This is a genomic window from Enterobacter sp. SLBN-59, from assembly GCF_024807915.1.
GTDB classification, from domain to species: domain Bacteria; phylum Pseudomonadota; class Gammaproteobacteria; order Enterobacterales; family Enterobacteriaceae; genus Enterobacter; species Enterobacter asburiae_B.
This window is the reverse complement of the sequence record NZ_JANUFI010000001.1, coordinates 1720717-1834423: the sequence shown is the minus strand read 5'-3', so window position 1 is coordinate 1834423 and position 113707 is coordinate 1720717. Positions and strand designations below refer to the sequence as shown.

Annotated in this window: 111 protein-coding genes and 1 pseudogene (2 of these 112 running past the window's edge); 46 read left to right on the top strand and 66 right to left on the bottom strand. The window is 58.1% G+C overall.

Annotated elements, in window-relative coordinates:
- Together M2422_RS08735 and M2422_RS08730 are read left to right on the top strand one after the other, a co-directional pair.
- On the top strand, positions 1-1069 hold the 3' portion of the coding sequence (locus M2422_RS08735) for an MBL fold metallo-hydrolase (protein ID WP_064673594.1). It extends 35 nt beyond the left edge of the window; 1069 of the gene's 1104 nt are visible here — the last part of the coding sequence; the start codon falls outside the window, past its left edge; its stop codon occupies positions 1067-1069.
- A 32-nt stretch (positions 1070-1101) separates the two neighbouring features.
- Positions 1102-1443, top strand: coding sequence for a RamA family antibiotic efflux transcriptional regulator (locus tag M2422_RS08730; RefSeq protein WP_029741711.1), 342 nt, complete (start codon positions 1102-1104; stop codon positions 1441-1443).
- Positions 1444-1525: 82 nt separating this feature from the next.
- On the opposite strand, the gene M2422_RS08725 is transcribed toward M2422_RS08730, so the two are convergent.
- Entirely contained in the window at positions 1526-1774 is a 249-nt protein-coding gene (locus M2422_RS08725) for a DUF1158 domain-containing protein (RefSeq protein ID WP_259140445.1), read from the bottom strand.
- 477 nt (positions 1775-2251) lie between these two features.
- Here M2422_RS08725 and M2422_RS08720 point away from each other — a divergent pair, with 477 nt between their 5' ends.
- The 3 genes from M2422_RS08720 to M2422_RS08710 all read left to right on the top strand — a co-directional run bounded on the left by M2422_RS08720 (position 2252) and on the right by M2422_RS08710 (position 9349).
- Positions 2252-4960 carry a cation-transporting P-type ATPase gene (locus M2422_RS08720; RefSeq protein ID WP_064673595.1) on the top strand — a complete coding sequence of 903 codons (2709 nt, stop codon included), beginning with the start codon at positions 2252-2254 and terminating at the stop codon, positions 4958-4960.
- Positions 4961-5119: 159 nt separating this feature from the next.
- Positions 5120-6184, top strand: a complete 1065-nt coding sequence (locus M2422_RS08715; RefSeq protein ID WP_064673596.1) for an efflux RND transporter periplasmic adaptor subunit — start codon at positions 5120-5122, stop codon at positions 6182-6184.
- 9 nt (positions 6185-6193) lie between these two features.
- Positions 6194-9349 (top strand): efflux RND transporter permease subunit, encoded by a 3156-nt coding sequence (locus tag M2422_RS08710; RefSeq protein WP_064673597.1) that lies wholly within the window; start codon positions 6194-6196, stop codon positions 9347-9349.
- Here M2422_RS08710 and M2422_RS08705 read toward each other — a convergent pair.
- Positions 9279-10400, bottom strand: a complete 1122-nt coding sequence (locus M2422_RS08705; RefSeq protein ID WP_064673598.1) for a YbdK family carboxylate-amine ligase — start codon at positions 10398-10400, stop codon at positions 9279-9281. The genes M2422_RS08710 and M2422_RS08705 overlap by 71 nt on opposite strands.
- A 105-nt stretch (positions 10401-10505) precedes the next feature.
- On the opposite strand from M2422_RS08705, the gene M2422_RS08700 reads away from it, so the two are divergent.
- Positions 10506-11396, top strand: coding sequence for an oxidoreductase (locus M2422_RS08700; protein WP_064673599.1), 891 nt, complete (start codon positions 10506-10508; stop codon positions 11394-11396).
- On the opposite strand, the gene M2422_RS08695 is transcribed toward M2422_RS08700, so the two are convergent.
- On the bottom strand, positions 11393-12187 hold the full coding sequence (locus tag M2422_RS08695) for a helix-turn-helix domain-containing protein (RefSeq protein ID WP_064673600.1): 795 nt from the start codon (positions 12185-12187) through the stop codon (positions 11393-11395). The genes M2422_RS08700 and M2422_RS08695 overlap by 4 nt on opposite strands.
- 76 nt (positions 12188-12263) lie before the next feature.
- Between M2422_RS08695 and M2422_RS08690 the strand changes: the two genes are divergently transcribed.
- The 3 genes from M2422_RS08690 to M2422_RS08680 are packed head-to-tail and all read left to right on the top strand — an operon-like array spanning position 12264 to position 15314.
- On the top strand, positions 12264-14246 hold the full coding sequence (locus M2422_RS08690) for an FUSC family protein (RefSeq protein WP_064673601.1): 1983 nt from the start codon (positions 12264-12266) through the stop codon (positions 14244-14246).
- Positions 14239-14454: a DUF1656 domain-containing protein gene (locus tag M2422_RS08685; RefSeq protein WP_033144858.1), complete on the top strand. Its 216-nt coding sequence runs from the start codon at positions 14239-14241 to the stop codon at positions 14452-14454. Before M2422_RS08690 ends, M2422_RS08685 begins: the two co-directional genes overlap by 8 nt.
- Positions 14451-15314, top strand: coding sequence for an HlyD family secretion protein (locus tag M2422_RS08680; protein ID WP_064673602.1), 864 nt, complete (start codon positions 14451-14453; stop codon positions 15312-15314). Before M2422_RS08685 ends, M2422_RS08680 begins: the two co-directional genes overlap by 4 nt.
- A 16-nt stretch (positions 15315-15330) precedes the next feature.
- On the opposite strand, the gene M2422_RS08675 is transcribed toward M2422_RS08680, so the two are convergent.
- The 6 genes and pseudogenes from M2422_RS08675 to M2422_RS08650 form a co-directional block, all read right to left on the bottom strand.
- A complete protein-coding gene (locus M2422_RS08675; RefSeq protein ID WP_064673603.1) occupies positions 15331-15756 on the bottom strand; it encodes a VOC family protein in 426 nt (141 codons plus the stop codon).
- Position 15757: 1 nt separating this feature from the next.
- Entirely contained in the window at positions 15758-16351 is a 594-nt protein-coding gene (locus M2422_RS08670) for a hypothetical protein (protein ID WP_064673604.1), read from the bottom strand.
- 111 nt (positions 16352-16462) lie between these two features.
- Entirely contained in the window at positions 16463-16873 is a 411-nt protein-coding gene (locus tag M2422_RS08665) for an Imm63 family immunity protein (protein WP_064673661.1), read from the bottom strand.
- A 69-nt stretch (positions 16874-16942) separates the two neighbouring features.
- Positions 16943-17362 carry a type II toxin-antitoxin system HigA family antitoxin gene (locus tag M2422_RS08660; RefSeq protein WP_064673605.1) on the bottom strand — a complete coding sequence of 140 codons (420 nt, stop codon included), beginning with the start codon at positions 17360-17362 and terminating at the stop codon, positions 16943-16945.
- A pseudogene (locus M2422_RS08655) lies at positions 17359-17669 on the bottom strand (type II toxin-antitoxin system HigB family toxin). Before M2422_RS08655 ends, M2422_RS08660 begins: the two are co-directional and overlap by 4 nt.
- Positions 17670-17859: 190 nt before the next feature.
- Complete coding sequence (locus M2422_RS08650) at positions 17860-18759, bottom strand: LysR family transcriptional regulator (RefSeq protein WP_064673606.1); 900 nt, start codon at positions 18757-18759, stop codon at positions 17860-17862.
- A gap of 128 nt (positions 18760-18887) precedes the next feature.
- Here M2422_RS08650 and M2422_RS08645 point away from each other — a divergent pair, with 128 nt between their 5' ends.
- Positions 18888-19460, top strand: coding sequence for a flavin reductase family protein (locus tag M2422_RS08645; protein ID WP_033144864.1), 573 nt, complete (start codon positions 18888-18890; stop codon positions 19458-19460).
- A 170-nt stretch (positions 19461-19630) separates the two neighbouring features.
- On the opposite strand, the gene M2422_RS08640 is transcribed toward M2422_RS08645, so the two are convergent.
- Positions 19631-20086 carry a hypothetical protein gene (locus M2422_RS08640; protein WP_064673607.1) on the bottom strand — a complete coding sequence of 152 codons (456 nt, stop codon included), beginning with the start codon at positions 20084-20086 and terminating at the stop codon, positions 19631-19633.
- A 291-nt stretch (positions 20087-20377) separates the two neighbouring features.
- Positions 20378-21262: a LysR family transcriptional regulator gene (locus tag M2422_RS08635; protein WP_081273741.1), complete on the bottom strand. Its 885-nt coding sequence runs from the start codon at positions 21260-21262 to the stop codon at positions 20378-20380.
- 109 nt (positions 21263-21371) lie between these two features.
- Here M2422_RS08635 and gstA point away from each other — a divergent pair, with 109 nt between their 5' ends.
- Positions 21372-21977: a glutathione transferase GstA gene (gene gstA, locus M2422_RS08630; RefSeq protein WP_064673609.1), complete on the top strand. Its 606-nt coding sequence runs from the start codon at positions 21372-21374 to the stop codon at positions 21975-21977.
- Positions 21978-22058: 81 nt separating this feature from the next.
- Here the strand turns inward: gstA and M2422_RS08625 are convergent, their stop codons facing one another.
- Together M2422_RS08625 and M2422_RS08620 are read right to left on the bottom strand one after the other, a co-directional pair.
- Entirely contained in the window at positions 22059-22307 is a 249-nt protein-coding gene (locus M2422_RS08625) for a hypothetical protein (protein WP_071891613.1), read from the bottom strand.
- 249 nt (positions 22308-22556) lie between these two features.
- Positions 22557-23438 (bottom strand): LysR family transcriptional regulator, encoded by an 882-nt coding sequence (locus tag M2422_RS08620; RefSeq protein ID WP_038417608.1) that lies wholly within the window; start codon positions 23436-23438, stop codon positions 22557-22559.
- Positions 23439-23543: 105 nt separating this feature from the next.
- On the opposite strand from M2422_RS08620, the gene budA reads away from it, so the two are divergent.
- The 4 genes from budA to M2422_RS08600 all read left to right on the top strand — a co-directional run bounded on the left by budA (position 23544) and on the right by M2422_RS08600 (position 27537).
- A complete protein-coding gene (budA, locus tag M2422_RS08615; protein ID WP_039264046.1) occupies positions 23544-24323 on the top strand; it encodes an acetolactate decarboxylase in 780 nt (259 codons plus the stop codon).
- 13 nt (positions 24324-24336) lie between these two features.
- The gene (gene alsS, locus M2422_RS08610) at positions 24337-26016 is read left to right on the top strand and encodes an acetolactate synthase AlsS (RefSeq protein WP_033144871.1); all 1680 of its coding nucleotides are present in this window, start codon (positions 24337-24339) and stop codon (positions 26014-26016) included.
- A 20-nt stretch (positions 26017-26036) separates the two neighbouring features.
- Positions 26037-26807, top strand: coding sequence for a (S)-acetoin forming diacetyl reductase (locus tag M2422_RS08605; RefSeq protein WP_024906954.1), 771 nt, complete (start codon positions 26037-26039; stop codon positions 26805-26807).
- Positions 26808-27063: 256 nt separating this feature from the next.
- Positions 27064-27537, top strand: coding sequence for a cold-shock protein (locus M2422_RS08600; RefSeq protein ID WP_023310683.1), 474 nt, complete (start codon positions 27064-27066; stop codon positions 27535-27537).
- A gap of 71 nt (positions 27538-27608) precedes the next feature.
- Here the strand turns inward: M2422_RS08600 and M2422_RS08595 are convergent, their stop codons facing one another.
- From M2422_RS08595 to M2422_RS08575, 5 genes are all read right to left on the bottom strand, one after another.
- A complete protein-coding gene (locus tag M2422_RS08595; protein ID WP_064673610.1) occupies positions 27609-28313 on the bottom strand; it encodes an ABC transporter ATP-binding protein in 705 nt (234 codons plus the stop codon).
- On the bottom strand, positions 28300-29136 hold the full coding sequence (locus tag M2422_RS08590; protein WP_064673611.1) for an ABC transporter ATP-binding protein: 837 nt from the start codon (positions 29134-29136) through the stop codon (positions 28300-28302). Before M2422_RS08590 ends, M2422_RS08595 begins: the two co-directional genes overlap by 14 nt.
- Entirely contained in the window at positions 29129-29962 is an 834-nt protein-coding gene (locus M2422_RS08585; protein WP_039264049.1) for an ABC transporter permease, read from the bottom strand. The genes M2422_RS08590 and M2422_RS08585 overlap by 8 nt, the downstream gene beginning before the upstream one ends.
- Entirely contained in the window at positions 29962-30975 is a 1014-nt protein-coding gene (locus tag M2422_RS08580) for an ABC transporter permease (RefSeq protein WP_033144875.1), read from the bottom strand. The genes M2422_RS08585 and M2422_RS08580 overlap by 1 nt, the downstream gene beginning before the upstream one ends.
- A gap of 181 nt (positions 30976-31156) precedes the next feature.
- Entirely contained in the window at positions 31157-32725 is a 1569-nt protein-coding gene (locus M2422_RS08575; RefSeq protein ID WP_064673612.1) for an ABC transporter substrate-binding protein, read from the bottom strand.
- Between the two features lie 201 nt (positions 32726-32926).
- Here M2422_RS08575 and M2422_RS08570 point away from each other — a divergent pair, with 201 nt between their 5' ends.
- Positions 32927-33625 (top strand): GNAT family N-acetyltransferase, encoded by a 699-nt coding sequence (locus tag M2422_RS08570; protein ID WP_064673662.1) that lies wholly within the window; start codon positions 32927-32929, stop codon positions 33623-33625.
- 33 nt (positions 33626-33658) lie between these two features.
- On the opposite strand, the gene M2422_RS08565 is transcribed toward M2422_RS08570, so the two are convergent.
- From M2422_RS08565 to betI, 8 genes are all read right to left on the bottom strand, one after another.
- Complete coding sequence (locus M2422_RS08565) at positions 33659-35353, bottom strand: thiamine pyrophosphate-binding protein (protein ID WP_064673613.1); 1695 nt, start codon at positions 35351-35353, stop codon at positions 33659-33661.
- Between the two features lie 33 nt (positions 35354-35386).
- Positions 35387-36127 carry an SDR family oxidoreductase gene (locus M2422_RS08560; RefSeq protein WP_033144879.1) on the bottom strand — a complete coding sequence of 247 codons (741 nt, stop codon included), beginning with the start codon at positions 36125-36127 and terminating at the stop codon, positions 35387-35389.
- Between the two features lie 329 nt (positions 36128-36456).
- Positions 36457-37104: an anti-sigma factor domain-containing protein gene (locus M2422_RS08555; RefSeq protein ID WP_064673614.1), complete on the bottom strand. Its 648-nt coding sequence runs from the start codon at positions 37102-37104 to the stop codon at positions 36457-36459.
- Positions 37101-37655, bottom strand: coding sequence for an RNA polymerase sigma factor (locus M2422_RS08550; RefSeq protein WP_048979585.1), 555 nt, complete (start codon positions 37653-37655; stop codon positions 37101-37103). Before M2422_RS08550 ends, M2422_RS08555 begins: the two co-directional genes overlap by 4 nt.
- Before the next feature lie 43 nt (positions 37656-37698).
- A complete protein-coding gene (locus M2422_RS08545) occupies positions 37699-38262 on the bottom strand; it encodes a fasciclin domain-containing protein (protein WP_064673615.1) in 564 nt (187 codons plus the stop codon).
- Positions 38263-38607: 345 nt separating this feature from the next.
- Positions 38608-40272, bottom strand: a complete 1665-nt coding sequence (gene betA, locus M2422_RS08540; RefSeq protein ID WP_039264056.1) for a choline dehydrogenase — start codon at positions 40270-40272, stop codon at positions 38608-38610.
- A gap of 13 nt (positions 40273-40285) precedes the next feature.
- Entirely contained in the window at positions 40286-41758 is a 1473-nt protein-coding gene (gene betB / locus M2422_RS08535; protein WP_064673616.1) for a betaine-aldehyde dehydrogenase, read from the bottom strand.
- 13 nt (positions 41759-41771) lie between these two features.
- Entirely contained in the window at positions 41772-42359 is a 588-nt protein-coding gene (betI, locus tag M2422_RS08530; protein ID WP_032662864.1) for a transcriptional regulator BetI, read from the bottom strand.
- Positions 42360-42487: 128 nt separating this feature from the next.
- On the opposite strand from betI, the gene betT reads away from it, so the two are divergent.
- The 3 genes from betT (at position 42488) to nadS (ending at position 45331) form a co-directional block, all read left to right on the top strand.
- The gene (gene betT, locus M2422_RS08525) at positions 42488-44521 is read left to right on the top strand and encodes a choline BCCT transporter BetT (RefSeq protein WP_023310695.1); all 2034 of its coding nucleotides are present in this window, start codon (positions 42488-42490) and stop codon (positions 44519-44521) included.
- A gap of 137 nt (positions 44522-44658) precedes the next feature.
- Positions 44659-45006, top strand: coding sequence for a type II toxin-antitoxin system RelE/ParE family toxin (locus M2422_RS08520; RefSeq protein ID WP_033144884.1), 348 nt, complete (start codon positions 44659-44661; stop codon positions 45004-45006).
- A gap of 40 nt (positions 45007-45046) precedes the next feature.
- The gene (nadS, locus tag M2422_RS08515; RefSeq protein ID WP_033144885.1) at positions 45047-45331 is read left to right on the top strand and encodes a NadS family protein; all 285 of its coding nucleotides are present in this window, start codon (positions 45047-45049) and stop codon (positions 45329-45331) included.
- 95 nt (positions 45332-45426) lie between these two features.
- Here nadS and entD read toward each other — a convergent pair whose 3' ends face one another.
- Both entD and M2422_RS08505 read right to left on the bottom strand, forming a co-directional pair.
- Positions 45427-46083 carry an enterobactin synthase subunit EntD gene (gene entD / locus M2422_RS08510; RefSeq protein ID WP_064673617.1) on the bottom strand — a complete coding sequence of 219 codons (657 nt, stop codon included), beginning with the start codon at positions 46081-46083 and terminating at the stop codon, positions 45427-45429.
- Between the two features lie 81 nt (positions 46084-46164).
- Positions 46165-48405, bottom strand: a complete 2241-nt coding sequence (locus tag M2422_RS08505) for a TonB-dependent siderophore receptor (protein ID WP_033144887.1) — start codon at positions 48403-48405, stop codon at positions 46165-46167.
- Between the two features lie 146 nt (positions 48406-48551).
- Here M2422_RS08505 and fes point away from each other — a divergent pair, with 146 nt between their 5' ends.
- The 3 genes from fes to entF are packed head-to-tail and all read left to right on the top strand — an operon-like array spanning position 48552 to position 53828.
- A complete protein-coding gene (gene fes, locus M2422_RS08500; protein WP_064673618.1) occupies positions 48552-49751 on the top strand; it encodes an enterochelin esterase in 1200 nt (399 codons plus the stop codon).
- 10 nt (positions 49752-49761) lie between these two features.
- Positions 49762-49974 carry an MbtH family protein gene (locus tag M2422_RS08495; protein WP_064673619.1) on the top strand — a complete coding sequence of 71 codons (213 nt, stop codon included), beginning with the start codon at positions 49762-49764 and terminating at the stop codon, positions 49972-49974.
- On the top strand, positions 49971-53828 hold the full coding sequence (entF, locus tag M2422_RS08490) for an enterobactin non-ribosomal peptide synthetase EntF (RefSeq protein WP_064673620.1): 3858 nt from the start codon (positions 49971-49973) through the stop codon (positions 53826-53828). Before M2422_RS08495 ends, entF begins: the two co-directional genes overlap by 4 nt.
- Before the next feature lie 88 nt (positions 53829-53916).
- Here entF and fepC read toward each other — a convergent pair whose 3' ends face one another.
- From fepC to fepD, 3 genes are read right to left on the bottom strand one after another with little or no spacing between them, the layout of a single operon-like run.
- Positions 53917-54717 carry an iron-enterobactin ABC transporter ATP-binding protein gene (gene fepC / locus M2422_RS08485; RefSeq protein WP_064673621.1) on the bottom strand — a complete coding sequence of 267 codons (801 nt, stop codon included), beginning with the start codon at positions 54715-54717 and terminating at the stop codon, positions 53917-53919.
- Positions 54714-55703 (bottom strand): iron-enterobactin ABC transporter permease, encoded by a 990-nt coding sequence (gene fepG / locus M2422_RS08480; protein WP_074399207.1) that lies wholly within the window; start codon positions 55701-55703, stop codon positions 54714-54716. Before fepG ends, fepC begins: the two co-directional genes overlap by 4 nt.
- On the bottom strand, positions 55703-56707 hold the full coding sequence (gene fepD / locus M2422_RS08475) for a Fe(3+)-siderophore ABC transporter permease (protein ID WP_064673623.1): 1005 nt from the start codon (positions 56705-56707) through the stop codon (positions 55703-55705). Before fepD ends, fepG begins: the two co-directional genes overlap by 1 nt.
- A gap of 108 nt (positions 56708-56815) precedes the next feature.
- Between fepD and entS the strand changes: the two genes are divergently transcribed.
- Positions 56816-58063: an enterobactin transporter EntS gene (gene entS, locus M2422_RS08470; protein ID WP_064673624.1), complete on the top strand. Its 1248-nt coding sequence runs from the start codon at positions 56816-56818 to the stop codon at positions 58061-58063.
- Positions 58064-58108: 45 nt separating this feature from the next.
- Here the strand turns inward: entS and fepB are convergent, their stop codons facing one another.
- Positions 58109-59068, bottom strand: coding sequence for a Fe2+-enterobactin ABC transporter substrate-binding protein (gene fepB / locus M2422_RS08465; RefSeq protein ID WP_064673625.1), 960 nt, complete (start codon positions 59066-59068; stop codon positions 58109-58111).
- A 188-nt stretch (positions 59069-59256) separates the two neighbouring features.
- On the opposite strand from fepB, the gene entC reads away from it, so the two are divergent.
- The 7 genes from entC to M2422_RS08430 all read left to right on the top strand — a co-directional run bounded on the left by entC (position 59257) and on the right by M2422_RS08430 (position 66633).
- Complete coding sequence (gene entC / locus M2422_RS08460; protein WP_048975908.1) at positions 59257-60432, top strand: isochorismate synthase EntC; 1176 nt, start codon at positions 59257-59259, stop codon at positions 60430-60432.
- A gap of 9 nt (positions 60433-60441) precedes the next feature.
- Positions 60442-62052, top strand: a complete 1611-nt coding sequence (entE, locus tag M2422_RS08455; protein WP_064673626.1) for a (2,3-dihydroxybenzoyl)adenylate synthase EntE — start codon at positions 60442-60444, stop codon at positions 62050-62052.
- 10 nt (positions 62053-62062) lie between these two features.
- On the top strand, positions 62063-62917 hold the full coding sequence (locus M2422_RS08450; RefSeq protein WP_033144898.1) for an isochorismatase: 855 nt from the start codon (positions 62063-62065) through the stop codon (positions 62915-62917).
- Positions 62914-63669, top strand: coding sequence for a 2,3-dihydro-2,3-dihydroxybenzoate dehydrogenase EntA (gene entA / locus M2422_RS08445; RefSeq protein WP_155739956.1), 756 nt, complete (start codon positions 62914-62916; stop codon positions 63667-63669). Before M2422_RS08450 ends, entA begins: the two co-directional genes overlap by 4 nt.
- Before the next feature lies 1 nt (position 63670).
- Positions 63671-64084 (top strand): proofreading thioesterase EntH, encoded by a 414-nt coding sequence (gene entH, locus M2422_RS08440; protein ID WP_023310710.1) that lies wholly within the window; start codon positions 63671-63673, stop codon positions 64082-64084.
- 149 nt (positions 64085-64233) lie between these two features.
- Positions 64234-66339: a pyruvate/proton symporter CstA gene (gene cstA, locus M2422_RS08435; RefSeq protein ID WP_064673628.1), complete on the top strand. Its 2106-nt coding sequence runs from the start codon at positions 64234-64236 to the stop codon at positions 66337-66339.
- 96 nt (positions 66340-66435) lie between these two features.
- The gene (locus M2422_RS08430; protein ID WP_006809671.1) at positions 66436-66633 is read left to right on the top strand and encodes a YbdD/YjiX family protein; all 198 of its coding nucleotides are present in this window, start codon (positions 66436-66438) and stop codon (positions 66631-66633) included.
- Here the strand turns inward: M2422_RS08430 and M2422_RS08425 are convergent.
- The 4 genes from M2422_RS08425 to M2422_RS08410 all read right to left on the bottom strand — a co-directional run bounded on the left by M2422_RS08425 (position 66630) and on the right by M2422_RS08410 (position 69384).
- Positions 66630-67034 carry a helix-turn-helix domain-containing protein gene (locus tag M2422_RS08425; RefSeq protein WP_033144901.1) on the bottom strand — a complete coding sequence of 135 codons (405 nt, stop codon included), beginning with the start codon at positions 67032-67034 and terminating at the stop codon, positions 66630-66632. The two genes, M2422_RS08430 and M2422_RS08425, sit on opposite strands and share 4 nt — an antisense overlap.
- Positions 67015-67311, bottom strand: coding sequence for a type II toxin-antitoxin system RelE/ParE family toxin (locus tag M2422_RS08420; RefSeq protein ID WP_047749439.1), 297 nt, complete (start codon positions 67309-67311; stop codon positions 67015-67017). The genes M2422_RS08425 and M2422_RS08420 overlap by 20 nt, the downstream gene beginning before the upstream one ends.
- 183 nt (positions 67312-67494) lie before the next feature.
- Positions 67495-68238, bottom strand: coding sequence for an SDR family NAD(P)-dependent oxidoreductase (locus M2422_RS08415; RefSeq protein ID WP_032661029.1), 744 nt, complete (start codon positions 68236-68238; stop codon positions 67495-67497).
- A 57-nt stretch (positions 68239-68295) separates the two neighbouring features.
- On the bottom strand, positions 68296-69384 hold the full coding sequence (locus M2422_RS08410) for an oxidoreductase (protein ID WP_064673629.1): 1089 nt from the start codon (positions 69382-69384) through the stop codon (positions 68296-68298).
- Between the two features lie 159 nt (positions 69385-69543).
- Here M2422_RS08410 and M2422_RS08405 point away from each other — a divergent pair, with 159 nt between their 5' ends.
- The 4 genes from M2422_RS08405 to M2422_RS08390 all read left to right on the top strand — a co-directional run bounded on the left by M2422_RS08405 (position 69544) and on the right by M2422_RS08390 (position 74455).
- The gene (locus M2422_RS08405; RefSeq protein WP_064673630.1) at positions 69544-71046 is read left to right on the top strand and encodes a sugar ABC transporter ATP-binding protein; all 1503 of its coding nucleotides are present in this window, start codon (positions 69544-69546) and stop codon (positions 71044-71046) included.
- Positions 71043-72038, top strand: a complete 996-nt coding sequence (locus tag M2422_RS08400) for an ABC transporter permease (RefSeq protein ID WP_064673631.1) — start codon at positions 71043-71045, stop codon at positions 72036-72038. Before M2422_RS08405 ends, M2422_RS08400 begins: the two co-directional genes overlap by 4 nt.
- A 20-nt stretch (positions 72039-72058) precedes the next feature.
- On the top strand, positions 72059-73123 hold the full coding sequence (locus tag M2422_RS08395; protein WP_023310718.1) for a sugar ABC transporter substrate-binding protein: 1065 nt from the start codon (positions 72059-72061) through the stop codon (positions 73121-73123).
- A gap of 90 nt (positions 73124-73213) precedes the next feature.
- Positions 73214-74455: an LVIVD repeat-containing protein gene (locus M2422_RS08390; protein ID WP_039264084.1), complete on the top strand. Its 1242-nt coding sequence runs from the start codon at positions 73214-73216 to the stop codon at positions 74453-74455.
- A gap of 62 nt (positions 74456-74517) precedes the next feature.
- Here M2422_RS08390 and mtnK read toward each other — a convergent pair whose 3' ends face one another.
- Positions 74518-75717, bottom strand: coding sequence for an S-methyl-5-thioribose kinase (gene mtnK, locus M2422_RS08385; RefSeq protein ID WP_064673632.1), 1200 nt, complete (start codon positions 75715-75717; stop codon positions 74518-74520).
- A 103-nt stretch (positions 75718-75820) separates the two neighbouring features.
- On the opposite strand from mtnK, the gene mtnA reads away from it, so the two are divergent.
- Together mtnA and M2422_RS08375 are read left to right on the top strand one after the other, a co-directional pair.
- On the top strand, positions 75821-76837 hold the full coding sequence (gene mtnA, locus M2422_RS08380) for an S-methyl-5-thioribose-1-phosphate isomerase (protein ID WP_064673633.1): 1017 nt from the start codon (positions 75821-75823) through the stop codon (positions 76835-76837).
- 42 nt (positions 76838-76879) lie between these two features.
- Entirely contained in the window at positions 76880-77350 is a 471-nt protein-coding gene (locus M2422_RS08375) for an SRPBCC family protein (RefSeq protein ID WP_032641748.1), read from the top strand.
- A 96-nt stretch (positions 77351-77446) separates the two neighbouring features.
- On the opposite strand, the gene M2422_RS08370 is transcribed toward M2422_RS08375, so the two are convergent.
- Genes M2422_RS08370 through M2422_RS08360 form a run of 3 tightly spaced genes read right to left on the bottom strand, consistent with a single transcriptional unit; the run spans position 77447 to position 79286 of the window.
- Positions 77447-77989, bottom strand: coding sequence for an acireductone dioxygenase (locus M2422_RS08370; RefSeq protein ID WP_023315605.1), 543 nt, complete (start codon positions 77987-77989; stop codon positions 77447-77449).
- A complete protein-coding gene (mtnC, locus tag M2422_RS08365; RefSeq protein ID WP_064673634.1) occupies positions 77986-78675 on the bottom strand; it encodes an acireductone synthase in 690 nt (229 codons plus the stop codon). The genes M2422_RS08370 and mtnC overlap by 4 nt, the downstream gene beginning before the upstream one ends.
- Positions 78672-79286 carry a methylthioribulose 1-phosphate dehydratase gene (locus M2422_RS08360; protein WP_033144913.1) on the bottom strand — a complete coding sequence of 205 codons (615 nt, stop codon included), beginning with the start codon at positions 79284-79286 and terminating at the stop codon, positions 78672-78674. The genes mtnC and M2422_RS08360 overlap by 4 nt, the downstream gene beginning before the upstream one ends.
- Positions 79287-79533: 247 nt before the next feature.
- On the opposite strand from M2422_RS08360, the gene M2422_RS08355 reads away from it, so the two are divergent.
- Positions 79534-80694, top strand: coding sequence for a pyridoxal phosphate-dependent aminotransferase (locus M2422_RS08355; RefSeq protein ID WP_064673635.1), 1161 nt, complete (start codon positions 79534-79536; stop codon positions 80692-80694).
- On the opposite strand, the gene M2422_RS08350 is transcribed toward M2422_RS08355, so the two are convergent.
- From M2422_RS08350 to M2422_RS08340, 3 genes are all read right to left on the bottom strand, one after another.
- Positions 80695-81321, bottom strand: a complete 627-nt coding sequence (locus tag M2422_RS08350) for a ParB/RepB/Spo0J family partition protein (RefSeq protein ID WP_048975886.1) — start codon at positions 81319-81321, stop codon at positions 80695-80697.
- Positions 81306-82529: a phosphoadenosine phosphosulfate reductase gene (locus M2422_RS08345; RefSeq protein ID WP_058841802.1), complete on the bottom strand. Its 1224-nt coding sequence runs from the start codon at positions 82527-82529 to the stop codon at positions 81306-81308. The genes M2422_RS08350 and M2422_RS08345 overlap by 16 nt, the downstream gene beginning before the upstream one ends.
- 172 nt (positions 82530-82701) lie before the next feature.
- Entirely contained in the window at positions 82702-83601 is a 900-nt protein-coding gene (locus M2422_RS08340; protein WP_039261223.1) for a DNA-binding transcriptional repressor CitR, read from the bottom strand.
- A 622-nt stretch (positions 83602-84223) separates the two neighbouring features.
- On the opposite strand from M2422_RS08340, the gene ahpC reads away from it, so the two are divergent.
- Together ahpC and ahpF are read left to right on the top strand one after the other, a co-directional pair.
- On the top strand, positions 84224-84787 hold the full coding sequence (ahpC, locus tag M2422_RS08335) for an alkyl hydroperoxide reductase subunit C (protein ID WP_008501015.1): 564 nt from the start codon (positions 84224-84226) through the stop codon (positions 84785-84787).
- 128 nt (positions 84788-84915) lie between these two features.
- Positions 84916-86481: an alkyl hydroperoxide reductase subunit F gene (gene ahpF, locus M2422_RS08330; protein ID WP_064673637.1), complete on the top strand. Its 1566-nt coding sequence runs from the start codon at positions 84916-84918 to the stop codon at positions 86479-86481.
- Between the two features lie 60 nt (positions 86482-86541).
- Here ahpF and uspG read toward each other — a convergent pair whose 3' ends face one another.
- A complete protein-coding gene (uspG, locus tag M2422_RS08325; RefSeq protein ID WP_023310731.1) occupies positions 86542-86970 on the bottom strand; it encodes a universal stress protein UspG in 429 nt (142 codons plus the stop codon).
- Positions 86971-87150: 180 nt separating this feature from the next.
- On the opposite strand from uspG, the gene M2422_RS08320 reads away from it, so the two are divergent.
- On the top strand, positions 87151-88389 hold the full coding sequence (locus tag M2422_RS08320; protein ID WP_032661072.1) for a zinc-dependent alcohol dehydrogenase: 1239 nt from the start codon (positions 87151-87153) through the stop codon (positions 88387-88389).
- Positions 88390-88397: 8 nt separating this feature from the next.
- Here the strand turns inward: M2422_RS08320 and yldA are convergent, their stop codons facing one another.
- Positions 88398-88487, bottom strand: a complete 90-nt coding sequence (gene yldA, locus M2422_RS23875) for a small membrane protein YldA (protein ID WP_272481390.1) — start codon at positions 88485-88487, stop codon at positions 88398-88400.
- A 137-nt stretch (positions 88488-88624) separates the two neighbouring features.
- Positions 88625-89035: a nucleoside diphosphate kinase regulator gene (rnk, locus tag M2422_RS08315; protein ID WP_023310734.1), complete on the bottom strand. Its 411-nt coding sequence runs from the start codon at positions 89033-89035 to the stop codon at positions 88625-88627.
- Positions 89036-89303: 268 nt separating this feature from the next.
- Here rnk and M2422_RS08310 point away from each other — a divergent pair, with 268 nt between their 5' ends.
- Complete coding sequence (locus M2422_RS08310; protein WP_059446437.1) at positions 89304-89921, top strand: flavin reductase family protein; 618 nt, start codon at positions 89304-89306, stop codon at positions 89919-89921.
- Here the strand turns inward: M2422_RS08310 and rna are convergent.
- Together rna and dcuC are read right to left on the bottom strand one after the other, a co-directional pair.
- A complete protein-coding gene (gene rna / locus M2422_RS08305) occupies positions 89915-90724 on the bottom strand; it encodes a ribonuclease I (RefSeq protein ID WP_064673638.1) in 810 nt (269 codons plus the stop codon). The two genes, M2422_RS08310 and rna, sit on opposite strands and share 7 nt — an antisense overlap.
- 94 nt (positions 90725-90818) lie before the next feature.
- The gene (gene dcuC, locus M2422_RS08300) at positions 90819-92186 is read right to left on the bottom strand and encodes an anaerobic C4-dicarboxylate transporter DcuC (protein ID WP_023310737.1); all 1368 of its coding nucleotides are present in this window, start codon (positions 92184-92186) and stop codon (positions 90819-90821) included.
- Positions 92187-92578: 392 nt separating this feature from the next.
- On the opposite strand from dcuC, the gene pagP reads away from it, so the two are divergent.
- Positions 92579-93196, top strand: coding sequence for a lipid IV(A) palmitoyltransferase PagP (pagP, locus tag M2422_RS08295; protein WP_045142917.1), 618 nt, complete (start codon positions 92579-92581; stop codon positions 93194-93196).
- Positions 93197-93386: 190 nt separating this feature from the next.
- Complete coding sequence (gene cspE, locus M2422_RS08290) at positions 93387-93596, top strand: transcription antiterminator/RNA stability regulator CspE (protein WP_002439184.1); 210 nt, start codon at positions 93387-93389, stop codon at positions 93594-93596.
- Between the two features lie 219 nt (positions 93597-93815).
- Here the strand turns inward: cspE and crcB are convergent, their stop codons facing one another.
- Positions 93816-94199 carry a fluoride efflux transporter CrcB gene (crcB, locus tag M2422_RS08285; protein WP_033144922.1) on the bottom strand — a complete coding sequence of 128 codons (384 nt, stop codon included), beginning with the start codon at positions 94197-94199 and terminating at the stop codon, positions 93816-93818.
- 67 nt (positions 94200-94266) lie between these two features.
- Between crcB and M2422_RS08280 the strand changes: the two genes are divergently transcribed.
- Both M2422_RS08280 and tatE read left to right on the top strand, forming a co-directional pair.
- Complete coding sequence (locus M2422_RS08280; RefSeq protein ID WP_064673639.1) at positions 94267-95055, top strand: deaminated glutathione amidase; 789 nt, start codon at positions 94267-94269, stop codon at positions 95053-95055.
- A 125-nt stretch (positions 95056-95180) separates the two neighbouring features.
- A complete protein-coding gene (gene tatE / locus M2422_RS08275) occupies positions 95181-95384 on the top strand; it encodes a twin-arginine translocase subunit TatE (RefSeq protein ID WP_023310742.1) in 204 nt (67 codons plus the stop codon).
- 81 nt (positions 95385-95465) lie between these two features.
- Here tatE and lipA read toward each other — a convergent pair whose 3' ends face one another.
- The 14 genes from lipA to leuS form a co-directional block, all read right to left on the bottom strand.
- Complete coding sequence (lipA, locus tag M2422_RS08270; protein WP_013097595.1) at positions 95466-96431, bottom strand: lipoyl synthase; 966 nt, start codon at positions 96429-96431, stop codon at positions 95466-95468.
- Positions 96432-96638: 207 nt separating this feature from the next.
- Positions 96639-97592, bottom strand: a complete 954-nt coding sequence (locus M2422_RS08265) for a YbeF family transcriptional regulator (RefSeq protein WP_032665064.1) — start codon at positions 97590-97592, stop codon at positions 96639-96641.
- 291 nt (positions 97593-97883) lie between these two features.
- Positions 97884-98525, bottom strand: coding sequence for a lipoyl(octanoyl) transferase LipB (lipB, locus tag M2422_RS08260; protein WP_033144925.1), 642 nt, complete (start codon positions 98523-98525; stop codon positions 97884-97886).
- Positions 98526-98620: 95 nt separating this feature from the next.
- Positions 98621-98884: a DUF493 family protein YbeD gene (gene ybeD, locus M2422_RS08255; protein WP_006177135.1), complete on the bottom strand. Its 264-nt coding sequence runs from the start codon at positions 98882-98884 to the stop codon at positions 98621-98623.
- A 106-nt stretch (positions 98885-98990) separates the two neighbouring features.
- Positions 98991-100202, bottom strand: a complete 1212-nt coding sequence (gene dacA / locus M2422_RS08250) for a D-alanyl-D-alanine carboxypeptidase DacA (RefSeq protein ID WP_032638844.1) — start codon at positions 100200-100202, stop codon at positions 98991-98993.
- Between the two features lie 139 nt (positions 100203-100341).
- The gene (rlpA, locus tag M2422_RS08245; RefSeq protein ID WP_033144926.1) at positions 100342-101454 is read right to left on the bottom strand and encodes an endolytic peptidoglycan transglycosylase RlpA; all 1113 of its coding nucleotides are present in this window, start codon (positions 101452-101454) and stop codon (positions 100342-100344) included.
- Between the two features lie 16 nt (positions 101455-101470).
- Positions 101471-102583: a peptidoglycan glycosyltransferase MrdB gene (mrdB, locus tag M2422_RS08240; protein ID WP_023310746.1), complete on the bottom strand. Its 1113-nt coding sequence runs from the start codon at positions 102581-102583 to the stop codon at positions 101471-101473.
- 2 nt (positions 102584-102585) lie between these two features.
- Positions 102586-104487 (bottom strand): peptidoglycan DD-transpeptidase MrdA, encoded by a 1902-nt coding sequence (mrdA, locus tag M2422_RS08235; protein ID WP_047061344.1) that lies wholly within the window; start codon positions 104485-104487, stop codon positions 102586-102588.
- A gap of 28 nt (positions 104488-104515) precedes the next feature.
- Entirely contained in the window at positions 104516-104983 is a 468-nt protein-coding gene (gene rlmH, locus M2422_RS08230; protein WP_023310748.1) for a 23S rRNA (pseudouridine(1915)-N(3))-methyltransferase RlmH, read from the bottom strand.
- A 3-nt stretch (positions 104984-104986) separates the two neighbouring features.
- Entirely contained in the window at positions 104987-105304 is a 318-nt protein-coding gene (rsfS, locus tag M2422_RS08225) for a ribosome silencing factor (protein WP_023334893.1), read from the bottom strand.
- Positions 105305-105573: 269 nt separating this feature from the next.
- Positions 105574-106239, bottom strand: a complete 666-nt coding sequence (gene nadD, locus M2422_RS08220) for a nicotinate-nucleotide adenylyltransferase (RefSeq protein WP_064673641.1) — start codon at positions 106237-106239, stop codon at positions 105574-105576.
- A complete protein-coding gene (gene holA / locus M2422_RS08215) occupies positions 106232-107263 on the bottom strand; it encodes a DNA polymerase III subunit delta (RefSeq protein ID WP_064673642.1) in 1032 nt (343 codons plus the stop codon). The genes nadD and holA overlap by 8 nt, the downstream gene beginning before the upstream one ends.
- On the bottom strand, positions 107263-107832 hold the full coding sequence (lptE, locus tag M2422_RS08210; RefSeq protein WP_064673643.1) for an LPS assembly lipoprotein LptE: 570 nt from the start codon (positions 107830-107832) through the stop codon (positions 107263-107265). Before lptE ends, holA begins: the two co-directional genes overlap by 1 nt.
- A 14-nt stretch (positions 107833-107846) precedes the next feature.
- Positions 107847-110429: a leucine--tRNA ligase gene (leuS, locus tag M2422_RS08205; RefSeq protein ID WP_033144930.1), complete on the bottom strand. Its 2583-nt coding sequence runs from the start codon at positions 110427-110429 to the stop codon at positions 107847-107849.
- A 214-nt stretch (positions 110430-110643) separates the two neighbouring features.
- On the opposite strand from leuS, the gene M2422_RS08200 reads away from it, so the two are divergent.
- Complete coding sequence (locus M2422_RS08200) at positions 110644-111126, top strand: zinc ribbon-containing protein (protein WP_032661386.1); 483 nt, start codon at positions 110644-110646, stop codon at positions 111124-111126.
- A 148-nt stretch (positions 111127-111274) separates the two neighbouring features.
- Here the strand turns inward: M2422_RS08200 and rihA are convergent, their stop codons facing one another.
- From rihA to gltK, 3 genes are all read right to left on the bottom strand, one after another.
- Positions 111275-112216 carry a pyrimidine-specific ribonucleoside hydrolase RihA gene (gene rihA, locus M2422_RS08195; protein ID WP_064673644.1) on the bottom strand — a complete coding sequence of 314 codons (942 nt, stop codon included), beginning with the start codon at positions 112214-112216 and terminating at the stop codon, positions 111275-111277.
- Between the two features lie 120 nt (positions 112217-112336).
- Positions 112337-113062, bottom strand: coding sequence for an amino acid ABC transporter ATP-binding protein (locus tag M2422_RS08190; RefSeq protein ID WP_014883001.1), 726 nt, complete (start codon positions 113060-113062; stop codon positions 112337-112339).
- On the bottom strand, positions 113062-113707 hold the 3' portion of the coding sequence (gene gltK / locus M2422_RS08185) for a glutamate/aspartate ABC transporter permease GltK (protein WP_014883002.1). The gene runs 29 nt beyond the window's last position; the window shows 646 of its 675 coding nt (coding positions 30-675); its start codon lies beyond the right edge, outside the window; its stop codon occupies positions 113062-113064. Before gltK ends, M2422_RS08190 begins: the two co-directional genes overlap by 1 nt.

Sequence of the window (113707 nt, the reverse complement as noted above, 5' to 3'; positions counted from 1 at the left end):
CATGATTATTGCTTCAGCTGCGAGTTTACCGTTTGTTCTGAATGCCGGATTCGGCCAGCCGCCGCAGGGTGAGCAGCTCACTGAAGTGGAGGCCTCTCCCCAGTATCGCGACGGGAAATTCCACAATACGCTGCCGACGCCGGGTTATAACGGCGACAAAAACATGCTGGTCGCGACGTGGGATTTTCTGACCAAAAAAACCGAAAACGCGCGCCCGGCCCAGCCGCTGCCGCTGGTGAAAACCGATCTTGCGAGCCTGCCGCTGGAGCAGGACACCCTGGTATGGCTCGGCCACTCCTCGTGGTACCTGCAGCTCGCGGGCAAACGCATCCTGATTGACCCGGTGCTCGGCAACTACGCCGCGCCGTTCTCGTTCCTGAATAAAGCCTTTGCCGGCGAGTATCCGTGGCGCGCTGAAAGCATGCCGGAAATCGACCTGCTGATTATCTCGCACGATCACTACGATCATCTGGATTACGCCACCATCAGGGCGCTACTGCCGAAGGTGAAGCGCGTGGTGACGCCGCTGGGCGTGGGATCCCATCTGCGCTACTGGGGGATGAAGCCTGAGATTATTGACGAACGCGACTGGAACCAGTCGGTACGCATCAGCGATGAACTGACGGTGCATGTTCTGCCGGCGCGTCACTTCTCCGGGCGCGGCATCAAGCGCGATCGAACTCTGTGGGGCAGCTTTATGTTCGTCACGCCAGATCGGAAAGTTTATTACAGCGGGGATTCCGGCTACGGCCCGCACTTTAAGGCCATCGGCGAGCAGTTTGATGGTGTGGATGTCGCCATCATGGAAAACGGCCAGTACGACCAGGACTGGAAGTACATCCACATGCTGCCGCAGGAAACGGCGCAGGCCTCGGTGGATCTGAACGCGAAAGCCGTAGTGCCCGGGCATAACGGACGCTTCGTGCTGGCGAAACATACGTGGAACGATCCGCTGATCCAGCTGGCTAAAGCCAGCAAGGATAAAAACTATCGGCTACTGACACCGGCGCTGGGCGAGCCCGTGCGGGTGAATGACGCCACGCAAACCTTTCGCGCGTGGTGGGAATAATGTTTAAGCGAGAAGCAGAGGGGGACAGCAGCATGACCATTTCCGCTCAAGTCATCGACACTATCGTCGAATGGATCGACGACAATCTGCACCAGCCATTACGTATAGAAGAGATTGCCCGCCACGCGGGCTACTCGAAGTGGCACCTGCAGCGGTTGTTTATGCAGTACAAAGGGGAGAGCCTGGGGCGTTATATCCGTGAGCGCAAGCTGCTGCTGGCGGCGCGCGATCTGCGTGAATCCGACGCTCGGGTGTACGACATCTGCCTGCGTTACGGGTTTGACTCGCAGCAGACGTTTACCCGTATCTTCACCCGCACGTTCAACCAGCCGCCTGGTGCGTACCGCAAGGAGAACCACAGTCAGGCGCACTGAGCTGTTTTCCGCCCTGGCGGGTCTGGAAAATTGCCATCACAGGCCGGGTAAGGCGAAGTCGCCACCCGGCTTTTTTATTGGCTTACGACGCTAGTGAAAACCAGCGGCGCCAGACGAAACGCAGCACGAAGAATTCGATGGCACCCAGCAGTAAAAACCACACGCAGAACAAAATGGTGTAAAGCTGGTTCAGATCGACCATGTGAAAGGTCTGAACCAGCTTCTGCGCCAGCACCAGACCCAGCGACGGCGCGGGCAACAGCAGGCAGGAGAGCAGGGCCAGCAATAAAATGCCGCCTGCCGTAAGCAGCGATTCTAACGGGCGTTTCATCGTAATGTTAATCGTCAGTTAAAAATGTCATTGTCCGGCATCCTGTAACGTAAAGCAATATCAGCGACTAAGACGTTATTGAATAAAACGAAGATATTATTTGGAGAATAAATAACAAAATACGACCCGGCATTTATATTAATATCGCGTTATGTAAATAAATGTCTTTGTCAGGAAAATAATTTTACAAATGTATAAGTGCTATAACCAATTAACGTGGCAATAACAATGGCCGCGATAACGTATAACACCAGTCGGCGTCCGCGATAAATACCCCACATGGTTCCCCCTCGTTTAGTGTTGGTTTAGAAATATTTTGTAAAAATCAGGCCATCGAAATAGTTTTAATCAGTTTTGAATAACCGAGAAGTCATTATATTGCGGTAGATCAATTTTACCCGCAAGACTTAAAAATGAATTTATTTAGCCAGAAAGGAATTCAGGCTTCTGTTCACCGGATATTGAAGGAAAAATACGATGACCGAAAAAAAATTGTCCCCAAACGTGCCGCCTTCCGGCGGGCTGGCATACCAGCAGACCGTAGAGCAGGTGCTTACCCACACGCAGAGCCAGGCCAGCGGCCTGGATCGTGCAGAGGCGCAGGCGCGTCTGCAAAAAACAGGGCCGAACGCGCTGCCGGAGAAAAAAGGCAAACCCGCCTGGCTGCGTTTCCTGGCCCATTTTAATGATGTGCTGATTTATGTCCTGCTGGCCGCCGCCGTATTAACGGCAGTAATGGGCCACTGGGTTGATACGCTGGTTATTCTGGGCGTGGCGGTAATCAATGCTTTAATTGGCCATATTCAGGAAAGCAACGCGGAAAAATCCCTGAAGAGTATTCGCAATATGCTCTCCAGCGAGGCGCGCGTTATTCGTAACGGCAATCACGAAACTCTACCCACAACTGAAATAGTCCCGGGCGATATTATTGTATTACGCGCGGGAGATCGTATTCCGGCGGATATGCGTTTAATCGAAGCGCATAATTTACGCGTGGAAGAGGCGATTCTGACCGGTGAATCCACCGTGGTGGATAAACATATTAATCCGCTGAGCGGCGAACTGCCGCTGGGCGATCGCACCAATATGGTCTTCTCCGGGACGACCGTAAGCGCGGGCGGCGGCGTCGGCGTGGTCACCGCGACCGGTAAGGATACGGAGCTTGGCCACATCAACCAGATGATGGCGGGTATCGAAAAGCACCGCACGCCGCTGCTGGTGCAGATGGACAAGCTGGGTAAAGCGATCTTCGCCATTATTCTGGCGATGATGGCCGCGCTGTTTGTCTTCAGCCTGGTGTTCCGCGAGATCCCGATGGGCGAGCTGCTGCTCTCCCTGATTAGCCTGGCGGTGGCCTCCGTGCCGGAAGGTCTGCCGGCGATTATCTCCATCATCCTCTCGCTGGGCGTGCAGGCGATGGCGCGCAAGCGGGCGATTATCCGCAAGCTGCCGACGGTGGAAACGCTCGGCGCGATGACCGTGGTCTGTTCGGATAAAACCGGCACCCTGACCATGAACGAGATGACGGTTAAAGCCATTATCACCGCTGACGCCTGCTACCGCGTGGACGGCAACAGCTACGAGCCGGTGGGCAACATCTACCTGGAAGGCAGCGACGAGCCGGTCCACATCCAGCCGGGCACCGTGCTGGAACAGTACCTGCGCACCATCGACCTGTGTAACGACAGCCAGCTGATTCAGGACGAGCGCGGCCTGTGGGGCATCACCGGTGGGCCGACCGAGGGCGCGCTGAAGGTGCTGGCGGCGAAGGCCAGCCTTGAGCCGGTCATGACCACGCTGGTTAACAAAATCCCGTTCGACTCGCAGTACAAGTACATGAGCACCCACTACCAGATTGACGGTGAGGAGCAGATCCTGATCACCGGCGCGCCGGACGTCATTTTCGCCCTGTGCGCGCAGCAGCAGACCCGCAACGGTGCGGAAGCCTTCAACCGCGCGTACTGGGAAACCGAGATGGAGCGCTATGCGCGTCAGGGGCTGCGCATGGTCGCCGCGGCGTTTAAGCCAGCGAACGGCGAGCAGGAACTGACCCATGACGACCTGAGCCACGGCCTGATCTTCCTCGGCATCGCCGGAATGATGGATCCGCCGCGTCCGGAAGCCATTGATGCGATTAACGCCTGCCAGCAGGCGGGGATCCGCGTGAAGATGATCACCGGGGATCACCCGCAGACGGCGATGAGCATCGGCCAGATGCTGGGGATCGCCAACAGCGAGCAGGCGGTCACCGGCTACGAGCTGGAGAAGATGGACGACGCCGCGCTGGCGGAAGCGGCGGTGAAGTATGACATCTTCGCCCGTACCAGCCCGGAGCATAAGCTGCGCCTGGTGAAAGCGCTGCAGGACAAGGGTGAAATCGTCGGCATGACCGGCGACGGCGTGAACGACGCCCCGGCGCTGCGTCAGGCTGACGTCGGCATCGCGATGGGCATTAAGGGCACGGAAGTGACCAAAGAGGCGGCGGACATGGTCCTGACGGACGACAACTTCGCCACCATCGCCAGCGCGGTGAAAGAGGGGCGTCGCGTTTACGACAACCTGAAGAAGACGATTCTGTTCATCATGCCGACCAACCTCGCGCAGGGGCTGCTGATTGTAATTGCGCTGCTGGCGGGGAACATCATTCCGCTGACGCCGGTGCTGATCCTGTGGATGAACATGGCCACCTCCGCCACGCTCTCCTTCGGCCTGGCCTTCGAAGCCGCCGAGCGCAACATCATGCGTCGTCCGCCGCGCCAGACCGGGCAGCACGTGATGGACGCCTACGCCGTGTGGCGCGTGGCCTTCGTCGGCACCATGATTGCCATCGCCGCCTTTGCGCTGGAAGCCTGGCTGGCCCCGCGCGGCCACAGCGCGGAGTTCATCCGCACCGTGCTGCTGCAGATGCTGGTCTGCGCCCAGTGGGTGTACATGATTAACTGCCGCAACACCGAAGGGTTCTCCCTGAATCGCGGCCTGCTGGCGAACAAAGGGATCTGGCTGGTCACGGGCGTGCTGTTCCTGCTCCAGGCGGCGATTATCTACCTGCCGTTGATGCAGATGCTGTTTGGCACCGAAGCCCTGCCGCTGCGCTACTGGTTTGTGACCCTGGCGGTAGCGGGCGTGATGTTCTTCGTCGTCGAAATCGAGAAGCGACTGACCCGCAGGTTCCGTAAGGCTGCATAACCAAAACCTTACCCCTCACCCTATCCCTCTCCCCTAAGGGGGGAGGGGACCGCCCGGTTTTCTCCCTCTGCTCTGAGGTGAAGGGGCGGCTCGGTTTTCTCCCTCGCCCCTTTGGGGAGAGGGCCGGGGTGAGGGGAGAAACAACGCTGAGGTACTCCCATGAAACTCCCACTCCTGTTCGCGCTCCTCGCCTGCACCCTGCAACCCGTATTCGCTGCCGCCATCCCCGTTCGCGTCGCCACCGTGGAGCAGACCGCCCACGCCGCCGAGCGCCAGATCCCGGGCCGCATCGAAGCCATCCACACCGTTGAGCTGCGCGCGCGTACCGAAGGCGCGATCGCCAAAATCCACTTCCGCGACGGGCAGTACGTGAAAAAAGGCGACCTGCTGTTCGAACTGGACGACGCCGAGCCGCGCGCCGCCCTGCGTCTGGCGCAGGCTGAGGTGAGAAGCGCCGAAGCCACGCTGCGCCAGGCGCAGCAGCAGCTGTCCCGCTTTGAAAGCCTGGGCAGCAGCAACGCCATTAGCCGTCACGACGTGGACAACGCCCGCATGCAGCGCGACGTCGCCAGCGCGGCGCTGGAGCAGGCCAAAGCCCGTCTCGAAACCCGTAATGTCACCCTGAACTACACCCGCATCACCTCACCGATTGACGGTCGCGTGGGGCACAGCCGGTTCCACGTCGGCAGCCTGGTCAACCCTGCCAGCGGCGTGCTGGTGGAGGTGGTGCAGCTCGATCCCATCCGCATCGCCTTTGCGCTGGAAGAGGGCGCGTTTGCCACCAAAGCCGGACAGCATGCGGATATCAGCGCCATGAAGCAGGCCTGGCAGACGTTCATTGACAGCAACGGCCAGCGCGTCAGCGGCGAGCTGACGTCCGTGGACAACCGCATCGATCCGCGCACCGCCAGCGTGATGCTGCGCGCCGAGTTTGCCAACCCGCGCCATCAGCTGCTGCCCGGCGGCAGCGTGAACGTGACGCTGCGCCCGGCCAGCGAGCAGCCGGCTCTGACCCTGCCCGCCGCGGCGGTCCAGCAGAACGGCGACGGGTTCTTTGCCTGGGTGGTTAACGCCGACGGCAAAGCCGAAATGCGCCCGCTGAAGGTCACCGGACAGATCGGCCAGCATTTCCGGATTTCATCCGGCGTGAAGTCCGGTGAGCGAGCGATTACTGACGGCGCGCAGCGCGTACAGCCCGGCGCGGCCGTCCAGATACTGAATTAAGGAGCCATCATGCTGACGTTTTTCATCAAACGCCCGCGCTTCGCGATGGTGATTGCGCTGGTCATCACCCTGCTGGGGGCCATTGCGCTGAGAATTATCCCGGTGGAGCAGTACCCGCAGATCGCGCCGCCGGTGGTGAATGTGTCTGCCAGCTGGCCGGGCGCCAGCTCGGCTGACGTGGCGGAGGCTATCGCCACGCCGCTGGAGACGCAACTGAACGGCGTGGATCACATGCTCTACATGGAGTCCACCAGCTCGGACGAAGGCTCGTATAGCCTGAACATCACCTTCGCGGCGGGCACCGATCCGGACCTCGCCGCCATCGACGTGCAGAACCGCGTCTCGCAGGCCGTGGCGCAGCTCCCGACCGAAGCGCAGCAAAACGGCGTGCAGGTGCGCAAGCGTGCCACCAACCTGATGATGGGGGTAAGTCTTTACTCACCGGAAAATACCCACACGCCGCTGTTTGTGAGTAACTACGCCAGCACCCAGGTGCGCGAGGCGCTGTCGCGTCTGCCGGGCGTCGGGCAGGTGCAGATGTTTGGCGCGCGCGACTACAGCATGCGCATCTGGCTGCGTCCGGACCGCATGAACGCCCTGAACGTCACCACCGACGACGTGGCGCAGGCGCTGCGCGAACAGAACGTGCAGGGGGCGGCAGGCCAGGTCGGTACGCCGCCGGTGTTTAACGGCCAGCAGCAGACCCTGACCATCAACGGCCTGGGGCGCTTAAGCCAGGCCGAAGACTTTGCCGACATCATCATCCGCGCGGGCGAGATGGGCCAGCTGGTGCGCCTGAAGGACGTCGCCACCATCGAGCTCGGCTCGCGCAGCTACAGCTCCGGCGCGCAGCTGAACGGGCACGACTCCGCCTACCTCGGCATCTACCCGACGCCGTCCGCCAACGCCCTGCGCGTGGCCGACGCGGTGCGCGCTGAGCTGGATCGCCTCTCGACGCGCTTCCCGGACGACCTGGTCTACGAGGTGAAATTCGACACCACCTCCTTTGTGGCCGCCACGATTAAAGAGATCGGCGTCTCGCTGGCGCTGACGATGCTGGCGGTAGTGGTCGTGGTGTCCCTGTTCCTGCAAAGCTGGCGCGCGACGCTGATTGTCGCGCTCGCCATTCCGGTATCGCTGGTGGGCACCTTCGCGGTGCTCTACACGCTCGGCTACTCCGCCAACACGCTCAGCCTGTTCGCCATTATTCTGGCGCTGACCATGGTGGTGGATGACGCCATCGTAGTGGTGGAGAGCGTCGAAACGCTGATGGCGGAAGGGCAGAGCCGCACTGCGGCGACCGCGCTGGCGCTGCGCCAGATCGCCGGGCCGGTCATCGCCACGACGCTGGTGCTGCTGGCGGTGTTTGTGCCGGTAGCGCTCCTGCCGGGGATTGTCGGCGAGCTGTACCGCCAGTTTGCGGTGACGCTCTCCACCGCCGTCACGCTCTCAAGCCTCGTGGCGCTGACCCTGACGCCCGCCCTGTGCGCGATGCTCCTGCGTCCGCGCCCGGTGCAGCCCGCGGCGATTTTCCGTGGGTTCAACCGGGGGCTGGAGGCCACGCGTGGCGTCTACACCCGCATCGTGACCATCTTCAACCTTCGCCCGTGGCTGGCGCTGCTGGCCACCGCAGGCGCGGCGGCCGTGGTGGCGTTCAGCTTTACGTCGATGCCAAAAGGCTTCCTGCCGCAGGAGGATCAGGGCTACTTCTTTGCCAGCGTCCAGCTGCCGGAGGCGGCCTCTCTGGAGCGCACCGAAGCGGTGATGACCACGGCACGCGAACTCATCGCAAAAAATCCGGCGGTGGAGGACGTGATTCAGGTCTCCGGATTTAACATTCTCAACGGCACCAGCGCCTCCAACGGCGGGTTTATCTCCATCATGCTCAAGGACTGGAGCGAGCGCCCGCCGCTGGACGAGGTGATGGGTACCCTGCAGCGCCAGCTGCTGGCCCTGCCGGAAGCGACCATCATGACCTTCGCCCCGCCGACGCTGCCGGGGCTGGGCAACGCCTCCGGCTTCGACCTGCGCATCCAGGCGCAGGCTGGGCAGAGCCCGGCAGAGCTGGAGCGCGTGACGCGCGAGGTGCTGGCCAAAGCCAACCAGCACCCGCAGCTGAGCCGCGTGTTCACCACCTGGAGCAGCAACGTGCCGCAGCTGACGCTGACCGTTGACCGCGAGCGCGCCGCGCGCCTCGACGTGCCGGTGTCGCGCATCTTCAGCAGCCTGCAAACCGCCTTTGGCGGCACGCGCGCCGGGGATTTCAGCGTCAACAATCGCGTCTACCACGTGGTGATGCAGAACGAGATGCAGTGGCGCGAGCGCGCCGAGCAGATTAGCGAACTGTTCGTGCGCAGCAACAGCGGCGAGCGGGTGCGCCTGAGCAACCTCGTCACCATTACGCCGACCGTCGGCGCGCCGTTCCTGCAGCAGTACAACCAGTTCCCGTCCGTGTCGGTGAGCGGCTCGGCGGCGGAAGGGGTAAGCAGCAGCACCGCGATGGCGGCGATGGGCGAGCTTCTGGCGGAGAATTTGCCAGCGGGATACGACTACGCCTGGAGCGGCATGTCTTATCAGGAGCAGCAGACCGGCAACCAGGCGATGTGGATCGTGCTGGCGGCCGTGGTGATGGCGTGGCTGTTCCTCGTCGCCCAGTACGAGAGCTGGACGCTCCCGGCGAGCGTGATGCTCTCGGTGCTGTTCGCCATCGGCGGGGCGCTGGTCTGGCTGTGGCTGGCGGGCTATGCCAACGACGTGTACGTGCAGATAGGTCTGGTGCTATTGATAGCCCTCGCCGCCAAGAACGCAATTCTTATCGTGGAGTTCGCCCGCGCGCGGCGTATGGACGGGATGGCGATTGTCGATGCCGCAAGAGAAGGGGCCTCGCGCCGCTTCCGCGCGGTGATGATGACCGCCGTGTCGTTCATTATCGGCGTCCTGCCGATGATGCTGGCGACCGGGGCGGGTGCCCAGAGCCGCCGGATCATCGGCACCACGGTGTTCAGCGGCATGCTGGTAGCGACCGTGGTGGGGATTGTGTTTATCCCCGCGCTGTTCGTGCTGTTCCAGCGCCTGCGCGAGTGGGGCCACGGTCTTACGGACTCGTCGCCCACAGCTCGCAGTGCTTCTGAACCAGAGAAATCAGCGAGCCGCCGTCGGCGATAAACTCCCGCATGCGCTGCGCCTCGCTCTTGCCCTGCTTTAACAGCAGGGCAATTTCATTGATTGCGCTCGTCGCGCCAAGCTTCTCGGCCGACGGCGCAACCTGCTCCAGCAGCCACGCAATGTCTTCCGACACGGTTTTGTGCTCGCCGGTGTGCACGTCCGTCAATATTCCCTCCAGCCCGTAGCGACAGGCCTGAAAACGGTTAAAGCGGTACAGCAGAAAATCTTTTTCCTGATGCTTATAGGGCCGCGCGGTCAGCAGCCAGTGCGACGTCGCCTGAATAAGCCCGGCGATGTTAATCGCGTGGCCGAGCGTCAGCGGCGTATCCATCACCCGCACCTCAACGGTGCCGAAATGCGGGCTGGGGCGAATATCCCAGTGCAGATCCTTAATGCTGTCGATCATGCTGGTGGAGCTCAGGCGGCGGAACAGCCCCTCGAACTCCTGCCAACTGTTGACCCACGGCATCTGGCCGTTATCCGGAAATCCCGAGAAGATGTTGAGACGCGACGAGGAGAACTTCGTGTCCGTGCCCTGCATGTACGGCGAGGCCGCCGCCAGGGCGATAAAGTGCGGTACGAATCGTGACAGGCCGTGCAGCAGGTAAATCGCGTCGTCCCCGGTCCGGCAGCCGACGTGCACGTGCTGGCCGAACACCGTCGCCTGCAAAATCAGGTAGCCAAAGCGCTCCAGCGTGACGTTATAGCGCTCGTCGTCGCACACCTCCTGCCGCTGCCACTTCTGGAACGGGTGAGTCCCGCCGCCGCAGATCTGGATATGCTGCTCCGCCGCCGCGCGCAGGATGCTCTGCTGCATCACCGAGAACTGCGCCGCCGCCTGGTCGATGTTCTGGCACACGCCGGTGGCGATTTCGAGCATGCTTTCGGTGATGTCGTGTTTGACCTCGCCGCCTTTGATGTCGTCTTTGACGGCGGCGATGAGCGCGGAGGAGTCCTGGCTCAGATCGTAACCCGGCGGGTTAACCACCTGCAGCTCGAGTTCGATGCCGAGGGTGAAAGGTTCAGAGGACTTAAAATCGTGTAAAGGCATGGCGCACTCCGTTGTCTGTTGTGTGTTGAGTATAGACAACGACGTGGCGCTCACTTTTCAGGGTGGTATAACTGTTAGCAGGCTTAGCGAAAAGGGGAGTTAACCATGTCTGACAATCCAGTGATTGCGCTGATTGGGCCTGGCGCAATTGGGACCACCATCGCCGCGGTGCTGCATGACGTTGGCCGCACGCCGCTGCTGTGCGGACGCACCGCGCACGCGGAATTACGCCTGCGCCACGACGAGGGGGAAACCGTGGTGCCCGGTCCGGTATTAACCGATCCGGCCGTCATCAGGCAGCCAGTGGCTCTGGTTTTCATCGCAGTGAAAACTACCCAGAACGCCGACAGCGCCGGGTGGCTGCGCGCGCTGTGCGATGAAAACACCGTGGTCTGCGCCCTGCAAAACGGCGTGGAGCAAAAAGCCCAGCTTGAGCCGTGGGTTAACGGCGCGACGGTGCTGCCGTCGGTGGTCTGGTTCCCGGCGCAGCGCGAGCCGGATGCCTCCGTCTGGCTGCGCGCCAAACCGCGCCTGACCCTGCCGGACGTGCCGCAGGCGCAGCGGGTGGTGGAGGCGCTTCGCGGTACGCGCTGCGCGGTTGAGCTCTCGACAGATTTCGCCTCCGTCGCCTGGCGCAAGCTGCTGCAAAACGCGGTCGCCGGGCTGATGGTGCTTTCTAACCGCCGCGCCGGGATGTTCAGGCGCGAGGATATCAGCGAGCTTGCGCTGGCCTACCTGCGCGAGGGGCTTGCCGTTGCCCGCGCCGAAGGGGCGAAGCTGGACGATGACGTGGCGCAGGAGATCCTGGCGAACTTCCAGCGTGCGCCAGTAGATCTGGGCACGTCGATCCTGGCCGACCGCCAGGCCGATCGCCCGATGGAGTGGGATATCCGCAACGGCGTGATCCAGCGCTACGGCCGCAAGCACGGTATTGCGGTGCCCATCAGCGATGTGGTGGTGCCGCTGCTGGCGGCGGGGAGCGAGGGGCCGGGCTAACGGCCGCTGTTTTTCCGTTCGGCAAAATAATGGGCGGGCGTGCTGCCCATCGCTTTTCTGAACATGGTGATAAACGCATTCACCGATTCATACCCGAGCGTTGCCGCCACGTTCTGGACGGGCACGCCGCTGGCCAGCTCCCGCAGGGCAATAATCAAATGCAGCTGCTGGCGCCAGCGCCCGAAGCTCAGCCCGGTCTCGCGCTGCATCAGGCGGGCAAACGAGCGCTCGCTGAGGGCGAGCCGTTTCGCCCAGTCCTTCAGGGTGCTTCTGTCCTCAGGACGGCTGACCAGCGCGTCCGCCATGGCGCGAATTTTCGGATCGGTTGAGACCGGCAGGCTTAGCTTCTGCTGCGGCATGCTGGCGAGCTCGTCAAGCGTGACCCGGGTCAATCTGGCGACGTGGCCGTCGGGGGGATAATCCACGCCTTCGCGCGTCAGACGATCAACCAGCTCCTTAATCAGCGGCGAGATCGCCAGCGTGCAGCATCTTTCTGGCAGCGCCGCCGCGCCGGGCTCAATAAACAGATAGTTAAGATGCGCGTTCCAGGTCGCCCTGGCGCTGTGCGGGATCCCGCCGGGGATCCAGACGGCGCAGTCCGGCGGCACGATCCAGATGTCATTCTCCGCGTAACAGCTGACCGCACCGTATCGGGCAATAATCAGCTGGCCCTTGCGGTGGGTGTGTACCGGTACTTCCGCGGCGTAATCCACGAAGTCCAGATGACGCGCCACGGCCGGGCTGGCGGTAGAGTCGGGGTCATACAGCGTAGTAGCGGGTTGAGGTTTCACGATTCTGGCAACATTTAGGTATTTTTTGACAGAATAGAGTATTTAAGCGGGTCTGCAAGCCGGTAATAATCCCGGCATGAAAAACATTTTCTCTCATCCCGTGCACATCCCTGCCGCGCTGCGAAACGATGCGGGCGCGCTGATCTACGCCGCGAAGAGTTTTGCCGCGGCGATGCTGGCTTATTACCTCGCGCTGTCGATAGGCCTTGAGCGTCCCTCGTGGGCCATTATTACGGTTTACATCGTGTCGCAGACGTCGGTCGGGGCATCGCTGAGCAGAAGTCTCTACCGGCTGGCCGGTACCGTGGCGGGTGCCAGTGCGACCGTTGTGATTGTGCCTGCCTTCGCAAATACGCCAGTCCTGTGCAGCGTGGTGCTGACGGGCTGGATCGTATTCTGCCTGTGGCTCTCCCTGCTGGAACGCACGCCCCGTGCTTACGCGTTTGTGCTGGCAGGCTACACCGCGAGCCTGATTGGTTTTCCGGCGGTGTCCGATCCCGGCGGCATTTTTAACGTCGCCATCGTCCGCGTGCAGGAGATCGCGATTGGGATTTTCTGCGCGGCGCTGATCCACCGCTACGTGCTGCCCGCGCGCGTATCGGGCCAGTTCAACGCTAAGCTATCCCAGACGATACAGGCCGCGCGCGGGCGGGTGGCGGACACCCTATCAGGCAAACCCGACGCGGCTTCCGGCCCCCTGCATCTGGCTCTGGCGCTGCAGTTCCTGCAGGGCATCAGCCACCATATTCCGTATGATTTTGCCCTTTCAGCCCCGGTGCGGCAGGCCAGAAAAGCGATCCACGACCGGCTGGCGCGGCTGGTTATCGTCAACTGTGAACTTCACGATCGCCTGCCAGCGAGCGGAACCCTGCCCGCCGACGTGCAGGCGTTGATGGGCGACGTTCAGGCCTGGCTTACCGCTGAAGGCGCTGATGCCGGCAGTACGGCAGAGTCGCTGCGGCTCCGCTGTGCGCTTCTCATCGATCGGTATGCCGCGCAGGCGCAGACGTTTGACGACGCGCTGCAGGTCAGTTTTATCCGCTACCTCTCGGAGGCGATCGTGCTTCTGCAGCAGTGCGAACGTCTTTCCGGGGCCATCCACCGTGCAAAACCCGTGTTTGGTGAGGTGCAAACCCGCGCGGCGAAAGGCTACGTTTTCCACCGCGATCCCCTAACAGCCGCCCGCACGGCGCTGGGGGCTTTCGGCATCATCCTGAGCGGCTGTCTGGTCTGGATCTTCTCGGCGTGGCCGGATGGCGGTACGGCGGTTTCGATACTCGGCGTCTGCTGCACGCTGTTTGGCAGCTTCGACACCCCGGCGCCGCATATCGTGAAATACATCATTGGCTCATTCTGGGGCGTGGTCATTAGCCTGTTCTACAGCTTTGCGCTGCTGCCGCAGGTAAGCGATTTCCCGGTGCTGGTGGCGGTGCTTGCCCCGGCGTATCTGCTGGCCGGGTCGCTTCAGGCGCGCCCGCCCACCACGTTTATGGCGATGGGCATCACCCTGACGCTACCCATTCTGTGCGAGCTGGGGGCGCACTACAGCGGAGACTTCGCCGTCGCGGCCAACACCGCCATCGCGCTCTTTGCCGCGACCGGCTTTGCCGTCATCAGCATGAGCCTGCTGCAAACCGTGCAGGCGGATGGCGCCATCGCGCGTCTGCTGAATCTCTGCCAGCGCGACATTCGCCGCAGCGTGAAGGGCACGCTGCGGGTTGATGAAACGCACTGGATCAACCTGATGATGGACCGAACCGCCCTGTTGCTGCCGCGCCTGCCGCGCAGCGAGCGCGCGCCGGAGCAGGCGCTCGATCGGCTGCTGCACGCGCTGCGTCTGGGGCTGGCGGTCATGCATTTACGCCGCAGTGACGCACCGCCCGGCAGGGAGGTTGACGCGCTTTTTCATCGGATAAACGCCGGGGACCGCAACGCCTTGCGCGAACGCATTGCCGCTATTATCGAGCGCCATCTGCCCGCGGCAGATGAACACGCGCGGCAGTTGGTCTTCAGGCTGGTGGATCTGCACTGTGCATTACGGGGGCCAGACCATGGTTAACGATCTCAATATCGGCGGGGTTTTTATTCCGGGGCTGCTGATGGTCGCCCTCGCGGCGCTGGTCTGCACGCTGGGCCTCGTCGCGCTTTTCTCGCTCAGCAGGCTCTACCGGCGCTTGCCGTTTCGCCCGCTGATGGATGTTTCAACCTGGATTGTCACTTTTTTCCTGCTGATGCAGGGTCTGACCGCGTTGGGGTTATTGTCATGAAATCACTGCTCTCTTTACTGGCTCGCTATGCGCTGACCTTAAGCGCGGCCGCGGCGGCCATGCTTCTGGCGTTTATGATGTGGAAACACTATGCACAAACGCCGTGGACCCGCGACGGCCGCGTGCGGGCGGACGTGGTGCAGATTGCGCCGGACGTCTCCGGGCCGGTCATCAGCGTGGCCGTGCGGGACAATCAGTGGGTGAACCGGGGCGATGTGCTTTACACCATCGATCCGCGCTGGCTTAAGCTGGCGGTGGTCAGCGCGCAGGCGGACGTCGAGTCGAAACGCCATGAGATGCTGATGCGCCAGGACGCGGCCCACCGACGCACGCTGATTAAAAACGCCATCTCGAGCGAGGATTTACAGCAAACCGGCAGCGCGGCAAACGTCGCGGCGGCCAATTATCACGGCGCGCTGGCCGCGCTGGATCTGGCAGAGCTGAATCTGGCGCACGCCACCGTGCGCGCGCCGGTTTCGGGGTACGTCACGCACCTGCGGCTTCGCCCCGGAGACTACGCGACGGCGGGGGAGACGAAGGTCGCCATCGTCGATGCCCACAGCTTCTGGGTGGTGGGGTACTTTGAGGAGACCAAGCTACGCCATATTCGCGTCGGGGATGCCGCGCAGGTGGTGCTGATGGGTTACGAGCCGGTCATCACGGGCCATGTGGAGAGCATCGGGCATGGGATCGGGGACAGCAACGATGAGGCGGGCGGGCTGGGTCTGCCCGACGTCGAGCCCACCTTTAGCTGGGTGCGGCTGGCGCAGCGCGTACCGGTGCGCATTCATATCGACAGGTTGCCGGAGGGCGTTGAGCTGGTGGCGGGGCTGTCGGCGAGCGTGGCGGTGGGGCGGTAGATAAGGATTGAAGCGACTATTCCTTGTCTACAAACTTGTCGGCTTCAGGAGAGTAATGCTGATAAACGCATGCGAGCTTATGCCCGTCAGGATCGCGCAGATAGGCAACATAAAAGTCGGGGCCGTACGCGCTTCGCGTACCAGGCTCGCCTTCATCCGTTCCTCCCGCAAGGAGGCCAGCTGCATGGAACCGTCTGACAAGATCCGCGTTATCTGCACTGAATGCGAACATTGTCCCGTTTCCCGCCGTCGCGGGCTGCTGGTCAAAAGGAGGACAAAGACAGAAGCTGAAGCCCTCGCCGGGATTATTTTCATCTCCCCACATTGCCCAGCTTTCAGTCCATGCCGGCAGACGTGAATAGCCCAGAACGTTAAAAACTGCGTCATAAAAATTCACGGAGCGCTGAAAGTTGTTTGTACCTATTGTGATATAAGCCAGCATCTTATGACTCCCGTCCTTCAATATTCGATTTAACAGCCTTCAGCGTCCTTTTACGGATCCAGCCGCTTCCCGCCCGTATTATCAGCCAGTAAGCCGACATTTTTAGTCGAGTGCGTCTGTCCGGACAATAGATGAATGTTTCCGTAGAGAGCTCATGTTTGCCGGGCGCCAGCTCCGTTACCTTGTAGCGCAGCAATAGTTTCGCGCTGCCCGGCTCGGCTGGGGTCTGAAAAGCACTGGCATCCGGCACGTTTTCCAGACCGAAATCGGTACGCCAGAATTGCCCTCTTAAGCCATAGCAGAGCTCAGATGCAGAGTTCTTCAAAAGGGTAAAACTGTGCAAACCAAAGTTGCCGATCGACTGTGGCTTCTGGTTGCGCAGAAATTTTTGCGGTATTTGACGCAATGACATTAACCGCCGAATCACGGCATCTTGCCGGACGTCAAAGCTGGCAATCATTGGCAGAATATTTTCAGGGCGGCTAGTGTGAATGACCGTCAGGTGTTTTTCATGAAACTGGAACTGGGGGAGAAAAGCGGGAACATCTTTCCACTGAGCAAGCGCTTTGCGGGTAACGAATCCAGGGTTTAGCATCTCTCTTCCTTGTCATCCCTTGCGTCCTGCCAGAGTAACAGATGGTGTGTCGCAGGCAATTACCAGGAAAAGAGAGGGCAACAGGGAAGTAAATGTAACGAGCCGGTTGGGTTAACGACGTTCGCTTCTTTGCGAATGGAGGAGCTCAGTGATTTCTTTGCGCTTTCTTGTTGCCCATTCAGGTTTGATAGAGAGCATTAAACTGTATTGCCTTCTGAAATAAACCTCTCTAAATTCTCGTTCAGATGAATGGCTTGCTGCATAGGTTGAGGCCAGCCCCGCCACGGCACTCTCCACAAACCAATACAGAATTTCATCGTCACTGAGCGTTACTTTTCGCTGTATTTCAAGGCCTCTTTCACTGACGATAAAATGATATTCTTTGCCATGAATTTCAAGATAGGGAGTTGCAGCCCCATCGGGTTGGTCAGGGATAAAGAAGTAATGGTTTGGCCTTGTGCCTCCCCCTAGTTGCTCACCTATTTTTAGAAGCTCGTTTCGTAGTTCTTCAATTGTTTTCATAAATAGCTCTTTGTTCTTGTATGTAAACGACGCATTATCGCGGATTGGGTACAAAGCGCCTGCTCTCGATCACTTCCCCACAAATGCAATCACCGGCAAATTAAAACGCTTCGCCAGCGCACGCATATGATCCAGCGTTAACGTGCGCTGTCCATTAAGGATTCGACTCACCAGAGACTTCTTGCCAATTTCGTTCTCGAAGTCGCTCTGAGTGAGTTGGTATTGATCCATCAGCGTTCGCAATAACGCAACGCCTGACGGAATGCGGGCAACACGCGCGTTAAATTCCGCAAACTCCGGAGACTCGTTTTCGTACTTATCGATTTTGGTGGTGAGCATCTCTACCAGCGGGCTATCGGGTTCATGTTCGACCAGATACTCCACCAACGCCAGCGCATCCTCGTAATCATGCCGCGACGGGCTTGAGCCCAGGAAAGGGAGCGCGTTTGTCAGATCGTTTGCCGCTTTGATGGCTGCTGCATAATTCATTCTTTCGTTCTCCGGTAGAGGTCCGTGAGCTTGTCATATTCTGCGTGTGTGCTGATGTGTTTGATGAAAATCTTTCCTCGCTCAAAATCAGCAAAAAACATCACTCTTAAATGCCCGCCACCCACATCAATGACCCACCATTTCTCCCGGTACTTCATCCTGTCCAGGCTGGGGAAGCGTTTTCGCATATCGTCCGGTGACGGGTAGTGTTCCTCTTTAGTACTCGGTAAAGATCGTCCAGGGCTTGTGCTTGATTAGGAAATTGTCTGGTAGTCGCGTCGAAAGGCGCTCTTGAGACTACGTGCATCCTTGCCCCGTGTTTCCATATTGGAAATATAATAGGTGATAGTTGGTGGGTTGATAATATGGAAAAAGTGATGGAGTACAGTTTTCAAATGCTCGTGCTGACGGCGGTCATTTAATGAGTGTGAACACTGTATGAGGTGACTGTGAAAAAAATGTCCGCTTTGTGCCAGAAGCGGACGTGGAGGAGAATGTTAATTTGATTCGAAATATTTGCGTAATATCTTTTCTAATAGCGAGAAAACGACCGTCACCCTTTTTGGAGTAATCAGCTGGTAAGGCCGGTATAAATAAAATTGCCATTTCTCCTGTCGCAATTCTGGCAGTGGGGGAACAAGTTGGCCGCTTGCTAAGTACTCTCTACAGATAAAGTCGCTTGACTGTACAACCGTTTTACCGGCCAATGCGGCCTGAATTTCGGCATATGGATCTGTAGTATAAAATTCAATATGACGAGGGACAAAAGTATTTACTGCGTCACTCATAAACTCAAATGATTTTCCCGTCTCAGGATTAATTAAACCACTAAATGGATAACGCTGTCGAAGATCTTCTAAATCAGTAGGTGCCCCCAGGCGCGCAATGAGTTCAGGGGATGCGACTAAAATATGTTCAACTTGCCCAATATTTTTAATGATAAAGTTTGGATTAGGTTCTCGCCCTACGCGTATACCTATATCGATACGATGCTCGATAGTATCAAGTTTCATCATATCTAAACGCCAGTCGATAAATAACTCAGGATAGGGACGTAGTGCAGTCAATAGTTCATACAAGATTTGTTCATGATTTGGAAGTCGAAGTAATGTGATACGAACAATGCCCTTCATTTCATTATCATCTTTTGCCGTCTGAAATAGTTTTTCTGAATCCTCCAGCAGTCGCTTCGCTTGGGGTAAAAATAGTTCGCCGAAACTGGTGAGAAAGATCGAACGCGTATTGCGTTTGAATAGAGGTTCACCAAGTTGTTTCTCCAACTCAGCGACTGTTCGGCTTACTACTGATGGTGAAACCGACAGCTTGATTGCTGCTTCGCGGAAGTTCAAGGTCTCAGAGGCGATGATGAAAAATTTTAGAGCATCAAGTTTGTTCATGATTGTTGTGAAATTTGCATTAATATATTTTGATAATAGCAATTAATTTGCAACTATTCCAGTCATATAATCGAACAATAATATAAGTAACCTGTCTTACTTTTTATCAGAAATCAAAAGAGTAAATTATGTCAATTCAACCAGTAGAGTTAAACAAAGCCTATCGGCTATTACAGATCGGGCCAACGACGATGATATCGGCTAAAAATGATGGCATTGAAAATGTCATGGCAGCGGCTTGGGTGGGATTAGTAGGCAATAACAAAGTGATGGCTTTTATAGGTCCACAGGCATTTACTCGCGGGCTTGTAGAAAAAAGCGGATATTACGTTGTACAGATCCCAGTAGTAAATCAGATGGATATGGTCTTATATGCTGGAGGCAACAGTTATTCCGACACACCCGATAAAAACAGTAAAATTCCACTATTTTATCAAAAAGAGTTTGATCTGCCTTTAGTTGAAGGTTGCGCTGGCTGGTTAGTATGTAAGGTCATACCTAATGAAGAAAATGAAAAGCAGCACAACTTGTTTATGGGGGAAATTGTCGGAGCATGGAGTGATGACCGCGTTTTCAGAAATGGGCACTGGATTTTTGATGATGCGCCAGATGAATTACGTACTGTCCATTACGTAGCTGGCGGACAGTTTTACGCCATTGGTAAAGGTACAAAATTCAATTATGGCCCGGGAAAAGACTAATCCTTACTTCTGTATAAATGTAGCCATATAACATTGCTATATAGTGGTAGTAGCATAAAAAAACAACTTACTTAAGATGTCCGCTCCTCGCTTTTAGCAGACATTCAACGTTAGCGTAAGGTCGAAATCCTGCTTCTAACCAGCAGGATTCCGGCCACCTATCACCCACCTCAATGTGCCGAAATATAAGGCTCCTTTACAAATTCCGCCAGCAACCAGACCATATCATGCAGCAGCCCGGTGAGTTCTTTCGCCACGCTCGCAGGCAACGTTCCGCCCATAACCGCCAGCGTTAACGCTACGGCATAATCCACCTGCAGCGTCGTCTCCTGCCAGCAGTCCGGTACACACGAGGTTATCTTTTCACCCGCAATCAACTGTTCAACCAGGTACGGCGGAAGTTCCGAGTCACAGCACTCCCGCAGTCGCTTAAGCGCAACCAGCAATCTCTTACAGAGCGTGGCAAATGTCACCGCGTCGTCAGTTTCCACCAGCACGCTGACATACGCAGTGCAGGCATCGGCCAGTTCGAAGAGATCCGCAGAATCGGAAATTGAAGTGTTGATAAGGTGATGAACTGCGCTTTCCTCAGAAAGCGCGTAAGAAAATCCAGGGGTAGTCGCCATTTAGCATCCTCTTTGTCCAAAAAAACGTCATGTTATGCTAACGGGTTCCTACGCCCGGTTACGGATGTGCCGCAACGCAGGCACTTTACGGCGGCGAAAAAGGGAAGGAAAGGGATCACCCTGAATTACATAAGGTTGCTTGAAAGTTTGCGAGGCGGCTTCCAGAGGGGCATTGCCGGGAGGCGGCTACGCCTTACCCGGCCGGCAAAACCGCCAACCAACCCGCGACACAACCCGTAGGCACGCGCAAGCGCAGCGCCGCCGGGCACAGTTTGCACCGCCGTTACTCCTTCACGCAGACCTTTTCATTTTGAGCAATCCTTCTAATAACGCCTGCGTCGCGCGGGAGGATTTGCCAGCCTGCGAACAAACCAGCCCAAACTCCCGGCACAGCGAAGGTGCTATGGGCACGACGCACAAACCGCGTAATTCATCCGGCAGGGCGGATTCAGGTATCAGCGCGACGCCCATGCCTTCGCGTACCAGCAGGCAGGCGCTGATCCAGTCGCGGACGGTCACCCGCACGTCAGACAGCTGCAAGCCAGCCTGTTCCATCAGGCTTTTTCCATTGACGGCACAACCGCCCGTTGCGAGCACGAAGGGCTGGTCTGCCAGTTCCTCAAGGGTGATGCCGCGCGTACGTGCATAACGAGCCTGACGGTGACTGGCTGGCAGCACCGCGACCCATGCATCCTGCCCTAAGATCGCTTCAGCACGCCCGGGAACAGGGTTCATGACCACGCCCACATCAACCGTATCTGCCGCCAGCCACTCTTCGACCTCCTGGTCCGTACCTTCCAGTACGACCACCTCGATTTCAGGATGCAGGCGCTTAAAATCCCGCAGCAGCCCGGGCAAAAATGTGGATGTCACCGAAGGAAAACTGGCAAGACGAATACGCCCGCCGCTCAGCCCCCGGCTCTCATCTGCCAGTGCACGGATGGCATCCAGCCGCGCCAGCATACTCCTTGCTTCTTTGACAACCCGCTCACCCAGCGACGTTACGCCGATGTGGCGCCGCTCTCGCGTGAATACCGCAAATCCTAATGAGGCCTCTAACTGAGCGATCGCCTGGCTGGCGCCCGACTGCGTCATGCCTACCTCTTCAGCGGCACGGGAAATATTACTGGCATCGGCCACTGCAACCAGCAAGCGCCAGTGTAAAAGATTCATCATGGATATCAGTAGCTCAGCTAATAGCTATTTTATGAATCATTAATTTTACAGTGAAAATGGCTTTAAGCACAGTGTATGTAAATCACACAACCGCTTTAACGGAGAGATTATGAAACTCTATTACGCCCCGGACACCTGTTCACTCTCACCCCATATCGTGCTTCGCGAGCTGGCGATTGAGTTTGAACTGGTTAAAGTGGACAACAGGAGCAAGATTACCGCTGACGGGCGCGACTTCCTGACCATCAACCCCAAAGGTTATGTCGCTGCGCTTGAACTGGATGACGGGAAAATCCTGACCGAGGGGCCAGCCATTTTGCAGTACCTGGCAGACCTCAAGCCAGAAAGTGGGCTGGCACCGCGAGCAGACGGCTGGGAGCGGGTGCGGCTTCAGGAATGGCTAAACTTTATCACCAGCGAAATACACGCGGGATCGGCACCTCTTTTTAATCGTGCGCTGCCCGAAGAGGCCAAATCGATTTTTCGTGAGAAGCTCTTCAGGCGGTTCGATTTTCTTCAGGAAACGCTCTCCACAAGCGCTTATCTGACGGGATCGGTATTCAGCGTGGCAGATGCCTATCTTTTCACCGTGCTGGGATGGTGCACGTTCTTCTCAATTGAACTCAACGACTGGCCCGCGCTACTGGCGTACAGGGAAAAAATCAGTGCCCGTCCCGCGGTGCAGGCCGCATTACGTGCGGAGGCGAAAGTCTAGGTCTGCGTATTCCGCCGCATATATTAATGCCTGAAGCAGGAGGCAAGTGAGGATGTGGAACCAGGATGCGTTAGCTTACTGTCACTCTGCATCTGATTGCCTGGCGCTTTTCACTGCATCCTGCTTCCCCGGATTGCATTGCTGTTTTGTTCCTGGAAGATAAAATTTTCCCGACGCGTCCGGATCTGTTCCGCCCGGACAACCCGCACGGCCCGGAGCTGAGACGGTGCCATCCGAACCGTTTCCGCCATCCCCACCATTACCGCCATCGGCAGCATTTACAGCGAATGCGCCGAGTATGAGCAAAAATGCAATAACTCGTGTAGTCATCAAAACCTCCATTGTTCAGGGTATTTCAAGGCATCTTGCCAGCCTGGATTCAGCATCTCTCTTCCTTGTCATCCCTTGAGTGCAGCCAGAGTAACAGATGGTTTGCGGCAGACAATTACCAGGAAAACGTAGTACCGAAGCGTGCATCAACATGACCTTTACCGTTCTAAGAACCGACAGAGGCTGGCATTGCCGGGTGGCGACTGAGCCTTACCCGGCCTACAAAAAACCAAACCCCCTGTACTGCCGTCACCCCTCGCTCATCATCATCAAAAACCGCTTCACCGTCCGCGAGCGTTCAAAGCGCCGCCAGCAGAGCGCGATATCGGTATAAAGCTCCGGCGAGCTCAGCGCGTGATAGGTGACATTCGGCGGTGAAATGGCCGCCATGGATTTCGGCACCAGCGCGAACCCGCCGCCTGCGGAAACCATGCTCAGGGAGGAGGAAAGCTGCGACGACTGCAGCGCGTGCTGCACGTCAATCCCGGCCCGCTCGCAGCAGCCGTGAACCCGTTCGTACAGCCCCGGCGCGACCTCCTGCGGGAACAGCACCACCGGCGTATCCCGAAGCTGCTCTAACGCCAGCGAATCGCACGCCGCCAGCGGATGATCGCGATGCAGCGCCACCACCATCGGCTCCCGGTCGAGGATTTTTAACTCGAAGGCCTTGCTGCTCTCGCACGGCAGGCGCACGAAGGCGATATCCAGTTCACCCTCCGCCAGCATCGTCGTCAGCGACGACATATTGGCTTCCACCTGGTGAACCTGCACCGCCATGTTCTGCACCTGAAACTGGCGGATCAGCGCGAAAATTTTGGGATGAAAAGCGTCGGAGCTGGTGATGCCAATCGACAGGTTGCCGTTCAGCCCGCGCGCGATGCCGCGGGCTTTTTCCAGCGCGGCATCGCTCAGCGCCAGAATTTTGCAGGCGTCCTCGTAGAAGGCTTCTCCCGCCTCGGTCAGCTCCACGCCCCGCGTCAGGCGTCTGAACAGCGGCGTGCCCACTTCCTCTTCGAGCCGTTTGATCTGCTGACTCAGTGGAGGCTGTGAAATACCCAGCGCTTCGGCCGCCCTGGTGAAGTGTCGCTCGCGTGCAACCGCGACAAAATACCGCAGATAACGAAGTTCCATATCTAAAACGTCTCAAACCAGCATGGTTTCTATATTGGAACTCTCTGCTGAATCGGGTCAACATTTATTTAACCTTTCTAAATAAAGTTGAAGAGGACGAGCACGATGATGCATTCATCTGCCTGCGACTGTGAGGCCAGCCTGTGCGAGACCCTGCGGGGGTTCTCCGCCCAGCATCCTGACAGCGTGATCTATCAGACATCGCTAATGAGCGCCCTGCTAAGCGGCGTGTACGAAGGAGAGACCACCATCGCCGATTTGCTGGCACACGGTGATTTTGGTCTGGGCACCTTCAACGAGCTGGACGGTGAAATGATTGCCTTCAGCAGCCAGGTGTACCAGCTGCGCGCCGACGGCAGCGCCCGGGCCGCGAAGCCAGAACAGAAAACGCCGTTCGCGGTGATGACCTGGTTCCAGCCGCAGTACCGCAAAACCTTCGATGCGCCGGTCAGCCGTCAGCAGATCCACGACGTCATCGACCAGCAGATCCCCTCCGACAACCTGTTCTGCGCGCTGCGCATTGACGGCAACTTCCGCCACGCCCACACCCGCACGGTACCGCGCCAGAAGCCGCCGTACCGCGCGATGACCGACGTGCTGGACGACCAGCCGGTGTTCCGCTTTAACCAGCGCGAAGGGGTGCTGGTCGGGTTCCGCACGCCGCAGCACATGCAGGGCATCAACGTGGCGGGCTATCACGAGCATTTCATCACCGACGACCGTCAGGGCGGGGGCCATCTGCTCGACTACCAGCTGGAGAACGGCGTGCTCACCTTCGGTGAAATTCACAAGCTCATGATTGACCTGCCCGCCGACAGCGCGTTCTTACAGGCCAACCTTCACCCCAGCAATCTTGATGCAGCGATCCGTTCCGTCGAAAACTAACAGGAGAACTACCGTGAACAGTGAGAAACAGTCACGTCAGTGGGCGCACGGCGCCGATATGGTTGTCGGCCAGCTGGAAGCGCAGGGCGTGAAGCAGGTGTTCGGGATCCCGGGTGCGAAAATCGACAAAGTCTTTGACTCCCTGCTGGACTCCTCCATCGAGATCATTCCGGTACGCCACGAAGCCAACGCGGCGTTTATGGCGGCGGCGGTCGGGCGGCTGACCGGCAAGGCCGGGGTGGCGCTGGTCACCTCCGGGCCGGGCTGTTCTAACCTGATCACCGGCATCGCCACCGCCAACAGCGAAGGCGACCCGGTGGTGGCGTTGGGCGGGGCGGTGAAGCGGGCGGATAAAGCCAAGCTGGTGCACCAGAGCATGGACACCGTCGCCATGTTCAGCCCTGTCACTAAATACGCCGTGGAGGTCAGCTCGCCGGACGCGATTGCCGAGGTGGTATCGAACGCGTTTCGCGCCGCCGAGCACGGCAGGCCGGGGGGCGCGTTCGTCAGCCTGCCGCAGGATATCGTCGACCAGCCCGCCACGGGGGCGATTTTACCCGCCAGCGGCCCGGCGCTGATGGGCCCGGCACCGGAGTCAGCGATTAACGACGTGGCGAAGCTTATCGAAAACGCCAAAAATCCGGTCATTTTACTCGGCCTGATGGCCAGCCAGCCCGCGAACAGCGCCGCGCTGCGCAAGCTGCTGGAGAAAAGCCGCATTCCGGTGACCAGCACCTATCAGGCCGCCGGGGCGGTAAACCAGGAGCACTTCACCCGCTTCGCCGGACGCGTCGGCCTGTTTAATAACCAGGCGGGCGACCGGCTGCTGCATCTGGCGGACCTGATTATCTGCATCGGCTACAGCCCGGTGGAGTACGAGCCGTCCATGTGGAACAGCGGCGACGCTACGCTGGTGCACATTGATGTGCTGCCTGCCTATGAAGAGCGTAACTACGTGCCGGATCTGGAGCTGGTGGGGGACATCGCCGAAACGCTGAACCTGCTTGCTAACCGGATCGATCGTAAGCTCGAGCTGAGCCAGCGGGCCTCCGAAATTCTGGTCGATCGCCAGCATCAGCGGGATCTCCTCGACCGCCGCGGCGCCTCGCTCAACCAGTTTGCCCTGCATCCGCTGCGCATCGTGCGCGCCATGCAGGACATTGTGAACAACGACGTGACGCTCACCGTCGACATGGGCAGCTTCCACATCTGGATCGCCCGCTATCTCTACAGCTTCCGGGCGCGTCAGGTGATGATCTCCAACGGTCAGCAGACCATGGGCGTTGCCCTGCCGTGGGCGATTGGCGCGTGGCTGGTGAACCCGGGCCGCAAGGTGGTTTCAGTCTCCGGTGACGGCGGCTTCCTGCAGTCGAGCATGGAGCTGGAAACCGCGGTGCGCCTCAACGCCAACGTGCTGCATATCATCTGGGTGGATAACGCCTACAACATGGTGGCGATTCAGGAAGAGAAAAAATACCAGCGGCTATCCGGCGTCGAGTTCGGCCCGGTCGATTTCAAAGCGTATGCCGACGCCTTCGGCGCGAAAGGCTTTGCCGTGGAGAGCGCCGAGGCGCTTGAGCCGACGCTGCGTGCGGCGATGGATGTGGATGGCCCGGCCGTGGTGGCCATTCCCGTCGACTACAGCGATAACCCGCTGCTGATGGGCCAGCTCCATCTCAGCCAGATTTTGTGACTCAATATAAGGACAGAGAAATGCAAAAAGTTGCTCTCGTAACAGGCTCAGGCCAGGGGATTGGTAAAGCGATCGCGCTTCGCCTGGTGAAAGATGGCTTTGCCGTCGCCATCGCCGACTATAACGTTGAGACGGCAAGAGCCGTCGCCGATGAAATCATCCGTAACGGCGGCAACGCCGTCGCCGTGAAGGTCGATGTCTCTGACCGCGAACAGGTATTTGCGGCGGTAGAGAAAGCGCGCACCGCGCTGGGCGGCTTTAACGTGATCGTGAATAACGCCGGGATTGCGCCGTCTACCCCTATCGAATCCATCACGCCGGACATTGTCGACAAGGTCTACAACATCAACGTGAAAGGGGTGATCTGGGGGATCCAGGCCGCGATTGACGCCTTCCGCAAAGAGGGGCACGGCGGCAAGATCATCAACGCCTGCTCCCAGGCGGGCCACACCGGCAACCCGGAACTGGCGGTCTACAGTTCCAGCAAGTTCGCGGTGCGCGGCTTAACCCAGACCGCGGCACGGGATCTTGCGCCGCTGGGGATCACCGTTAACGCCTACTGCCCGGGCATCGTCAAAACGCCGATGTGGGCGGAGATCGACCGTCAGGTCTCCGAGGCGGCGGGTAAACCGCTCGGCTACGGGACTGAAACCTTTGCCAAACGCATTACGCTTGGCCGCCTGTCCGAGCCGGAAGATGTCGCCGCCTGCGTCTCATACCTGGCAGGCCCGGATTCCGACTACATGACCGGCCAGTCGCTCTTAATCGATGGAGGGATGGTGTTCAACTAAATACTAATATACCCGTCATACTTCAAGTTGCCTGTGCGTTGGCTTTCCTCGCTCACCCCAGTCACGTACTGATGTACGCTCCCGGGGATTCGCTGCGTCGCCGCCTTCATGCAACTCGAATTATTTAGGGTAAAAGCTCTGACATGAGTTTTCCCCTGCACCCGTGCAGGGGCTTTTTTTTGTCTCCTCCGTCATTGTGCATTACACTGCGCGCTGCAAAACTTTAGTCATTACGATCTGACAGGCGGTAACAGCGATGAACGGTACAATCACAACGTGGTTTAAAGATAAAGGCTTTGGATTTATCAAAGATGAAAACGGCGACAACCGCTATTTTCATGTGATTAAGGTCGCGAACCCCGATCTGATTAAGAAAGATGCCGCGGTGACCTTTGAGCCAACCACCAACAACAAAGGCCTTTCCGCCTATGCGGTGAAGGTGATCCCTGAAAGCAAACATCTCTTTATTGCCGGCGAGCGCGTGAAGCTCTCCTCGATCAAATCCTTCGTGGTGTTTAACGAAGAAGAGCCGGCTGATACCAAAATCGACAAAGAGAACGCGGTGCTGTCGGTTGGGCTGCTGATGAACAGCATCAAGCCGAAATCCGAGAAAAAGCCGGGCGAAATGCGCACGGTGAAGAAGCTGGCGATCACCACCTTCCAGAATACGACGCTGATCTTCACCGAAGATGAGATCGACATCGACGCCACGGTGAAGCTGCTGAAGTGATTTTTTTTGCCGGGTGGCGGCGACGCCTTACCCGGCCTGGAAAACCCGCGCGGCGCTCGCCGCCACGCGGTTTACCCCATCCTGTGCTCACCCCGCAACATCGCTTCACGGTCAAACACTTTCTGGATCTCCCCGTGCGCCATAAACGCCGCCCGGTCGGACATATGGGCAATCACTCCCGCGTCGTGGCTCACCAGCAGGTAGGTCATGCCGTGCTCGGCCTTCAGGCGGTTGAGCAGGTTCAAAATTTCCGCCTGCACCGACATATCCAGCGCCGAAGTCGGCTCGTCCAGCAGCAGAAGCTGCGGGCGCAGCAGCAGCGCGCGGGCAATGGCCACGCGCTGACGCTGCCCGCCGGAAATCTGGTGCGGATAACGCTTGCCCGTGTCGGCGGAAAGCCCCACCTGCTGCAGCGCATCCGCTACCTTTTCGGCAATCTGCGTTTCGCCGTGGATGTTTAACGGCTCCGACAGGGTGCGCGCAACGGTGTGGTTCGGGTGCAGCGACGCCCACGGATCCTGAAACACCATTTGCACGTTGCGGCGAAGCTCGCCTTCAAAACGCCGTCCTGGCCGTAGCGCGTCTCCCAGGATCGAAATATGGCCGTTCCACTCGCGCTGCAATCCCGCCAGCACGCGCAGAATAGTCGATTTCCCGCAGCCGGATTCGCCGATCAGGCTGAAGGTTTCACCTTTCTCGATGCCAAAGCTGGCGGCGGACACCGCCGTTTTCTCCCCGAATCTCACCTGGAGATCCTTAACCTCAACGAGCGCCATTATCGGCCTCCTTCCACGACTGCGTGCGGTCCAGCGTCGGCAGCATCTGGCCGAACGTTTGCGCATTGGGTCGGCAGGTCCACAGGGTGCGGGTGTACGGATGCGTCGCCTGCGGAAGTCGGCTTGCCGCCATCTCATCGACCTTCTCGCCCTGATACATCACCAGCACGCGGTCACAGTGCTCCGCCACCAGCGGCAGATCGTGGCTGATTAACAGCATCGCCATCTGGCGTTCTTCGCTCTGCTGCACCAGCAGTTCGAGGATCTGGTTGCGCAGGCGGGCGTCCAGCGCGGAGGTGGGTTCGTCGGCAATCAGCACCTGCGGGTTGTTGATCAGCGCAATGGCGATCATCACCCGCTGGCCCATGCCCCCGGAGAGCTCGCCGGGGTAGCGCTGGAGGACGTGTTCGTTGAGCCCGACGGCGCGGATGATGTCGTGAATGCGCGCCAGGCGCTCGGCGCGGGGCAGGCGCTGGTGCAGGGTCAGCGCTTCATCGAGCTGAGCGGCGACGTTTTTCGCCGGATTCAGCGCGTAGCGCGGGTCCTGCAGGACCATCGCAATCCCGTTGCCGCGCAGCGCCTGCCAGCGGCGGGTGCTCAGGGTCAGCAGGTCGTTGCCGAGCACGTTAAGCCGGTTCGCGCTCACGATGCCGGGCTTACGCACCAGCCCCATCAGGGCGCGGGCGGACATTGATTTGCCCGAGCCGGATTCCCCCACCAGCGCCAGCCGCTCGTTGCCTAGCGTGAAGCTGAGGTTGTTGACCACGCGCGCGGCGGGGTAGTCGATGTTCAGCGCATCGACGATGACGCGTTGTTCAGTCATGCTGTGGCTCCAGTACGTCGCGCAGGCCGTCGCCCAGCAGGTTAAAGGCGAGGCTGGCAAACAGAATCGCTCCGCCCGGAATGGCGGCAATCCACCACTGGTCGAAAATCACCTGCATGCCGTCGGCGATCATCGCGCCCCATTCGGCCATCGGCGGACGCGCGCCAAGGCCGAGGAAGCCCAGACCGGCGGCTGCCAGAATAATCCCCGCCAGATCCAGCGCCAGCCGCACAATCGCGGACGGCAGGCACAGGGGCAGAATATGGCCGACCAGCAGGCGCGGGCCGCGAATGCCCATCATCTCGGCGGCGGCCAGATAATCGCTGTGGCGCAGGCGCTGAATTTCACTCCGCGCCTGACGCGCGTAGGCCGGCCAGGTGGTTAAGGCCAGCGCCAGCGCGCCGTTGACCAGCCCCGGGCCAAGCATCGCCACAAACGCGAAGGCGAGGATCAGGCGCGGCATCGACATTACCACGTCGGTAAAACGCATCAGGATGCGCTCCAGCCAGCCGCCGTAGTAGCCGGACAAAATCCCCACCAGCAGCCCGGCGGGCAGGGTGATTACGGTGACTAATGCCACCAGCCCTAGCGCCGGACGGGTGCCGTAAATCAGGCGTGAAAGCAGATCGCGCCCGTAGCTGTCGGTGCCCAGCCAGTGCTGGCTGTTCGGTGCCTGCAGGCGCGCGGCGGCGTCCTGCCAGTTCGGGTCAAGCGGCGCGAGCCACGGCGCGAACAGGGCGATAACCACCAGCAGCGCGATGGCAGCCAGCCCGCAAAACGCGGCGGGGGAGCGGCGCAGGCGGCGTAAGAAAAGATAAAACGGCATCAGCGCACCCTGGGATCGGTCGCCCGCACAAGCAGGTCGGTAAGGTTATTGATCAGCACAAAGCAGACGCCAATCAGCAGCGTGCCGCCCATGACGGCGGTGGTGTCTCCGGCGAACAGGGCGGTGGTGAGGTAGCGCCCAATCCCCGGCCAGGAGAAGACGGTTTCGGTCAGTACCGCGCCTTCCAGCATGCTGGTATAGGCGAGGGCGATTACCGTCAGCAGGGTGCCGCGAATGTTCGGCAGCACGTGGCGCAGCAGGATGGTCATCTCCCCGGCGCCCTTGGCGCGGGCAAGCAGGATGTACTCTTTGTTCATTTCGCTCAGGCAGGCGGAACGCGTCAGGCGCGTGATGCTCGCCAGCGAGTAATAGGCCAGCAGCAGCACCGGCAGCACCAGGTGGCTGAGGGCGTTGCGGAACGCCTCGCGGTCGCCGGAAAGCCAGGTATCCACCAGCGCAAAGCCGGTACGCGGCTCGACGGTGAACTGCCAGATATCGTCCAGCCTGCCGGGACCCGCGCTCCACTGCAGCTTCGCGTAGAACAGGGCCAGCATCAGCAGGCCGAGCCAGAAAATCGGCACCGAGTTGCCGAGCAGGGTGAGGGTTCTGATGGCGAGATCGAGCGGCGAACCGGCGTAGCGGGCGCACAGCACCCCGGCAATCACGCCGAGCACGGCGCCGATGATTAACGCCAAAGTCGCCAGCTCGAGCGTGGCGGGAAACGCGTGCAGCAGATCCTGCAGCACCGGCTGCCCGGTGGCGCTGGCGGTGCCTAAATCACCGTGGGCAAGGTTTTGCAGGTAGTGCCAGAACTGCACGGGCAGAGGCCGATCCAGCCCAAGCTGGTGGCGAACCTGATCGTAGGTTGACTGGCTGGCGTGATCGCCGACGATCTGCAGCACGCGATCGACCGGTGAAAACGCCGAGAGCGCAAACGTGACGAGCAGCAGCCCGAGGAGCGTGAGCAGCAGGGTCAGCAGCCCCTGGAGCACGCGGGTGGAAAGATGTGGCATGGGTAATCTCTTCATGCCGGGTGGCGGCTCCGCCTTACCCGGCCTACAAAAACTGAAAATACGCACGGACGACCCCCTCTCCCTGTGGGAGAGTGCGGGGGTGAGGGGGAACAGGTGGCTCTGTTGCACGATGTTGCCCTCACCCCAACCCTCTCCCACGGGAGAGGGAGAAGGAGAAGGGCTACTTCGTGACGCGATCGTACCAGACCATATCCGCGTTCAGCCCCTGCTGATACCCCTTCACGTTATCGCGCACCACGATCTGGGTTTTACCCTGATCGACAAATACGTACGGCGAATTCTGCTGCAGCTGCTCCTGCATCTTCTTGTACAGATCCAGACGCTTCGCCGGATCCGGCTCGGCTACCGCCGCCAGCGTGGCTTTGTTCAGCTCCGGGATTTTCCAGCCGTTCAGCCCGGCCACGGTGCTGGATTTACCGTCGTTCCACGCGAAGGCGCTGGCGTTAGAGTGCGCGTCGAAGTAGTCCGGGATCCACAGACGAATCGCCGCCTGATGCTGCTTTGCGCGCACGCGGGCATAGACCTGGCTCCCGGCGGCAGGCAGCAGATCGACCTTCACGCCGCCCTGAGCAAAGCTCGCCTGCATCGACTGGGCGATGGTGATAAACGGCGGCTTGTTCTCCACGTCCAGCGTGAAGTGCGCGTCTTTAATGCCCGCTTTGGCGAGAATGGCTTTCGCTTTTGCCGGGTCAAATTTAAACGGGTTGTCTTCCAGCGCGCCCGGCAGGCCGACCGGCAGGAAGCTCTGATGAACAAAGTACTGGCCTTTCAGCAGATTTTTGGTGATGCCTTCATAATCGACCAGCCAGCGCGAGGCTTCCCAGAACGCCGGGTTGTTCAGCAGCGGGTTGGCGCTGTTGCCGGTGTTAAACACCAGGTAATTTTGCTCGGCGGACGGAATACTCAGCACCTTCACGCCCGGCTTGCCGTCCAGGGCGCTTATCTGGTCTGCACCGAGATCGCGCGCCACGTCCGCATCACCCTGCTGGATCAGCAGGCGGCGTGAAGCCGGATCGGGGACGTTTTTAATGATGATGCTTTTGAGCTTCGGCGCGCCGCCGGGCGCTGATTCGTTAGCTTCCAGCACGATAGCCTGATGCGGCTGATAGATGCGCATTTTGAACGCGCCGCTGCCCGCCGAGTGCATTTTCAGCCAGGCGTTACCGAAGTCATTATCCTTCACGTTCGCCGCGACCTGCTTTTCATCCACGATGGAGGCAATCGGCGTGGAGAGAATATTCAGCGCCACCGACGGGCTAACGTCCGCCGTCCAGTGAAGCTGGAGGGTATGGTCGTCCACCTTTTTCAGCTGGCTGGCGATGTTGCTCGCGTCCCAGCCCAGCACGTTGAGGATAAAGGCCGGGGATTTGTTCAGCGTCACGGCGCGGGTGTACGAGAAAATCACGTCTTCCGGGCGCAGCGGGTTACCGGAGGCGAATCTGGCATCGGGCTTAAGCTTAATCGTCAGGGTTTTGGCTGCCGCGTCCGCTTCCCAGCTTTCTGCCAGAATCGGGGTGATTTTTTCCGGGTTATCGCGGTCCGGCTGGACCAGACGCTGATACAGGCTCGGCACGGTCTGGATGCTGGAAAGCTCGTTGGCTTCGGCCGGGTCGAGGCTCACGATGTCATCCAGCCCCTGGGCAACAACCAGCGTGTTGGGCGGAGTAGCGGCGTGGACAGCGCCTGAGAGCGCAGCCAGCACCAGTAACGGCAACAGTTTTTTCGTCATAGCGATCCCTGAGAAGAATATATTGTGATTGTTTTATGCTCCGCTACGTTAGGGCGACTCTGACATTCCGCAAAGTCGAAATTCAGCTTTGCTTATGCCTTTCGGGAATATCGCATGCGCTTGGGCTATTAAAATGTGCTGCTTTTCGCCCGCTTTTTAACCTGCTATAACAAACTCCTTACCTTTCAGGGAGTCACCGCCGTGCCCGAAATCAATCAACATGGTCAAACCGTTAACGATATCGTTCCAGACTGGAGAGGCGCGCGCGTATTAACCCGCACGCCGCTGTTCGGCCAGTATTGCCGCCTGGAGCCGCTGGATGCCGATCGCCACGCGGCCGATCTCTACGAGGCCTACGCGCTGGGCGACGACAGCGACTGGACGTGGCTTGCCAGCACGCAGCCAGCGAGCGTGGAAGCCACCGCCCACTGGATCGTGGCTAAGGTGATGGACGATGAGCTGGTGCCGTTTGCCGTCATTGATTTACGCACCGAACGCGCGGTGGGGCTGGTGAGCTATATGGCTAACGAGCGGCTGCTGGGGTCAGTGGAGATCGGGCACGTGACCTGGTCGCGCAGGATGAAAGGAACCCGGATGGGCACCGAAACGGTGTGGCTGCTGCTGAAAAATGCGTTTGAGCACGGCTACCGGCGCGTCGAGTGGAAGTGCGACTCCATGAACATTGCGTCACGCAATGCGGCGGAGCGGCTGGGGTTTGTCTGGGAAGGACGCCTGCGCCAGAAGCTGGTGCGCAAAGGGCGCAACCGCGACAGCGATATGCTTTCTATTATTGACGGCGAGTGGCCGCAAAGGGACGCCGAGCTGCGCGCCTGGCTGGCGGCAGAGAATTTTGACGGAGAAGGGCGGCAGATTAAGCGGCTTGAGGCGTTTCGGTTATAAGTGTTTTATGTAGGGTACATCTGAAACGGTCGATCAATCTGCGGAAATGGCAATTTCGATTAAATTGGTTTTTCCTGACTGTAGCCCCTGCGTCACCGCCGTGGCGATATCCGCGGCCTGGGTCACCCGGCAGCAGCGGATACCCATCGCGGCGCCCAGCGACTGGAAATCAATTCGCGGGTTAATCAGATCCATCCCGATAAAACGACCCAGCTTTGTCGAACTGTAGCCCGGCTGTCCTTTCATGAAGTTTTTCAGGATGTTGTACTCCAGGTTATTCATCACGATAAAGGTGACGGGCAGATTTTCGTGCGCCGCCGTCCAGAGCGCCTGCGGCGAGTACAGGGAGGCGCCGTCGCCAACCAGACACACAACCGGCTCGCGCCCCAGCCCCAGCGAGTGACCTACTGCTGCAGGCATTCCCCAGCCCAGACCGCCGCCGCGCATAAAGTAGTAGCGCGGGTGCTGCTGGTCGGAGATAAACCGGCGAACGTGTCTGGCCGTTGCTATCGCCTCGTCGACAATCGTGGTGCCCGGCGGAACGGACTTTATCACCTCGTAGGCCGCGACCATCGGCGAAATCGCCGGGCGCAGCCGCTCGGCTGCCAGACGCTCTTCCTGCAGTTGCCACTCTTTTTCACGTTCAGCGCGTGCCGCTTTGAGCAGCCGCTGATGCGTCAATTTGCTTGCCACCCGGCGCTGCTCAAGCTTCGGCAACAGTTCCTTCAGGGAGAGGGTGATATCCCCCATCACCGAGAGGCGGGTGGCGTAGGTGCGTCCCAGCTCGTTCATATCCGCCGAGAGCTGATACACCGCGCAGGTTTCCGGAATGGCCTCGCCCTCGCTATACAAAATGGTAATCAGGCTTCTGCCGCCGATGATAAACACCGCATCGTAGGCATTAACGACGCTGGCGATTTCATTTGAGGTGGTGGGCATATTGCCTCGCCAGAGCGCGTGCTGCGTGGGGAAGGGTAAATTCAGCGGCCAGGAGGAGCCGTAGACGTGGGCGCCTAGCGCTTCAGCAAGCTGGACAATCTCCTGCGTCGAGCCGCTGGAGTGAACTTCATCCCCCGCCACAATCATGATCCTGCCGGGGGTGACTTCGCTTAGCGCCTGCGCCAGCTCGTCCAGCGAGCCCGCCACTGTGTGGTAGTTCACTTTAGAGGCCGTTTGTATCCCGGCGTCGCTGAGCTCTTCCATGACGTTCATTGGCAGGGATAGCAGCACCGGACCCGCGGGAGGGTAGCTGGCGGCATGAAAGGCCCGGCGCACAAGAACCGGTAGCTGGTCGGCGCTGGTGACCTCCTGCGCCCATTTCACCACCGGCGACCCAATGGAGACTATGTCATCATACAGGAGCGGGTCGCGCACGTAGTGGCGGGTATCCTGTTGCCCGACGGTGACAACCAGCGGCGTTTTCATGATCCGCGAATTAATGAGATTCCCCATGCCGTGCCCAAGACCGCTGGCGGTATGCAAATTGATAAAACCGGTCTTGCCGGAGGCTTTCGCGTAGCCGTCGGCAATGGCGACCACGCTGCTCTCCTGGAGTGCCAGAATATAGTGAATATTTTCATGGCGAAGAAGGGCATCAATGAGCGGAAGTTCGGTGGTGCCGGGGTTGCCAAAAATATATTCCACACCTTCACTCTCCAGCACTTCAAGGAGAATATCGGCACCCGATCGCATATTTAAGTCTGACAGGGACGTTAATGATTTAATCATAATGACACCTCATTCAGCGTTATTTAACTCATGCTAAAATTCTTCCTGCGTAGGACGGACTATTATTTCATTTACATCAACGTCGCCAGGCTGTTCGATAGCAAATAATACGGCTCTGGCAATCGACTCTGCCGGAATAGCCTGCTTATAAAATTCATGCAGGAACTGTTTGCTCGGGGCATCAGAGCTGCCAAACTGCAGCTCGCTTTCAACGGCGCCGGGGGAAATAAGGGTCGTCCGAACGGTTTTCCCCGCTTCCTGACGTAAGCCTTCACTCAGGGCGCGGACGGCGAATTTCGTGGCGCTGTACACCACGCCGCCGGGGGCAAGGACCTTGATACCCGCCACGGAGGCCACGTTAATAAAGTGTCCGCTCCCCTGACGCTGGAATACCGGGAATGCCGCTGCGATACCGTACAGCACGCCTTTGATATTGGTATCGATCATCCGGTCCCACTCGTCGGTTTTCAGCTCGCTGAGGGGAGCAATTGCCATAAAGCCTGCGTTGTTGATCAGCACGTCGACGCGCTGGTATGCGGCGACGGCAGCATCAATCGCGCGCTGAACCTCCTCCTGTCGGGTCACGTCCGCCTTCACGGCAATCGCCTGGCCGCCCTGCTGAATAATGCGATCCACCAGGGCGTTAATTCTCTCCAGACGACGGGCAACCAGCACCAGAGAGAAAGGTTTATTTGCCAGATGAAGGGCAATGGCCTCACCAATACCGCTGCTGGCACCGGTGATAACAACAACTTTGTTTGCACTATTATTCATGATCTTATCTCACTGTTGTGTGATTCAAAAAAATAAAATGCAGAGAAGGATTAAAGAATGATGACGAATTCTTTAATTCTTTTTAAAAATATATTGTATATATTGAATTAAATAGCATTCGATTTAAACTTAATGGAGTTGCAGGGAGAGTGTCAATAAAGTTTCAAATAATAAAATTCATTGCGGTGCTAATATTTAATTCTTATATGTAACAGCCAATATTATGTACAGGATTGAGTATTGAAAAATCTCTCTTTTCTTATCGTTCGGGCGTAAATCCGTAGAAGGCAGATTAAGAGGCGCGCGGCCCTGCGAACAAGGCCGGAGGATTAAATCTTGCCGCTGTACAGCACGGGGCCGGTGGGTTGACCGGTGGGTGACCCACCTTCGGGCTCGAGGCTTATGGCTATCATCGCGTCAGGGGTAAGGGTGTTGTTCCTGAGGGCAACATGAGTCGGTATATCACGTTGCAGCAGCCCAAGGGATATCGGGGCCTTCCCGGCAGGAATAAGCCAAAGCTGCAGGCTGTTTTGCGCCGCAATAGCGTTCGGTCTGAGCGGGGTGATGCTCAGATACTGGCGGCGGCTGTCCGCACTGACGATCCATTGCCCGTGCTGTTGGGCATCGTTGAGCACCATCAGCGGTGCGAGTTCCGGCGTTCGGGTGGAATACCAGGTCACTACGGTAACGGCGGCGAGGCCGGCCGCGACCATCCAGCCGAGATAGGGCCGGCTTTGGCGCAAAGGCTTTTTCGGTGGCAGATCGAGGGCGATTCTCTTCCACACCGTCTCGGGTGGGTGAACGGGCGTAAGGTGACTATCGAGCGTGCTGAACATTTCCTGCCAGTACGCCACGCGGGCAGCCAGACCGGGCTCAGCGGCAAGCCTTTTCTGGAACTGAAGCCGCGCCCCTCCGCGCAGGGTGCCGAGGGCATATTCTGCAGCCAGCATGTCATCGCGTTTTTCGCTGTCATTCATAGGCCCACGCACTCCCGAAGATGATCCATCGCGCGGCGGATCCAGCTTTTTACCGAGCCCACGGGCTGCTGGAGCCAGTCGGCAATGTCGCTGTGGGACATGCCCTGATAGTAGGCGAGCGTAATGCTCTGGCGCTGTTCCTGACTCAGATGATCCAGACAATGCCTGAGCCGTGCTGCCTGCGCGTCGTCGTACCAGTTGTTTTGCTCATCGTTTTCGCTCAGCAGACTCTCTTCGGAATACGACTCCTCGCGGGCGGCAGCCCGGGTTTGCCCGCTGCGCAGCCAGTCAATGCAGCGGTTGCGAACAATATGCGTAAGCCAGGTCATCGGAGAGCTCAGGGCGGCGTTATAGGTGTCGGCTTTACTCCAGACGGTGACAAAACAGTCGTGAAGGATCTCTTCTGCCCAGGCGCGATGGCGCAGCATGCGCAGCGCGACGGCAAACAGATGCGGTGAAGTGAGTCGGTAAAGTTGTTCAAATGCGCGGCGATCGCCGTTTGCGACCGCCTGCATTAATTTCAACTGCTGTTCAGCCAGCGCGTTATCCATGTTTTTCCCGGAAGGCAACGTCACACTTCCGAAGTATAGACAACTACTTAGGCATCAGGACGGTATCGATCACATCGATCACGCCATTTTTCTGATGGACGTCATAGGTGCTGATATTCGCCACGTTACCTTTACCATCCTTGAGCTGAATATTGTGCGGGCCGTTACTCATGATCCACAGCGGTTGACCGTTAACGGTTTTCAGCTCCGCGTGGCCGCCGCCCTGTTTAATTTTCTGCTCCAGCGCTCTCATATCGTAATTACCCGCAACCACGTGATAGGTCAGGATACTGGTGAGCAGCGCTTTATTTTCCGGCTTCACCAGATTGTCCACCGTACCCGCAGGCAATTTCGCAAATGCCGCATCGGTGGGCGCAAAAACGGTGAAGGGCCCTTTGCTCTGCAGCGTATCCACCAGCCCGGCCGCTTTAACCGCCGCCACCAGCGTGGTGTGATCTTTTGAGTTCACGGCGTTTTCAACAATATTTTTGCTCGGGAACATTTCCGCTCCACCCACCATCACGGAGCCAGACGTCATGGCCGCTGATGCGCCTGCACAGAAGAGTAAAGCGCTGGATACGAATGCAACACTGAGTAGCTTTTTCATCATTTATCCTCGGATTAAGGAGCAAAGGCGTTGCTCACATACTCACATACGAGGGCAGGGGGGAAACTGGATGCAGGCAAATGAAAATAAATTTTTGGAGGGAAGATAAACTCCCTCTCCCGTATGGAGTGAGAGATCCCCAGTCATTTTTTAACCTGGAACGTTCACAAGTTACGTCGTTACAGAGTGGCAAGGAACGTCAAGTGAACGGAATGACCACCGCAGCCGTATGTTCCCCCTCACCCCAGCCCTCTCCCTCAAGGGAGAGGGAGTCGTCCGTACAGGCATTGTTTTGTGGGGATCCCTCCCCCGTATGGAAGAGGGTTAAGAGGAGGGGAAATACCCTCAGCGTCGAACCGGCGCCCCGTTCGCCACATAATACGCCGCCGTGCTCTTCGCCAGCGGCTCGCGCCCGCGGATTGCGTCGGCAATTTTTTCGCCAATCATAATAGTGGTGGCGTTCAGGTTGCCGGTGATGATCTGCGGCATGATCGACGCATCCACGACGCGCAGCCCTTCCAGCCCGTGAACGCGGCCTTCGCCGTCGACCACCGCCATCTCGTCATAGCCCATCTTGCAGGTGCCGCACGGGTGGAAGGCGGTTTCCGCGTGGTTGCGCACGAACTCGTCCAGCTGCTCGTCGGTCTGGCACTCGACGCCCGGGCTGATTTCGCGACCGCGATATTTGTCCAGCGCGGGCTGGTGCATGATCTCGCGGGTGATGCGGATCGCGTCGCGGAACTCCTGCCAGTCCTGCTCGTGAGACATATAGTTGAACAGGATCGCCGGATGCTGGTGCGGATCGCGCGACTTGATGCGCACGTGCCCGCGGCTTGGGGAGCGCATGGAGCCGACGTGGCACTGGAAGCCGTGCTCTTTTACCGCGTTCGAGCCGTTGTAGTTAATCGCTACCGGCAGGAAATGGTACTGAATGTTTGGCCATTCGAACTCCTCGCGGCTGCGGATAAAACCGCCCGCTTCGAAGTGGTTGCTCGCGCCCACGCCGGTGCCGCCAAACAGCCACTCGGCGCCAATCTTCGGCTGGTTCCACCACTGCAGGGCAGGGTAGAGGGAGACCGGCTCTTTGCATTCGTACTGGAGGTACATCTCCAGGTGATCCTGCAGGTTTTCGCCCACGCCGGGCAGGTCGTGCACCAGTGGGATATCGAACTGCTTCAGCAGCTCCGCGTTGCCCACGCCGGAGCGCTGGAGGATCTGCGGGGAGGCAATCGCACCCGCACACAGCAGCACCTCTTTATTCGCCGTCGCTCTGGACGGGATGGTGCTTTCGCCCTCCAGCCACTCGACGCCCGCCGCGCGCTTGCCGTCAAAAATAATATGATCGGTCATGGCGTGAGTGCGGATGGTCAGGTTCGGGCGCTTTTTGGCCTGGTCCAGATAGCCGCGCGCGGTGCTGGCGCGTCTGCCCTGCGGCGTGACCGTGCGGTCCATCGGGCCGAAGCCCTCCTGCTGATAGCCGTTGAGATCGTCGGTGCGCGGGTAGCCCGCCTGCACGCCCGCCTCCACCATCGCCTCAAACAGCGGGTTCACGCCCGGCTTAGAGGTGGTGACGCTCACCGGACCGTCGCCGCCGTGGTAGTCGTTCGGCCCCACGTCGCGCGTCTCGGCCTTGCGGTAGTAGGGCAGGCAGTTGAGGTAGCTCCAGTGCTCAAGGCCAGATTCTTTCGCCCAGTTGTCGAGGTCCATCGCGTTACCGCGGATGTAGCACATGCCGTTGATCAGCGACGAGCCGCCCAGCCCTTTGCCGCGCCCGCACTCCATGCGGCGGTTGTTCATGTACGGCTCTGGCTCGGTTTCATACGCCCAGTTGTAGCGCTTGCCCTGCAGCGGGAACGCCAGCGCGGCGGGCATTTGGGTGCGGAAGTCAAAGCGGTAATCCGGCCCGCCCGCCTCAAGCAGCAGGACGGTGGTATTCGGATCTTCAGTCAGTCGCGTTGCCAGTACGTTGCCGGCAGAGCCGGCTCCGATAATGATGTAGTCAAATTGCAAATAAACCTCCCGGTTAAAATATGGACTGGAATTTACCCATCTCAACCTGGATGGACTTCACCTGGGTGTAGCTCTGCAGCGTCATGACGCCGTTCTCGCGGCCAATGCCGGAGTGTTTGTAGCCGCCGACCGGCATCTCTGCGGCGGATTCACCCCAGGTGTTGATCCAGCAGATGCCCGCTTCGAGCTGATGAATGGCGCCGTGCGCGCGGTTCAGGTCGGCAGTGACGATGCCCGCGGCCAGGCCGTAGTCGGTGTCGTTGGCGCGGCGGATCGCTTCTTCTTCACTTCCATAGGTGAGGATGGACATCACCGGGCCGAAGATCTCTTCGCGCACGATGGTCATCTCGTCGGTGCAGTCGGTGAACACGGTCGGGGCGACCCACGCGCCGTTGTCGAAGCCTTCGCCCTTCAGCGCGTCGCCGCCGCACAGCACGCGCGCACCTTCCTCTTTGCCTTTGGCGATGTAGCGCAGCACGCTGTCGCGGTGCGGGAAGCTGACCATCGGGCCAAAGTTGGTGCGTTCATCGAACAGATCGCCCGCGCGGATGCGGCCCACGCGCTCAACGATTTTCTGCTCAAACGCGGCCTTGAATTTCGCGGGTACGAACACGCGGGTTCCGTTGGTGCACACCTGGCCGGAGCTGAAGAAGTTCGCCATCATGGCGATGTCTGCCGCGAGATTGAGATCCGCGTCGTCGAAAATAATCAGCGGGGATTTGCCGCCCAGCTCCATCGTTACCTCTTTCAGGGAGGAGGCAGCCGAGTTGGCCATTACCTTCTTGCCGCTGGCGACGCCGCCGGTGAAGGAGACTTTGGCGATGCCCGGATGCTCGGTAAGGTACTGGCCAGTCTCCGCGCCCACGCCCGGCAGGACGTTAAATACGCCGTCCGGCAGGCCCGCTTCGGTGTAGATCTCCGCAAGCTTCAGGGCGGTGAGCGGGGTGACCTCGCTCGGCTTGAAGATCATCGCATTGCCCGCCGCCAGCGCCGGGGCTGATTTCCAGAGGGCGATCTGGATCGGGTAGTTCCACGCCCCGATGCCCGCCACCACGCCCAGCGGCTCGCGGCGGGTGTAGACGAATGAGGTCTCACGCAGCGGGATCTGGCTGCCTTCCAGCGCCGGGATCAGCCCCGCGTAGTACTCCAGCACGTCCGCGCCGGTGACGATGTCGACGGTGGAGGTTTCGGAGTACGCTTTACCGGTGTCGAGGGTTTCCAGCTTCGCCAGCTCGTCGTTGCGCTCGCGCAGGATATCAACGGCGCGACGCAGAACGCGCGAGCGCTCCATGGCGGTCATCGCTGCCCAGATTTTTTGCCCGCGTTTTGCGCTTTCCACGGCGCGGTCGACGTCTTCGCGCCCGGCGGCCTGTACGCTCGCCAGAACTTCACCGTTGGCCGGGTTGATGGTCTCGAAGGTGCGACCGCTGGTGGCGGAGGTATAACCACCATTGATATAAAGCTGCTGTTCTGCCATTCGGGACATAAATTCTCCTCGGTTATTCGGTCGGTAAATGCTGGCTGATAAAGTGGCTGGTGAGCGACTGCGCCAGGGTCTTATCCAGCGGCTTGCCGCTCAGCGCGGCGCGCAGCCACAGCCCGTCGATCAGGGCCGCCAGGCCGTAGCCCGCCTCTTCAGCCTGTTCGCGCGGCAGCTCACGGCGGAACTCGTACACCAGGTTTGACAACAAGCGACGGCTGCTCACCTGCTGCAGGCGGTAGAGCATCGGCTGGTGCATGCTGCTCGCCCAGAAGGCCAGCCAGGCCTTCATTGCCGCTCCGCTGGTCTGGGTTTCATCAAAATTGCCGCCGACAATCGCCTGCAGGCGCTGCTCCGCGCTGCCGTCCGGCAGGGCGCGTAAGCGGCTCAAAACCGCGTCGCGCAGCTGGCCGGTGATGTCGCGCATGGTCGCTTCCAGCAGACCGTTTTTGTCTTTGAAGTAGTGACTGATGATCCCCGTGGAAACGCCCGCCCGACGGGCGATCTGCGCGATCGTCGCGTCGTGCATTCCCACTTCATTTATTGCTTCCAGCGTGGCGTCGATAAGCTGCCTGCGCCGGATCGGCTGCATCCCCACTTTGGGCATTTTTGCCACTCCATTCATCAGCGTTGGTAATACATTAAAGCGGTTTTTGATTGGACGTTCAATATAAAATGTGTCTTAATTGTTGCGGATTTGGATTTTAATAGTTACAAAAACAGTGGGGATACTGGATGACAGACCTTTCACAAGACAGAGAAAAAGACAAAATCAACCCGGTCGTTTTTTATACGTCCGCCGGGCTGATTTTGTTGTTTTCCCTGACGACCATCTTCTTTCGTGATTTTTCTGCCGAGTGGATTGGGCGCACCCTGAACTGGGTGTCGAAGACCTTCGGCTGGTACTATCTGCTGGCCGCGACGCTCTATATCGTCTTCGTGGTCTGCATTGCCTGCTCGCGCTTTGGTTCCGTGAAGCTCGGGCCTGAGCAGTCCAAGCCCGAATTCAGCCTGCTGAGCTGGGCCGCGATGCTGTTTGCCGCCGGCATCGGCATTGACCTGATGTTCTTCTCCGTGGCCGAACCGGTCACGCAGTATATGCAGCCGCCGGAAGGGGCGGGGCAGACGATGGAGGCCGCGCGCCAGGCGATGGTCTGGACACTGTTCCACTACGGCCTGACGGGCTGGTCGATGTACGCCCTGATGGGCATGGCGCTCGGATACTTTAGCTATCGTTATAATTTGCCTCTCACCATCCGTTCCGCGCTGTACCCGATCTTCGGTAAAAAGATTAACGGGCCGATTGGCCACAGCGTTGATATCGCGGCGGTGATCGGCACCATCTTTGGTATTGCGACGACGCTCGGGATTGGCGTGGTGCAGCTCAACTACGGGCTGAGCGTGCTGTTTGATATCCCGGATTCGATGGCGGCCAAAGCGGCGCTGATTGCGCTCTCCGTCATTATCGCCACCATTTCGGTGACGTCGGGCGTCGATAAAGGCATCCGCGTGCTCTCCGAGCTGAACGTGGCGCTGGCGCTGGGGCTGATCCTGTTCGTGCTGTTTATGGGCGATACCTCGTTCCTGCTCAATGCCCTAGTGCTCAACGTGGGCGACTACGTAAACCGCTTTATGGGCATGACGCTGAACAGCTTCGCTTTCGACCGCCCGGTAGAGTGGATGAACAACTGGACGCTGTTCTTCTGGGCGTGGTGGGTGGCGTGGTCGCCGTTTGTCGGCCTGTTCCTGGCGCGTATTTCGCGTGGCCGCACCATCCGCCAGTTCGTGATGGGCACGCTGATAATCCCGTTCACCTTTACCCTGCTGTGGCTGTCGATTTTCGGCAACAGCGCACTGCACGAGATCATCCACGGCAATGCGACCTTCGCGCAGGAAGCGATGGCGCACCCGGAGCGCGGCTTCTACAGCCTGCTGGCGCAGTACCCGGCGTTCACCTTTAGCGCCTCCGTGGCGACCATCACCGGCCTGCTGTTTTACGTCACCTCGGCGGATTCCGGCGCGCTGGTACTGGGCAACTTCACCTCGAAGCTCAAAGATATCAACAGCGACGCGCCGAACTGGCTACGCATCTTCTGGTCCATCGCCATTGGCCTGCTGACGCTCGGCATGCTGATGACCAACGGTATCTCGGCGCTGCAGAACACCACGGTGATCATGGGCCTGCCGTTCAGCTTCGTTATCTTCTTCGTGATGGCCGGGCTGTATAAATCGCTCAAGGTGGAAGACTACCGCCGCGTCAGCGCCAGCCGCGACACCGCGCCGCGTCCGATGGGCGCGCAGGACAGGCTGAGCTGGAAGAAACGTCTTTCGCGCCTGATGAACTACCCGGGCACGCGCTACACCAAACAGATGATGGAGACGGTCTGCTTCCCGGCGATGGAAGAGGTCGCGCAGGAGCTGAAGCTGCGCGGTGCGTACGTGGAGCTGAAAAACCTGCCGCCGGAGGAGGGCGAGACCCTGGGGCACCTGGATCTGCTGGTGCACATGGGCGACGAGCAGAACTTTGTTTATCAGATCTGGCCGCAGCAGTATTCAGTACCCGGGTTTACCTACCGGGCGCGCAGCGGGAAATCGACCTACTACCGGCTTGAGACCTTCCTGCTGGAAGGGAGCCAGGGGAATGATTTGATGGACTACAGCAAGGAGCAGGTAATTACGGACATTCTGGACCAGTATGAACGGCACCTGAACTTTATCCATCTGCACAGGGAAGCGCCGGGGAATAGCGTGATGTTCCCGGATGTCTAAACGGATTCTTAAATAACAATATATCTGTATATAAATACAGTTATTCAATGCGTTATTACTCATGGAAGAGTCATATTGCAGCAAAAGCCTGATGCTGAAGCATTCAGGCTTTTGCTGCATCAGGGAAGGAATCATGCATGAGCCACGCGATAGAATTTATCGAAACATCACTTTTTACCCGGCAGTTCAAAAGTATTGCTACGGATGATGAATTAAGGGATCTCCAAAAGGAACTCATTGCCTGGCCTCATAAAGGCGATTTGATCCAGCATACAGGCGGGCTACGTAAAATAAGAATGGCTGTTGGCTCAAAGGGAAAAAGCGGCGGGGCCAGAGTCATCTACTTTCTGGCTACTGAAGAGGTGATTTTTTTCCTCATGGCCTATCCAAAAAGCATGAAGGACAGCCTGACCGATGTAGAGAAAGCCGAACTCAGAAAACTCACGTCTGTTCTCACCAATAGCGCTTCCAGTTCCGTCAATTAAAGGTGTACTATGTACTCCATCAGGCCAGAAGGAGCAGACAATGAGTATCTTTGATGAACTTAAGGCTTCGCTTGAAGAGGCTGCCGAGATCCAACGTGGTAAGAAAACGCCATCACGAGTCACTCGCTATGAGGTCGCGGACGTTCGGGCGATAAGAGAGCAGTTAAATGTCACTCAAAGCGAAATGGCGAAGGCTCTGGGTACAAGTGTTGATACGATTAAAAGCTGGGAGTCGAAACGGCGAAACCCAACGGGATTAGCGGCGAAAGTGCTAAATGTGATTAGAGATAATCCCGCGTTTTTCAGAGCGCTTGCGGGGCAGTGAGCTGATATCTATCTGTACAATTTATGCCGGGTGGCGGCGATGCCTTACCTGGCCTACAACACCGCTTTACCGAAGACCTGATAAGCGTAGCGCCATCAGGCTTTTAGCAGCGTAAACACGCTCGTATCATTATTCTGCCAGATGAGGATGAAGCGTTTACCCTCAGGATAGTCTCCAGCCGGGTTCGAAAGCGCCAGCGTGATTGTTTTTTCCGTTAACTCTGTGACTCTCGCCCACTCAAACCCCATGTAAGTATTTGCCTTTGGAAAGAGCGCCTTAAACAGACTCTCCTTGGCGCTAAAAGCCAGCGTCAGCGCCAGCGCAAAAGGGTAGCCCGAGTGCGTCAGGTACATCGCTTCCTGCGCATCAACGATGCCGTCCTGGATTTCGCGGGCTTCGTGGTCTGGAAGAATGGCTTCGCAATCAATACCTACGAGCGCATCTTGATGACGGACGGCAACCGCCATCGCCTGCGTGCCGCTGTGGGTAATGCTCCCCGAAACCCCTTCCGGCCAGAGCGGTTCGCCGCTGGGGCCGATGCCGGGGATCGCGCGTTCATTTATCGCGCCGAGCGCATGCGCGGCGGCGATGCGGCCTGCCAGATGCTCGGCTTTGCGTTTGCGTCCGGCGTTTGAAAGCTCAGCGTGGTGGGGGAGCCAGAGAAAGTCGGCGTCGGTGAAGGTGGTGGGGTCGAAGGTGACGTGGTGGACGGTGTGGCCGGCAATAATGAACGTGGTGTGGGTTGTGTGCATGTTTTTCCCTTCAGAATTGTGCGGCCTGATGCCCTCACCCCGGCCCTCTCCCACGGGGAGAGGGGGGAGTTACTGCCTGAATCAGAAACGCGTATTCACGCTCATGTACCAGGTACGGCCCGGCTCATTATACGTATACGCTCCAGCACCGTACATATACGCACCGGTGGTGGCATTTCCGGTCGTCTGGGCATTACCCGCGCGCCACTGGCGTTTGTCGAAGACGTTATCCACACCGCCGGTCAGACTAACGTTTTTGGTCATGTCCCAGGTCGCGCTCAGGCCAACGATGCTGTACGGACTGATTTCGTCTTTCTCAGACCCGGTCACCGGCTGACCTTTGTAGTTGTACTTCTTCGGCTGCTGCTTGCCGTACCAGGTAAAGGTCGACTGGAGCGACACGTCCTGATGAACCTGCCAGCTCAGGGTCGAGTTCAGCGTGTACTCCGGAATGATCGACAGACGGTCACCGGTCTCCTTGTTCTTGCTCTGCAGCATCCAGGTGATGTTGTTGGTCCAGTTGATTGTGTCGCTGACCGGCACGTTCAGGGAGCCTTCCAGCCCTTCGACGACCGCTTTCGGAACGTTTTCCCACTGGTAGATATCCGTCTGCACTTTACCGGAAGAGGTGTGACCGATCGGCGCATAGCCCGCTTCAATCTTGTCGCGATAGTCGTTGCGGAACCAGGTCACGCCCGCCAGCCAGCCGTCGCGTTTCCACTCCAGACCAATCTCTTTGTTGATGCTGGTTTCCGCTTTCAGGTCGTCGTTGCCCATCATGTAGCAGCCCACGCCGTCGGAGCTGGCGTAGCAGCCCTGGCCTTTGCTGTAGAGCAGGTAGTTCGGGTTGGTCTGGTACAGGCTCGGCGCTTTATAGGCGCGCGCGATCCCCATCTTCAGCGTGAAGTCATCGCCCAGACCTTGCGAAAGGTTCAGGGACGGGCTCCAGTTGTTGCCGACGATGGTGTGGTGATCGAAGCGCAGGGCAGGGGTCAGCATGGTGCTGTCGGTCAGCTCCATGTTGTTTTCGGCGAACAGGGAGAAAATCTCCGCCGAGGTGTACGGGCTGCGGTCGTTGCTCATGCCCGGAACGGTGCCGCCCTGCAGGGTTTGCGTGAAGGAGGTGGAGTCCTTCATGCGCTGCTGGTTCCACTCGGTGCCCAGCGTCAGGTTCTGGTTGACGAGGAAATCAATCGGCAGGTTGATCTCGCTGTGCAGCATCACGTCGGCCAGGTCGGTGTCGGTGAATTTATTGCTGTTGAATAACCCTTCCGTCCCGCCCGCCAGACCTTCGCCCAGGCGGGAGTTGCGGGTGTGTTCGTACTGTGCCCAGCTGCTGGTGGTGATGCCGTTATCCCAGCCGCCGTTCCAGGTCACCGCGAAGTTCTGGCGGTAGATACGGTTAGTCTCTTTGCCGTAGTTCTTCTTCACCAGCGCGCTGTCGTTGTTGGTGTTCTGCGTGTCGCCCGCGTAGAGGTTGTTCTGGCGGCTGTAGCCCGCTTCGAACTCCAGGGACTGCATGGGCGCGAAGTCCCAGCGCACCACGCCGTTGATGTCTTTGTTTTCCACGCCCTCGCGGCCAGCCGGCAGGGTGTTGGCGTAGGCACCGGTACGATCGGACTGATGACCCTGGTTGATGTCCCACGCGTCGGCCTGGGTTTTATCGAGGTTACCGAACATGCGGAAGCTGAAGTCGCCGCCCAGGGGGCCGCTCAGGCTGAAGTTGGTGCGCCTGGTGGAACCTTCGTCCTTATGTTCTGGCGCGTTCAGGTAGGTGTTCCAGGAGCCGTGCCACTGGTCGTCGAATTTTTTGGTGATGATGTTTACCACGCCGCCTGCCGCGCCGTTGCCGTAGCGCGCGGCTGCCGGACCGCGGATCACTTCGATACGCTCGATCATCTCCGGCGGCACCCAGCCGGTATCGCCGCGGGTGTCACGCTCGCCGCGCCAGCCCAGACGAATAGAGTTGCGGCTGGTGACCGGCTTGCCGTCGATCAGGATTAGGGTGTTTTCCGGACCCATGCCGCGAATGTCAATCTGACGGTTGTTTCCGCGCTGGCCGCTGGTGGAGTTCCCGGTGAGGTTAACGCCCGGCATGGTGCGGATGATTTCCGCCACGTCGCGCGCGGGCGGGTTTTTGCGGATCTCGTCGGCGGTGATGGTCGACACGCCCGGCGCCTGTAAATTCTGCTCGGCGGCGGTGATCACCATCGTATCTTCGTGCTGCGCAGAGGCGGTGTTGTCGTCTGCCATGGCGGGCAACGCGACACCATAAATCCCTAAATTGACCAGCAAGGCCAGAGAGTGAATCTTCTTATTCATTGTACGTCCCGCTTTTATGGTTATTTAATGAGCGCGCTTCCCACAGCGCGGGCATTACGCTATTGCAAATGCAAATAGTTATCAATAATATTATCAATAAAATTTGCTCTAAAACAAAAAAGACTGTGAAACATGGGGTTATAAGGGTGACGACGTTAACAACCGGAAGTGAAGCGTGGTGGCAGTCGAAAAACGGACCTGAATGGGAACGTCAGAAGGAGAACTGTCGCGTCACCTTCTGGTGGCGGGATCCGGCAGGAACGCAGAAAACCTCATCGGTCAAACGCGTCTGGCTCTACGTTACCGGCGTGACCGATCACCATCAAAATGCCCGCCCGCAGTCCCTCGAGCGCATCCCGGATACCGACGTCTGGCAGTGGCAGGGCGAATTCAGCCCCGAGTGGCGCGGGAGCTACTGTTTTATCCCTTCTGTAAATGAAAACGATTTTGCCGATACCGTGTTTGAAGGCGAGCTGCCGGACCGCATGGCGCTGCGCGAAGGCTGGCGCAAGCTGCTGCCGCACGCGGTTTCCGACCCGCTGAATCGGCAGAGCTGGCGCGGCGGGCGCGGTCATGCCGTTTCTGCGCTGGAGATGCCGGACGCGCCGGTTCAGCCCGGCTGGGACCATCCCGATACGCAGTATCACCAGCCTGTCTGCATTGAGTGGAACAGCGAGCGTCTCAACAACCGTCGCCGCGTGTGGATTTTTACCACCGGGGACGACGGCACCGAGCGCCCGCTGGCGGTGCTGCTCGACGGGCAGTTCTGGGCCGAAAGCATGCCCGTCTGGCCTGCGCTGACGTCGCTCACCACCGGGCGCCAACTGCCCCCTGCGGTCTACGTATTAATCGATGCGATCGACATGGAACACCGCAACCGCGAATTGCCCTGTAACCCCGATTTCTGGCTGGCGGTACAGGAAGAACTTCTCCCTCTTGTAAAACATCTCGCCCCCTTCTGCGACCGCGCCGACCGCACCGTGGTGGCGGGCCAGAGCTTTGGCGGACTCTCTTCGCTTTATGCTGGCCTCAGCTGGCCGCAGCGTTTTGGCTGCGTGCTGAGCCAGTCCGGCTCGTACTGGTGGCCGCACCGCGGTGGGCAGCAGGAAGGGTGCCTCATCGAACAGCTCAGAGCCGGTGAGCTGACCGCGAGCGGGCTGCGTATCGTCCTCGAAGCCGGGCGCAACGAGCCGCTGATTTTCAATGCCAATCAGGCGATTTACGCCGAACTACACGCGCAGCAGCAGGTTACCTGGCGTCAGGTTGACGGCGGACACGATGCGCTTTGCTGGCGCGGTGGGCTGACGCAGGGGCTGATGACCCTCTGGCAGCCGCTCATTCAATAACGGAGTCTGTATGGAATTCAGCAATCCTTTCGATAATCCGCAGGGACAGTTCGCCATTTTGCAAAACGACCAGGGGCAGTACAGCCTGTGGCCGCAGCAGTGCGAACTGCCTGCGGGGTGGCGCGTGGTGTGCGAAGCGCAGTCTCAGGAGGCGTGCCAGCAGTGGCTGACCGGGCACTGGCGCACGCTTGAACCGTCCCATTTTGCGGAGGGGAGCGCATGAACCGTCTTCCCCTCGTCGCCGCCCAGCCGGGTATCTGGATGGCGGAGCAGCTGTCCACGCTGCCAAACGCCTGGAGCGTGGCGCACTACACCGAGCTAAAAGGCGATATCGACGCGCCATTGCTGGCAAAAGCCATCGCTGAGGGCATGATGGAGGCCGATACCCTGCGAATGCGTTTTGCCGAGGATAACGGCGAGGTGTGGCAGTGGGTGGATGACACCCTCATTCTGCCGGAGCCGTCCATCGTTCGCGTTGCCTCTCACGAAGATGCCGTGGCGCTGATGGAGGCCGATCTCCACCAGAACCTGCGCGTCGACAGCGGTCAGCCGCTGGCGTTTCACCAGCTGATTCAGGTGGGTGAAAGCCACTGGTACTGGTATCAGCGCTATCACCATCTGGTGGTGGATGGCTTCAGCTTCCCGGCCATTACCCGCCAGATCGCCGCGATTTACGCCGCGTGGAAAAAGGATGAACCGACTCCTGACTCCCCGTTTACGCCATTTGCCGAAGTGGTGGAAGAGTATCAGCGCTATCGCGACAGCGAGGCGTATCAGCGCGACGGCGCCTTCTGGGTGGAGCAGCGCAGGCAGCTTCCTTCTCCGGTCTCGCTCTCTTCCGCGCCGCTGCCGGGACGCGCCGCCACTACCGATATTCTGCGCCTCAAAATCGCCGCCGACGGTCGCGCCTTTAGCCAGCTTGCGCAGGCGGCAGGGCAGGCGCAGCGTACCGATCTGGCTATTGCGCTGGTGGCGCTGTGGCTGGGCCGCCTGACCGGAAGGCTGGACTACGCCGCCGGGTTTATCTTTATGCGCCGCATGGGCTCCGCCGCGCTGACCGCGACCGGACCGGTGCTCAACGTCCTGCCGCTGGCGGTGAATATCAACCCGCAGGAGAGCCTGCCGGAACTGGCGCTGCGCCTGGCCAACCAGCTGAAAAAAATGCGCCGCCACCAGCGCTACGACGCCGAGCAGATCGTGCGCGACAGCGGGCGTGCCGCAGGCGAAGAAGCCCTGTTTGGCCCGGTGCTGAACGTGAAGGTGTTTGATTATCAGCTGGATATCGACGGCGTGGAGGCCATCACCCACACGCTGGCCACCGGCCCGGTGAACGACCTTGAGCTGGCGCTGTTCCCGGACGAACAGGGCGGATTGAGCATTGAGATCCTCGCCAGTAAGCAGCGTTACGATGAGGCGACGCTTTCCCGTCACGTCGCGCGCCTGAACGCGATGCTGATGCAGTTTGCGGCCAACCCGGACCTGCGCTGCGGCGAAGTGGAAACCGTTTCAGAGCAGGAATACCAGAGGCTTGCGCGCATCAACGATACCGGACTGGCGCTGCCGGCCACCACGCTGGCGGATCTGGTGGTGGAGCAGGCGAGCAAAACGCCGGACGCCCCCGCGCTGGCGGACGCGCGTATTGAGCTCAGCTACCGCCAGATGCGCGAGCAGGTGGTTGCGCTGGCAAACCTCCTGCGCGCGCGCGGCGTGAAGCCGGGCGACAGCGTGGCGGTGGCCCTGCCGCGCTCGGTTTTCCTGACGCTGGCGCTGCACGGCATCGTCGAGGCCGGCGCCGCGTGGCTGCCGCTCGACACCGGCTACCCGGACGACCGCCTGCGGATGATGCTGGAAGACGCGAAGCCATCCCTGCTCATTACTACCGACGAGCAGCTTCCGCGCTTTAGCGATCTGCCGATTAGTGCATTTAGTTACAACACCCTTTTACCGGCTGCGGATGCAAAACCGCTGCGACTGGCGAAGCCGGAGCAGACGGCGTACATCATCTTTACTTCCGGTTCGACGGGGCGTCCGAAAGGGGTGATGGTTGGCCATACCGCCATCGTTAACCGCCTGAAGTGGATGCAGGACCACTACCCGCTGGACGCGACTGACGTGGTGGCGCAGAAAACGCCGTGCAGCTTTGACGTGTCGGTGTGGGAGTTCTGGTGGCCGTTTATCGCCGGGGCGAAGCTGGTGATGGCCGAGCCGGACGCGCACCGCGACCCGCAGGCGATGCAGAGCTTCTTCGCGCAGTACGGCGTGACTACTACCCACTTCGTGCCGTCGATGCTGGCGGCGTTTGTCGCCTCGCTGACGCCGGAAAACGTCGACTGCTGCAGGACGCTTAAGCAGGTGTTCTGCAGCGGCGAAGCGCTGCCGACCGGGCTGTGCCGCGAGTGGGAGCAGCTCACCCGTGCGCCGCTGAACAACCTCTATGGCCCAACCGAAGCGGCGGTGGACGTCAGCTGGTATCCGGCGTTTGGCCCCGAGCTGGCGGCGGTGGAAGGCAACAGCGTGCCGATCGGCTTCCCGGTGTGGAACACGGGGCTGCGCATTCTGGATGCGATGATGCGCCCGGTGCCGTTCGGCGTGGCGGGCGATCTGTATCTCACCGGCATTCAGCTGGCGCAGGGGTATCTGGGCCGTCCGGACCTCACCGCCAGCCGCTTTATTGCCGACCCGTTCGCCCCGGGCGAGCGGATGTACCGCACCGGCGACGTTGCCCGCTGGCTGGACAACGGCGCGGTGGAATATCTCGGCCGCAGCGATGACCAGTTAAAAATCCGCGGACAGCGCATCGAGCTGGGCGAAATCGACCGGGCGATGCTGTCGCTGCCGGACGTGGCCCAGGCCGTGGCGCACGCCTGCGTGTTCAACCAGGCGGCAGCCACCGGCGGCGATGCCCGCCAGCTGGTGGGGTATGTGGTTTCCGAATCCGGCTTACCGCTGGATCTCGACGCGCTGATGGAAGCACTAAAAGCACAGCTGCCGCCGCATATGGTCCCGGTGGTGCTGCTGCAAATCAGCGCGCTGCCGCTCAGCGCGAACGGCAAGCTGGACCGCAAGGCGCTGCCGCTGCCGGAGCTGACGAGTAAATCCTTCGGGCGCGCGCCGGAAAGCGAATCCGAAATTGCCGTCGCGCAGTCGTTTTCTGCCCTGCTGGGCTGCGAGGTCAACGACATCGACGCCGACTTTTTTGCCCTCGGCGGCCACTCGCTGCTGGCGATGCGCCTGGCGGCACAGCTTAGCCGCGCGTTCGAGCGCAAGGTTACGCCGGGGCAGATAATGGTCGCCTCAACGGTGAGCAAGCTCAGCGCGCTGCTGGACTCGCAGATGAGCGACGAGCAGGCGCAGCGACTGGGGTATGAAACCCTTCTTCCGCTGCGCGAAAGCGACGGCCCGACGCTGTTCTGTTTCCATCCGGCGTCCGGCTTTGCCTGGCAGTTTAGCGTCCTGGCACGCTACCTCAGCCCGCGCTGGTCCATCGTCGGCATTCAGTCGCCGCGTCCGGACGGTCCAATGCAGCAGCGTGCGGATCTGGATGGGGTGATTGAGCATCACCTGGCTACGCTGCGTAAGCAGCAGCCGCAGGGGCCGTATTACCTGTTCGGCTATTCCCTCGGCGGCACGCTGGCGCAGGGTATTGCCGCCCGTCTGCGCGAGCAGGGTGAAGCGGTGGCCTTCCTCGGCCTGCTGGACACCTGGCCGCCGGAAACCCAGAACTGGTCGGAGAAAGAGGCCAACGGCCTCGACCCCGAGGTGCTGGCGGAAATCGAGCGCGAGCGTCAGGCGTTTATCGCCGCCCAGCAGGGTCAGGGCTCCAGCGAGCTGTTTAACGCTATCGAGGGCAACTACGCCGACGCGGTGCGGCTGCTCACCACGGCGCGCAGCGCGCGCTTTGACGGCAAAGCGACGCTGTTTGTCGCCGAGCGCACGCGAACGATGGATCCGCAGGTCGCCTGGGCGCCGTGGGTGGCGGAGCTTGAGGTGTACAGCCAGGACTGCGCCCACGTGGATATCATTTCACCGCAGGCGTTTGAGAAGATAGGGCCGGTGTTGAGGGAGATATTGGGGTAGTGATTTCCCCTCACCCTAACCCTCTCCCCAACGGGGCGAGGGGATGCTTTGCTCCCTCTCCCTGTGGGAGAGGGCCGGGGTGAGGGCATCAGACCGCACGCTTGCCCAGCGGCACCACCAGCGGCGTACCCGCCACCGGATCGTCAATAATCATGCAGCGCATGCCGTAGATCCGCTCGATCAGCTCCGGCGTCACAATCTCCTTCGGCGCACCCTGCGCCACAATCTCACCGTCTCGCAGGGCAATCAGATGCGTGGCGTAGCGGCACGCCTGGTTTAAGTCGTGCAGCACCGCCGCCAGGGTATACCCCTGCGTGCGGTTCAGCTCGCTCAGCAGCTCCAGCAGGTCAATCTGATGGCTGATGTCGAGCCAGGTTGTCGGCTCGTCCAGCAGCATGATCGACGTTTCCTGTGCCAGCACCATCGCGATCCACGCCCGCTGACGCTGCCCGCCGGAGAGGGTGTCCACGCTCTGCTGAGCAAGATCGGTGATGCCCGTCGCCTGCATCGCGCGGTTCACCGCCTCGTCATCCTCTTTGCGCCAGCGGGTAAACAGCGGCTGATGCGGATAGCGTCCGCGCGAGACCAGCTCCTGCACCGTGATGTCGCCCGGCGTGGTGGCGTTTTGCGCCAGTAGACCGATGCGCCGTGCTACCTCTTTGCTGGCGAAGCGCTGGATCTGCTCCCCGTCGAGGAACACGCTGCCTTCAGCCGGCGTCATCAGGCGGCTCAGGGTGCGCAGCAGGGTCGATTTGCCGCAGCCGTTCGGGCCGATAATCGCGGTGAAATGGCCGTCCGGAATGGCGACGGATAAGTCACGGGCAATGATTTTTTTGCCGTAGCAGAGGGTTAAGTTTTCGCCGCGCAAGCGGGGGGTTGAATCAGTCATTTCCTGCGTGACTCCTGAACGAGCAAGACGATGAGGTAAATCCCGCCGAGGCTGACGGTCACCACGCCCACCGGCAGTTGATAAGGCATATACAGCCGCTGGGCGCAGAGATCGGCGGCCAGTAGCAGGAGCGCGCCGCACAGCGCCGCCTGAGTTAATCCCCAGCGCGCCGTGCCGCTAAGTCGCCGGGCGATGTGCGGTGCCACGAGGGCGATAAACGAGATTGGCCCGGCAATCGCGGTGGAGGCGGCGGTCAGCAGTACGGCGACCAGCATCAGCATCAGGCGCGAGCGCTCGACGCCCACGCCCAGCGCGCAGGCGCTGTCGTCGCCCATCTCCAGCAGACGCATGCGCCGCACCAGCAGCAGCGCGCCGATAAACATCAGCAAAATCAGCGGCGCGGCGGGCCAGGTTTTGCCCCACGTCAGGCCGTTGAGCGATCCGGCGTACCACAGCCCGGCGGAGAGCGCGGTTTCCAGCGAGGCCTGCAGTAAAAGCCAGGTGTTAAAGGCCATCAGCATGGCGCGGATGCCGATCCCGATGATGATCAGGCGAAAGGTGTCGATACCGTTGCGCCAGGCCAGCGCCCAGATCAGTAATGACGTCAGAATGCCGCCCGCCATCGCCGTAAAGGTAATGGCCGTCAGGTGCTGACCAAACAGCACCATCGCCACCAGCACGCCGCTCCAGGCCCCGGTGTTGAGGCCCATCACGTCCGGGCTGCCGAGCGGGTTGCGCATCAGCGACTGGAATATCGCACCGCTCACGCCGAGCGCTGCGCCGACCAGAATCGCCATCGCCACGCGCGGGAGACGCCACTCCGTCACCACCATGGTGACGTTGCGCGGCGCGCTGCCGAGCAGGGCGTCAAAGACCTGGACAACATCAAGCGTCACCGCGCCGCTGCGCAGGCTCCAGACCGCCAGCAGCAGAATGACGATAGTCAGCAGGCAGATGCTGGTGAGTAAACGACGGGACGGGGCCATCATGCGCCACCTCCGCGTTTACGGCGTACCAGGAAGATCAGCACCGGCGCGCCGATAAAGGCGCTGACCACCGAGACGCGCAGCTCGCCGGGCACCAGCAGGCGACCGAGCACGTCGGCAAACAGCAGCAGGGCAGGGGTGGCCAGCAGCGTGACCGGCAGCGACCAGCGGTGATCCGCCCCCACCAGCCAGCGCGCCATGTGCGGCATCATCAGACCGATAAAGGCGATCGGGCCGACTACGGCGGTCGCGCTGCCGCACAGCACGGTGATGGCGAACAGACCAATCAGCTGCGTGCGCGCCACCCGGTTGCCGAGGGCGGTCGCGGTATCGCTGCCGAGGCTCAGGCTGTTAAGCGACCGGCTTAAAAACAGCGCCACGGCGGCAGCGATTATGACCGGGATTGCCACCACTTTTAGGGTTTCAAGGGTGCGGATATCCAGCGAACCGGCCTGCCAGAAGCGCAGCTGGTCGTAGACGTCCGGGTTGAGCAGGGCGATACCGTTGGACAAACCCTCCAGCACCGCCGCGAGCGCCACGCCCGCAAGCGTCAGGCGTACCGGACTCAGCTGCCCGCCGCCCTGGCTGCCGGTAAAGGCGACCACCAGCGAGGCGGCCAGCGCGCCGCAGAAGGCCATCACCAGCTGTTCGGAGGGCGAGGTCAACCCAAACAGCGCTGCGCCGAGCACGATGGCAAAGCTGGCGCCGGAGTTAACGCCGAGAATACCGGGATCCGCCAGCGGGTTACGGGTAAGGGTTTGCATCAGGGCACCGGCAAGGCCGAGCGCGCCACCGGACAGCAGTCCGGCAAGCGTGCGGGGCAGTCGGGCGTCGAGCACGATGACGCAGTCGGCGCTCTGGCAGGTGCCGGAGAGCGCATCAACGATAACGGACGCGGGCAGCGGCTTCGCGCCGACCAGCAGGCTGAGTGCAGTCGCAAGGATCAACAGCAGCAATAAAACGGGCACGGCAACGGCGCGCACCGCGGAAGAGGAAAACGACATAGCAACATCCATGATTTGATAATGATAGTGATTATCGTTATCTATCTTATTTGGCTATGTTAGCATGTGCGCCCATGGAATGGGTAGAAATAGACTCAAGGCTTTGTCATGAATCAAAAATCCTGGCTGCTCAACCTCAGCCTGCTGAAAACGCACCCGGCGTATCGCGCCGTTTTTATCGCTCGCTTTATCTCCATTTTGTCCCTCGGGCTGCTCGGCGTGGCCGTGCCGGTCCAGATCCAGACCATGACGCACTCCAGCTGGCTGGTGGGGTTATCCGTCACCTTAACCGGCGGGGCGATGTTCATCGGCCTGATGGTCGGCGGCGTGCTGGCGGACCGCTACGAGCGTAAAAAGCTGATCCTGCTGGCGCGCGGCACCTGCGGCGTGGGCTTTATTGGGCTGTGTCTGAACGCGATGCTGCCGGAGCCGTCGCTGCTCGCGATTTATGCCCTGGGGCTGTGGGACGGTTTCTTCGCCTCGCTGGGCGTGACGGCGCTGCTGGCGGCGACGCCCGCGCTGGTCGGGCGCGAGAACCTGATGCAGGCGGGGGCGATCACCATGCTCACCGTGCGTCTGGGCTCGGTGATTTCGCCGATGGTGGGCGGCCTGCTGCTGGCGACCGGCAACGTGGCCTGGAACTACGGGCTTGCGGCGGCGGGAACCTTTATCACCACGCTGACGCTGCTGCGCCTGCCGCTGCTGCCGCCTCCGCCGCAGCCGCGCGAGCATCCGCTGAAATCGCTGATGGCCGCGATTCGTTTCCTGTTCAGCAACCCGCTGATTGGCGGGATTGCGCTGCTCGGCGGCCTGCTGACCATGGCGAGCGCCGTGCGCGTGCTCTACCCGGCGCTGGCGGGACAGTGGCAGATGAGCGCCTCGGAGATTGGCATTCTCTACGCTGCCATTCCGCTCGGCGCGGCGTGCGGGGCGCTGACCAGCGGCAACCTGGCGCAGAACGCGCGTCCGGGGCTGATTATGCTGCTTGCCACGCTGGCCTCGTTTATCGCCATCGGCTTCTTCAGCCTGATGCCGGTGTGGGCGCTGGGCGCGTTGTGCCTCGTGATTTTCGGCTGGCTGAGCGCCATCAGCTCGCTTTTGCAGTACACCCTGATCCAGACCCAGACGCCGGAAGGGATGCTCGGGCGCATTAACGGCCTGTGGACGGCGCAGAACGTCACGGGCGATGCGATTGGCGCGGCGATCCTCGGCGGGCTGGGGGCGATGATGACTCCGGTGGCCTCGGCGAGCTGCGGCGGGTTTGTACTGGCAATTATTGGCGTGGTTTTATTCATGTCGTTGGCAGAATTGCGCCGATTCAGGCAGGAGAGTGTGTTGAACGACGGTGCGGCCTGATGCCCTCATCCCGGCCCTCTCCCACAGGGAGAGGGAGGAAAATGCCTACTTAAACAACGTATTCAATCTGTCTAACACCAACACCGCGCTGTAGTAATCCAGGCGGAACGTCTCCGTTCCCAATGCCCAGACCCGTTTGTTTTTCACCGACGGCAAATGCGCCAGCAGCGGGTTGGCGTAAATCGCATCCACGTCTTTCCGATCGCCGGCAAACACAAACAGCCCTTCGCCGTTCAGCCCCGTCGCCAGGTTTTCACCGCCCAGCTGAATGATGTCGTGGCGTTTGCCCTGGCTTTTAGAGGTCTGCAGCCCGGCGGGCAGATCCGCCAGCGTAAAGCCCAGCTGATGCAGCAGCTGGCCCTGCGCGGATTCCGCGGTCCACAGGTTGGCGCTGTGCGCGGCGGCGGTGTAGACGATGGCGTTCACCGGCTGCGGCGGCAATTTCATCTGCTGTTTCACCTGCGCGAGCTGTTTATCAAACGCGGCAATGCGCTCTGCGGCCTGTTTTTCCTGCCCGGTGAGGGTGCCCAGCTGCGTCAGCAGTTCCTGCCAGCTCTTGTCGTCGTAGTTGATGATAAGCGTTGGGGCGATGGCGGAGAGCTGATCGTACAGCGCCAGCGCGGAATCCCCGCCGGTAGCGCTGATCAAAATCAGATCCGGCATTTGCGCGGCGACCGCTTCGGCGCTTGGCTCGCCTATGTACAGTCGCGCAACCTTGCGCTGTTTCGCAATATCACCCCACTGACGCAAAAAGCCCTGCGCATCCGCCACGCGGTTGTTCGGCGTGGTCGCGCCGCTGGCAACGACCGGCGCGTCAATCGCCAGCAGGGAGCCGGTTAAGGTCACGCTGGTGGAGACAATGCGCGTCGGTTTGCTCTCAAGCGTGTGAACGCCTCGGCTGTCGGTCACCTGACGCGGCCAGTCGGCGGCAGCGGCTGAGGCAAGTCCTAAAACAAAAAGTCCAGATAAAAGCAGGGTATTACGGAATAGGGCAGGGAATTTCACAGCGCGACATCCTGTTTTCGTTGAAGATAATGCTTCTCATTTTCATGGTTGATGCGAAGGGATGCAAGCTTTTGTCGCATAAGTTATTTGTCCGACGGTTGACAGCGAAGCGATGTGGGATTAGGTTAGCCGACGAAAATATAAATGATAATCATTATTGCTTCTTTTATCATTTTGAGGAGGATGATATGGACACGTCCCTGGCTGAGGAAGTTCAGCACACCGCGACCACGCTGCAATCAGACAGCTTTTTCTTTATGTCGCCTTACCGCAGTTTTACTACCTCAGGCTGTTTTGCCCGCTTCTCTGAACCCGCCGTCGGCGGTGACGATCCGGCCGGGCAATTCCAGCAAAAATTAGCCCAGGCCTTCCGGAATGCGAAAGCTAACGGTATCGCTCATCCGGTGATGGTGGGGGCTATTCCGTTCGATACCCGCAAGCCATCTTCTCTGTTTATTCCGCAGCGCTGGCAGACCTTTTCCCGTCCGGCGCGTCAGCAGTCCGCACGCTATTTTTCCGGCTCGCAGGCGCTGAAGGTGGAACAACGCACCGAGATCCCGCCGCAGCCCGTGTTTGAAGAGATGGTCGCTCGCGCCGCGTCGCTCACCGCCACGCCGCAGGTGAACAAGGTCGTGCTGTCGCGTCTGATTGATATCGCGACCGACAAACACATGGACAGCGGCGCGCTGATGGAGAGGCTGATCGCCCAGAACCCGGCGAGCTTTAACTTCCACGTGCCGCTGGAAGACGGCGGCGTGCTGCTCGGCGCCAGCCCCGAACTGCTGCTGCGTAAAGAGGGCGCGCACTTTAGCTCGCTGCCGCTGGCAGGCTCGGCGCGTCGTCAGCCGGACGACGTATTAGATCGCGAAGCGGGCAATAAGCTGCTGGCCTCCGAAAAGGACCGTCACGAGCACGACCTGGTGACTCAGGCAATGAAGGCCATTCTGGCACCGCGCAGCCACCACCTGAGCATGCCGTCTTCCCCGCAGCTCATCACCACGCCGACGCTGTGGCATCTGGCGACGCCGGTTGAAGGTGACGCGCGTGAAAACGAAAACGCCCTGACTCTGGCCTGCCTGCTGCACCCGACCCCGGCGCTGAGCGGCTTCCCGCATGAGGCGGCAAAAGAGCTGATCGCCGAGCTGGAGCCGTTCGACCGCGAGCTGTTCGGCGGCATCGTCGGCTGGTGCGACAGCGAAGGTAACGGCGAGTGGGTGGTGACCATCCGCTGCGCGCGTCTTCGCGAAAATAGCGTTCGCCTGTTTGCCGGCGCGGGCATTGTGCCTGCCTCTTCGCCGGTGGGCGAATGGCGCGAAACGGGCGTGAAGCTCTCCACCATGCTCAACGTGTTTGGCTTGCACTAAGGATCGCTCATGACCATTCCTTTTACCCGCTGGCCTGAGGAATTCGCCCGCCGCTACCGCGAAAAAGGCTACTGGCAGGATCAGCCGCTGACCCACATCCTGACGGATCGCGCTGACAGCGATGCCGTGGCGATTGTCGACGGCGAGCGGCACATCACCTACCGCGCGTTTAATCAGGCGGTGAACAACCTGGCGTCCGTTCTTCAGGCGCGCGGGCTGCAGCGCGGCGAGATCGCGCTGGTGCAGCTCGGTAACGTGGCCGAGTTCTACGTCACTTTCTTTGCGCTGCTGCAAATTGGCGTCGCGCCGGTTAACGCGCTCTTTAGCCATCAGCGCAGCGAGCTGAACGCCTACGCGGAGCAGATCAAACCCGCCGTGCTGATTGCCGATCGCGACCACGCGCTGTTTGCGGGCGATGATTTCCTCAACGCCTTTGTGGATGCGCATCGCTCGGTACGCCTTGTAATGCTGCGCGGCGATAAGGACGAACACGCCTTGGAAGCGGCGATTGCGCGTCCGGCGGACAACTTCATCCCGAACCCGACGCCCGCTGACGAAGTGGCATTTTTCCAGCTTTCCGGCGGCAGCACCGGCACGCCGAAGCTGATCCCGCGCACGCATAACGACTACGACTACAGCATCCGCCGCAGCAACGAGATTTGCGGCATCACCGCCGAAACGCGTTATCTGAACGCGCTGCCCGCGGCGCATAACTACGCCATGAGCTCGCCGGGATCGTTAGGCGTCTTCACCGCGGGCGGGTGCGTAGTGCTGGCGAACGATCCGAGCGCCACGCTCTGCTTCCCGCTGATTGAACGGCATCAGATTAACGTCACCTCGCTGGTTCCTCCGGCGGTGAGCCTGTGGCTGCAGGCGATTGCCGACGGCGCGGGCAACGCGCAGCTCAAATCCCTCAGGCTGCTGCAGGTGGGTGGCGCACGCCTCTCCGCCACGCTCGCGGCGCGCATTCCGGCGGAAATCGGCTGCCAGCTTCAGCAGGTGTTCGGCATGGCGGAAGGGCTGGTGAACTACACCGCGCTCGACGACTTGCCGGAGCGCATCATCAACACTCAGGGCCGCCCGATGTGCCCGGACGACGAAGTGTGGGTGGCGGACGAGCACGGTAACCCGCTGCCGCGCGGTGAGGTCGGGCGTCTGATGACGCGCGGGCCGTATACCTTCCGCGGCTATTTCAACAGCCCGGAACACAACGCCAGCGCCTTCGACGCCGACGGCTTTTACTGCTCCGGCGATCTGATCGCCATCGACGAGCAGGGCTACATCACCGTGCAGGGGCGCGAGAAGGATCAGATCAACCGCGGCGGCGAGAAGATCGCCGCCGAAGAGATTGAAAACCTGCTGCTGCGCCACGAGGCGGTGATCCACGCCGCGCTGGTGAGCATGGAGGACAGCCTGCTGGGCGAAAAAAGCTGCGCGTATCTGGTGGTGAAACAGCCCCTGCGCGCGGTTGAAGTGCGCCGCTTCCTGCGCGAGCAGGGCGTTGCCGAATTCAAGCTGCCGGACCGCGTGGAGAGCGTGGATGCGCTCCCGCTGACGCCGGTCGGCAAAGTCGATAAGAAACAGTTGCGCCTGTGGCTTGCTGAACGCGCCCGGGGCTGAGGAACAGAGTATGGCCATTCCAAAATTAACCGCTTACGCGCTGCCGACCGCCGCAGAGCTGCCGACCAGTAAAGTGAACTGGGCGTTTGAGCCTGAACGTGCCGCGCTGTTGATCCACGATATGCAGGAGTATTTCCTGAACTTCTGGGGCGAAAACAGCGCGATGATGCAGCAGGTGGTGGCGAATATCGCCAGACTGCGCGCTTACTGCAAAGCGCACAATATTCCCGTGTACTACACCGCTCAGCCGAAAGAGCAGAGCGACGAAGACCGCGCCCTGCTGAACGACATGTGGGGGCCGGGCCTGACCCGCTCGCCGGAGCAGCAGCGCATTGTCCGCGAACTGACCCCGGACGAAGCGGACACGGTGCTGGTGAAGTGGCGCTACAGCGCGTTTCACCGCTCGCCGCTGGAGCAGATGCTGAAAGAAACCGGACGCAACCAGCTGCTGATTACCGGCGTTTACGCCCACATCGGCTGTATGACCACCGCCACCGATGCCTTTATGCGCGACATCAAACCGTTCTTTATCGCCGACGCGCTGGCGGATTTCACCCGCGACGAGCACCTGATGTCGCTCAACTACGTGGCCGGACGCTCGGGCCGCGTGGTAATGACCGACGAGCTGCTGCCGTCCGTTCCGGCGACCAAAGCCGCGCTGCGTGAGCTGATCCTGCCGCTGCTGGACGAGTCCGACGAGCCGATGGATGACGAAAACCTGATCGACTACGGTCTGGACTCGGTGCGCATGATGGCGCTGGCCGCCCGCTGGCGCAAAGTGCACGGCGATATCGACTTCGTGATGCTGGCCAAAAATCCAACCATCGACGCCTGGTGGGCGCTGCTTTCCCGCGAGGTGAAGTGATGGGTCTGGATTTCACCGGTAAAACCGTCTGGGTGACGGGCGCGGGTAAGGGGATTGGCTACGCGACGGCGCTGGCGTTTGTGGAGGCGGGCGCACGGGTGACCGGCTTCGATCTGGCGTTTCCGCTGGGGGATTATCCGTTCGCCACTGAAACCCTGGACGTGGCGGATGCCGCGCAGGTGCATGAAGTGTGCGGGCGCGCGCTGGCGTCGCTTGAACGGCTGGACGTGCTGGTCAACGCGGCGGGCATTCTGCGCATGGGGGCGACGGACCAGCTTTCGCAGGAGAACTGGCAGCAGACCTTCGCGGTCAACGTCGGCGGCGCGTTCAACCTGTTCCAGCAGACGATGGGCCAGTTTCGCCGTCAGCAGGGCGGGGCGATAGTCACCGTGGCGTCCGACGCGGCACACACGCCGCGCATCGGCATGAGCGCCTACGGCGCGTCGAAGGCGGCGCTGAAAAGCCTGGCCCTGACCGTCGGGCTGGAGCTGGCGGGCAGCGGCGTGCGCTGTAACCTGGTGTCGCCGGGCTCAACGGATACCGATATGCAGCGCACCCTGTGGAAAAGCAACGACGCGGAGCAGCAGCGTATTCGCGGCTTTGGCGAGCAGTTCAAGCTCGGCATTCCGCTGTGCAAAATCGCTCGTCCGCAGGAGATTGCCAGCACGGTGCTGTTCCTTGCTTCCGATGCCGCCAGCCATATCACCCTGCAGGATATCGTGGTGGACGGCGGCTCCACGCTGGGGGCGTAAGATGATCTGGAAACGTCATTTACCGCTCGAGGAGCTGAACGCGACCAGCCTGAACACCCTGGTGGCGCATCTCGGTATCGTCTATACCCGCCTCGGCGACGACACGCTGGAAGCGGAGATGCCGGTGGATGCGCGTACCCATCAGCCGTTTGGCCTGCTGCACGGCGGCGCGTCGGCGGCGCTGGCGGAAACGCTGGGGTCGATGGCCGGCTTTCTGATGACCCGCGACGGGCAGAGCGTGGTGGGGACGGAGCTTAACGCCACGCACCATCGTGCGGTCTCTCACGGCAAAGTGCGCGGGGTATGTCAGCCGCTGCATCTGGGGCGGTCGAGCCAGAGCTGGGAGATTGTGGTATTCGACGAGCAGGGGCGGCGGTGCTGTACCTGTCGGTTGAGCACGATGGTGTTGGGCTAAGCCTGGCAGATCAAAGTGATCGGCTTAACACTGTGGTGTAAATCTCTGGTTTGACCACGCATTATTGCGTTTCAAAGTTGTTAAATTTTTCCGGTTGTTCTAGAAACAAAATGTAACATCTCACTGTTTCACAACAACGGACAACAACTATGAACAACTCAGGGAAATACCTTATATGGGCAGGGCTCTCCGTTGTGGGAGCCTTTGCCCTGGGCTACATCGCCCTCAACCGGGGGGAACAGATCAATGCGCTCTGGATCGTTGTCGCCTCCGTCTGCATTTATCTGATCGCGTACCGTTTTTATGGCCGCTATATCGCAAAGAACGTTCTGGGCGTTGACGCGACGCGCATGACGCCTGCCGTCCGCCATAACGACGGGCTGGACTACGTGCCGACCGACAAAAAAGTGCTGTTCGGTCACCATTTTGCGGCGATTGCCGGAGCGGGCCCGCTGGTGGGGCCGGTGCTGGCGGCGCAGATGGGTTACCTGCCGGGGATGATCTGGATCCTCGCGGGCGTGGTGCTGGCGGGCGCGGTGCAGGACTTTATGGTGCTGTTCGTCTCGACCCGCCGCGACGGGCGTTCGCTGGGTGAGCTGGTGAAAGAGGAGATGGGGGCAACCGCCGGGGTAATTGCGCTGGTGGTGACCTTTATGATCATGGTGATCATCCTCGCGGTGCTGGCGATGATCGTGGTGAAAGCGTTGACCCACAGCCCGTGGGGGACCTATACCGTTGCCTTCACCATTCCGCTGGCGCTGTTTATGGGGATTTATATTCGCTACCTGCGCCCGGGCCGCATTGGTGAGGTGTCGGTAATTGGCCTGGTATTCCTGGTGTTCGCCATTATCTCCGGCGGCTGGGTGGCGGAAAGCCCGACCTGGGCGCCGTTCTTCGACTTTACCGGCGTCCAGCTGACCTGGATGCTGGTGGGCTACGGCTTTGTGGCGGCGGTGCTGCCGGTATGGCTGCTGCTGGCTCCGCGTGACTATCTCTCTACGTTCCTGAAAATCGGCACCATCGTCGGGCTGGCGATCGGCATTCTGATTATGCGTCCGACCCTGACCATGCCTGCGTTAACCAAATTCATCGACGGTACCGGCCCGGTCTGGACCGGTAACCTGTTCCCGTTCCTGTTTATCACCATCGCCTGCGGCGCGGTGTCGGGCTTCCACGCGCTGATCGCATCCGGAACCACGCCGAAGATGCTGGCGAATGAAAATCAGGCCTGCCTGATCGGCTACGGCGGCATGCTGATGGAATCCTTTGTCGCCATCATGGCGCTGGTCTCGGCCTGTATCATCGACCCGGGCGTGTATTTCGCGATGAACAGCCCGATGGCGGTACTGGCACCGGCTGGCACCGTTGACGTGGTGGCGTCCGCCGCGCAGGTGGTGAGCGGCTGGGGCTTTGCGATTACCCCTGATACGTTGACGAGCATCGCCAGTGAAGTGGGCGAGCAGTCGATTATCTCCCGTGCGGGCGGAGCGCCGACGCTGGCGGTCGGCATGGCGTATATTCTTCACGGCGCGCTGGGCGGGCTGATGGACGTGTCGTTCTGGTATCACTTCGCCATCCTGTTCGAGGCGCTGTTTATCCTGACGGCGGTGGATGCGGGAACTCGTGCGGCGCGCTTTATGCTGCAGGACCTGCTGGGGGTGATCTCCCCGAACCTGAAGCGTACCGATTCGCTCCCGGCTAACCTGCTGGCGACGGCGCTGTGCGTGCTGGCGTGGGGCTACTTCCTGCACCAGGGCGTGGTCGATCCGCTCGGCGGGATTAACACCCTGTGGCCGCTGTTTGGTATCGCCAACCAGATGCTGGCAGGCATGGCGCTGATGCTCTGCGCGGTGGTGCTGTTCAAGATGAAGCGCCAGCGTTACGCGTGGGTGGCACTGGTGCCAACCGCGTGGCTGCTGATCTGTACCCTGACGGCGGGCTGGCAGAAGGCCTTCAGCCCGGACAACAAGGTGGGCTTCCTGGCGATCGCCAACAAGTTCCAGGCGATGATCGACAGCGGCAAGATCCCGGCGCAGTACACCGAGTCGCAGCTGTCCCAGCTGGTGTTTAACAACCGTCTGGATGCCGGGCTGACCATCTTCTTTATGGTGGTGGTCGTGGTGCTGGCGTTGTATTCTCTCAAGACCGCGCTGGCGGCGTTGAAAAACGATCAGCCAACGGCGAAAGAAACACCGTACGAGCCGATGCCTGAAAACCTGGAAGAGATTGTGACCCAGGCGAAAGGGGCGCACTAACCTGTTTGCCGGGTGGCGGCTTCGCCTTACCCGGCCTACATTTCTTCTCCGCCCTCACCCTCCGGGAGAGGGCCGGAAACAAACGAGAAACTGATTATGTTCGACACTCTATCCAAAGCAGGTAAGTACCTGGGCCAGGCCGCCAAAATGATGATTGGCGTGCCGGACTACGACAACTACGTCGAGCATATGCGCGTCAACCATCCGGACCAGACGCCCATGACCTACGAAGAATTTTTCCGCGACCGCCAGGACGCCCGCTACGGCGGCAAGGGCGGGGCGAAGTGCTGTTAACCCTCTTTCGGTAAATAGAGGCTGATCTGTTCCTGCCTGCAGCCGTAGATCGCTGCCAGCTTTTCACGGGTGCGCTTTTGCGGACGGGAGTCGAGCGCTTCCAGCTGCGACACGGCGGACTGGGTGATGCCGAGTTTTTCCGCCACCTCCTGCTGGGACATGCCGCGCAGGATACGCCACGCGGCCTGCAGGCTGACGTTCTCGTTATGCATGACGTCGCACACTTCACCAGGTAATCCTACGTCATCATAACAATCGTGTTCGACTTCAATATCCTCTAGATCATCATCGGTTTCGTCGTCGATTTCTGCCATCTGTAAGCACATACGAAAGTATTCATCATAGGGAATAACGACGTACTGCGCTTTTCCGTCATCGTCCTTAATTAGCTGAACAGCCATAGGGGGCTTTCTCCTCGTGAAGGTAGGTCGTTGATGTTCTGCGCTTGACGGCCAAAACATAACAATGGTTATCGGGATCGTCCCGAAGTGTAATCAGAATGCGGTAATCGCCAACGCGTAGCCGGAATTGATTTTCTGTTGCCGATATTTTTTTGATATCGGGCCGGGGAGCTGAGCGATCGTCCAGCTCAGCAAGTTTTGCTTTGATTCTTCGCTGATATCGGCCATCGATTTTGAAAAACTCTTTCTTTGCATTCTTTGACCAGACAATCTTCATCCGTACCTCCACTGTACGCCCACACAAAGTATAAGGAAATAATAAGGCTATTAGATAAATTCCGAATTTCTAATGGGGTACTGTAGAGCGGGGAAATAACCGGAGAAAGCGGCAAAACGCGAACCGTCGAGGATGCTCGGAAACGCCTCTGCCGGGCGACAGAGGCTTGCAGGGAGATTGCGATCAGGCGTTCAAACCGCCGTCCACATCCAGGCCGGTGCCGGAGATCTGCCCGGCCGCCGGGCTGGCAAGAAACGTGACCGCCGCCGCGACGTCTTCCGGCTGACCGTAATGACCCAAAGCAATAAGCTGACGCTGAGAGTCAGCCTGTTCCCCGTCTTCCGGGTTCATATCGCTGTTGGTGGGGCCGGGGTGCACCAGGTTAACGGTAATGCCGCGCGGCCCTAAATCACGGGCCAGCCCGCGGGTGAGGGAGTTCAGCGCCGATTTGGTCATCGAGTAAACGGCAATGCCCGGCTGCGCCACGCGGTTTGCCAGACAGCTGCCGATGTTGATAATGCGCCCGCCGTCTGACATGTGCACCAGCGCTTCCTGAATGGCGATCACCACGCCGCGAATGTTGACGTTGATAAGGGCGTCAATGTCCGCCAGCGTCATGGACTCCAGCGGGCCGCCGCGCGCGATCCCGGCGTTGTTGACCAGAATGTCCAGCCCGCCAAGGGAACGCGCCGCATGGGTGACGGCATCCTGAATCGCCTGCGCGCTGGCGCTGTCGGCCTGCACGGCTTCGCTGTGGCGCCCCAGCGCCTTAATCTCATCGGCGACCGCCTGGGCTTTATCGGCAGATTTTTCATACGTAATAATCACATCCGCACCGGCGCGCGCCAGCGACAGGGCAATCGCACGACCCAATCCGCGGCTGGCGCCGGTAACCAGCGCCTTTTTACCTGTTAAATCGATCTGCATGATGACCTCGTTACGAGAGTGGTAAGAATCATCATTAGGTATAGCCTGTCGGCGCGATCAACGGCTGAAGGATTCCACTTTCTCAAACGCGGCGCGCAGAACGTCAGGCGTTAACGTAACAGGTAAATAGTGAATCGACTCCACCGGGCGCAGGGTGTGGGCGATGACCCGATCCAACTCGTCGCGGTTATTGATGTCGACGTCCAGCTCGCGAAGCGTGGTCGGCAGGTTAAAACGCTGGTACGCCGCGACCAGCTGCGCCAGCACGTCGTCCTGGCCGAGCAGGGCGCTCTGCACCAGAATGCCGTAGGCCACCTTGGTGCCGTGCAGGTATTTTTCCGTCTGCGGCAGCACGGTTAAGCCGTTGTGTACCGCATGCGCCGCCGCCACGCGCGTATAGCGTTCGCCCAGGCCGCCGACCATCCCGCCGCCGGCGATGATTGCATCGACCACGTCCCGGAACGCCTGCGTCTGTTCGCCGCGCTGCTGGTCGGCCAGCGCCTCTTCGCTGCGCGCCAGCAGCACGTCGCGGATCGCCAGCGCGCCGTTAATGCCCAGCCGCACGGTCAGCGGCAGGTTCTCCGGCTCTGGTGCCAATACCACCGCTTCGTACCACTTCGCCAGCGTATCGCCGATGCCCGCCAGCAGGTACTCCGCCGGGGCGTTGAGGACGATCTGCGGCTCCACCAGCACCAGGAAGTTGGCGTCGTCGAAGATCTCAAAATGCAGCGCCTGTCCGGCATCGTTGTACCAGACGGAAAGCGGGGTCCACGCCGCACAGGTGGCGGCAATGGTGGGGATACCCACGAACGGCACCCCTAAGCTGCGCGCCACGGCCTTGACGGTATCCAGTACCGCGCCGCCGCCGACGCCAATCACCACGCTGGCGTCGCTGCCGGATTCATTCACCAGATGGGTGACGTCGCGCTCGCTGCAGTGGCCTTTAAACAGCAGGCGTTTCGCTCCCGGCGCGTTAAAGCTCGCCGGCAGGAAAGGGCGCGCGCCTTCGATAGCGCGCTCGCCGTAAATCCACACCGCGCGGGAAAGCTGTTCCGGGGTAAAGAAGTTATCCAGCTGCGCAAGGCTTCCGGGATGAGAGAAGTAGTTCGCCGGGCCAGGCACGACGCGGATATCGGTGTTGCTCATGATGGTGTCCTTTTTGCGGAAGCGCTAACCCGATGTTATGTCTGGACATCCGGATGGCTAATAATATTTCGCTTTAACTTATGCCTTTTCCGTCGTTGTCAGTCAACCGGAGCTGTGAAAAATTCGATAAATCAGAAGAGTAATGAAGGATTTACGCGGATGGTTTCCAGTCGCCTTGAGATGCGCGGTATCAGCCTGGCCTTTTCCGGCTTTCAGGCGCTGTCGCGCGTGAATTTCACCTTAACCGGCGGATCCGTACACGCGCTGACCGGTGCCAACGGCGCGGGAAAATCGACCCTGATGGCGGTGCTGTGCGGGACGCACGACCACTATGAGGGTGAGATCAGCATCAACAACCAGCCGGTGAGCATCCGCGAACCGCTCGATGCCAAACGGCTGGGGATCCACCTTGTGCAGCAGGAAGTGGACGTAGCGCTGATCCCGGGGTTAAGCATTGCCGAGAACATCATGCTCGACCAGCTGGCGCAGCCGGGGCATCGCTTCAGCTGGCGCGCTATCCGCCAGCAGGCGAGACAGGCGCTGGCGCAGCTCGACGTGACGCTGGACGTTCGCCGTTCCATCGACGGCTGTTCGCTGGCCGAAAAGCAGCAGATTTTGCTGGCGCGGGCGCTGTCCCATCACTGCCGTTTTTTGATTCTTGATGAACCCACCGCGCCGCTGGACGCGCACGAGAGCGAGCGCCTGTTTGCGGTAGTGAGACGTTTAAAGCAGCAGGGCATCGGCGTGGTATTTATCTCTCACCGCATTCACGAGCTGAAGGCCATCTGCGACACCCTGACGGTGCTGCGCGACGGCAAGCTGATCGAGTCCGGCCCGATGGCCGATCTAAGCGGCGAAGCGATCGTCGAGAAGATGCTCGGCCACGTGCTGAGCGATATCTATCCGCCCGCGCGGCCGCCGCACGGCGACGAAACGCTGTTACGCGTTGAGGGGCTTCACGACGACGCGCTGCTGAAAGATATCTCCCTGCACCTGCGCAAAGGCGAAATTCTCGGGATTGCCGGGCTGGCGGGGGCGGGGAAAACCGAACTCTGCAAGGCGCTGTTTGGCGCCAGCAAAAGCCGCGTGACGCGCGGTGAGCTAAATCATCAATCCTGGCAGCCGCGCGACCCGGCCGACTCCGTGCTGCGCGGTCTGGCGCTGGTGCCGGAGGAGCGGCGGAAAGAGGGCATTTTTATCGACGAGCCGGTGAGCATGAACCTCGCCGTGTGCGCCGATAACAGCTTTTCGCGCTGGAGCCTGTTTGGCCATCGTCAGGCGTGGCGCTGGGCGGAAGAGGTCATCGCCCGCGTCGGCGTGCGCGCGCGTGGGCCGGGGCAGGTGCTGCGCCGTCTTTCCGGCGGCAACCAGCAGAAGGTCGCCATCGGTAAATGGCTGCGCAATGACGCCAGCGTGCTGATATTCGACGAGCCGACCAAAGGCGTGGACGTGAAGGCCAAAACCGATCTGTTCCAGCTGATTGACGGCCTGGCGCGCGAGGGCAAAGGGGTGATTTACGCCTCGGGCGAGTTTTCCGAGCTGGTCGGGCTATGCGACCGCATCTGCGTCCTGTGGGACGGACGCATCGTGGCGGAAATCGCCGGGGCCGAGGCCCGCGAAGAAACACTACTTTATTATTCAACCGGAGGAACGGCGTCGTGAGCAAGGCCCTTTCAGTGAACGCGGCGGCGTCTGGCCGCCAGCAGATTTTCGATTTTCTCTACAGGTGGGGCATGCTGTTAACCGTCGTCGCGCTGGTGGCCGTCTTTGGCCTGGCGTCGGACAGCTTCCTCGATCCGAACAACATCATCAATATTCTGCGCTCGATTGCCATCGTGACGGTGATTGCCATTGGCGTGTCGATCTCGTTGACCATCGGCGGGTTCGATCTCTCCGTGGGATCCACCGCCTCGCTGGCGAACGCGCTGGTGATTTCACTTTTCGTCTGGCACGGCTTTGGCACCGCCGAGTCGATTCTGATCACCCTCGCGCTCTGCACGCTGGTGGGGCTGTTTAACGCTTTTCTCATTGTCATCCTGCGCATTCCGGACATGCTGGCGACGCTTGCCAGCCTGTTTGTGATCCAGGGCGTGGCGATGACCTACAGCTACGGCGGGTCGATTACCGAGAACATGGTGCTGCCGAGCGGCGACATGGCGGAAGGGACCATTCCGGCGGCGTTCAGCCTGCTGGGGCAGGTGCCGACCATCGTGATCGTCATGCTGGTGGTGACCGTGCTGGCGCAGCTGGGCCTGTCGCTCACTACGCATGGCCGACGCATGTACGCCATCGGCGGTAACCCCGAAGCCGCGCGCCTCTCCGGCATTCGCACCACGCGCTACAAGGTGGCGGCCTACGTGATTGCCTCGCTGCTGGCGGGTCTGGGAGGGATTTTGCTGGCTTCACGCATCGGCTCGTCGCAGGTGAATGCGGGCGGCGGATACCTGATGGATGCGGTGGCGGCGGCGTGGATTGGCTTCTCGCTGGCCGGATCCGGCAAGCCGAACGCGCTGGGAACCCTGGTTGGGGCGGTCATTCTCGGCGTGCTGTCGAACGGGCTGGTGATGCTCTCCGTGCCGTATTACGCCATGGACATTATAAAAGGGCTGGTGCTCGCGGTAGCGCTGGCGATTACCTACATACAAAAACGCTGACAACACAACGGGATAAAAAAATGAAAAAGATTGCACTCTCTTTGGTGGCACTTGGGTTGCTCACGGCTCTGCCAGGCTTCGCGGCCACGCCCGCGCCGCTTCCGGCAGCCATTGCGAACCATGACGGCCCGATCCGCATCGCGGTGATCCGTAACCTCGGCTCAGATGACAACACCACGCAGTTTATTGCTGGCGCAATTCAGGAAGGGAAGAAGCTCGGCTTTAAGGTCAGCACCTTTTTAAGCAACGGGGACGACGCCAAATTCCAGGACTTTGTGAACCAGGCCATCAGCCAGAAGTACGACGGGATTATTCTCTCTCAGGGGCGCGATCCGTACTCCACCGCGCTGGTGAAGAAAGCGGTGGATGCCGGGATCAAAGTCTCCGTCTTTGATACGGCGGTTAACGGCGAGATCCCTGGCGTGACCGTCACCCAGCAGGACGATGCCTCCCTGACGAACCTCTCCTTCGGCCAGCTGGCGAAAGATTTCAACGGCAAGGCCAATATCGTCAAGCTGTGGGTGGCGGGCTTCCCGCCGATGGAGCGTCGTCAGGCGGCCTATAAAGAGCTGCAAAAGCAGTATCCGGACATCAAAGAGCTGGAGTCTATCGGCGCCGTGTCCTCTGACGTGCAGGGGGATACCGCCAACAAGGTGGGGGCGATCCTGGCGAAATACCCGAAAGGCAAAATCGACGCCATCTGGGGAACCTGGGACGCCTTCAGCCAGGGCGCGTATAAGGCGCTGAAAGAGAACGGCCGCACCGAGATTAAGCTCTACAGCATCGACATCTCTAACCAGGATCTGCAGCTGATGCGCGAGCCGGGCAGCGCGTGGAAGGTGAGCGTGGCGGTGGATCCGAAGCTGATTGGCGCAACTAACGTGCGTCTGGTGGCGAACAAGATTGCCGGGGAAGCGACGCCTGCGACCTACGATTTCAAAGCGGCGGCCATTCCTCAGGCGCTGCTGACCGCCCAGCCGGGCCCGGTGAACGTGGCGTCGCTGGGGAAAATCATTCCGGGCTGGGGCCAGACGGAAGATTTTATCGCGCCGTGGTTTGCGACGCTGGAAGCGAAAAATAAATAAAACCACGCCGGGTGGCGTCAGGTGCGGCCTGATGCCCTCACCCCGGCCCTCTCCCGCAGGGAGAGGGGGAAAACCCAAAGGAGCTAACAGGTGACGCAAGTACCCCTTCCAGAATACAGCCGCAATATGCGGCTGATTGGCCATAGCGATCAGGGCGGTCGCCCGGACGGCGTGCAGCTGATGGTCCATCGCGGTTTCGCCTATATCGGCCATATGGTGTCGCAGGGCTTTTCGATTGTCGACGTGCGCGACCCGAAAAACCCGAAAGCGGCGGGCTACGTGCCCGCGCCGCCCGGCACCTGGAACGTGCATCTGCAGGCGCATGACGACCTGCTGCTGGTGATTAACGCCCGGGATCTGTTTGCCGATGCCCGCTTTGCCGACGAGAAGGTCTACTACACACGCCAGGTGGGGGAGACCGTCAGCGACGTGCAGGACAAAGGCTGGAGCGCCGGGCTGCGGGTGTTTGATATCTCCACGCCCGACAGGCCGCGCGAAATCGGCTTTCTGTCGCTGAGCGGCATCGGCATCCACCGCATCTGGTACGTCGGCGGCCGCTGGGCGTATGTGTCAGCGCTGATCGACGGCTTTACCGACTACATTTTTCTGACCATCGATCTGGCGGACCCGCGTAAGCCTGAAGTGGCGGGGCGCTGGTGGCTGCCGGGGATGAACCAGGCCGAAGGGGAGACGCCGAACTGGCCGGAAGGGAAACGCTACGCGCTGCACCACGCGATTATCGCGGGCGATACCGCCTACGGCAGCTGGCGCGACGGCGGCCTGACGCTGCTGGACGTGAAGGACCGCACCCGGCCGAAGCTGATTAGCCACCGCAACTGGAGTCCGCCGTTTGGCGGCGGGACGCACACCGCGCTGCCGCTGCCGGACCGCGATTTGCTGGTGGTGCTGGACGAAGCGGTGCTCGATAACCAGGAGGACGGCGAAAAGCTGATCTGGCTGTTTGATATCCGCGAGCCGTCGAACCCGGTCAGCATCTCGACCTTCCCGCAGCCGGATGAAACCGACTACGTGGCGAAAGGGGCGCATTTTGGCCCGCATAACCTGCACGAGAACCGGCCGGGGAGCTTCGTCAGCTCGACGCTGATTTTTGCGACCTATCAGAACGCGGGCGTGCGGGCGTATGACATTTCCAATCCGTATCGACCGGTGGAAACCGGTGCGCTGGTGCCCGCCGCGCCGGAGAGAATGATGGACACGCGGCCGAATCGCCCGCAGGTGATCCAGTCGTGCGACGTGTTTGTGGATGCGCAGGGGATAATTTACAGCACGGATTATAACGGCGGGCTGTCGGTGATTGAGTATCTGGGATGAGTGCGGTTTGATGCCCTCATCCCGGCCCTCTCCCACAGGGAGAGGGAGAAAACCAAATGTAATCAGCTGTACTGCCGCACCCGTGCCACCAGATCTTCGGCGCTGTTGATGCGGTCGGCAATGACTATCAGCGCTTTACCGAGCGTAATCGCGTGGCGCAGGCACTCGTGGCGCATCGCCTCGTCCTGGATGGTGTCGATATCCGCGACGTGGGAAAGCCCGACGCTGCGGCGAATGAGCTCGGTGCCGCAGAAGCCGATGGCGTCATGCCAGACCTTTTTCAGGAACGCGGAGGCATAGCCCGGCGCGCCGAGCGCGGCGTCGCGCGTTTTCTCGTTTGCCAGCGCCTGGAAGCGTTCCGCGAAGGTGTTCCACAGCTCCTGAATATCGGTCAGGCGCTGCTCGCGCGCGGCGGCGGCATCGCGAATGCCCAGATGCCCCGGCAGGCCGCAGAAGTTCAGCAGCAGGTTGCCGATGGCGGTACCGACGTCAAAGCCAATCGGGCCAAAGTAGCCGAACTCGGCGTCGATGGCCTTCAGGCTGCCGTCAGCCACAAAAATCGAGCCGCTGTGAATATCGCCGTGCAGGAGCGCTTCGGCGTGCGAGAAGAAGCGGTGCTTCAGGGAGGCCACGGCAATTTTAAGCTGAGCGTCGTCGCGCAGGGCCGCGACGTCATTTTCCAGCTCGGCCGGGTAGCTGTTGCGTTCGTGGATCTGGTACGGATCGTTGAAGAACAGATCTTCGGTGATCTCGCACATCTCCGGGTTGATGAATTTCGCCACCTGCGCTTTTTTCGCGTGCGGGTGCAGGTAGAAATCGCTGGTGTGGAACAGCGCGTGCGCGAGGTATTCGCCCAGCTGACGGGCCGCCTGCGGGTAGTAAATGTTTTTAATCAGCTCGCCGCGCCAGATGCGATGGCTGGAGAGATCTTCCATCACCATCACCGCCAGCTCCGGGTCAAAGTGGTGGATTTTCACGGTGTGCTGCGGGCTGTGCTGGTAGTGCTCGACCAGGGTTTGTGCTTCAAGGCGGGCGCGGTCCAGCGTCAGCGGCCAGGACTCGCCGACGCAGCGCACGTAGGGCAGCGCCTGCTTAACGACGATGCGGCTCACGCCCGCGCCGTCGAAAATTTTGAATACCAGATTGAGGTTGCCGTCGCCTACTTCCTGCGCCTCTACCAGCGATGAAGGATCGTCAAGTCCGCCAAACTGCCTGGCATACTCCACGGCGTCCTGAGCGGTAAAAGTACGGTATTGCGACATGGCCTGCTCCTCACGAGTTTTCTAATTAAGACATGTAGACGTCTATACATCTGGATTCATCCTGACACAATGTGCTACAACAACGCAACAGGGAATTAACGACATGCAGACATTACAGACGACCAGCCTGCGGGTGGCGGATAATCAGCTCTTTATTCTCGATCAGCAGGCGCTTCCGCAGGAGAAACGCTGGCTGGATGCCTCGACGGTAGAGGCGCTGGTCGGACATATCCACGCCCTGCGCGTGCGCGGCGCGCCGCTGATTGGTCTCTCTGCAAGCCTGCTGCTGGCGCTGCTGGCGGAAAACGGCAAAAGCCGAGACGAGCTGGCGGCGGCGCTGGAAACCCTGCGCGCATCCCGCCCGACGGCGGTGAACCTCATGAACAATCTTGACCGCATGAAGCTCGCCCTGTGGCAGGAGGATTTTGTACCGGCGCTGGTGGCCGAAGCGCTGCGCCTGATTGACGAAGACAAACGTCTTTGCGACGCGATTGCCAAAGCCGGCAGCGCGCTGGTGAAGCCCGGCAGCCGTCTGCTGACCCACTGCAACACCGGCGGGCTGGCAACGGCGGGCGTTGGCACCGCATTGGGCGTGATTGCCCGCGCGCATCAGGAGGGTAACGTCAGCAACGTCTGGGTGGATGAAACCCGTCCGCTGCTGCAGGGCGGCAGATTGACCGCGTGGGAGCTAGGCGAGCTGGGCGTGCCGTATCGGCTGATTACCGACTCCATGGCCGCCAGCCTGATGGCAAAAGGGGAAGTGGACGCCGTGTGGGTGGGCGCAGACCGCATTGCCGCCAACGGCGACGTGGCGAACAAGATCGGTACCTATTCCCTGGCGGTGCTGGCGAAGTTCCACGGCATTCCGTTCTACGTGGCCGCCCCGCAAACGACCCTCGATCCGGACTGCCCGAACGGGGATGCGATCCCCATTGAGCAGCGCGCCGCCAGCGAGGTGACGGGCGTGGCCGGAAGCTTTGGCGCGGTGCAGTGGGCGCCGGAAAACGCGCAGGTCTATAACCCGGCGTTTGACGTCACACCTGCCTCGCTGATCAGCGGCTGGGTGCTGGATACGGGCGTAGTCACGCCGGAAGCGGTGGCAAACGGGAAATTCGCCTGAGTCCGGCTATCCTTTAAGGGGTTCCCTTGAGAGGACAATATCGTGACGCTGGATCCTGAAACTGACTTAAAACTGGAGCGCGTGGTGGATGCACCGCGCGACCTGCTGTGGCTGTGCTGGACCACGCCGGAACACATCAAAAACTTCTTCATTCCTGCTCCCCATAAGGTGACCGAATGCGATCTCGATCTCCGCGTGGGCGGGCGGTTCAACACCGTGTTTGAGGTGGACGGTCAGCGGATGGATAACCGGGGCGTATTTCTTGAAATCGACCCGGGTAAAAAGCTGGTCTTTACCGACGGCTATACCGAAGGCTGGAAACCGGCCGAAAAGCCGTTTATGACGGCGATCCTGCTGCTGGAGGATGTGGGCGAGGGCAAGACCCGCTACACGGCGATTGCGCGTCATCCGACGAAGGAAATCCGCGAGCAGCATGAGCAGATGGGCTTCCACGAAGGGTGGGGGATTGTGCTGGATCAGCTGGTGGGTTATGTGAAAGGACTGGAGCGTTGAAGCTCGAGCGGCCTGATGCCCTCACCCCGACCCTCTCCCACAGGGAGAGGGAGCAAACACTAAAAACGGCAGCTCTAGCTGCCGTTTTGCTTTTACCTATGCCAACCGTGGATACGCATCCGCGATGGCATCGCCCGTAAACTGCGCCACCCAGCCTTCCGGGTTGTCGAAAATACGAATGGCGGTAAAGTTCGGCTCTGAGCCCATATCAAACCAGTGCGGCGTGCCCGCGGGTACGGAAATCAGGTCGTTTTTCTCGCACAGCACCTGATACACCTCATCGCCAATGTGCAGGCAGAACAGCCCCGCGCCTTCCACGAAGAAGCGCACTTCGTCTTCGCCGTGGGTGTGTTCGTTCAGGAACTTCGCGCGCAGCGCCTCTTTCTGCGGGTTGTCGGCGCGCAGGCTGATCACGTCCCAGCTTTGGTAGCCTTTTTCCGCCACCAGCTTGTCGATCGCATGCTGATACGCCGCGATCACGGCTTCGGGCGCGGGATCGTGTCCTAAATCGCGATCCGCCGCCCAGCGTTCAAACCGCACGCCTTTGGCATTGAGCTGCTGGGCGATCTCGGCGGCGTCGGTGCTGTGCCACTGGTGTTGACTGGCGTCTTTATCGGAATAAATGGTCAATGCGCTCATGAAGGGATCTGCTCCGGATTAATCTCGTCAAACTGGTGGACCTGATGGTGATGGCTTGCGCCGTCATCATCACCGCGAATCAGCTGCAGTGTGCGAAAACCTGCCTGTTCAGCCGCGTCCAGCTCCTGATGAATATCGGACAGGAACAGGATCTGCGACGGGGCGATGCCCGTTTGTGCCGAAATGTTCTGATAGGACTGCACCTCGCGCTTGGCGCCGATGTGGGTATCAAAATAGCCGCTGAACAGATGAGTAATATCACCTTCGTCGCTGTAGCCAAATAACAGTTTCTGCGCGGCGACGGAGCCAGAGGAATAAACATAGAGATCAATCCCTTGCGCTTTCCACTTTTCCAGCGCAGGCAGTACGTCCGGGTAGAGGTGGCCGGTAAAGTCGCCGTTCACGTAGCCGTCATGCCAGATGATCCCCTGCAGGGCTTTGAGCGCCGTGGATTTGCGGTCTTCATCCATAAAGGCAAACAGGGCGTCGATAAGCTCGCTGACGCTGGCGTGCGGGTGACCGATTTCATCACGCAGGTTGTCCAGAATGGATTTGACCGGCTCGGCGTACTGCTGCGCGGTCACGAAGGCCGCCAGCCGCTCACGCGCGTAGGGGAACAAAACGTCATGGACAAAACGGATATCGCTGGTGGTCCCTTCAATATCCGTCACAATCGCGCGAATCATACTCTCTCCAGTTGTCGTAAACGCATTTCGCATTCAAATAAGAATTCTAGTCCTTCCAGATGACGGCGGGCCTCGGCCACGTCGCGTCCCCAGCAGGTTAAGCCATGACCGCGCAGAAGAAAACCATAATTAAGCGGGCGTTCCTGTGCGTAATGGGCGATTCGGGAGGCGAGGGCGTCAATATCCTGGTCGTTATCAAAGACCGGGATAGCCACCGTATCCAGATGCGTGGTCTGCCCGGTGAGGGATTTTTGCATCTCAAAGCCGCTGATGTTGAGCTCGGCTTCTTTGACCAGACGCGACAGCACCGTGGCGTTGACGGTATGAACGTGCAGGACGGCGTTGGCTTCCGGGAACAGGCGATAAATCAGCGTGTGAAGACCGGTTTCCGCCGACGGCCTGCGGCCAGACGGCGCGCGGTTGGTGGCGATTTCAACCTGCAGAAAATCCGCCGTTGTCAGGCTGCCTTTGTCTTTGCCGGATTCGCTGAGCCAGCAGAGGCGCTCGTCCTGACGCACCGACATGTTGCCGCCGGTGGCGGGTGCCCAGCCTTTGGCGCCAATCCAGCGGCAGGCGTCGACAAGATGTGTGAGTTGCAGGTTGTCTGTCATTTCCTTTTACCCTCGCGGCCAGAAATATTCATATGGTTTATACCCGTCATACTTCAAGTTGCAGGTGCGTTGGCTGCACTCACTCACCCCAGTCACGTACTTATGTACGCTCCCGGGGATTCGTTCCCTTGCCGCCTTCCTGCAACTCGAATTATTTAGGGTGTAGACGTCTAAGCGTCTTGATTGCCAAAGACTAACATCGTGTTATAGTGGCAGCAACATAAGTATTACAAGCAGGCACGACACAATGAGCAATAACGCATTGATTCCTCAGAGTAAACTTCCCAATCTCGGTACTACCATCTTTACGCAGATGAGCGCTCTGGCGCAGCAGCACAACGCCATTAACCTTTCTCAGGGATTCCCGGATTTCGACGGCCCGACCTATCTGCAGGAGCGCCTGGCGTACCACGTGGCGCAGGGGGCGAATCAGTATGCGCCGATGACGGGCGTGCAGGCGCTGCGGGAAGCCATTGCGGATAAAACGGCGGAGCTGTACGGCCATAAGCCCGATGCGAACAGCGATATTACGGTGACGGCAGGGGCGACCGAAGCGCTCTATGCGGCCATCACCGCGCTGGTGCGTACGGGCGATGAAGTTATCTGCTTTGATCCGAGCTACGACAGCTATGCGCCTGCAGTTGAACTCTCCGGCGGTGTGGTGAAGCGCGTGGCGCTTCAGCCGCCGCATTTTCGCCCTGACTGGCAGGCGTTTGCTGCGCTGCTGAGCGACAAAACCCGCCTGGTGATCCTGAATACCCCGCACAACCCGTCGGCGACGGTGTGGCAAAAGGCCGATTTAGCCGCGCTGTGGCAGGCGATTGCGGAGCGTGAAATTTACGTGCTCAGCGATGAAGTCTACGAGCACATCTGCTTTGCAGAAGAAGGACACGCCAGCGTGCTGGCCCATCCGCAGCTTCGCGAGCGTGCTATCGCCGTCTCATCGTTCGGTAAGACTTACCATATGACCGGCTGGAAAGTGGGCTACTGCGTCGCACCGGCGGCTATCAGCGCCGAGCTGCGCAAGGTGCACCAGTACCTGACCTTTGCCGTGAACACGCCGGCTCAGCTGGCGCTGGCGGATATGCTGCGCGCCGAGCCGGAGCACTATCGCGAGCTGCCGCACTTCTATCGTGAACGTCGGGATCTGTTTGTGACGGCGCTCAGCAAAAGTCGTCTGGAAATTTTGCCCTCAGAAGGGACCTATTTCCTGCTCGCCGACTACAGTGCGATATCGGATCTGGACGACGTGAGTTTCTGCCAGTGGCTGACGAAAGAGGTGGGCGTGGCCGCCATTCCGCTGTCTGTATTCTGCGCCGATCCCTTCCCGCATAAGCTGATTCGTCTTTGCTTTGCGAAGCAGGAATCGACGCTGCTGGCGGCGGCAGAGCGCCTTAACACGCTCTGATTATTTCACCGTCCAGGCTTCTGAGTAACGACGGTCTGCAAACAGCTCCAGCAGACCGTTGATTTGCTTGAGGCGCAAGACTTCATCGCTGTCCATTCCCAGCTCCTTGCTTATTCTCTCGTCATTCCAGCCAAGCTGCACCAGCTCGCGAACGATCTCCGACATAGCGTTAATCTGGTGTCGACCCCGCGCCCGGTTGTGACGAATAGTGGCAGCCATACGGTCATGTTTATCCTGTCGGTCCTGGCGCAGGAAGGTGACAGGAAGATAACCCTTGAGCTGGTGCTTCAGTGCCGCCCGATTTTTACCGATTTCATGGCGATGAAAACCATCCACAATTTCGTAATGTTGCGGTTCACTTTCTGTCACAACGATAGGTTGGGTGAATCCATCGAGTTCCAGCGACTTACTGAGCAGCCGTTTTTCTGGCGGGGCAACGTTATTGGGGTTGTAGTCGTTAGCGGTAATAGCGTCCTGTCTGATCCAGAGGACGCAGTCTATCGGTTGCGCACGAAACGGACTGTGTTTATGGATCGCTTCACGAAAAGCATTTATGGCGTTAATGCGTTCCTCTTCGGGAAGTGACTGAAGGTACGTTTCCATCTCGTTGATTAGTTTTTGTCGCATAATATGCCCCACTCCTTGCGTTTCGCCTTCACTCTGTCGCTGTAGCGCTGATAATGTTTGGGTTTATTTGGGCTGAACGATAGCGCCCTGCACCAGTAGTCGTTATTCAGGAGAACCTTACAAATACGGCGCCATGAGGGAACATCTTTGGCACCGATGTCACCGTCCTGCGTATCGGGAATATCCTCTGCGCCTCTCTTCTGATACCAGTGCAGATAAATGGCGATTTTATTGCGGTAATGCTCAGCCGTATTTTGCGGCATGCTGTCGAGGAGCAGCATGGCATATTCGCGCCAGCACAGGTGTTCGGGTTTCAGTATTTTTCGGTGACCATAAAAATGGTTATCGTGTCCGGCGTACATCCCCCCGCTGCGCGCACCGCTCACGCGCTCACACATGGCCGCCCAGCGATCGGGCTCAACAACGTGGTAGAGCCATAATCCCTGGCGCTGTTCCGGACCAAAGGGTTCACAAATCCGCATGTAGCGTAGCGGCACGCCGGCCTGAAACATCAGGTCATAGAGTGGGTTATAGCAACACCCTGATTTGGCGAACCAGGTCCATATATCGGCGGTTTTCCAGTCGTAGAGAGGGTAGATATACCAGGCATGTCCTCCCGGTGCGACGGTTGTCCAGGGTTTATCGTCGGCAAACCGCTGTTTACGCGCCGACGCGACAGCCAGAAAACGGTTGTATGACTCATCGGCGCGGATGCCAATCAGTACCGCCGCCGGGCGATTGCGAGAGAACCAGTCGGAGAAACCGCGGACAAAGGTTTCAAACGTCATGCCTGGCTGGTAGAAGGGAAAAAAAGCGGGATCGGTTATCGCATCGTCAGGAGGCTGGCGGACCCATTGGGTGCCGGGTTCCCAGCATTGCCATTCCGGCTGGAATTGCGACAGTGAATTTTGCGTTGTCAGGGGGAGCGCGACCCACCAGAAATGGTCGATGACATCGCTGTACAACTCGCGCATATGTTCCACATGGATAATGGTATGGGAAAACTGCGCTTCCCAGTCGATAAAGAGCACATCTATTTTGATGTTCATCAGTCGCGCCTGCCGGGCAACCAGATGCAGCATGACGGTGGAGTCTTTACCTCCTGAAAAAGAAACACAGATTCTGGGTAAGTTTTCGAGCGTCCATTTTATTCGCTCCCGAGCAGCGGTAAGAACATCCTGGTTTAAAGGGTATTTATAAATTGACATGCTTATTCTCATCCTGAGGAATAAATACCTGACTGTAGCGTCAATACTAATAAGAGGATTATATCAGTCAATAATTAATTGGATATGTAACGGTTATGCCGCGTAATTCTATAACGGTGGTGTATGTTTTAACGGTGTGGTTCCCATTTTGTGCGAGAACCACAGTAATATCTCACGGTAAGGATATTTCTTCAATAAAACTCGCGAATGCCGAGCTATTGAGCGCGGAACGATTGTACATCATGTAAATATCAATGCTGGGGAATTGAATGTCAGTTTCCACTTTTCGCAGGTTGAGGGCTGGCCCATATTGTTCGAAGGCCGGCGCGGGCACTAATCCTATGAGGTCGGACGAACCAATAACCGACAGAAGGGATATAAAAGAGTCGCTGCGATAGACAATATTTCTTTCGGTTAACAGGTTTTCGGCCTTTTCCTGATAGTCTTTGAAGCTGTTTTCATCGTTCAGGTAGGCGGTGAAGTTTTCATTCAGAATCTCTTCACGCGTGGGATTTTCACTGAGACGGGGATGGCCCTCCCGACAAACGAGGACGAAAGGAAGTTTATGGTAAAGGCTACAGGCGACAGAATGATTGTTAGAAGAAGAAAACGAAAATATCAGGTCGGCTCTTCTGTAGGCTAAGAGATCTTCTGCTGAATCAGACGAAAGAAAAACATCATGTAATTCAATTGAATAGTTATGGTTTTCCATCAACAGTTTTATAGGGTCAAGCGTTGCTTTCGTACTCATAAAATGCGGGCAATAAATGACAAAGTTCTTCTTCAACCCGCTGCTGTGCATGATATTGATAGTCTGCTCCAGCTGGTTCAGGTTCTGTTCCAGATGATGATGCAAATTGACGCCGACGGTCGTGGGGGTGATCCCTTTACCGGAACGGATAAACAGAGGATCGTTGAGTTGTCCTCTCAGACGCTGCAGTGACTGGCTCACGGCAGAGGGTGTGATATACAGCGTCTCGGCGGCTTTACTGATACTAAGGTGCTGGTAAATGCACTCGAAAATGACTAACAGATTAAGATCGAATTTTTTAAGGTCATACAGGTTTGCCATGTTTCGTCCTGAGGGTACTGCGTTTGCTGTGGTTATCATATAACTGATAACAATAGTTTAAGGCTAACCATTTATAACTCTTTCGGTTAGCTCTCTTAGTTTTAAATTAAATCATCTTAATATATCACGGTGGCAGATTATTGAAATAGCGCTTCAAAAGCGATTAAGATAATTTTATCTTAAGAAAGGGAGTAATCATTTTTAATGACAACTGTCATTTATATATTGCGATAGTTTTATAATAAAAATAAATTTATAACGCACCGTAATGATGTTCGGCACAACCTATCACAGCCATAGGCAGGAATGCCTCTCTTATGGATTGCTCAATCCCTGCGCGGGTGGTGTAATCAAACGGCTGTTACCGCCTTGATATAAAGGGTTGTAGAGCGCAACGCAACGCCAGTTTCGGCTGGCACTGAATGTACCTGCGGGGAATTCAGGTATCAGGGCCGCCCGTTGAGGCGGCCTTTTTACTTTCAGGCTTTCCTGTAAAAGGTTCACCTTGTTGTCTTGTCGACGTTGTAAGGTTTGGCTGATTGATTTGATAAAGCATACGCATTAGCCCCGATGAATAAAGTTGGTTACCTTACACCTCAACGAAAACACGGAGGAAGTACAGATGTCTTTGATTAACACCAAAATTAAACCTTTCAAAAACCAGGCGTTCAAAAACGGTGAGTTCATCGAAGTTACCGAGAAAGATACCGAAGGCCGCTGGAGCGTCTTCTTCTTCTATCCGGCTGACTTTACCTTCGTTTGCCCGACTGAACTGGGTGACGTTGCAGACCATTACGATGAACTGCAGAAGCTGGGCGTAGACGTTTACTCCGTCTCTACCGATACCCACTTCACCCACAAAGCATGGCACAGCAGCTCCGAAACCATCGCGAAAATCAAATACGCGATGATCGGCGACCCGACTGGCGCCCTGACCCGTAACTTCGACAACATGCGTGAAGATGAAGGCCTGGCTGACCGCGCCACCTTCGTTGTTGACCCGCAGGGCATTATCCAGGCTATCGAAGTTACCGCTGAAGGTATCGGCCGTGATGCTTCTGACCTGCTGCGTAAAGTGAAAGCCGCTCAGTACGTGGCTTCTCACCCAGGCGAAGTGTGCCCGGCGAAATGGAAAGAAGGCGAAGCGACGCTGGCTCCATCCTTAGATCTGGTTGGTAAAATCTAAGTTTTGCCCATTCGGTAATCAATGGGCGCACCCCGCGCCCATTTCATTCCAGCACCATGATGCAAGTTGCATTCAGGCCGCCCGTATAAGGCAGCTTGCATGATGACGTCTTAAGAGAGGGAAGAACAATGCTCGACACTAACATGAAAACCCAGCTCAAGGCCTACCTTGAGAAACTGACCAAACCCGTTGAGCTGATTGCCACGCTGGACGACAGCGCCAAATCGGCAGAGATCAAGGAACTGCTGGCGGAGATCGCCGAGCTGTCGCCGAAAGTGACCTTCAAAGAAGACAACGCGCTGCCGGTCCGTAAGCCCTCTTTCCTGATTACCAACCCAGGATCCGACCAGGGACCGCGCTTTGCCGGCTCGCCGCTGGGTCACGAATTTACCTCACTGGTGCTGGCGCTGCTGTGGACCGGTGGTCATCCGTCAAAAGAAGCGCAGGCGCTGCTGGAGCAGATCCGCGATATCGACGGTGATTTCGAATTTGAAACCTATTACTCGCTCTCCTGCCACAACTGCCCGGACGTGGTGCAGGCGCTGAACCTGATGTCGGTTCTGAACCCGCGCATCAAGCACACGGCGATTGACGGCGGTACCTTCCAGAATGAAATCACCGATCGCAACGTGATGGGCGTTCCGGCGGTCTACATGAACGGCAAAGAGTTCGGCCAGGGCCGCATGACGCTGACCGAAATCGTAGCCAAAGTGGATACCGGTGCTGAAAAACGTGCAGCGGAAGAGCTGAACAAACGCGATGCTTACGACGTGCTGATCGTCGGTTCCGGCCCTGCGGGCGCGGCGGCAGCGGTGTACTCCGCGCGTAAAGGTATTCGTACCGGCCTGATGGGCGAACGCTTCGGCGGCCAGGTGCTCGATACCGTGGACATCGAAAACTACATCTCCGTGCCGAAGACCGAAGGCCAGAAGCTGGCGGGGGCGCTGAAGGCGCACGTTAGCGACTACGACGTGGACGTGATTGACAGCCAGAGCGCCAGCAAGCTGGTTCCGGCAGCGGTCGAGGGTGGTTTACACCAGATTGAAACCGCGTCCGGCGCGGTGCTGAAAGCGCGCAGCATTATCATTGCCACCGGCGCGAAATGGCGCAACATGAACGTTCCGGGCGAAGATCAGTACCGTACCAAAGGCGTGACCTACTGTCCGCACTGCGACGGCCCGCTGTTTAAAGGTAAACGCGTGGCGGTGATCGGCGGCGGTAACTCCGGCGTGGAAGCGGCTATCGACCTGGCGGGGATTGTTGAGCACGTTACCCTTCTGGAGTTCGCTCCAGAGATGAAGGCCGACCAGGTTCTGCAGGATAAAGTTCGCAGCCTGAAAAACGTCGACATTGTACTGAACGCGCAGACCACGGAAGTGAAGGGCGACGGCAGCAAAGTGACCGGCCTGGAATACCGCGACCGCGTGAGCGGTGACGTGCACAGCGTTCCGCTGTCAGGGATCTTCGTGCAGATTGGTCTGCTGCCAAATACCACCTGGCTGGAAGGCGCGATTGAGCGTAACCGCATGGGCGAAATCATCATCGATGCGAAATGTGAAACCAGCGTTAAAGGCGTGTTTGCGGCGGGCGACTGCACCACCGTGCCGTACAAACAGATCATTATCGCCACGGGCGAAGGGGCGAAGGCGTCTCTGAGTTCCTTTGACTACCTGATTCGCACCAAAACCGCATAACAGAAGCAAGTAAGGCTACACCTGCGATAGCGAGAGGCCACCGAAAGGTGGCCTCTTTTTTTATCTTACGACCATCACCGGTATATGGGTGTGGCGGATCACGCTGGAGGCGTTAGAGCCCAGCAGATGCGTGGTAATGGAAGGGTTGCGCGAACCGATGACCACCACGTCTGCTTTCAGCTCGTTCGCCAGTTCGTTTACCGCATCGCGAACGCTGCCGAATCTGACGTGCGTTTTGATCCGTGAAGGGTCGATGCTGAAGTGGCTGACCATGGTTTGCAGGCGAGTTTCCGCTTCATGCTGCAAATGCTCCTCGAAGCGACGCACGTCGGCGGCAAAGCGGTGCAGGCTCAGGCTGGCGGAGCCCGGCAGTACGTGCAAAAGATGGATAACACCGTCCTGCTGCGCCAGGAACTCCGCATGGCGTACGGCCTTGTCGCTCAGCTCCATCTCAAAAACATCAACCGGCATAATGATTCTCTGATACATACCCGTTTCTCCTTGTTTATAAACGCTGAACTCATTCAACCATAAAATAAAAATGGTTTCTGTAAGCGCCCCGTCAGTTTTCTTAAGTTGCCAGGATAAATCTCAAAAGGCCCGTATTCCGGGGCAGGCCTTCAGGGGTAGCTACCCTTATACACTTACCTGGAACCTTTCGGAGGTCGCATGAAAGCACTTACGTATCACGGTCCGCACCATGTACGCGTCGAGAATGTCCCCGATCCCATTATCGAACAGCCCGACGATATCATTCTGCGCGTCACGGCCACGGCTATCTGCGGCTCCGATTTGCATCTCTATCGAGGAAAGATCCCGAAGGTGCAGCACGGCGACATTTTCGGCCATGAGTTTATGGGGGAAATCGTCGAGTGCGGCGCAGAGGTGAAGAATTTGCAAAAAGGCGATCGCGTGGTGATCCCCTTTGTCATTGCCTGTGGGGACTGTTTCTTCTGCCGTCTGCAGCAATACGCGGCCTGTGAGAATACCAATGCCGGGCAGGGCGCCGCGCTGAACAAAAAGCAAATCCCCGCGCCGGCCGCGCTGTTTGGCTACAGCCATCTCTACGGCGGCGTGCCGGGGGGACAGGCGGAATATGTCCGCGTGCCAAAAGGCAACGTCGGGCCGTTTAAGGTCCCGCAACTCCTCTCCGATGATAAGGCGCTGTTCCTTTCCGATATTTTGCCCACGGCCTGGCAGGCGGCAAAAAATGCGCAGATTGAAAAAGGCTCAAGCGTTGCGGTTTTCGGCGCCGGGCCGGTGGGGCTCCTGACCATTGCCTGCGCGCGGCTGTTAGGGGCCGAGCAGATCTTTGTTATCGATCACCACCCGTACCGTTTGCGATTTGCCGAGGCGCGTTACGGCGCAATCCCCATCAACTTTGATGATGATAACGATGCAGCGGAAAAAATCATCGAGCAGACCGCTGGCCAGCGCGGCGTTGATGCCGTGATTGATGCGGTAGGGTTCGAAGCGAAAGGCAGCACCACCGAAACGATCCTCAGCAATCTTAAAATTGAAGGCAGCAGCGGCAAAGCGCTGCGGCAGTGCATTGCTGCCGTTCGACGCGGTGGCGTAGTTAGCGTACCCGGCGTGTACGCCGGGTTTATTCATGGCTTCCTGTTTGGCGATGCCTTTGATAAGGGGCTGACGTTTAAGATGGGCCAGACGCACGTCCATGCCTGGCTGGGTGAGCTGCTGCCGCTGATCGAAAAAGGGCTGCTTACTCCGGAAGAGATCGTGACCCATTATCTCCCCCTTGCCGATGCGGAACGCGCCTATAAGGTATTCGAAAAACGGGAGGAGGAGTGCCGGAAGGTGATTCTGGTCCCTGGTGCAGAAACGCCCGAGGCCGCAGAGCAAAAAGTTAAGGGCCTGGTGAACGCTTTCCCGGGTGGGGTTGCATGAGTACTCGCCTAGCTGTGGCGTTCGAGATAAAGCACGGCCATGACGATAATCGCCGCAATAATCAGAAAAATAAGTGTGATAACCAGTATCTCACTCATGACCGTCCCCACGGCACCAAAACAGATTAAGCGTGGATTAAGGGCTTTTTGCGCGATATAAGAAAATGGGGTGAATTTACGGAAAGAGGATGCGGCTGCATCCTCTGTGCAAAGCGGGGGCGCTTGTTCAGAAGTGGTTAACGCAGGTAATCGCCCGCGGCTTCTGGCTGGTAGAGCAGCGCCAGCACTTCAAGATGGGCAGAGGCGCCGCCCGGCAATTCCCAGTGGATGGTATCGCCCGTGCGCAGGCCCAGCAGTGCGGCACCCACAGGCGCAAGAACAGAAAGCTGTGCGCTGCTGTCGGTCATCTGAGCCGGGTAAACCAGCGTGCGGGTCAGCTCTTCACCGGTGGTGAGGTTGCGGAATTTTACCTGGCTGTTCATGGTGACCACGTCATGCGGCATCGTTTCAGGCGTGCACATCTGCGCCCGGTCGAGCTCCTCATTCAGGGCGTCGGCCACGGGAAGTGAGGCAAACTCCGCTTTTTCCAGCAGCCTGTCGATACGTTCTGCGTCGAGCTCGTTGATGATAATTGTAGGTCTGGACATTTTTTACTCCATGTCGTTAATGCTGCGCGTAACGCAGAAACCAATCCAAAAGAAAACCCTCGCCGTCTGGCAGCGAGGGTTTAACTCTCCCGATGATACTGGCTGAGCGCGCAAGTTTGAAGTGATGAAGGTCACATTCATGGTCCATATGAATTTTCGCTGAAATTTATTCAGTCTTCATTCCGGGCGGAATACGTTACGCTGAGTGTCCTGAACCCGGGCTTTGCGCGAAGCGCTATTCGCGTCAGCCCACCAACGAGAGAGAACTATGTACTTCTACCAACCGTCTCAGGGGCACGGCCTGCCGCACGATCCGCTGAACGCCATTATTGGTCCACGTCCGATCGGCTGGATCTCCTCATGCGACAAGGCCGGTCAGCTCAACCTCGCACCGTATAGCTTCTTTAACTGCTTTAACTATCGCCCGCCGATCATCGGCTTTTCCAGCAACGGCTGGAAGGACAGCGTGCGTAATATTACCGAAACAAAGGAATTTGTCTGGAACCTGGCGACGCGCGATCTCGCGCAGGCGATGAACCAAACCTCTGCGATGCTTCCGCACGATCGGGATGAATTTAGCTTTGCCGGGTTAACGCCAGCGGCGAGCCAGCTGGTCAAAGCGCCCCGCGTCGCAGAAAGCCCTGTGAACTTTGAGTGCCGCCTGTCGCAGTGCATTCAGCTTACCGGTGCCGACGGCACACCGGTCGATACGTGGCTGGTGCTGGGGGAGGTGGTCGGTATCCATATTGCCGAAACGCTGCTGGAAGAGGGGATTTACCAGACGGCGAAAGCGCAGCCCATCCTGCGTGCGGGTGGGCCGACGGCGTATTATGGCATCAGTGACGAAAACCGGTTTGATATGGTGCGCCCGGGCGCGGATCAGTAGCCGGCTTTATCAATCACGAACTGTTTTCCGCAGTTACCCGGATGTGGCTGCGGGGCCAATGACGCCGCAGAAAGCGGGTTGTTAATGGTGTCCGCCTTCAGCGAAACCTGCATCTCGGTCAGATACGCCGGATTGCCGTTGCAGGTCAGCTTGATCGCTTTGATGTTTTCTTTTCCCCAGCTTTTGGCAACGGCACCGTCAAAGTCGCTGCGATTGACGGTTTTCCCGTAATTATCGGCGAGGAATTTACCGACCGCGCTGTTTTTAACTTCCTGATTCATCCGCACCATCGTGCCGAAATAGGCATCTGGATCGAAACCAAAGCAGACGCCATGTTTGGCATATTCATAACGTTCCAGGCAGGAATTACCGCCCGCGCCCGGCATCACGTCGTTGAGCTTTGCGGCTGCGGAAAGCGACAGTCCGGTTTCGGCGGCATCGCATTTGCGGCTAGCCTTTACTTCCGGCATGTTCGGAATGGGGCGCGTGGCGCAGCCAAAACGCATCCACCGACGTTCATCCACGCCGCGAGCGGCAATGGATTTTGGCAGGCCAGGCCATAGCCCGTGGACGGTCAGAAAATCGGCTTTATTATCGCGCTCTTTTTGCAGGCGACATTCGTCAGGTTCGTTGCGGTTGCGTTCGACCATGCTCTGGCAAAACCCGGTTTGCCAGGACAGAGCCAGCACATAGCGATCGAAATCGCCATACTGTGTTGCCTTCAGCGGTTCCGCCTGTGCGGAGAAGAGACAGAGAGCAAGCGCGATTGCGCCAGACGGGATGACGATATCCTTCCTGAACATATGATTTCCTGATCGAATGAGCACGATTAATTTCTGGAAGTTATTAAAGCACAAAAAGCGCCTACAGGCGCTTTTTGGATATCCCTAATTTAGCTTAGGCCGCGCCGGGTACCAGCACTTCCGTGGCGATAATCACGATAATCAGACCAACTATAACGGGCACTGAGGTGCGTTTGACGACTTCGAATGGCGAGATTTTCGCCATCCCGGCAACGGCGACGACCACACCCGACACCGGCGAAATGGTACGGCCCAGGTTTGACGCCTGCAGCATGGGAATGGAAAGGTAGGCCGGGTTAATACCGGAGGAGTGAGCCAGTTTCGGGATCATCTCAACGAAAGCGTAGAAAGGCGCATTACCGGAACCGGTGGTCATCGCCGCCAGCATGGTGAGCACCACCAGAACCAGCATCAGGATAATACTGGCGGAGCCGAACGAGGTGGCGATAGAAATCAGGCTCTGGATAAAGCCGATCGTGCTCAGACCCTGGGCAAAAACGCCCGCTGCAACCAGCAGGATCACCACGCCAGCGAAGGCATCCGCCATACCGCGATACGCAACTTCCAGACCCGAGAAGACTTTTTGCGTGTTAAAACCGCGCACAAACTCCAGCACGGCGGCCAGCAGCATACAGATGACCAGAATGGTGATGATGTGCAGCTGTGGACCCCATTTTCCGTCAAAAATCAGCACTCCGACGATCGGGGTGAACGGCAGAATGGCATAGAACGCGGGAGCGGTCGTGGTGATTTCACTCACGTCCATCATTTCATGGCTGATGTTTTCTTTCTTATCGAGATAGCGCTGCCAGAAGAAATGCGCGATCCCCATGCCCACGATGGCAACAATTGAGATCGGTAACGTGGTTTTAAAGGCGAAGTCGATGAGTGACATCTCCGCCGCCTTTGCCGCCAGCACAACGTCGCCGGAGGTCGGGGAGAGAATAATCGCTGCCGGAGACGCGCAAATTGCCGCGGCCGCGCCACGGCTGATACCGACGTTCACCATGACCGGGAACAGCGTCGCCATGAGCAGTACGCCAAGCCCTGTAGCCGACGAAACGGCCAGTGACATGAGGCAGGCGAGGAAATAGGCTGCGACCATTAGCAGATACGGCGAGTTGATGTATTGCAGGGGTTTAGAGGCAAGCTTAACGACCATGTCGTTGGCGCCGATATGGGTCATATAGGCTGCAAAACCGCACAGCATCATGATCATCATACCCAGATCGCCGCCGCGGCTCATGAGCAATATTTTAATGTATTCAACAATATCTGTAGCCGTGTAACCGGTGCTGGTCGCGCTGGCAGGTAACACCTGGTGCCCCATTATTGCGCTGATAATCAGCAGCGTTAGACCGCCGACAAATAATACGCCCGTGGCCGAGTAGCCTTTAATGATGTAGCGTGCGACGCCGACAATGACGACGACTCCAATAAGGAGTTCGAATAACGTAAGCATGATTTCCCCTGTATCTCTGCTGCAATGGAGCACAAAAAATCAAAAAAAAGAAGGATGAAAATGTGCCGAATAATTGGCCTGTTCTTGCTGATTAAAATCAATAAACAGACGACTAAAGAACAGAACAACCGTCTTTTTGCCATGGCCCATACATTTATGTCATGAGGGCCTTGACCGTCAGAAATAGCGCAATATGTCCTAATAATGATAACAAATTGTTAATGTTTTGTGTGGTTTTACATGTCACTGATTCAGAACATTAAATGGGTAAAGTCACACCCCTTGTGGGTTTATTTTGAACGCATTGCCGCCTTTCCTTAAGAATATTCCCGAAAAGAAGCTGAATAATTAGGAATAACGCCGATGTCGTTAAGCTTTGATTCAACTACTTTATGGTAAACTTTGCCTCGAATACTAAGAATGGTAATTGCATTGTGATTGTACGTAATACATTTTTCTCTATTTTGTTGTTTATTTTTGGGCAGTTAACGTTTTGTTCTGTTGCACAGGCAGAAGGCAACGCGACGGATAAAGGCTGGTTCTCAACCTTTACGGATAATGTTTCCCAGACATGGACGGCACCTGAACATTATGATCTCTATGTCCCGGCAATAACGTGGCATGCGCGTTTTGCTTATGACAAAGAGAAAACCGATAAATACAACGAGCGTCCGTGGGGCGCGGGTTTTGGCCAGTCGCGCTGGGATGAAAAGGGAAACTGGCATGGCATCTATTTGATGGCCTTCAAAGACTCGTTTAATAAATGGGAGCCGATTGGGGGGTATGGTTGGGAAAAAACCTGGCGCCCGCTAGCGGACGAGAACTTCCACGTCGGTTTGGGCTATACCGCCGGGGTTACTGCACGTGACAACTGGAAATACATTCCAATCCCGGTGCTGCTGCCTTTGGCCTCTATTGGCTATGGCCCCGCAACGTTCCAGATGACCTACATTCCGGGTACGTACAACAACGGTAACGTTTACTTCGCCTGGATGCGTTTTCAGTTTTAACTGACAAAACGTTACATGCTGGTGAAAAAACGCGCAGGCGTTGATTCATAAGCGATAAAAATCTGTCAGTGAAAATTAACGCGACTTTAGTCACTTTTTATCAAAGATCCGCTGGACAAAAGGTCCCACAATTGATGTACTGATAACCGACACAGCATTTGTGTCGTTTTTTAATGTAAAGGTAATTTTGATGTCTAAGATTAAAGGTAACGTTAAGTGGTTTAATGAGTCCAAAGGATTCGGTTTCATTACTCCTGAAGATGGCAGCAAAGACGTGTTCGTACACTTCTCTGCAATCCAGTCTAATGGTTTCAAAACTCTGGCTGAAGGTCAGCGTGTAGAGTTCGAAATCACTAACGGTGCCAAAGGCCCTTCTGCTGCTAACGTAATCGCTCTGTAATTCAGACGCGTCAGCAAGAATTTCAAAACCCGCTCACTGAGCGGGTTTTTTTCGTTTTGAATCAGCCAAGCAGATACATTTTCAGGAAGCTGGCAACGATCAGCACGCTCAACAACACCATTCCTGCGCTCATCAGACTCTGTTTCATTCTGTCACCCTCGTTCAGTATTACATTCAGAGTGACAGAGAAAAATTAAGCCAACATTAACGGTTCGGCTGTTAATGCGCGCTTGCGGAAGAAAATAGCCAAAATGCGATCCCCGTCATCGCAAAGGAGCCGAGCATATTGATCGCCACATTCATCAGCGCCCAGCCGATACGGCCTTCCTGAAAGAGAAAAACCGTCTCCGCAGAAAAGGTTGAGAAGGTGGTCAAACCGCCGCAGAATCCGGTGGTAATCAACACCTTCCACATTGGGTCGATGTGCGTCATTCGGTTAAACCAAGCCAGCCCCATACCAATGATAAAGGCACCAATCAGGTTTGCGGCAAGTGTCCCCATAGGAATCGCCTGATGCAGGGGGTTAAACCGCATACTCAGAAACCATCGCGCAACGCTACCCGTTCCCCCACCAATAAAAACGGCTAAAAGTAGTTGTAACACGCTAAATACCTGCTATTTGATGTGTAAGAGAAGCGAGTTTAACGCCGTTTATGATGAGGGGACAAATATGTATGTAGCGGTAGGGCAATTTGTGGTCACGCCTGACTGGCGTGAAAATGCGCTCACGTGCGTCGAACTGATGATGCAGGCCCGGCAGAAAGGCGCATCGCTGCTGGTTCTCCCCGAGGCGCTGCTGGCCAGGGATGATAACGATCCGGATTTATCCGTGAAGTCCGCGCAGCCGCTGGATGGCGAATTCTTACAGCAATTGCTCGGCCAAAGCGCAGGCAATACGATGACGACGATCTTAACGATCCATGTTCCCTCCACGCCGGGTCGCGCGGTTAATACGCTCGTGGCGATTCGTGACGGGGCCATCGTGGCACATTACGCCAAGCTTCACCTCTATGATGCGTTCAGCATCCAGGAGTCGCGACGCGTTGACCCCGGAGACAATATCCCTCCGCTGCTGGAGATTGACGGATTTAAGATCGGACTGATGACCTGCTATGACCTGCGTTTTCCCGAGCTGGCGCTCCATCTGGCGCTGCAGGGGGCTGACGTGCTGGTACTGCCTGCCGCGTGGGTCAAAGGGCCGTTAAAAGAGCATCACTGGGCAACGCTGCTTGCGGCACGCGCGCTGGATACAACCTGCTATGTCGTTGCCGCAGGGGAATGTGGCACGAAAAACATCGGGCAAAGCAGGGTGGTTGATCCGCTGGGGGTGACGATCGCCGCCGCCGCTGAAGCCCCGCATGTGCTGGTGGCGGAGATAAACTCAGAGAGAATTGCGCTTGCGCGTCAGCAATTACCCGTTCTTCGCAATCGTCGGTTTGCGCCACCGCAATTATTGTGATGTTTTTTTCAACAATGCTTGATTCACCTTGTTACAGATTGCTATTGTGTGCACGCGCAAAATGACCGTTAATACAGTCAGGTTTTGGCGCTGAATGCAGCCTGTTTTAAGTAAAGAAGGTATCTATGGGTGAGATTAGTATTACCAAACTGCTGGTGGTTGCCGCACTGGTCGTCCTGCTGTTTGGTACCAAGAAGTTACGCACGCTGGGTGGTGACCTGGGGGCTGCCATCAAAGGCTTTAAGAAAGCGATGAACGATGATGATGCAGCGGCGAAGAAAAGCGCCGAGGATGACGTCCCGGCAGACAAGCTTTCTCACAAAGAGTGACAGCAACGCCTGAGTGCTTGCGAAAAAAAACCGGCTCATGAGGCCGGTTTTTTTGTATTACTGTAAATTAATATTACAGCATTATTTAACTTCTTCGCCTTTAGCCTGCATATCGGCATGGTATGAGGAGCGAACGAATGGGCCGCAGGCAGCGTGGGTGAAGCCCATCGCCATCGCTTCGGCTTTCATTTCATCGAACTCGTCCGGGCTCACGTAGCGCTGTACCGGCAGGTGGTGACGGCTTGGCTGCAGATACTGTCCGAGGGTAAGCATGGTCACACCGTGGCGGCGAAGATCGCGCATCACCTCGATGATTTCATCATTGGTTTCACCCAGGCCCACCATCAGACCAGACTTGGTCGGAATATGCGGATGCGCTTCTTTGAAACGCTCCAGCAGTTTCAGGGACCAGTTATAGTCAGCGCCCGGACGGACCTGACGGTAAAGACGCGGCACGTTCTCCAGGTTGTGGTTAAACACATCTGGCGGCGTCGCGGTCAGGATATCCAGCGCGCGGTCCATACGGCCGCGGAAGTCAGGCACCAGCGTCTCGATTTTGATGTTAGGACTTTTCTCGCGAATGGCCGTAATACAGTCGGCGAAGTGCTGAGCACCACCATCACGCAGGTCGTCACGGTCAACGGATGTGATAACCACATAACGCAGCGCCATGTCAGCGATGGTCTGCGCTAGTTTCTGGGGTTCGTTAGCATCAGGCGCGACTGGACGGCCATGAGCAACATCGCAGAACGGGCAGCGGCGGGTACAGATAGCACCCAGAATCATAAACGTCGCGGTACCGTGATTGAAACATTCAGCAAGGTTCGGACAAGAGGCTTCTTCACACACGGAGTGAAGACCATTCTTGCGCATCGCCGCTTTGATCCCCTGGATACGCGAAGAGTCGGCCGGAAGTTTGATTTTCATCCATTCCGGTTTTCTTAACAGCGCCTCGCGCTCTGTAGCCACGTTTTTAACCGGGATAAGGGCCATTTTATCGGCATCGCGGTATTTAACACCGCGTTCCATCACAATGGGTTTACTCATAGCGTGCGTGTTCCAGTTGCGAATATCGAAGGAAAGCGTTTCAATTCAAGGGAATGTTGTATTTATCAACTATTTTTGAACGAACGACAGGCAGTATATCATTGAAACGGTCGTTAAAGCAGCCTGCCAGATCGCCAATTTGTAAAATAGTTGTTGTTTTGTGCCTTTTGCCCTGCGGGTTGCAGGGGCTTGTGCTGGCTAAACCTGTCAGAAGGCCTGACGGATGATGCGGATGACGTTTTCCAGGACCGGATCGCGCAAACTCAGCTTGTTGTAATGCAGTGAAATCTCGATAGATTCCGCATTAAGCTGGCTGAGCGGGATGCTTTCCAGCGGCCAGCATTTTTGTAGCAGGCTGTACAGGCGTGATGGCATAACGCACAGCATATCGCTGCTGCCGATCAGGGATGCGGTGGTAAACATATTGTAACTGCTGAAGCTGATCTGACGTTCCGGGAAAATTTCATCAATACGCTGACGAAGTGCATGATTAGATTGCCCTTCGGTCATGAAAGACGAGTGATCGTAGTTGCGCAGGTTTTCGATGGTTAACGGCTCGCTAAGAGCAGGATGCTGCTGGCGGCAAACCAGTACCAGGTTATCCGCATAAAGCACATTTTGCCCCAGCGCTCTGGCACTGAAGCTGCCGCTTTCAATAATCAGGTCCGTCTGGAACTGGGCAAGCTGAATGTCAGGTTCATTGAGAGGCACATTGCGAAGCAGGAGCTGCGGAGCATGCTCTTTTACGGCCTGGAAGATCGCCGGCATCACCAGCACCCCGACAGAAGGGGAACAGCCGATGGTGATGGTTCGCTGCTTATCATAGCTCCCGGTTAAATCCAGTGCGCCCAGAATCGACTCTAGCCCCTGGCTGATGTACTCGTGGAGATGCGTGGCATAAGCCGTCGGCGTTACCCCCTGGCCCTTACGGATAAATAACGGGTCGGGAAATATAGCGCGAAGCTTTTGGATTGACTGGCTTATTGCTGATGGCGTGAGATTAAGAATTTTCGCAGCGTTAACGATACCCTTATGGACATATACCGCCTCAAAAATAGTCAGTAAATTGAGATCAATATTACGTAAAGTCCGAAAAATTTGCGGCTTGTCTTCGCCACCGGGTTCATTCAGTCGTTTGGCTGGTAAATTATTATACTCCACGCTTTCACTCCGTATACATTCACAATATGAATGATAGTTGAATTTATTTATTATGCTTGTAGAGATTCGTAAAGTGTTGGTTTTGTTTCACTTGTTTATCAAGGGCAAACGGTTGTGTGATAATTGCTCACCTTACTTATGCCGTGTTTGCCATGCTTGCTGGAGGCTAAATAATATGTGACGGTAATATTCGGGCGCTTCGAAAATATAGAATCTGTGGATTATTGTAAAGTGCAAAAGCTGTAAATAAACAGTGGCCCGCCAAATTATCGAGCCATGTTGTATGCTGTATTAAGCAGGGATATATTCGTATGGGGGATTGTTAAGTAGCGCTAACATCTGCTTTAAAAGCACGGGACGAATATGTTCTGGCGTAGCGGTTTCAACCCACTGACGCATTTGCGTCATTTCCATGCCGGCGTAGCCGCAGGGGTTAATGCGCTGGAAAGGCGCAAGGTCCATATTAATATTCAAGGCCAGGCCATGGAATGAGCAACCTTTACGAATACGCAGCCCCAGTGAGCAGATCTTCATTTCCCCAACGTAGACTCCCGGCGCATCGGCGCGTGGATGTGCGTCAATACCATATTCCGCCAGCGTGTTGACGACAGTTTGTTCCAGTAAGGTAACCAGTTCACGCACGCCCAGCTTTCTGCGCTTCAGATTGAGCAGGACGTACATCACCTGCTGACCGGGCCCATGATAAGTGACCTGACCGCCGCGATCGCTCTGAATAACCGGGATATCTCCCGTCATTAACAAATGCTCTGCTTTACCCGCCTGGCCTTGCGTAAATACCGGCAGGTGTTCGACCAGCCAGATCTCATCTGGGGTGCTGTCATCGCGTGAATCGGTGAAGTCATGCATAGCCTGGGAGACAGGCTCATAAGGTTGCAGCCCGAGGTGACGGACCAGAATTTTATCCTGATACAAAACTGCGTCTCCGAAGACGAGGGACAAAAGGTGTGGAGGAGTATATCACAGCGGGGGAGAGGGGTTACCCGGCAAACCGGGTAACCGCAAAGGGACTACAGCACCATACGAACAATTTCGATATTGCCGAGCTCTTCGTACAGCGTTTCCACCTGCTCAATATGTGTCGCAGTGATGGTAATAGAAACCGAGTGGTAGTTGCCCTTGCTGCTTGGTTTTACTGACGGAGAGTAGTCACCCGGCGCATGGCGCTGTACCACTTCAACCACCTGATCAACCAGCTCAGGTTTCGCCAGACCCATTACTTTGTAGGTAAATGAGGTTGGGAATTCAAGCAGTTCGTTAAGTTTGGTTTTCATGTCAGCTCCGGCGTAACGTCAAAAAATAATAACTCCCACGTCAGGTGGGAGTTATCAGGATACTTAGTATATGGGGATCAAAATCACACTTTCAAGTGTTCAATTTTTAACCAAACCAGTGGTGGAACATCAATTTAATGTAATCAATGATTTTGCCGAAGAAATTGCCTTCAGGAATTTCTTGCAGGACAACCAGCGGACGCTGATCGATCGTTTTTCCATCCAGCTGGAAGTTGATCGTACCCACAACCTGGTTTTTCTGCAGCGGGGCATGCAGCTCGGTGCTGTTCAGCACGTAGCTGGCTTTCAGATCCTTCATGCGACCGCGTGGAATGGTCAGGTAGAGATCTTTATCAACGCCGAGTGAAGCACGGTCGTTGTCGCCGAACCAGACGGGTTCAGACGCAAACTCTTTCCCTGCTTTCAGTGGGTTCACGGTTTCGAAGAAGCGGAAGCCCCAGGTCAGCAGTTTCTTGCTTTCTGTTTCACGACCTTTAAAGGTCCGGCCGCCCATCACGGCAGAGATCAGACGCATCTGACCTTCAGTGGCAGAGGCCACCAGGTTGTAGCCCGCTTTGTCGGTGTGGCCAGTTTTGATGCCGTCAACGTTCAGGCTGTTATCCCACAGCAGGCCGTTACGGTTGGTCTGACGAATACCGTTGAAGGTGAACTCTTTCTCTTTATAGATAGAGTATTCATTAGGTACATCGCGGATCAGCGCCTGACCAATCAGGGCCATGTCACGTGCGGAGCTGTACTGACCGTCTGCGTCCAGGCCGTGTACGGTCTGGAAATGGCTGTTTTTCAGACCCAGCGCGTTAACGTAGCTGTTCATCAGGCCCACGAAGGCATCCTGGCTCCCGGCGGCGAAGTCGGCCATCGCCACGCAGGCATCGTTACCAGACTGCAGGTTGATACCGCGAATCAGCTGGGAAACAGGAACCTGCATACCCGGCTTCAGGAACATCAGAGAGGAACCTTTGAAAACAGGGTTCCCGGTTGCCCACGCATCGTTACCGATGGTGACCAGATCCGATTCTTTGAATTTACCTGCCTTCATCGCCTGGCCGATAACGTAGCTGGTCATCATTTTGGTCAGACTGGCCGGGTCACGGCGGGCATCGGCATTCTGTTCTGCCAGCACTTTGCCAGAGTTGTAATCGATCAGGATGTAGGATTCCGCGTCGATTTGCGGAACGCCAGGGATCATGGTCTTGATATTCAGGTCATCGGCGTGAGCTGCAGAGAGCGCAGCAGCGCAAAGGGCCGTGGTCAGCGCCATGCGCTGCACAAAACGAGCAGAAAAAGTGGTCTTCATGGTCAGAACTACGACATCCGTGATGGAATTAAAAAAAGTGCCTTACTATAGCAAATGCTATTCAGGCAGGCATCCGACTTTAAGCATGAGTTTGTGAATGTGTTTTACACTAACTGACAATTCGGATACCGCTGGTTAATTATTTCGCAACAGCGATAAATGACTGAAGTTGAGCTTCATTCTGCAGACGCTGCTGCAGGGACGCGGCCTGCGATTTGCTGGCAAACGGCCCCATCTGAATGCGCCAGACCGCGCCGTTCTGCTCAACGCGTCCCGGTACGCCAAACTGCTGGCTCAGACGCTGTTGATACTGCCTGGCCCGGGCCTGATCGCTTACTGCGCCTACCTGAACCACATAGCTGCCGCTGGCCGCTGCTGGAGCCGCTACCACCGCACTTTGCGTGGCTGCAGGCGCCGTTACGGGAGCCGGCTGGGTTACTGGTGCCGCAACGGGAGCAGGGGCTGGAGTCGGCTCACTGCCTTCCAGCACGCCCGAGGCTAAGGTCGTCGGTGCGCCAAGAAAGCCACTACTCTTTACCGGCGCGCCGGTAGAATCCTCGCTTTGCAGCGTGTCATTGCTGATCGGGCGTATTTCTCCCCCCGGCTGAGCAGGCTCTGCCGGAGACGAGACGCTTCCCATTCCGCCGTCAAGATTTGGGCGGTCAGGAAGGGCATAGGTCTGTTTTGCCACCGTCGTACACGCGGTACCCGGCCCGGAGAGCGAACCATCCTGTGCGACGATAATCGGGTCAATACGGACTTTGGTGTTGTTCGAGGTGTTCAGGCGATCGGCAGACGCGCGCGACAGGGAAATCACCCGGTCATTTCCGTAAGGACCACGGTCGTTGATCCGCACGACGATCATACGGCCATTCGCCAGGTTGGTGATACGGGCGTAGCTCGGGATCGGCAGCGTCGGGTGTGCTGCCGTCAGCTGCATTGGGTCGAACACTTCCCCGGAAGCCGTCAGGTTACTGCCTGGCTCGGCATCATAAATGGCGGCAAAGCCCGCCTGACTGAAACGGGAAGGATCCTGAACAATTTTATAGCTTTTGCCGTCGCGCTGGTAATCCTGATTGGCACTGGCATTCAGCGGTTCATAAACGGGATCGGCACCGCTAATTTCAACGATCGGGCCATTACACACCGCAGGCTGCGGCGGCGCGACGGTTGCCTGTTGCTGACCATCATCACTTGTGCAGGCCGCAAGTAAACTTGCCGCGATGCAGATCCCCAGCCACTGCTTACGCATTCCGATCCCCTTATTTTTATACGCTTTTTGACAACATTTTTCTGTGGGTATGGATCGACATCACGATACCAAACCCGGCCATCAACACGATCAGTGCCGAGCCTCCGTAACTCACCAGCGGCAGCGGTACGCCTACCACCGGCAGAATACCACTCACCATACCAATATTTACGAAGACATAAACGAATAAAATCAGCATCAACCCGCCGGCCATGACGCGACCAAAAGTGGTTTGTGCGCGTGCTGCAATCCACAATCCCCGCATGATCAGCAGTACGTACAGCGCCAGCAATATTAAGATGCCAACCAGCCCCAGCTCTTCCGCCAGTACGGCAAAGATAAAGTCGGTGTGGCGTTCCGGTAAAAATTCCAGCTGCGACTGCGTGCCGTGCAGCCAGCCTTTACCGCGCAGGCCGCCGGAGCCAATCGCAATCTTGGACTGAATAATATGATAGCCCGCGCCCAGCGGATCGGTTTCCGGATCGAGCAGCATCATGACGCGCTGGCGCTGGTAGTCATGCATCAGGAAGAACCAGAGGATAGGAATGAACGCTGCAATCAGCACCACCGCGATACCAATCAGGCGCCAGCTCAGTCCCGACAGGAAAAGGACAAACAGGCCGGAAAGGGCGATAAGAATTGAGGTGCCAAGGTCAGGCTGCGCCGCAACCAGCAGCGTCGGCAGGAAAATCAGCACCAGCGCGATGGCGGTGTTTTTCAGCGACGGCGGACAGACGTCGCGGTTGATAAAGCGTGCCACCATCAATGGAACGGCGATTTTGGCAATTTCCGAGGGCTGGAAGCGGACAACGCCCAGATCCAGCCAGCGCTGTGCCCCTTTTGAAATGGCGCCAAACGCATCTACCGCAACCAGCAAAATAATACAGAAGATGTAGAGGTAGGGCGCCCAGCCTTCGTAGACGCGCGGCGGAATTTGCGCCATCACCACCATGATGATCAGACCCATTGCGATCTGGCCGATTTTGCGCTCCATCATGCCGATGTCCTGGCCGCTGGCGCTCCAGATAACCAGGGCGCTGTATACCAGCAGAGCCAGCAGGATCAGCAGCATGGCTGGGTCGATGTGGATTTTATCCCACAGCGATTTTTTATTTGGATTATCCGTCATGATTATTGGTCCTCCGCCGCAGCGGCGGCCGGGTTTTCAGCCGGCAGTTCGGTGTTGTTATCACCCAGCATAATGTGGTCAAGGATCTGGCGCATGATGGTCCCTACTGCTGGCCCGGCACCGCCGTTCTCCAGAATCATCGCCACCGCGACCTGCGGGTTATCATAAGGGGCAAACGCCGTCATCAGCTTATGGTCACGCAGACGTTCAGCAATGCGGTGCGCGTTATAGGTTTCGTTGGCTTTCAGACCAAATACCTGCGCAGTACCGGATTTAGCGGCTACTTTGTACGGCGTACCGGTGAAGTACTTATGCGCGGTACCGTTCGGGCGGTTTGCCACGCCGTACATACCGTCTTTCGCAATTTCCCAGAAGCCGGAATGGATGTCACCCACTGGCGCCTCGTGCGGCTGATTCCACGGCACTTTTTTGCCGTCTTCAACCGTACTCTGTAGCAGATGGGGCACTTTTACCACGCCGTCATTGATGAGGATCATCATGGCTTTGTTCATCTGAATCGGCGTCGCTGTCCAGTAACCCTGGCCGATACCCACCGGAATAGTGTCACCCTGATACCACGGTTTTTTAAAGCGCTTCAGCTTCCATTCACGCGTTGGCATGTTGCCAGAACGTTCTTCTGAAAGGTCCACGCCGGTGTAATGCCCGTAGCCGAATTTGCTCATCCACTCTGACAGGCGGTCGATACCCATGTCATACGCCACCTGATAGAAGAAGGTATCCGCAGATTCTTCCAGTGATTTGGTGACGTTCAGATGACCGTGACCCCATTTTTTCCAGTCACGATAGCGCTTATCTGAACCCGGCAGCTGCCACCAGCCCGGGTCAAACAGGCTGGTATTACGGTTGATGACGCCGGCACTCAGCGCAGAGACCGCCACGTACGGTTTAACCGTGGATGCCGGCGGGTAAACCCCTTGCGTCGCGCGGTTGACCAGCGGCGTGTTCGGGTCATTCAGCAGACCGGAATAGTCTTTACTCGAAATCCCATCAACAAAGAGGTTCGGGTCATAGCTAGGCATGGAGACCATTGCCAGGATGCCGCCGGTACGAGGATCGGTGACCACAACGGCTGCACGGCTGCCCGCCAGCAGGGTTTCGATATACTGCTGAAGCTTAAGGTCGAGCGTCAGATAGACGTCATGCCCCGCCTGAGGCGGCACTTCTTTTAGCTGGCGGATCACGCGGCCGCGGTTGTTAACCTCAACCTCTTCATAGCCGGTTTGCCCGTGCAGAACGTCTTCGTAGTAACGTTCGATCCCCAGCTTACCGATATCGTGCGTTGCAGCGTAGTTGGCCAGCTTGCCGTCTTTATCAAGGCGGTCGACGTCTTTGTCGTTAATCTTGGAAACGTAGCCAATCACATGCGTCAGCGCGGAGCCGTAAGGATAGTAGCGACGCTTATATCCCTTCACTTCCACGCCGGGGAAACGGTACTGATTCACCGCAAAGCGGGCCACCTGGACTTCCGTCAAATTGGTTTTAACCGGAATCGAGGTGAAGCGGTGAGAGCGGGCGCGCTCTTTTTTAAACGCCGCGATATCGTCATCGTTAAGGTCGACAACGCTTTTCAGCGCTTCCAGCGTATCCTGAACATTATCGACTTTTTCCGGCATCATCTCGATTTGATAGATGGTGCGGTTCAACGCCAGCGGGGTGCCGTTACGATCGTAAATAATGCCGCGGCTGGGTGCGATAGGCACCAGCTTAATGCGGTTTTCGTTTGAACGCGTCTGGTAGTCGGTAAAGCGGACAATTTGCAGATTATAGAGGTTGGCGATCAGCACGCCGGTAAGCAGCAAAATCCCGGTAAAGGCGACCAGCGCCCGGCGCACAAACAGCGCGGACTCAGCCGTATAGTCGCGAAAAGAATTCTGTAGTTTCATCCGCTGCTTATTCTACCCTGGTCAGTCATTACTCGCGGTGATAGGGGTGGTTGGTAGTAATGCTCCACGCGCGATACAGGCTTTCTGCCACCAGTACCCGAACGAGCGGGTGGGGAAGCGTCAGCGCGGAGAGGGACCAACTTTGTTCAGCCGCTGCTTTGCAGGCAGGGGATAACCCTTCTGGTCCGCCAATCAACAGACTGACGTCACGGCCATCCTGCTTCCAGCGCTCCAGTTCTTGCGCCAGCTGCGGCGTATCCCAGGGTTTACCTGGAATATCGAGGGTGACGATGCGGTTTTTGCCAGCGGCAGCCAGCATTAGTTCGCCCTCTTTATCGAGAATACGTTTGATATCCGCGTTCTTGCCGCGCTTCCCGGCGGGAATTTCCACCAGCTCGAACGGCATGTCTTTTGGAAAACGACGCAGATATTCAGTAAAACCGGTTTGTACCCAGTCCGGCATTTTGGTGCCGACGGCGACCAGCTGTAACTTCACGCATTAACCCCAGAGTTTTTCCAGCTCATACAGGCGACGGCTCTCGTCCTGCATGACGTGGACAATCACATCGCCGAGGTCGACTACCACCCAGTCAGCCGTCGCTTCACCTTCAACACCCAGCGGCAACAGCCCTGCTGCACGCGATTCCTGAACCACGTGATCGGCAATTGAAACAACATGACGCGTCGATGTACCGGTGCAGATGATCATGCAGTCGGTAATACTGGATTTACCCTTAACGTCGATAGCGATGATGTCCTGACCTTTCAGGTCATCAATTTTGTCAATAACAAAATCCTGGAGTGCTTTACCCTGCAAGTTTTCCCCCTGGGGTGAATGAGATTGTAAAACTTTGAATTCGTAGCCAGACAGTATACCTGAACTCACGCCTGCGTCGGGACAAATGTCTCCGGCCGGGCTTTTGAAGGCGGGTATCATCCCACCCTCCGCCTGAGATTGCATTGCCATTTTTGTAAAACAATTTCTGTAAAGCAATGATCGGCGGGAAAGTCTGGCAGCGGAGAATAACAGTATGGCTTACCCTGTCAAGGCGGGATAAACAATAAGCCGCTTTTTATGCTCTCCGGCTATTCATCTGCGCTTTTCTGATACAAACCGTGCGCATGGATATAGGCCAGCACCGGGGTCGGCAGCAGATCGTCACACGCTAAACCCTGCTGTAGACGCTCGCGAATGAGGGTTGCAGAGATATCAAACCACGGCGTTTCCGCCAGATAGATCTTCCCGGCAGGCTGGTTGTGAAGATCTTCAACATTATCGGTGAGATGGTCTTCCAGCCACTGCTGATACTGCTCTTCGCGCATGGTCAGCGGATAGCCGGGACGGCGGCAGACGAGCAGGTGGCTGTTCTCCAGGATGGTTTCATACTGATGCCACGTAGGGAAATTCAGCAGAGAATCCTGGCCGATGATAAAGGCAAGCGGCTGGTCTGGCCCTTGTTCGGCGCGCCACTCCTGAAGCGTCTGAGACGTCCAGGAGGGCGTGTCGCGACGCAGCTCACGCTCGTCAAGTCGGAATAGCGGTTTATTTGCGATGGCAAGGGCAAGCATCTCTTTTCGCTGCTCGCTGGTCGCCTCGGGCTGTGGACGATGGGGCGGGACATTGTTGGGCATGATGGTGACGCGATGAAGGCCGATCAGATTCGCCAGAATTTCAACCGGCTTCAGATGCCCGTAATGTACCGGGTCGAAGGTGCCGCCATATAAGGCCTGTAAAGAATGCATGCTATCCATCAATAAAAACGTCTGCCAGCGCCTTGTGGCAGAGCAGGAGAGAAAGACTTTCCAGCTCCGCCCAGACCGACTGGCCATAATCTTGTTTTAACGTGAGCTCAGCGCGCATCAGAAGCTGCACAGCCTGACGAAGCTGTTCATGACTCAGGCGGTTGACGGCCTCGGTGATTAAAGCCCGGCGATTTTGCCACACGCGGTGTTTATCAAACAGCGAACGCAGCGGCGTATGGGCCGACTGACGCTTGAGCGTAATCAGCAGCAATAATTCGCGCTGCAGCGTACGCAGCAGAATAACCGGTTCGCTCCCTTCGAGACGCAGCTGTTGCAGAATATGCAGGGCGCGTTTGCTTTTCGCCGACAGCAGCGCGTCCACCCAGTGGAACGGCGTGAAGTGTGCCGCGTCGTTAACGGCCTGCTCGACGCGCGGTAAGGTCAGCTTGCCATCTGGCCAGAGCAGGGAGAGTCTGTCCAGCGCCTGCGCCAGGGCCAGCAGGTTACCTTCATAGCAGTAGCAGAGCAGTTGGTTCGCCGCATCATCCAGCTGAAGGTTGTTCTGCTTCGCTCTCGCTGCCACCCATTTGGGCAGATGCGCCTGTTCAGGCGTCTGACAGGTGACCTGCACCGCGTGGGCTGCGAGTTGGGTGAACCACGCCGCATTTTCCTGCGCTTTGGTGAGCTTGTTGCCGCGCACAATCAGCAGCAGATCGCTGTGAAGCAGGCTGACTAGCGTGGCCAGCTGTTCATTGATGGCCGCGTTAGGGCCGTTTTCCGGCAGCAGGATCTGAATAGTCTGGCGCGACGCAAAAAGGCTCATCGCCTGACAGAGTGAGAAGAGGGCATTCCAGTCGGTGTTGTTATCCAGCTGGACGGTGTGGTGTTCATCGAAGCCCTGAGAGGCGGCTTCATGCCGCACGGCATCCAGGCTTTCCTGAAGCAATAACGGATCGTTTCCAAGAAGCAAATACGCCGCGCGCAACCCTTCTTTGAGCTGCGCGCGGAGTTGTTCAGGATACAGCCTGATCATCATTTACCCAGAGAGTTAGCAGCAGGAAGCGTGCCAGCAACCGGTTTTTCAACAATGTCAGAGCCTTGTCGGGTAGACGCTGCAATACCTGGCAGTTTACGGATCAGCTGTTCCGCCGCCTTGTCGTACATTTCGTTGATGATAATCTGCTGTTCGGCATCTTTTGCCAATGCCGTCTGCGGGTTATCGAAGAACGAACGGAACACTTTCGCGCTGATCGGATAGATGTCTTTACCCGGGATCAGGACCGCTGCGTTGACCGTCAGCACCATCTGATATTCAGCTGTACGACCATCCTGGAAGATAGAGGCCGTATCTCTCGACAGACCTCCTCCGATGATACGCAGAGACGGTACATCCTGGCGCAGCGTTCGTTTCTCAACAAGCTCAACGCCGTTCAGACGCAGCTGATTACGAACTGCCCGGCTGAGTGGACCATTCGGATCCGATGAGTCGAAAATCATCGTTTTCATCTCAGCAGGCACTGCCGTGGTATTGCGCAGGTGCCAGCCACAGCCGGCGGTGACAAGCACCGCCAGTGATAAGAGTATTGTTGCCAGTTGTCGCACGTTTCCTCCCGCGCTTAGCCAACGACCAGATTGAGCAGTTTACCCGGTACGTAGATCACTTTACGTACGGTAACGCCCTCAAGATATTTTGCGACCAGAGGTTCCTGGCCCGCGCGCTCGCGAACCTGTTCTTCGGTTGCATCGACCGCCACGGTAATTTTACCGCGGACTTTGCCGTTTACCTGGACCACAACCAGCGTCGTGTTTTCCACCATCGCGGCTTCGTCAGCCTGCGGCCACGGCGCGTTGTCAATATCGCCTTCGCCTTTCAGCTCCTGCCACAGGGTGAAGCTGACGTGCGGAGTGAACGGGTTCAGCATGCGAACGACGGCCAGCAGCGCTTCACGCATTAAGGCACGATCCTGCTCGCCGTCCTGCGGAGCCTTCGCCAGCTTGTTCATCAGTTCCATAATAGCCGCAATTGCGGTATTGAAGGTCTGACGACGACCAATATCATCGGTCACTTTCGCAATCGTTTTATGAACATCGCGACGCAGCGCCTGCTGATCTTCAGTCAGTGCGGCGGCGTTCAGCGCCGGGGCATCGCCCAGTGCAGTGTGTTCGTAAACCAGTTTCCAGACGCGTTTCAGGAAGCGGTTCGCCCCTTCCACGCCGGACTCCTGCCATTCCAGGGTCATGTCGGCCGGAGAGGCAAACATCATGAACAGACGCACGGTGTCCGCACCGTAACGCTCAACCATTACCTGCGGATCGATGCCGTTGTTTTTCGACTTAGACATCTTGCTCATGCCGGTATAGACCAGTTCATGACCTTCGGCGTCTTTCGCCTTAACGATACGGCCTTTCTCGTCGCGCTCGACGATCGCATCAACCGGAGAAACCCAGTTACGCTCGCCGTTAGCACCGACGTAATAGAACGCATCCGCCAGTACCATGCCCTGACACAGCAGCTGTTTTGCTGGTTCGTCAGAGTTCACCATGCCTGCATCGCGCATCAGTTTGTGGAAGAAGCGGAAGTAGAGCAGGTGCATGATGGCGTGTTCGATGCCGCCGATATAGATATCAACCGGCAGCCAGTAGTTTGCCGCATCGGAATCGAGCATACCGTCCTGATACTGCGGGCAGGTGTAGCGCGCATAGTACCAGGATGACTCCATAAAGGTGTCAAAGGTGTCGGTTTCACGCAGCGCAGGCTGACCGTTGACGGTGGTTTTTGCCCACTCAGGATCGGCTTTGATCGGGCTGGTGATACCGTCCATGACCACGTCTTCCGGCAGGATCACCGGGAGCTGATCTTCCGGCGTTGGCATCACGGTGCCATCTTCCAGCGTCACCATTGGGATTGGCGCGCCCCAGTAACGCTGACGGGACACGCCCCAGTCGCGCAGACGGAAGTTAACTTTACGCTCGCCTACGCCCAGAGAGGCCAGCTTATCGGCGATGGCGTTGAAGCCCTCTTCGAAGCTCAGGCCGCTGAATTCACCGGAGTTGAACAGGGTGCCTTTTTCGGTCAGCGCTTGTTCGGACAGGTCGGGTTCAGAACCATCGGCGGCCAGAATAACGGCTTTAATCGGCAGGCTGTATTTGGTGGCAAACTCGTAGTCGCGCTGATCGTGGCCCGGAACGGCCATTACCGCGCCTGTACCGTACTCCATCAGCACGAAGTTCGCTGCCCAGACAGGAATCGCTTCGCCAGTCAGCGGATGCTTCGCATAGAAGCCTGTCGCGACGCCTTTTTTCTCCATCGTCGCCATGTCGGCTTCGGCCACTTTGGTGTTGCGGCACTCGTCAATGAAGGTGGCCAGCTCCGGGTTATTCTCTGCCGCTTTCTGCGCCAGCGGGTGACCTGCGGCCACGGCCAGGTAGGTCGCGCCCATGAAGGTGTCCGGACGGGTGGTGTAGACAGTCAGGGTCTGGTCGTAGTTCTCAACGTTGAAGGTAATCTCCACGCCTTCAGAACGGCCGATCCAGTTGCGCTGCATGGTCTTAACGGTATCTGGCCAGTGGTCGAGGTTATCCAGATCGTTCAGCAGCTCATCAGCGTAAGCGGTGATTTTGATAAACCACTGTGGGATCTCTTTACGCTCAACTTTGGTGTCACAGCGCCAGCAGCAGCCGTCGATAACCTGTTCGTTCGCGAGAACGGTCTGGTCGTTCGGACACCAGTTAACGGCAGAGGTCTTCTTATACACCAGGCCTTTTTTGTACAGCTCGGTGAAGAACTTCTGCTCCCAGCGATAGTATTCCGGAGTACAGGTTGCCAGCTCGCGGCTCCAGTCATAGCCAAAGCCCAGCATTTTGAGCTGGTTTTTCATGTACGCGATGTTGTCGTACGTCCACGGTGCCGGTGCGGTGTTGTTTTTGACCGCCGCGCCTTCCGCAGGCAGACCGAACGCATCCCAGCCGATAGGCTGCAGAACGTTTTTGCCCAGCATGCGCTGGTAGCGTGCAATCACATCGCCGATGGTGTAGTTACGCACATGGCCCATGTGTAGTCGACCAGAAGGATAGGGAAGCATCGACAGGCAGTAATACTTCTCTTTGCTCTCGTCTTCGGTTACTTCAAAGGTGCGCTTCTCGTCCCAGTGTTGCTGGACTTTTGATTCTATCTCTTCCGGGCGGTATTGCTCTTGCATGGCAGCCAGTGGTCCTGTTTTCAATACAGCTACAAATGTAGCCAATGGATGTGGTAATTCAGATCCGCATAGCATAGCCCAAACGCCCGCGTCAAAACAGCCTTTCGCACAAATGCGCTTTGCAGGAATTTACCGGGTCTGTGCTTCACCTGACAAAGCGGCGATGAAATAAGGTCTATTATTAGAAATAGTTACTTACCCGGGAGGCAAAATGATGAACAAGGTTGCTCAATTTTACCGCGAACTGGTGGCGACACTGACGGAACGGCTGCGTAACGGCGAGCGAGATATCGACGCGCTGGTGGAGCAAGCGCGTGCCCGCGTGACGCAAACGGGTGAGTTAACGCGAACCGAAGTGGAAGAGGTGACGCGCGCCGTGCGTCGCGATCTGGAAGAGTTCGCGCGCAGCTACCAGGAGAGCCAGGAGGAGGTCACGGACAGCGTTTTTATGCGGGTGATTAAAGAGAGCCTGTGGCAAGAGCTGGCCGACATCACGGATAAAACGCAGCTGGAGTGGCGCGAGGTCTTTCAGGATTTGAACCATCACGGTGTGTATCACAGTGGTGAGGTGGTCGGCTTGGGAAATCTGGTGTGTGAGAATTGCCACCATCATATTGCGGTATATACGCCGGATGTCCTGCCGCTGTGTCCGAAATGCGGCCACGATCAGTTCCAGCGTCGGCCGTTTGAGCCATAAATAAAAGCAAAACTCTCTGCCCCCTCTCCCCGTGGGAGAGGGGGGGGGGAGGGCATCAGGCCGCAAAAGGTAAAAGCAAAACGGCAACCCCGTTGCCGTTTTTAGTGTTTGCTCCTTCTCCCCGTGGGAGAGGGTTGGGGTGAGGGCATCAGACCGCACAATAGTAAGCCAGTCTCTCCGCCAGCAAATCCACAAACGCCTCGCGGTCGATGTCCACCATCACCGTGGTATTCGGTTTATTCCCCGTCAGCGAGTAGTAATCCACCACCGTCATTCCCTGGGTGTATTTTCCCTGCGTCTCAACACCAACCCATCTGTCCACCGTAGTGAACATCTCCGGCTTCAGTAGCCAGGCAATGGTGCACGGGTCATGCAGCGGCGCGCCGTGGAGTCCCCACTTCTCGGCTTTGTGATATTCCATAAAGAAGTCGAGCAGCTCGGCCACGGTTGTCGCGACCGTATTACCCACGGAGCGGAATCGCTCAATATCGTCCGCCATAATCTGCGCGCGGTGGGTAACGTCCAGTCCCGCCATTACAATTGGTAAGCCGGACTGGAAGACGATTTCCGCGGCTTCCGGGTCGACAAAGATGTTGAACTCCGCCGCAGGCGTCCAGTTCCCCAGCCCCATGGCCCCGCCCATAATCACAATTCGGGCAATTTTATTATGCAGCTCAGGATGGCTGTTCAGCAGCAGCGCAACGTTGGTTTGCGGTCCGGTTGCCACCAGCGTTACCGGTTCTGCACTCTCACGTAGAACCTTCGCCATCAGCTCCACGGCGGTACAGTTTTGCGGCGTGAAACCCGGCTCCGGCAGTGCCGGACCGTCCAGCCCGCTTTCACCATGAACGTTGTCGGCAATAATCAGCTCGCGTATCAGTGGCTTCACGGCCCCGCCGGCGACAGGAATGTCGGTGCGTTTGAGCAGCGTGAGCATGCGCAGCACGTTGCGAAGGGTTTTGTCCGGCGTCTGGTTTCCGGCGGACGAGGTGACGGCTTTTACCTCGAGTTCAGGGGAGGCAAGAGCGAGGACGAGCGCGATCGCGTCGTCATGACCCGGATCGCAATCGAGAATAATAGGCTGTGCCATAGCGTTCTCCATACGTAGCGTTATTTTGTGACAAGGTTAACGCTGCAATGTGACGCCGACGAGAGGAACTGAGCGAAAGCGTGAAGCAGTGCGCAATCCGCAGATTGCGCACCGGGAAGGTTAGTGCAGGATTTTCGCGAGGAAATCTTTCGCACGCTCTGATTTCGGGTTAGCGAAGAACTCTTCTTTCGGTGAGTCTTCGACAATTTTCCCTTCGTCCATAAAGATCACGCGGTTGGCCACTTTACGGGCAAAGCCCATTTCGTGGGTCACCACCATCATGGTCATCCCTTCGTGCGCCAGCTCGACCATTACGTCCAGCACTTCATTGATCATCTCTGGATCGAGCGCGGACGTTGGCTCATCAAACAGCATTGCCACCGGATCCATGCACAGCGCGCGGGCGATCGCCACACGCTGCTGTTGGCCGCCAGAAAGCTGTGCCGGGAACTTATCGGCATGCGCCGAAAGCCCAACGCGTTCCAGGAGCTTCAGACCTTTCTCGCGCGACGCTTTTTTATCACGCTTCAGCACTTTTACCTGCGCCAGCGTCAGGTTCTCAATAATGGAGAGGTGAGGGAACAGCTCAAAGTGCTGGAACACCATGCCAACGTGAGAGCGAAGCTGGGCGAGATTAGTTTTCTTATCGTTGACTTTGGTGCCGTTGACAACGATCTCACCCTGCTGCACCGGCTCCAGTCCGTTGACGGTTTTAATCAGCGTCGATTTACCGGAGCCGGACGGCCCGCATACCACCACTACGTCGCCTTTTTTGACTTCGGTGGAGCAGTCGGTCAGCACCTGAAAGTGCCCATACCATTTAGAAACATTTTTCAGGGAAATCATTATACCGTCCTTTTCTTCAGCCAGCTGACCAACAGCGACGCGCTTAAACTAATCACAAAATAGACCGCACCCGCAAAGAGCACCATCTCGACCTGCGTACCATCACGTTCACCGATGGTTGACGCGGTACGGAAGAAGTCTGCCAGACTCAGAACGTAGACCAGCGAGGTATCCTGGAACAGCACGATGCCCTGGGTCAGCAGGAGCGGAACCATGGCGCGAAACGCCTGCGGCAGAATAATGAGCTGCATGGACTGCCAGTGCGTCATCCCGAGCGCCAGCGCGGCGCTGGATTGCCCGCGGGAGATACTCTGAATGCCCGCTCGGATAATTTCTGAGTAGTAAGCGGCCTCGAACATTGAGAACGCCACCATGGCGGAGATCAGACGGATATCGGTTTTCGGCGACAGCCCCAGCACGTTCTGCAGGAAGCCGGGCACAATCAGGTAAAACCACAGCAGCACCATCACCAGCGGGATGGAGCGGAACACGTTAACGTAGGCGGTCGCAAACCAGGCGAGCGGCTTAAAGCTCGACAGGCGCATGACGGCCAGCAGGGTGCCCCAGACGATACCAATGATGATGGCAATAACGGTGATTTTTAAGGTAATCACCAGGCCATCAAGCAGGTAAGGCATGGATGGA

Coding starts and splice junctions, on each gene's coding strand:
- M2422_RS08730 (WP_029741711.1), top strand. CDS start 1,102: ATGACCATTTCCGCTCAAGTCATCGACACTATCGTCGAATGGATCGAC.
- M2422_RS08725 (WP_259140445.1), bottom strand. CDS start 1,774: ATGAAACGCCCGTTAGAATCGCTGCTTACGGCAGGCGGCATTTTATTG.
- M2422_RS08720 (WP_064673595.1), top strand. CDS start 2,252: ATGACCGAAAAAAAATTGTCCCCAAACGTGCCGCCTTCCGGCGGGCTG.
- M2422_RS08715 (WP_064673596.1), top strand. CDS start 5,120: ATGAAACTCCCACTCCTGTTCGCGCTCCTCGCCTGCACCCTGCAACCC.
- M2422_RS08710 (WP_064673597.1), top strand. CDS start 6,194: ATGCTGACGTTTTTCATCAAACGCCCGCGCTTCGCGATGGTGATTGCG.
- M2422_RS08705 (WP_064673598.1), bottom strand. CDS start 10,400: ATGCCTTTACACGATTTTAAGTCCTCTGAACCTTTCACCCTCGGCATC.
- M2422_RS08700 (WP_064673599.1), top strand. CDS start 10,506: ATGTCTGACAATCCAGTGATTGCGCTGATTGGGCCTGGCGCAATTGGG.
- M2422_RS08690 (WP_064673601.1), top strand. CDS start 12,264: ATGAAAAACATTTTCTCTCATCCCGTGCACATCCCTGCCGCGCTGCGA.
- M2422_RS08685 (WP_033144858.1), top strand. CDS start 14,239: ATGGTTAACGATCTCAATATCGGCGGGGTTTTTATTCCGGGGCTGCTG.
- M2422_RS08680 (WP_064673602.1), top strand. CDS start 14,451: ATGAAATCACTGCTCTCTTTACTGGCTCGCTATGCGCTGACCTTAAGC.
- M2422_RS08675 (WP_064673603.1), bottom strand. CDS start 15,756: ATGCTGGCTTATATCACAATAGGTACAAACAACTTTCAGCGCTCCGTG.
- M2422_RS08670 (WP_064673604.1), bottom strand. CDS start 16,351: ATGCTAAACCCTGGATTCGTTACCCGCAAAGCGCTTGCTCAGTGGAAA.
- M2422_RS08665 (WP_064673661.1), bottom strand. CDS start 16,873: ATGAAAACAATTGAAGAACTACGAAACGAGCTTCTAAAAATAGGTGAG.
- M2422_RS08660 (WP_064673605.1), bottom strand. CDS start 17,362: ATGAATTATGCAGCAGCCATCAAAGCGGCAAACGATCTGACAAACGCG.
- M2422_RS08650 (WP_064673606.1), bottom strand. CDS start 18,759: ATGAACAAACTTGATGCTCTAAAATTTTTCATCATCGCCTCTGAGACC.
- M2422_RS08645 (WP_033144864.1), top strand. CDS start 18,888: ATGTCAATTCAACCAGTAGAGTTAAACAAAGCCTATCGGCTATTACAG.
- M2422_RS08640 (WP_064673607.1), bottom strand. CDS start 20,086: ATGGCGACTACCCCTGGATTTTCTTACGCGCTTTCTGAGGAAAGCGCA.
- M2422_RS08635 (WP_081273741.1), bottom strand. CDS start 21,262: ATGATGAATCTTTTACACTGGCGCTTGCTGGTTGCAGTGGCCGATGCC.
- gstA (WP_064673609.1), top strand. CDS start 21,372: ATGAAACTCTATTACGCCCCGGACACCTGTTCACTCTCACCCCATATC.
- M2422_RS08625 (WP_071891613.1), bottom strand. CDS start 22,307: ATGACTACACGAGTTATTGCATTTTTGCTCATACTCGGCGCATTCGCT.
- M2422_RS08620 (WP_038417608.1), bottom strand. CDS start 23,438: ATGGAACTTCGTTATCTGCGGTATTTTGTCGCGGTTGCACGCGAGCGA.
- budA (WP_039264046.1), top strand. CDS start 23,544: ATGATGCATTCATCTGCCTGCGACTGTGAGGCCAGCCTGTGCGAGACC.
- M2422_RS08605 (WP_024906954.1), top strand. CDS start 26,037: ATGCAAAAAGTTGCTCTCGTAACAGGCTCAGGCCAGGGGATTGGTAAA.
- M2422_RS08600 (WP_023310683.1), top strand. CDS start 27,064: ATGAACGGTACAATCACAACGTGGTTTAAAGATAAAGGCTTTGGATTT.
- M2422_RS08595 (WP_064673610.1), bottom strand. CDS start 28,313: ATGGCGCTCGTTGAGGTTAAGGATCTCCAGGTGAGATTCGGGGAGAAA.
- M2422_RS08590 (WP_064673611.1), bottom strand. CDS start 29,136: ATGACTGAACAACGCGTCATCGTCGATGCGCTGAACATCGACTACCCC.
- M2422_RS08585 (WP_039264049.1), bottom strand. CDS start 29,962: ATGCCGTTTTATCTTTTCTTACGCCGCCTGCGCCGCTCCCCCGCCGCG.
- M2422_RS08580 (WP_033144875.1), bottom strand. CDS start 30,975: ATGCCACATCTTTCCACCCGCGTGCTCCAGGGGCTGCTGACCCTGCTG.
- M2422_RS08575 (WP_064673612.1), bottom strand. CDS start 32,725: ATGACGAAAAAACTGTTGCCGTTACTGGTGCTGGCTGCGCTCTCAGGC.
- M2422_RS08565 (WP_064673613.1), bottom strand. CDS start 35,353: ATGATTAAATCATTAACGTCCCTGTCAGACTTAAATATGCGATCGGGT.
- M2422_RS08560 (WP_033144879.1), bottom strand. CDS start 36,127: ATGAATAATAGTGCAAACAAAGTTGTTGTTATCACCGGTGCCAGCAGC.
- M2422_RS08555 (WP_064673614.1), bottom strand. CDS start 37,104: ATGAATGACAGCGAAAAACGCGATGACATGCTGGCTGCAGAATATGCC.
- M2422_RS08550 (WP_048979585.1), bottom strand. CDS start 37,655: ATGGATAACGCGCTGGCTGAACAGCAGTTGAAATTAATGCAGGCGGTC.
- M2422_RS08545 (WP_064673615.1), bottom strand. CDS start 38,262: ATGAAAAAGCTACTCAGTGTTGCATTCGTATCCAGCGCTTTACTCTTC.
- betB (WP_064673616.1), bottom strand. CDS start 41,758: ATGTCCCGAATGGCAGAACAGCAGCTTTATATCAATGGTGGTTATACC.
- betI (WP_032662864.1), bottom strand. CDS start 42,359: ATGCCCAAAGTGGGGATGCAGCCGATCCGGCGCAGGCAGCTTATCGAC.
- betT (WP_023310695.1), top strand. CDS start 42,488: ATGACAGACCTTTCACAAGACAGAGAAAAAGACAAAATCAACCCGGTC.
- M2422_RS08520 (WP_033144884.1), top strand. CDS start 44,659: ATGAGCCACGCGATAGAATTTATCGAAACATCACTTTTTACCCGGCAG.
- nadS (WP_033144885.1), top strand. CDS start 45,047: ATGAGTATCTTTGATGAACTTAAGGCTTCGCTTGAAGAGGCTGCCGAG.
- entD (WP_064673617.1), bottom strand. CDS start 46,083: ATGCACACAACCCACACCACGTTCATTATTGCCGGCCACACCGTCCAC.
- M2422_RS08505 (WP_033144887.1), bottom strand. CDS start 48,405: ATGAATAAGAAGATTCACTCTCTGGCCTTGCTGGTCAATTTAGGGATT.
- M2422_RS08495 (WP_064673619.1), top strand. CDS start 49,762: ATGGAATTCAGCAATCCTTTCGATAATCCGCAGGGACAGTTCGCCATT.
- entF (WP_064673620.1), top strand. CDS start 49,971: ATGAACCGTCTTCCCCTCGTCGCCGCCCAGCCGGGTATCTGGATGGCG.
- fepC (WP_064673621.1), bottom strand. CDS start 54,717: ATGACTGATTCAACCCCCCGCTTGCGCGGCGAAAACTTAACCCTCTGC.
- fepG (WP_074399207.1), bottom strand. CDS start 55,703: ATGGCCCCGTCCCGTCGTTTACTCACCAGCATCTGCCTGCTGACTATC.
- fepD (WP_064673623.1), bottom strand. CDS start 56,707: ATGTCGTTTTCCTCTTCCGCGGTGCGCGCCGTTGCCGTGCCCGTTTTA.
- entS (WP_064673624.1), top strand. CDS start 56,816: ATGAATCAAAAATCCTGGCTGCTCAACCTCAGCCTGCTGAAAACGCAC.
- entC (WP_048975908.1), top strand. CDS start 59,257: ATGGACACGTCCCTGGCTGAGGAAGTTCAGCACACCGCGACCACGCTG.
- entE (WP_064673626.1), top strand. CDS start 60,442: ATGACCATTCCTTTTACCCGCTGGCCTGAGGAATTCGCCCGCCGCTAC.
- M2422_RS08450 (WP_033144898.1), top strand. CDS start 62,063: ATGGCCATTCCAAAATTAACCGCTTACGCGCTGCCGACCGCCGCAGAG.
- entH (WP_023310710.1), top strand. CDS start 63,671: ATGATCTGGAAACGTCATTTACCGCTCGAGGAGCTGAACGCGACCAGC.
- cstA (WP_064673628.1), top strand. CDS start 64,234: ATGAACAACTCAGGGAAATACCTTATATGGGCAGGGCTCTCCGTTGTG.
- M2422_RS08430 (WP_006809671.1), top strand. CDS start 66,436: ATGTTCGACACTCTATCCAAAGCAGGTAAGTACCTGGGCCAGGCCGCC.
- M2422_RS08425 (WP_033144901.1), bottom strand. CDS start 67,034: ATGGCTGTTCAGCTAATTAAGGACGATGACGGAAAAGCGCAGTACGTC.
- M2422_RS08420 (WP_047749439.1), bottom strand. CDS start 67,311: ATGAAGATTGTCTGGTCAAAGAATGCAAAGAAAGAGTTTTTCAAAATC.
- M2422_RS08415 (WP_032661029.1), bottom strand. CDS start 68,238: ATGCAGATCGATTTAACAGGTAAAAAGGCGCTGGTTACCGGCGCCAGC.
- M2422_RS08410 (WP_064673629.1), bottom strand. CDS start 69,384: ATGAGCAACACCGATATCCGCGTCGTGCCTGGCCCGGCGAACTACTTC.
- M2422_RS08405 (WP_064673630.1), top strand. CDS start 69,544: ATGGTTTCCAGTCGCCTTGAGATGCGCGGTATCAGCCTGGCCTTTTCC.
- M2422_RS08395 (WP_023310718.1), top strand. CDS start 72,059: ATGAAAAAGATTGCACTCTCTTTGGTGGCACTTGGGTTGCTCACGGCT.
- mtnK (WP_064673632.1), bottom strand. CDS start 75,717: ATGTCGCAATACCGTACTTTTACCGCTCAGGACGCCGTGGAGTATGCC.
- mtnA (WP_064673633.1), top strand. CDS start 75,821: ATGCAGACATTACAGACGACCAGCCTGCGGGTGGCGGATAATCAGCTC.
- M2422_RS08370 (WP_023315605.1), bottom strand. CDS start 77,989: ATGAGCGCATTGACCATTTATTCCGATAAAGACGCCAGTCAACACCAG.
- mtnC (WP_064673634.1), bottom strand. CDS start 78,675: ATGATTCGCGCGATTGTGACGGATATTGAAGGGACCACCAGCGATATC.
- M2422_RS08360 (WP_033144913.1), bottom strand. CDS start 79,286: ATGACAGACAACCTGCAACTCACACATCTTGTCGACGCCTGCCGCTGG.
- M2422_RS08355 (WP_064673635.1), top strand. CDS start 79,534: ATGAGCAATAACGCATTGATTCCTCAGAGTAAACTTCCCAATCTCGGT.
- M2422_RS08350 (WP_048975886.1), bottom strand. CDS start 81,321: ATGCGACAAAAACTAATCAACGAGATGGAAACGTACCTTCAGTCACTT.
- M2422_RS08345 (WP_058841802.1), bottom strand. CDS start 82,529: ATGTCAATTTATAAATACCCTTTAAACCAGGATGTTCTTACCGCTGCT.
- M2422_RS08340 (WP_039261223.1), bottom strand. CDS start 83,601: ATGGCAAACCTGTATGACCTTAAAAAATTCGATCTTAATCTGTTAGTC.
- ahpC (WP_008501015.1), top strand. CDS start 84,224: ATGTCTTTGATTAACACCAAAATTAAACCTTTCAAAAACCAGGCGTTC.
- ahpF (WP_064673637.1), top strand. CDS start 84,916: ATGCTCGACACTAACATGAAAACCCAGCTCAAGGCCTACCTTGAGAAA.
- uspG (WP_023310731.1), bottom strand. CDS start 86,970: ATGTATCAGAGAATCATTATGCCGGTTGATGTTTTTGAGATGGAGCTG.
- M2422_RS08320 (WP_032661072.1), top strand. CDS start 87,151: ATGAAAGCACTTACGTATCACGGTCCGCACCATGTACGCGTCGAGAAT.
- yldA (WP_272481390.1), bottom strand. CDS start 88,487: ATGAGTGAGATACTGGTTATCACACTTATTTTTCTGATTATTGCGGCG.
- rnk (WP_023310734.1), bottom strand. CDS start 89,035: ATGTCCAGACCTACAATTATCATCAACGAGCTCGACGCAGAACGTATC.
- M2422_RS08310 (WP_059446437.1), top strand. CDS start 89,304: ATGTACTTCTACCAACCGTCTCAGGGGCACGGCCTGCCGCACGATCCG.
- rna (WP_064673638.1), bottom strand. CDS start 90,724: ATGTTCAGGAAGGATATCGTCATCCCGTCTGGCGCAATCGCGCTTGCT.
- dcuC (WP_023310737.1), bottom strand. CDS start 92,186: ATGCTTACGTTATTCGAACTCCTTATTGGAGTCGTCGTCATTGTCGGC.
- pagP (WP_045142917.1), top strand. CDS start 92,579: ATGGTAAACTTTGCCTCGAATACTAAGAATGGTAATTGCATTGTGATT.
- cspE (WP_002439184.1), top strand. CDS start 93,387: ATGTCTAAGATTAAAGGTAACGTTAAGTGGTTTAATGAGTCCAAAGGA.
- M2422_RS08280 (WP_064673639.1), top strand. CDS start 94,267: ATGTATGTAGCGGTAGGGCAATTTGTGGTCACGCCTGACTGGCGTGAA.
- tatE (WP_023310742.1), top strand. CDS start 95,181: ATGGGTGAGATTAGTATTACCAAACTGCTGGTGGTTGCCGCACTGGTC.
- lipA (WP_013097595.1), bottom strand. CDS start 96,431: ATGAGTAAACCCATTGTGATGGAACGCGGTGTTAAATACCGCGATGCC.
- ybeD (WP_006177135.1), bottom strand. CDS start 98,884: ATGAAAACCAAACTTAACGAACTGCTTGAATTCCCAACCTCATTTACC.
- dacA (WP_032638844.1), bottom strand. CDS start 100,202: ATGAAGACCACTTTTTCTGCTCGTTTTGTGCAGCGCATGGCGCTGACC.
- rlpA (WP_033144926.1), bottom strand. CDS start 101,454: ATGCGTAAGCAGTGGCTGGGGATCTGCATCGCGGCAAGTTTACTTGCG.
- mrdB (WP_023310746.1), bottom strand. CDS start 102,583: ATGACGGATAATCCAAATAAAAAATCGCTGTGGGATAAAATCCACATC.
- mrdA (WP_047061344.1), bottom strand. CDS start 104,487: ATGAAACTACAGAATTCTTTTCGCGACTATACGGCTGAGTCCGCGCTG.
- nadD (WP_064673641.1), bottom strand. CDS start 106,239: ATGGATAGCATGCATTCTTTACAGGCCTTATATGGCGGCACCTTCGAC.
- holA (WP_064673642.1), bottom strand. CDS start 107,263: ATGATCAGGCTGTATCCTGAACAACTCCGCGCGCAGCTCAAAGAAGGG.
- leuS (WP_033144930.1), bottom strand. CDS start 110,429: ATGCAAGAGCAATACCGCCCGGAAGAGATAGAATCAAAAGTCCAGCAA.
- M2422_RS08200 (WP_032661386.1), top strand. CDS start 110,644: ATGAACAAGGTTGCTCAATTTTACCGCGAACTGGTGGCGACACTGACG.
- rihA (WP_064673644.1), bottom strand. CDS start 112,216: ATGGCACAGCCTATTATTCTCGATTGCGATCCGGGTCATGACGACGCG.
- M2422_RS08190 (WP_014883001.1), bottom strand. CDS start 113,062: ATGATTTCCCTGAAAAATGTTTCTAAATGGTATGGGCACTTTCAGGTG.